We start from the raw sequence: 87500 nt of genomic DNA on the forward strand, positions 1-87500 counted from the left end.
TGACCGCGGTGCATGTGGTCACGCTGCTGGAGGAGATGCCGGTACAGGAGACGGTTGACGCGATCGCCGACCTGACCTCGCTCGGCTTCGGCATCGGGAAAGTGATCGTCAACGGCGCTCGGCCGCGGCTGCCGGCCGGCCCCGCGGTCACGGCTGCGGAGCTGCGACGTGGGCTGGTCGCCGCCGGGCTGCCGGCCGATCGGGACACCGTGGCCGGTTTGCACGACGAGGCCCGGGACCAGCTCATCCGGCGCGAACTGGAAGATTCGCTCCGCGCCGACCTGGTGGAGCTGGGGCTGCCGATGATCGAGCTGCCGTTGCTGCCCGACGGGGTGGACCGGGTGGGCCTCTCGACCCTGGCCCAGGCCCTCGTCAGCGCCGATTGACTCACACCTGAGCTCAGCACGGGCGCGTGGACCCACGCGGCCCGATACGCTCGATTGGTGCCTTCCGAAGACACGGCGCCGCAGCTGGACGTCGACCAGATCCTCGCCGACCCGGGCGTGCGGATCGTCGTGTGCTGCGGTGCCGGCGGGGTGGGAAAGACCACCACCGCCGCGGCACTGGCGCTGCGGGCCGCCGAACACCACGGCCGACGCACGGTGGTGCTCACCATCGACCCGGCTCGCCGGCTGGCGCAGTCGTTGGGCCTGACCGAGCTGGACAACACCCCTCGCCAGGTCAAGGGCATCGACGTCGAGAGCAGCGGCGGCGAGTTGCACGCCATGATGCTGGACATGAAGCGCACCTTCGACGACGTGGTGCTGCAGCACACCGATCCGGCGAAGGCCGCGGAGATCTTCTCGAACCCGTTCTACCAGGCAATGAGCTCGACCTTCGCCGGCACGCAGGAGTACATGGCGATGGAGAAGCTGGGCCAGCTGCACGCCCGCGGCGAGTGGGACCTGATCGTGGTGGACACGCCCCCGTCCCGGTCCGCGCTGGATTTCCTGGACGCGCCCGCCCGACTCTCCCGTTTCCTCGACGGCCGGATGCTGCGACTGCTGCTGGCTCCGGCGCGCAGCGGCGGGCGGAGCATGTTCAGCCTCGTCACGGCCTCGTTCGGGATGTTCTCGAAGGTGGTGCAGAAGGTGCTCGGCGCCCAACTGCTCACCGACCTGTCCGGCTTCGTGGCCGCCCTTGACTCGATGTTCGGCGGTTTCCGGCAGCGCGCGGAGCAGACGTACCGCATCCTCCAGGCGCGGGAGACGGCCTTCCTGCTGGTCGCCGCACCGGAGCCGGACGCGGTCCGGGAGGCCGCCTACTTCGCGGGCCGTCTGCGCGACGAGCGGATGCCGCTCGCCGGCCTGGTGCTCAACCGGGTGCACCGACCGGTGGTGCCCGAGCTGGACGCCGAGCAGAGCCGGGTCGCCGCCGAGCGGCTGACCGAGCTGGGTGGGCACGAGGCCACCGTCGACGTGTTGCGGGCGCACGCGGCGCTGGCCCGCCAGGCGGTACGCGAGCAGCAGGTCGCCGCGCGTTTCACCGAGGCGTTCCCGGCGGTGCCCGCGGTGTCGGTGACGGCTCAGCCCGCCGACGTACACGACGTCGACGGGCTGCGGACGATCGGCGCGGCGATCAGCCGGCCGTGACCGGCGTCAGTTGGTAGCGCTGACCAGGATCTTGTCCTTGCCGGTCTTGTCCTTGCTGTTCTTCTTCATCGCGGCCTCGAACATCTTGCGCCAGCTCGTCACCTGCGGGTGACGACGCAGCAGCGCCCGCCGTTCGCGTTCGGTCATGCCACCCCACACACCGAACTCGATCCGGTTGTCCAGCGCGTCGGCCAGGCACTCGTACCGAACTGGGCAGCTCCGGCAGATCCGCTTCGCCACGTTCTGTTCGGCGCCCTGTACGAACAACGCGTCCGGGTCCCCGTTCTGACATGCCGCCAGTGACGGCCAGTCAGTGATCATGCCCATGTGTACACGTCCCCCCTTGCAGTACCTACCGACCTCGTCGATGCACGTCAGCCGGCAATTCCCCCCGATCGCCCGGCCTGCCTTCCCCAAGGCGGCGCGGACGACATCTGGCCTTGTCGCCGCCTCCATCATGCTCTGTAGTCGACCGATTACGCAACGTTGTCGGCCAAATCCATCATTCCGGACACTCCCGGCTTCCCGGGCCTTCGACCGCCGGTTACCCCGCCCAGGTCGGCGATAACGCTGCGCCGCCTCGCTGAATCGGAGGAGACTCACGCCAGGTCACACGCAACCAAGCACCGGGGGTCGTGCGTTTAGCACAACGAGGGCAGCGCGCGCAGGAAATGGGGAAAGAACGCCCCAGCGCCCCTCGTTCCCTACTCGCGTACCCTGTCGAGGTGACCTGGATGCGGAAACGTGACCACAATGTGCTGACCAACGCCGCATCGCTACTCGTGTGTGGCCTGTTGGCCGGCGTGGTGGTCGCTGCGGCGGCCTTCCCCGCGGTGGCGATGTCCGGCTTGGCCGCCAAGGCCGGCGCCGAGACATTCGGCGCCCTGCCCACAGAGCTGACGGTGGCCCGCGCGCCACAGATCAGCTACCTGTTGGCCTCCGACGGCAAGACACCGCTCGCGACGATGTACGACGAGAACCGGCGCGACGTGAAGCTCGCCGACATCTCGCCGTACATGCAGAAGGCCATCATCGCGGCCGAGGACCACGACTTCTACAAGCACAACGGCGTCGACATCAACGGTGTCGCCCGCGCGTTCGTCAACAACCAGAACGAGGGCGCCGGCCGGCAGGGCGCGTCGACGCTGACGATGCAGTACGTCCGGCTGGCCATCGCCTACTCGGCCACCCACCCGGCCGACGTGGTGGCGGCGACCGAGGACACCAGCGCCCGCAAGCTCCGCGAGATGCGGCTGGCCCTCCAGGTCGACAAGGAGTTCTCCAAGGACGAGATCCTCACCCGCTACCTCAACCTCGCTTCGTTCGGCAACGGCGCGTACGGCATCTTCGCCGCCAGCCAGGTCTACTTCGGTAAGCCGCCGAGCAAGCTCAAGATCGAGGAAGCGGCGCTGCTGGCCGGCATGGTCAAGGCGCCGACGACGAACGACCCGACCACCAAGGCCGGCTACCCGCTCGCCCTGGAACGGCGCGACTACGTCATCGACAACATGGTCGAGATCAAGGCCATCACGCAGCAGGAGGCCGACGCCGCCAAGGCCGTCAAGCTCGAGGTGAAGGACAAGCGCACCCCGAACGGCTGCGTCTCCGCCAACGTCAACAGCTGGGGCTTCTTCTGCGACTACTTCTACCGCTGGTGGATGGATCAGGAGACGTTCGGCTCCACCACGTACGACCGCGAGCGTCGTCTGAAGAGCGGCGGCTACACCGTCGTCACCTCGATCGACGTCCAGGCGCAGAAGGCCGCGGACAGGGCGGTCCGCAAGGCCAAGAGCGAGAACAGCAAGGAAGCCGCCATGGTCGCGGTGGTCGAGCCCGGCACCGGCCGGGTCCGGGCGCTAGCGGTGAACCGGCAGTTCAAGCTGGACGATCCGAATAACCCGAAGAACAAGATCTCCAGCGACCCGGCGAAGAGCAAGAAGAAGATCCGGGGCAACTACCCGGCCACGGTGAACCCGCTGCTCACCGGTGGCGATGGCATCACCGGCTACCAGGCCGGCTCGACCTTCAAGATCTTCACCATCGTGGCGGCGCTGGAGAAGGGCATCCCGCTCAGCTACAGCATCAACGCGCAGAAGCAGTTCAAGTCGGAGTACATCATCCGGCCTGGCCCGGCGGCCTGCCCGGGGACCAGCTTCTACTGCCCCACCAACTCCACCGACAGCATGGCCGGCCCGCACAACATGTGGAGCGCGTTCGGCCGCTCGGTCAACACCTACTTCGTGCCCCTGCAGCAGCAGGTCGGTGCGGAGAACGTGGTCAAGGCCGCGAAGCGGCTGGGCATCAACTTCCGGTCCCAGGAGGACCTGGACCTGGAGAAGGGTGCGCACCAGTGGGGTGCGTTCACCCTGGGCGTCTCGCAGACCACCCCGCTCGACCTGGCCAACGCCTACGCCACCCTCGCCGCGGACGGCAAGTACTGCGAACCGATCCCGGTGCAGGAGATCCGCGACCCGGAGGGCAACAAGCTGGACATCGCCAACCCGCGGTGCGAGAAGCGGTTCAGCACCGACGTGGCCCGCGCCGCCGTGGACGCCGCCCGCTGCCCGGTCGGTGACAAGTCGTCGTCCTCGAAGTGCACGGGTGCCACCGCCGGCAACGTCCGCAACGACGTCGGTTACCCGGTGGCCGGCAAGTCCGGCACCACCGACTCGGAGAAGACCGCCGCGCTGGTCGCGATGACCAAGCAGTACTCGGTGGCCGGCATCATGGCCGACCCGGACTGGCCGCAGACGAACGTCAAGATGAAGCACGCGGAGAAGGACGGCATCAACCCGCCGGTGTGGGAGACGCTGCGGGACGCCATGAAGGGCAAGCCGAAGATTAACTTCGAGCCGCCCGGCCAGAAGATCTCCGAGGGCGACCAGCGCAGCATCCCCGACGTGAAGTGCATCTCGGTGGACCAGGCGAAGTCCCGGCTCAAGGGCGCCGGCTTCGAACCGGTCGTCTCCAGCGCGAAGGTCCCCTCCTCGTGCAAGGCTGGCGACGCCGCCGGCACCAGCCCGGACGGACGCACGATCAAGGGTGGCCTGGTCAGCATCCAGGTCAGCAGCGGCAGCGGCGCGCCGGGCAACACCGGCGGCACGCCGGGTAACCCGCCCGGCAACCAGCCCGGTGGTCGACCCGGCGGTCGTCCCGGCGGCTGAGCCGACGAGTTGACACGAACGGGCGGGCACCCTCCTCGGGTGCCCGCCCGTTCGTCTGTCCGGCCCCAGTAGGCCGACGCTGGTCCCGCTGCGTGTCAGAGACCGAGCTGTCGGCGTACCTCTGCGGCCACCCGGCCACCCTCGGCCCGGCCCGCCACCGCGGCCTGGGCCGCCTTCATCGCCGGGCCCATCTGGGCCTTCCCGGTGAAGCCGCCCGCGGCGAGCGCCCCCGACACCAGCTCGGCCAACTCGGCGTCCGGGAGCTGCCTGGGCAGGTAACGGTCCAGCACCTCACCCTCGGCGGTCTCCTTCGCGGCCTGCTCGGCGCGGCCGGCGTCGGCGAACGCGGTGGCGGCCTCCCGGCGCTTCTTGGCCTCCTTGGTCAGCACCGCGAGCACCTCGTCGTCGGTGAGGTCGCGCTTGGCCTTGCCGGCGACCTCGGCATTGCCGACGGCGGCCAGGGCCATCCGCAGCGTGGAGGTGGTCAGCTCGTCGCGCGCCTTGAGCGCGGAACGCATGTCGGCGGTGAGGCGGTCCTTCAGCGTGCTCATGGACGGTCAAACTACCCTGAACGCCATGCGAAAGCGCACACTATTCCGGCTTGCCGCCGGAACCGCCACGGTCGGCGCGGCCACCCTCGCGTACGCGTCGCTCGTCGAGCGCAACATGTTCACCCTGCGGCGGTACGACGTGCCGGTGCTCCCGGTCGACGCGGAGCCGCTGCGTGTGCTGCACCTGTCCGACCTGCACATGATGCCCGACCAGGCACGCAAGCAGCGGTGGGTGGCGTCGCTCGCCGCCCTGGACCCCGACCTGGTGGTGGTCACCGGCGACAACATGGCCCACCCGGGCGCGGTCCCAGGGGTGCTGCGGGCGCTACAGCCGCTGCTGGACTTCCCCGGCGCGTTCGTCTTCGGCTCCAACGACTACACCGGCCCGGTGTTGAAGAACCCGTTCACCTACTTCCTGCCCGACCGGGAGTACACCGAGGGCGTCGAGCTGCCCTACGAGGAGCTGCGTCAGGTCTTCACCGGCGCCGGCTGGGCCGACCTCAACAACGCCCGGACCATGCTGAAGGCCGGCGGTCGGCAGCTCGACCTGGTCGGCGTCGACGACCCCCACATCGACCGGGACGACTACCCTGCCGTGTCCGGCGCGGTCTCGTCCTCGGCCGACCTGTCCATCGCGGTGACGCACTCCCCCGAACCACGGGTGCTCGACCAGATGGCCGCGGACGGCTTCGGGCTGCTGCTGGCCGGGCACACCCACGGCGGTCAGGTCTGCGTACCGGGCTACGGGGCACTGGTGACCAACTGCGGCCTGCCCCGCTCGATGGCGCGCGGCCTGCACCGGTGGCCGGGCTCGGACTCCTGGCTGCACGTCTCCGCCGGCCTGGGCACCCACCCCACCGCACCGGTCCGCTTCGCCTGCCCTCCGGAGGCCAGCATCCTGACCCTCATCCCCCGCTGACCCGGCCCCCGGTGCACGCCGCGCCCCCCGGTGCACGCCGCGCCCGCCGGTGCACGCCGCGCCCGCCGGTGCACGCCGCGCCCGCCGGTCAAGACCCGCGCAGCATCGGGGATGTTGCTGCCTCGGCGCGTCCTGAGGCAGCAGCATCGGCGATGGTGTGCGGATCCTGGGTGGGCTGCGGGGTGCTCCGGGCCGCGGGGGTACCGAGTTTGACCATCGGACCGGGTGGGCTACTATTTGTCGGCACGCCTCGGGGTGTGGCGCAGCTTGGTAGCGCGCTTCGTTCGGGACGAAGAGGTCGTCGGTTCGAATCCGGCCACCCCGACCAGAGGTAACAGCAGGTCAAGGCCCCTCCACGGAGGGGCCTTGATTCGTATCCGGGCGCTTCGCCCATCCTGGGCGCAGGAAAAGGCAGTTGATGGTGACTGGCAGGCCGACGATCTGTGAAGCAGCGCCGCCGGCACGCGCTCGGCGGTGGCCTCACACGGGCTCTACGCAGCCGATATAGGTGTTTCTACCGATCCCTGGACGTGCTGTCACACCTAGCGTCGGTGGCACGACGAGCCGTCCGAGGGAGACCACTGATGACCACCGCACTCGATTTCACCGCCGTGAAGGCACGCCAGCAGGTGACCTGGGCAAGCGGCGACTACGGGGCCGTCGCCGCCCTCATCCACCCGATTGCCGAGTTGCTGGTGACCGCGGCCGACCTGTCGGCGGGCGCTCGGGTGCTGGACGTGGCGACCGGGACCGGCAACGCCGCCATCGCCGCCGCCCGCTGCGGCTGCGCGGTGACCGGCGTCGACTACGTACCCGAACTGTTGGAACGCGGCCACGCGCGGGCCTCGGCGGAACGGCTTCCGGTCACGTTCGTGACCGGGGACGCGGAGCGCCTGGCGTACGTCGACGGTGCCTTCGACGCGGTGCTCTCCGTCGTCGGCGTGATGTTCGCCCCGAACCAGGAGCGGGCGGCGGCCGAGCTGGTCCGGGTCTGCCGGCCCGGAGGCACGGTCGCGCTGGCGTCGTGGACGCCGCAGGGTTTCATCGGCGAGTTGTTCCGCACGGTGGGGCGGCACGTGCCGCCCCCGGCCGGGCTGCGCCCGCCGGTGCAGTGGGGCGACGAGGACCGGGTCCGTGAGCTGCTCGGGGCGGCCGTGCACGACCTTCGGGCGGTACGCCGGGAGTTCGTCTTCCGCTTCGGCACACCTGAGGAGTTCGCCCTCTTCTTCCGGGCCAACTACGGCCCGACGTTGAAGGCGTTCGAGGCGCTGCCCGAGGAGCGCCGAGCGGAGCTGCACGCCGACCTGGTGAAGCTGGCCCGTACGCGCAACCGGGCCACCGACGGCACGGTGCGGATTTCGGCGGAATACCTGGAGGTCGTGGCGCGGCGGACCACCGTTCCCGCCTGACACCGGCATCTCTCGTTGATCATCAATCCTATCGACGGGCCCCGGAGCCGGCCGAAAGGTGGTTGCCGCCTGGCTGCCGCGCGCGATCTGATTCGGTTGATCATCCGTTCAATCGACGGGTGACAACGGGGAGGAACATTCACTGTGATCAGATCCAGGCCGCGCCGTGGCATCGTGAGCGCGATCGCGCTGACGCTGGGCGTCAGCGGGCTCACTCTCATCTCCACCGCGAACGCCGCCACCGCAGCACCCCACCTGGACGGTCCGCCGTCGGTTCAGGTGGGGTGGACCGACTCGGCGACGCCGAAGAAGGCGTACCCGGTGGACAGCACCACCGACGTTCCGCTCGGCACCTGGCAGGACGACAAGGGCAAGAGCCACACCTCGCGGGTGTACGCCACCTTCGACCTCTCCGCCTACGAGGGCAAGAAGATCTACGGCGGCAAGGTGTTCCTCGAGGAACGCAGCGTCGCCGACTGCAGCAAGCGTGCCGTCGAGATCTGGCGGACGAAGCCGGTCACCACGACGCCGACCTGGAACCGAGCACCCGCGCCGCTCGCCAAGCTCGGCGAGGTCCTCACTCCGGTGCAGTTCTGCCCGGGGGCCTCCATCACGTTCGACGTGGGCGCGGCGGTGCAGGATGCGGTGGCACACCGGCAGCGTCACATCACCTTCGAGATCCGGGTGCCGGAGCAGTACGAGAGCGACGCGTCCTACGGCCGGCGGCTGCACCCGTACCGCAGCGTCGACCTGAACGTCGAGTTCAACTCGGTGCCGCAGATCGACACCGCCCACCTGTACAACGGTGGTCTGCCCTGCACCCAACTCGCGCCCTACCCGCGCATCGGCGGGTTCGCCAGCATCCTGGAGGCGGTCGGCAGCGACGCCGACGAGTACGACGAGCGCGCGGTCGAGACCGAGGTCGCCATCTGGCCGAAAGCCAACCCGGACGCTCGCCAGGTGTTCACCGGTGAGCACGGCCTCACCGGCCGAGCCAATCGGGTCAACCTGCCCGAGGGCACGCTGGTCGACGGCACCACCTACGTCTGGCAGGCTCGGGCGACCGACGGCGCGGACTACTCGCCCTGGTCGAAGAAGTGCTTCTTCACCCACGACCGCACCGCCCCCGTCGAGCCCACCATCACCTCGGCCAACTACCCGCAGGACAGCACAGGCGAGGCGGCGCCGACCGGCGTGTCGCCGGTCTTCACCTTCTCCGGGAACGGCGACAAGGACGTCGCCGGCTTCGAATACTCGTGGCGCAGCCTGGGCGGCCACGGCTGCTCGGCCAGCGGCGCGTACGGCCAGTTGGAGTGCACCCACCCGTTGGACCAGCCGGGATCGGTGCGGGCGAACACCCCCGGCGGTTCGGCGACCGTGACGATCGATCTGATCGGCTCCGGGCCGCAGCGGTTGAGCGTCCGCACGATCGACCTCGCGGGCAACGTCTCCGAGACCGTCGAGTACCGCACTCTGGTGCCGCGGGTCGAGCCCGAGGTGCGGGTGGAGAACGGTACGCCCGAGTGGGGGCAGGAAGTGCTGCTGAAGTTCGTCCCGGCCCCCGGTGTCACCGGTGTCCGCGACTACGAGATCACCCTGGACGGGGGAACGCCGGAGACGCGGGACGCCCAGGAGGACGGCACGGCCTTCTTCAGCTTCTTCGCCACGAACCCGAACGGGCACCACCTCAAGGTACGCAGCCGCAGCGACAACGGGTTCGTCTCACCGGAGGCCAACTGGTCCACGTCCTTCTATCCCGGCCCCGGGGTGAAGTCCGACGTCTACTCCTCGCCGGACGGTTCGGCCGTCGGCGGAGTGGGAATCGAGGGCACCTTCACCTTCTCCCCACCCCCGGGCTGGACGGACACCACGGCCTACCAGTACAGCTTCAACGGCGCCGAGCCGACCGAGGTGGCGGCCGACGCGAACGGCCGGGCCACGATCACCTGGACGCCGACCGCCATCGGGTACGTGGACCTGACCGTCTACGCCGTACGCGCCGACGGCACGGTCAGCGACTACCCCAACTGGTACTCGTTCGAGGTGGCGGCCTCCGCCTCCTGACCCACCCGGACACGGGGCGGCCACACACGGGTGTGGTCGCCCCCGTCCGTCAGTCCTGTCGTTCGGTGCGCTCGATCTCGGCGAACGCGGCGGCCAGGTAGCCGTCCAACGGCGCGCCGGTCGCCGCCAGCAGGTCCGCCACCAGCAGCGGTGCGTGCCGGGCCAGGGCCGACGCGTCCGGTCGCGACTCGTCACCTTCGGGGTCGTACACGCCCAGCGCCCCGGCCAGCAGGACGAGCACCACGTGCGGGTCGACGTCCGAACGCCACCGCGCCGCCCCCTGCACACAGCGGGTCAACACCTGGCGGACGTCATCACCGGCCAGCCCCTCCGGGTGGCTCTCCTCCAACAGCAGCCGGACCACGGCGCCCAGCACCAGGCCGGAGCGCTCGTCGGCGGCGAGCCCGACGACCGCTTCGTCGTACGCCTGCCCGTCACGTGCCTGGGCGGCGGCCACGGCCGCGGTGGCGGTCACCGCGATGGCGCGGGCGGTAGCGGGCAGATGTCGCCAGGTGCCGGTCATCGGGCCAGCATCGCAGACCCGGCGGACACCGTGCGATTGATCACCCGTCGGCCTCGGCGACAGCGGGGTGCGCTCAAAACGAGTCGCGTGGTGTCACACCCGACGAACAGAATGCCGGTCATGCTGCGTCGTGCCCTGCCCCGCCGTCGAGAAGCCCGCCGGATCCTCGTCGGCACCCTGCTGTCGGCGATCGGGCGTGGCCTGACCCTGCCGTTCCTGTTCATCTACCTGACCGACGTACGCGGGCTCACCGACGCCCGCGCCGGGCTCGTGATCGGTTGGTACGGCGCGGTCACCCTGGCCTTGTCGCCGCTGGGTGGGACGCTGATCGACCGGTTCGGCGCGCGTCGGATCGTGGTGCCCTGCCTACTGATCGAAGCGATCGGCACCGGTTCGCTCGCGCTGGTCGACTCGTCCGGGTCGGCACTGCTGGTGATGACGGTGATCGCCGTTGGCAGCTCGGCGATCTGGTCCGGGCAGAACACGATCCTCGCCTCGTTGACCGACGACGGTGAGCGGCAACGCGTCTTCGGGCTGAACTTCGCCCTGCTCAACCTGGGCATCGGCATCGGCGGCATGACCTCCGGCGCGATCGTCGACACCGCCCGACTCAGCACCTTCCAAACGATCTATCTGCTGGACGCGGTGACCTACCTGCTGCCGGCCATCATCCTGCTCACCCTGCCCGGGGTGGGTCACCGACTCGGAAACCGTCGTGGTGTCGACGAACCGTCGCCCGGCGGCTATCTGACCGTGCTTCGCGACCGTCCGTTCCGACGGCTGGTGATCTTCGGGCTGATCCTCACCACCTGCGGTTACGGACAGATCGAGGTGGGCTTCGCCGCGTACGCGGTGCGAGTGGCCGAGGTGGAGACCCGAGTGGTGGCGTGGGCGCTCGCCGCCAACACCGTGATGATCGTGCTCGCCCAACTGCTGGTGATCCGCCGGATCGAGGGGCGCAGCCGCACCCGTGCGCTGGCGGTGGTGGGTGCGGTGTTCGCCACCGCCTGGCTGGTCCTCGGCGTAGCTGGCCTGGTCAGCGGTAAGAACGCCCTGCTGGCCGCCCTCTGCGTGGTGGCCTGCTCGGCGATCTTCGGCTTCGGCGAGACGATGCTGTCACCGGTCATGCCCGCGTTGACCAACGCGTTGGCCACCGACGAGCTGCGCGGCCGGTACAACGCGATGAGTTCGATGATCTTCGGCATCAGCGGTGTGATCGGTCCGGTGACCGCCGGACCGCTCATCGGCGCGGCAGACGGCAAGGTCTGGGTGGCGACGGTGGTCGGCGGCTGCCTGATCGCCTCCCTGGTCGCACTATCCCTGCGCCGACTGCTCACCACGGACCAGGACGGCCGACTGACGCCGGCCCTCACCTCCCCCGAGCCGACCCCCACCCCCGCCTAACTCGGAAGTAGACCGACTTCCTCCCGATTAGGGCCGCTTCGCGCAGCGGAGCGACAAGGACTAACCCACACCCCGCCCTCACCCAGCACCCCCGGCGTTTAGTCCGGCACCCAGCGCCCGGGTGGCCCGGCGCCCAAGATCCGCGCAGGTTCCCCGATGTTGCTGCCTGCGGCAAACGGGAGACAGCAACATCCCCGATGTTGCGCGGATCTTGCTCCCGGATGCTGCCTCCGACCGCAAGATCACGCTCGATCCTGGTTCGAGTGGCATCCACGCGCCCGGAGGCCACTACTTCAAGGGTGCAGCGTGATCACGCGGCCGACACGACCGGCTGGGCGACCGGGCGAAACGAGGCGGGGCCAGGGCGAGGCGGGGCCAGGGCGAGGCGGGGCCAGGGCGAGGCGGGGCCAGGGCGAGGCGGGGCCAGGGCGAGGCGGGGCCAGGGCGAGGCGGGGCCAGGGCGAGGCGGGGCCAGGGCGAGAAGAGATAGGCAGGGGCGGGCAGGCAGGGGCCGGGACGAGCAGGCGGGGCGGCATGTGGACTGGACGGGTCGAGGACGGGTCGGGGACGGGTCGGGGACGGGTCGGGGACGGGTCGGGCCCCGGAGCGCTCACTCCGGGGCCCGACGTCGCGGGGTCGGCCGTCAGGCGGCGGGGACCTCGGCGGTGGTGCGGATCCGGTCCAGCGTCGGCGCGGAAACCGGCGACTGGGCGGTCAGGTAGTCCACGAAGGCGTCCAGGTCGATCTGGCCGGTGACCTGGTTCGTCCCCCCGGTGAGGGCGCTGAACCCGTCGCCGCCGCCGGCCGGTTCACCGTGATGCAGTACGTGGCGGTGGTGTCGGCGGTGATGCCGCTGATGGTGAGGCTGCCCCCGGACCACGCGGATGCAGGCGCACGGGGCGGCGTGGGTGCGGTGGTGCCGTTCGGCGCCGCACGAGTGTCGTCGGTTGCCGCCGTCTGCCGGACAACGTCAGATCCGGGGTCTAGAAAGGACGGGAGAATCGACACGGACGGAGACGGCATCGTGAGTGCAACGACACCGACGGTGGAGCAGGTGCGATCGGCGGACGGCACCCCCATCGCGTTCGAACGGTCCGGGGCTGGGCCTGCGCTCGTCCTGGTCGGCGGCGCGTTCAACGACCGCAACACGACACGCGCGCTCGGGGCGGCGTTGGCACCGGACTTCACCGTGTTCGGCTACGACCGTCGGGGCCGTGGGCACAGTGGTGACACCGCTCCGTACGAGATCGGCCGGGAGATCGACGACCTGGCCGCGGTGATCGCGGCGGCCGGTGGTTCCGCGGCGCTCTACGGGATTTCCTCCGGCGCGGTCCTGGCCGCCCTCGCGACGGCACAGGGCCTGCCGGTGACCGGTCTGGTCCTGTTCGAGCCGCCGTTTCAGGTCGGCTCGCACGTGGGCGTCCGGAAGGACATCACCGCGCAGCTCATCGAGCTGATCGCGGCCGACGATCGGGATGGAGCGGTAGAGGCTTTCCTCACCGCGTCGGTGGGGTTGCCGGCCGAGGCAGTCGCCGGGATGCGGGCGCAACCGATGTGGGGCGGACTGACCGCGATCGCGCACACCCTGCCGTACGACGCGGTGATCACGGCGGGCGGGCGACTGCCCGCCGACCGGCTGTCGACGATCACCGCGCCGACCCTCGCGGTGGACAGCACCGGGAGTCCACAGTGGCTACGGGACGGCAGCCGGGCCGCGGCCGAGGCGGTTCCTGGCGGGCGGTCCGTCAGCCTCGACGGCGGCAACCACGAGGTGCCGCCGACGACGCTCGCCCCCGCGCTGCGTGAATTTCTGCTCGGTTGACGGCCGACGCGCCTGACCGGCGTGCGGGAGCGGCCCAACGCCCCGGACCAGCCAGAGGCAGCAGCTCAACGCCGGGAAAATCGGCGCGACGAAGCGGCCCAGCGCCCGGGGCCGGCGTGCGGGAGCGGCCCAGCGCCCGGGGCCGGCGTGCGGGAGCGGCCCAGCGCCCGGGGCCGGCGTGCGGGAGTCAGCGCTCGACCAGGGCCTCGGTGACCAGGGCAGCGACGGCGTCGGGTGGCCAGGCGTCCGCCACGCCGGGCCGGACTGCCAGATAGCCGGCGATTCGTTCGGCTGGCCAGCCGTGCGACTCGCGCAGGCCACGGGCGATCATGCCGAGGTAGGTCGGCGCGGGTGGCCGGCACCGCACACCGGACGCTCCCTCGGGTGCGGTGAAGGTGAGCATCGGGACGCCGCTGTGACTGCCCGGGCAGACCAGCGTCTCGTACCGTCCGGGGCCGAGCGTCGCCCGTCCGTCGGCGATGGCGGCCTCGATGGCCACACCGGTCGTCCGGGCCAGGTCGTCGGTCTCGCCCGCTGGGCGGTACATCTCCTGTGCCGCGATGTCGGTGAACTGCTCCAGCGTCACCAGGTAGCCGCGGGCGGCGGCCTCCCCCGGCAGGTGCGGGTCGTAGAAGGCCATTCCTCCGGTCCAGGCGCCGGACTCACCGGCGAAGTAGATGCCGCCGGGCAGCGACACCGGCACCGACCGGCTCGGTGGGCGTCGGTCCCGGCATCCCGGGTACGTCCGCATTCCGCCGGGCGGGCAGCCGCCGCCGATGTACCAGCCCAGCCGGGCGGCGTGCATGTTCGAGCCGTACGCGACGTACCAGACCTGCACGGCGGGTGCCCTCAGAAGCCGCAGGTCTGGCCGGCGGAATGGCTCACCTGCACGGTGTGCGTCACGCAGCCGCCCGCCTCCACCAGGTGCAGCAGGAAGGCGGTCGGTTCGTCGACCCAACCGATCTGCTCGTCGGCGCTCATGGTGAGCGTGCTCTGCTTCCAGGTGCTGGGGGCGACGGTGAGCACGGTGCCCCCGTACGCCGTGGTGACCGGGCGGTGCAGGTGCCCAGCGGCGACCCGGACGACGTGCCGGTGCCGGCCGATCACCTCGGCCAGCGCCTCACCGTCGGCGAGCCGGAGCGTGTCGGCCGCGGGGATGCCGACCGCGACCGGGGGATGGTGCAGGAAGATCACGGCGGGCGTGTCGGGCCGACCGGCCAGCACCCCGTCGAGCCAGCCGAGCTGCTCCGCACCGAGCTGGCCGCTGCTGCTGCCGGGAATGAGCGAGTCGAGCACCACTATCGACGCCGCCTCGTGGTCGACGTGGTAGTAGGCAGAGAAGCCGCCGCCGAGCCAGGGGGTGCCCCCGAACGCGTCGAGCAGCGACTCCCGGTCGTCGTGGTTGCCGGGGACCAGGTGCACCGGCAAGGGGAACCGGCCGATCAGCTCGCGCAGAGCCGCGTACTCGTCGGGTCGCCCGTGGTCGACCAGGTCGCCGGTGATCACCACGCAGTCCGGTCGTGGGCGCAACGCGAGCACCCGGCCGAGCGCACGGTCCAGCCCCGCGGCCGGTGCGGCGGCGAGCAGGCCGGTGGTCAGGTGTGGGTCACTGAGCTGAGCGATGATCACGGATCGTCTCCTCGGCGCCGGGGTTCTCACGCTATCGCCGGGCGCTGGTTCGCGGTGCCCGCTGCCCACAGGCCGCGTCCACAGCCTGTGGATAGCACATGCGTACGAATAAGGTCGGTTTCGCACAGTCGTGAGTACGCTTGATCGCGCGGCTCGGCGCCGGCCGGGCTCCTCCCCTACCTGGAACGACGTGCGAGTGGATCATCAGCGAGTCATCCGTGACGTCACCGTCCGCCTGCCGATGGCGTCGAGTACGCCGGAAGCCTGTCGGTGGACGGTCACCGCGCTGTCCCGCCACACCCCGGCAACCATCTCCGTGCTGCTCGCGACACACGACCGTCTGCGCTGCGTCGCGGCGACCGGGGCCTGGCAGGTCTTCGCCACCGTGCCGGCGCGAACCGGCATCGTCGGCCGGGTGTACGCCACCGGCGCCCCCGCGGCCGTCCCGGACGTCACGGTCGATCCGGACTACCTTCCGGTACGCCCGGACGTGACGGCCGAGCTGTGCGTACCGGTGCTGGACCCGGCGGGTCGGCCGATCGGCGTCCTCGACCTGCAGTGGGGTGAGCCGGTCGAGCTGGAGCCGTGGCGGGAGACGGCACAGCAGGTGGCCGACCGGCTCGGTGCGCGGATCGCCGCCCTCGGCGGGCCACCGGAGGAGAGCCGCAGCGAGAAGCTGCTCCGGCACGCGGCCGCGCTCTCCACCGCGCCCACCGAGGCGGACGTGTTGGGCGTGGCGGCGTGCGCCGCGCGTGAGGTCTCCGCCCTCTCCACCGCGGTGCTGCTGATGGCGGGTCAGTTCGGCCCGGCACCGGCAACGCCGGGCGATCTGGAGATCCGGATTCGGGCCGAGTTGACCGAGTCGGGTCCGGCCGCGCTGGACCGGATGGTCGAGCGGGCACACCGGTACGGAGCTGGGTACACGCTGGGCGAGGCGGGCCATCCCCCGACCGAGGACTATCGTCCGCTGACCCGGGCCGGGGTGCGCACGCTGGTCGCCGTTCCGGTGGGGCCCCCGGAGGTCGGTGGGGTGCTGCTGGTCGCGGACGAACGCGCACTGCGCCCGGACCCGACCACGGTCAGCCTGATGGAGCTGCTCGCCGGGCAGGCCTGGACGAGCCTGGACCGGCTGCGCACGCTGGCCCGACTGCGGGAGCAGGCCAGCTCCGACCCGCTCACCGGGTTGCGGCACACCGGCCCGTTCGGGCAGCGGATCGCGACGGCCACCCCAGGGCGTACGGCCCTGCTGGCGATCGACGTCGACGGCTTCAAGACCGTCAACGACACGTACGGCCACCAGGCCGGCGACCGGGTGCTGGTCGGGTTGGCCCGGGCGTTGGAGGGCGCGCTACGCCACGGCGACGAGCTGTACCGGATCGGCGGCGACGAGTTCGTCGCGGTGATCGAGGTGAGCCGCCCCGAGGAGGCGGTCCGGATCGCCGAGCGGTTGGCCGAGGCGGCCCGACGCATCGGCCGCACGATCAGTGTGGGCGTCGCGCTGCCCCGCCCCGGCGAAACCCCCGACCGCACCCTGCGAAGGGCCGACCAGGCCCTCTACGCGGTGAAGCGCCAGGGCCGCGACGGCGTACGCCTGTCCGCTGCCTAGCCCCGCCCGCAACCACCGTCGATCATGGAGTTGTGGTGGGGACGTTCACCCTTTGCGGGGTCAAAACGCCCACCACAAGTCCATGATCGACCGCGACCACCCCGGCCCTCAGGACGTGCGGAGCTCCTTGGCGAGGAGTTCGGCGATCTGGGCCGTGTTGAGGGCCGCCCCCTTGCGCAGGTTGTCGCCGGTGACGAAGAAGTCGAGGGCGCGGGGGTCGTCCAGGGCGCGGCGGATCCGGCCGACCCAGGACGGGTCGGTGCCGACGGCGTCGATCGGCATCGGGAACTCTCCGGCCGCGGGATCGTCGACCAGGATCACTCCGGGTGCGTTGCGCAGCGCCTCCCGGGCGCCTTCGGCGTCCACCTCGCTGGCGAACACCGCGTGCACGGCCACCGAGTGCGCGGTGACCACCGGCACCCGGACGCAGGTGGCGGACACCTTGAGGTCGGGCAGGCCGAGGATCTTCCGCGACTCGTTGCGGATCTTCATCTCCTCCGACGACCAACCGGCGTCGGCCGGGGAGCCGGCCCAGGGCACCACGTTGAGCGCGATCGGGGCCGGGAACGGGCCGAGGTCGTCGCCGACCGCCTGCCGGACGTCACCGGTGCGGGAGCCGAGCGCCCGATCACCGGCGACCTTGCTGAGCTGGTCGTGCAGGATGTCCACACCGGATTTACCCGCCCCGGAGACCGCCTGGTAGGAGGCGAGCACCAACTCCCGTAGGCCGTACTCACGGTGCAGCGGCGCGACCGCGACGATCATCGCGAGGGTGGTGCAGTTGGCGTTGGCGATGATGCCCCGGGGTCGGTTGCGGACCTGTTCGGGGTTGATCTCCGGAACGACCAGCGGGACGTCCCGGTCCATCCGGAACGCGCCGGAGTTGTCGACGGCGATCGCGCCTCGGGAGACGGCGATCGGCGCCCACTCGGCGGAGACCTCGTCGGGCACGTCGAACATCGCCACGTCGACCCCGTCGAACGCCTCGGGGGTCAGCGCCTGGACGACCAGGTCCTCGCCTCGGCAGCGCACCCGTCGCCCGACCGAACGCTCGGAGGCGAGCAGTCGGATCTCACCCCAGACGTTGCGTCGTCCGGTGAGCAGTTCGCACATCACGGTGCCGACGGCACCGGTCGCTCCGACCACGGCGAGGGTGGGCAGCGCCGTCATCGGCGCTACCTACCCGTCCCCGCGTAGACCACGGCTTCGGTGTCGCCGCCCAGCTCGAACGCGTCGTGGATGGCGCGGACGGCGGCGTCGAGGTCGGTGTCCCGGCAGACCACGGAGACCCGGATCTCGGAGGTGGAGATCATCTCGATGTTGACGCCGGCAGCGCCGAGCGCGGCGAAGAAGCCTGCGGCGACACCGGGGTGCGAACGCATGCCGGCACCGATCAGCGAGACCTTGCCGACGTGGTCGTCGTAGAGCAGGCCCTTGAACTTGACCGGCTCCTGGATCTTGCTGAGCGCGGCCATCGCGGTCGGGCCGTCGGCCTTGGGCAGGGTGAACGAGATGTCCGTGCGACCGGTGCCCTCGGTGGAGACGTTCTGCACGATCATGTCGATGTTGATCTCGGCGCCGGCGACGGTGTCGAAGATCCGCGCGGCGGCACCCGGCTCGTCGGGCACCCCGACAATCGTGATCTTGGCTTCGCTGCGGTCGTGCGCGACCCCGGTGATCAGTGCCTGCTCCACGGAAAGGTCCTCCATCGATCCGGTGACCATCGTGCCGGTGTTGGTCGAGTATGACGAACGGACGTGGATCGGCAACCCCGCCCGGCGGGCGTATTCCACGCTACGTAGGTGCAGAACCTTCGCACCGCAGGCGGCCAGCTCCAGCGTCTCCTCATAGGTGATGTGCTGGATGTGCCGGGCGTTGGGCACGATCCGAGGGTCGGCCGTGAAGATGCCGTCCACGTCGGTGTAGATCTCGCAGACGTCGGCGTGCAGGGCGGCGGCGAGCGCCACGGCGGTGGTGTCCGACCCGCCCCGGCCCAGGGTGGTGACATCCTTCGTGTCCTGCGAGACGCCCTGGAAGCCGGCCACGATGACCACCGACCCCTCGTCGAGCGCGCCCTTGAGCCGCCCTGGCGTGACGTCGATGATCCGCGCGCGGCCGTGCACCGAGGTGGTGATCACGCCGGCCTGCGAGCCGGTGAACGAGCGTGCTTCGTACCCCAGGTTGTGGATCGCCATGGCGAGCAGCGCCATGGAGATCCGCTCGCCGGCGGTGAGCAGCATGTCCAGCTCGCGGCCCGGCGGCAGGGGGCTGACCTGGTTGGCCAGGTCGAGCAGCTCGTCGGTGGTGTCCCCCATCGCGGAGACCACCACCACCACGTCGTCGCCGGCCTTGCGGGCGGCGACGATGCGCTCGGCCACCCGCTTGATCCGCTCGGCGTTGGCGACGGACGACCCGCCGTACTTCTGCACCACGAGTGCCACGACGTGCACTCCCTCCCAGCGACCCTGAGCGTGCCGACGCCGCCGGAACCGGGGCCGGCGGCGCGTGTCAAACCCCTTGAGGGTATCCGGCGGGTAACGACGGCGGGTCAGGTGATCCCACCATCCGGCCCGCACGGGTGCGGCCGGACCGCTCCTCACCAGCTCCGGGGGTACGCAAACACGAGCCCGTCCGACACGCCGGACCGAGCCTGGTACCTGCCAACCCCCACCGATCGCCCGCAGCCACCAGAATGGGCCGGTGCCCGACCTCATCCGCTCGGCCGGCCGCGTGCTCGGGCCGCTCGTGCTCGCCCTGCCGACACTCCTGGTCGCCTGCACCAGCACGCCGCCGACCCCGACCCCGACGCCGACCGGCCCGGGGCCGGTCGAGGTGGACGCCGCCCGGGACGAGCTGGCCGCCCTGGCCGCAGCCGCCCAGGACCGCCACATGGTGGCGCAGTACGTCTACAGCCGGGCCGGCCAGCCGGACCGCACCATCGTGTTCACCAGCGCGAACGACGGCAGTTGGCGGGTCGACGTCCCGGGCGGCGCGTGGGGTGGCACCGTTGACGTCTCGATGGCCGCCACGCCCGACGGGCTGTTCCAGTGCGCTCTGCCGTCTGCCGGCAGACCGGAGTCGTCGAGCTGCGTACGGCTCGGTGAGCGCGACGACACGATCCCGCGCCGGTCGGACCCCCGCCTGCACCATCCGCTCACCGACTGGTTGGACGTGCTCACCGACCGACGCGCGCCGTTGGCGGTGGCCCCGGCCGAGACGCCCGAGGGCCTGGCCGGCACCTGTTACTCGGTGGACTCCACCTCGGCGTCGCTGAACGCCCCGCTGGACGTGGGCATCTACTGCTACGACCGGGACGGCACACCGACCGGCGTCCGGACCGGGTCGGGGACGTTGCGGTTGGCCGCCCCGCCCGGCCCGGCTCCGGCCACCGTGCAGCTCGCCGGCCCGGTGGTGGTCGACCGGGAACCACTGGACACCGCAGCGCCGCCGACTCCTGATCCGACGGACAGCCCGGGCGCGGGAACGCCCTGATCTTCATACCGTTACGGGTGCGTTTGCCCACATTTCCCCAACCCGACCTGACCGGCGAATCACCCATACAGGACGATTCCCGTCATGGCTGACCTGACTCCGCTGCTCGCCTTCCGCTGGAGCCCCCGGGCCTTCGACCCGAGCGCCGAACTGACAACGGACGAGGCGACCTCGCTGCTGGAGGCCGCGCGCTGGGCACCGTCGGCGGACAACGGGCAGCCGTGGCGGTTCGCCATCGGCCACCGGGACGACGAGATCTGGAAGCGGATCATGATCAGCCTCCCGGGCGACGACCAGTGCTGGGCCCGGCACGCCGCGACCCTCGTGGTCGGCGCGCACACCGGTGACGACGCCGAGCGGGCCGCGTACGACCTGGGTCAGGCGATGGCCCACCTGACGTTGCAGGCCACCGCGCTCGGCCTGCACGTGCGCCAGCTCACCCACTTCGACCAGACCGGCCTCGCCACCGAACTCGACCTGCCCGGCGACGTCCGCCCACTGGTGGTCGCCGCCGTCGGCCGGCTCGGGGACCCGTTCGCCCTCCCGGCCGACCTGCGCGCCCGGGAGATCGGCCTGCGCCGCCGCCGCCCGCTCGCCGACCTGCTGCTCGCCTGATCACCCACCCTGACTGGCCCGGAGCAGGACTCTCGCGGCGTCGGTGTTGCGGTAGAGGACGTGCCGACCCTGCCGGGTCCGTGAGGTCAGGCCGGCGGCGTGCAGCGCGGCCAGGTGCTGGGAGACGTTCCCGGCGGACATCCCGGTGAGTCGGGCCAGGTCGGTGGTCGTCGACGGCGTGTCGAGCAGATGCAGCAGCGCGGCGCGGCCGGGGCCGACCACCCGAGCCAGCGGGTCTCCGGGCGGCGCCCCGGTCGCCTCCCACAGCGTTCCGACCGCCCGGACCGGGTACGCGGCGGCCGGCAGCGAGTCCTCCAGCAGGTTCCACAGCACCCGCCGTTCGGTGAACACCGTCGGGTTCAGCGCCAACCCACGGCCCCGGAGGTCGAAGTCCCGCTCGAACGGGTCGTCGCTGACCACCCGGTCACCGAGCCAGCGCAGGCTCGGGTTGAGCTGTTCGAAGAACCGACCGGCGCCGTTCTCGGCGAGCTGTGCGGCCCGGTACGCCACGTCCGCGTCGAGCAGCGCCCGCATCCGTGGCCAGTCCGGGGCGATCGCCTCGTCGTACCAGACCCGCACCGCGTCGACGAGCTGCGGCAGCAGCCCCCGCGGGTCGGCGAGCAGCGCCTGCCCGAACGGGCTCAGCGGACGGCGCGGGGTTGTCGACAGCAGATCCCGGACCACCACGGCCGGCGGCGTCGCGGCGATCTGGTCGAGTTGGTCAGCCATCTCCACGTTCGGTCGGGCCGCCGGGGTGAGGAAGTCGGGCAACGGGCAACCCCGCCAGGTCAACTCCGTCAGCGGTCGCACCCGGGCGGCGATCTCGGGGCGGCTCAGGGTCACCCGGGCCCGGCCGATCCAGGGCAGGTGCACCGGGTAGCGCAGCGGACTGGCCACCGCCCACATGCTCATGACCGTCTCGTTGACCGGTGACACCGCGAGCCGGACGCCCGCCACGTCGGCGAGGCTGAACCGCAACTCGGACAAGCGTCCTCCCCCGGGAGCAGGATTCGGCCCAGCCTAAAAGGCTCGACCGATGTCGTGGGGGCCCGGTTCACTTCCCGGTCATGGGGGCCAGAGACACCATCCGTACCGCTGTGGCAAACGTCGTACCGCCGGCCGGGTTGACCCGCGCGCTGGCCGTGCAGGCCATGGTCTACGCCGTCGGCAGTGGCCTGTTCCACGCCGGCAGCGCCGTCTTCTTCACCCGGGCGCTGGGGCTCAGCGCCGCCCAGGTCGGGCTGGGCCTGTCCGTCGCGGCGGGGGTGTCGCTGCTCGGCACGGTGCCGCTGGGCGGGCTCACCGACCGGTACGGGCCACAGCGGGTCTGGGTGGTCGGGCTGGTGCTGGACGCGGCGCTCTTCGCGTCGTACCCGTTCGTGGGCGGCTTCGCGAGCTTCCTCGCCGTGGTGGTGGCGCTGGCGGCGGTGGACGCGTCGACCGGCGTGGCCCGCCAGGTCTACTCGATCAACGCGCTCCCGCCGGCCGAACGGGTCACCGCGATGGCGTACCAGCGTTCGTCGTTGAACGTCGGCTTCGGGCTGGGTGCGGTGATCAGCGGCCTGGTGCTGGCGGTGGACACGATCGAGGCGTACCGCGCGATGGTCTGGTTCATCGCGGCGGTGATCCTGGTGACGGCCCTGTTCGTGCGGCGACTGCCCCGGCTGCCGCAGGTGAGCCGGCCGGCGGAGCCGATGGGTCGGCTCGCCGTCCTGCGGGACCGGCCGTTCATGGCGGTGTCCCTGCTGTCCGGGCTGCTCACCGCGCACGGGGTGCTCTACCTGACGGTCATGCCGCTCTGGATCCTCACCCACACCGACGCCCCGAAGACCGTGATCGCCGCTCTGGTGCTGCTCAACACGGTCCTGATCGTGCTGCTCCAGGTACGCGTCAGCCGGGGCGCCGACACCGCCGCGGGCGCGGCGCGGGCCTCCCGTCGCGGGGGCCTGCTGATCGCCATGGCCTGCCTGGTCCTGCCGATCTCCGGGATCACCCGGGGCCCGCTCACCGTCGCGGTGCTGGTGGCCGCCGCGACGCTGCTGATCCTGGCCGAGCTGATCCAGTCGGCGGGCGCCTGGGGGCTCACCGCCACCCTTCCGCCGGACGACCAACGCGGTGCGTACGTCGGGGCGCTGCGGCTCGGCGAGCAGGTGCAGTACCTGATCGCCCCGGCGGGGTTGACCGCGCTCGGCGTGACCACCGGCGGCTGGGGTTGGTTACCGACGGCAGCGATCTTTGTGCTGATGGCAGCGGCGATCGTGCCCGCGGTGGCCTGGGCCGGCCGGACGCCGAGGCTGGGTTGCCAGGCCCCGGAGCCGGCCATGACGTCGATCCCATAGTCCGGACCTACCTTTCCACCCCCCGTTCCATCACGTAGGGTGACCTGGTCATGTGGCGGGCGCTTCTCCTCCTTAGCCGCCGCGACGAGGCCTGACCGGCCGGCACCTCGTCGCGGAGTCGCATCGCGCCGTCCAGCACATCCGAACCTCCTCTCGGCACCGCCGCGCATCGTCGCCCGGCATCTCGCCGACACCTTCCGATCTGCTGACGCCACATGTTCCAGGGAGCACTCTGAAATGGCTCAACCTGTCACCGACGCCGAGTCCAATCCGTTCGCTCGGCAACGCCCGAGCCGGATGCCGTACCACCGCTACCAGCCCTACCAGGAGCAGTTCCGGGTCAAGCTGCCCGATCGCACCTGGCCCACCCGGCAGGTCGACGCGGCCCCACGGTGGTGCGCGGTGGATCTCCGCGACGGCAACCAGGCCCTGATCGACCCGATGTCGCCGGAGCGCAAGCGCCGGATGTTCCAACTGCTGGTGCAGATGGGCTACAAGGAGATCGAGGTCGGATTCCCGTCGGCCAGTCAGACCGACTTCGACTTCGTCCGGCAGCTCATCGAACAGGACATGATCCCCGAGGACGTCACCATCCAGGTGCTCACCCAGTGCCGGGAGCACCTGATCGACCGGACGTTCGAGTCGCTGCGCGGCGCGAAGCGGGCCATCGTGCACTTCTACAACTCGACCTCCACCCTCCAGCGAAGGGTGGTCTTCGGCCTGGACAAGGACGGCATCGCCGACATCGCCACCACCGGTGCGCGGCTCTGCCAGAAGTACGCGGAGATCCACACCCCGGACACCGACATCTTCTACGAGTACTCCCCCGAGTCGTACACGGGCACCGAGCTGGAGTACGCGCTGGAGGTCTGCTCCCGGGTGATCGACGTGATCGACCCGACGCCCGACCGTCCGCTGATCATCAACCTGCCGGCCACCGTGGAGATGGCCACCCCGAACGTGTACGCCGACTCGATCGAGTGGATGCACCGGCACCTGCCGCGCCGGGACAGCGTGGTGCTGAGCCTGCACCCGCACAACGACCGGGGCACCGGCGTGGCCGCCGCCGAGCTGGGCCTGCTCGCCGGTGCGGACCGCATCGAGGGCTGCCTGTTCGGCAACGGCGAGCGCACCGGCAACGTGGACCTGGTGACGCTGGGGCTCAACCTGTTCTCCCAGGGCATCGACCCGATGATCGACTTCTCGAACATCGACGAGATCCGGCGGGCGGTCGAATACTGCAACCAGCTGCCGGTGCACGAGCGCCACCCGTACGCGGGCGACCTGGTCTACACCGCCTTCTCCGGCTCCCACCAGGACGCCATCAAGAAGGGCTTCGACGCCCTGACCGCCGACGCGAAGGCCGCCGGGGTGCCGGTGGACGAGCACACCTGGGCCGTACCGTACCTGCCGATCGACCCGAAGGACCTGGGCCGCACCTACGAGGCGGTCATCCGGGTCAACTCGCAGTCCGGCAAGGGCGGCGTCGCGTACATCATGAAGAGCGAGCACCAACTGGACCTGCCCCGGCGGCTGCAGATCGAATTCTCCGCGGTGGTGCAGCAGGTCACCGACCACGACGGTGGCGAGGTCGACCCGGGCGCCATGTGGGAGATCTTCGCGACGCACTACCTGCTCGACCACCAGCCCGACCCGGCGGTCCGGTTGGCCGGCTACACCATCGGCACGGCGGACGGCAAGGTCGAGATCGAGGCCCAGGTCGGCGTGGGTTCCGAGCAGCGCTCACTCGCCGCCGTCGGCAACGGTCCGATCGACGCGTACGTCAACGCGCTGCACACGGTCGGGGTGGGCGTACGGGTGCTCGACTACCACGAGCACGCGCTCTCCTCCGGTGGGGACGCGCAGGCCGCCGCGTACGTCGAGTGTGAGGTCGACGGGCGGACGGTCTGGGGTGTCGGTACCGACGCCAACATCGTCACCGCCTCGATCAAGGCGGTCACCAGCGCCGTCAACCGCGCCCACCATTAGCTGTAAGGAAGGGCACCTTATTAACGCGGGGCGTTAATAAGGTGCCCTTCCTTACTTCGGGGGTGTCGCGGCGGGCATCGAGTGGCAGGGCTGGGACGGCGGGGCCGCCCGGGGCGGCCGGTGGACCAGCACGAGGGCCAGGATCGCGCCGGCCACGAGCAGGCCGGCGCACCACTCCATCGCGCCGCGGAACGCGTCGGTCAGTTCGCCCTTCTGCTCGTACCCGCCGCCGGAGAGGCCGACCAGCAGCGGCAACGCCGCCACCGCGAGCAGGCCACCGGCCCGGGACGCGGCGTTGTTGAAGCCGCTGGCCACGCCCGAGAAGCGGTCCTGCACGGCGGCCAGCACCGACGCGGTCAGCGGTGCCACGACCAGGGTCAGCCCGACACCGAAGAGCAGCACCCCGGGCAGCACATCCGTCCAGTACGACGCGCCCGGTCCGACGCCGCGTAGCAGCAACAGACCGACCGCGGCCACCACCGGGCCGATGCTCAACGGCAGCCGGGGGCCGATCCGCGCCGACAACGCTCCCGAGCGGGCCGACCCGACCAACAGCAGCAGGGTCATCGGCAGGAGTGCGATGCCGGTGCGGAAGGCCGACCACCCGACCACGTTCTGCAGGTAGACCGCGAAGAAGAAGGTGAAGCCGGTGAGCGCCGCGTAGACGACCACGGTGAAGATGTTCAGCACCGAGAAGAGCCGGCTGGAGAACAGCCCGGTGGGGAGCATCGCGGCATCGCCGCGCCGCCGTTCGAGCAGGATGAAGGCCACCGCCGACAGCACCCCGACCAGCGCCGCGATCAGTACCGGCGCCGAGTCGTAGCCGCGCGCCGGCACGTCGATCAGGGCGTACGTGACGCCGGCGAGCGCGAGTGCTCCGAGCAGGGCTCCCGCCACGTCGAACCGCCGTCGGGTCCGCCCGGGCCCCGCGGTGCGGGAGGCGCTCTCGTCCCGGCTCTCCGGCACCCAGCGCACCGTGGCCAGCACCACCAGGACGGCGAGCGGCAGGTTGAGGAAGAAGATCCAGCGCCAGGAGAGCGCGTCGATCAGCCAGCCACCGATGAACGGGCCGAGCGCGGTCGACACCCCGGACAGCCCGGCCCACGCGCCGATCGCCCGGCCCCGGTCGTCCGGGTGGAAGCTCGCCTGGAGCACGGACAGCGATCCGGGCGTGAGCAGTGCGCCGCCGGCACCCTGGAGGAACCGGGCCGCGATCAGCCAACCGGTGCCCTGGGCCAGGCCGCAGAGCACGGACGCGACGGTGAACCAGACCACGCCGATCAGGAAGACGCGTCGTCGACCGAAGCGGTCCCCGAGGGCACCGCCGAGCAGCACGAACGCCGCCAGCATCAGCAGGTAGCCGTTGATGGTCCACTGAAGATCGGACACGTTCGCGCCGAGGTCCTGCCCGAGCTTCGGCAGCGCCACGTTGACGACAGTCGTATCGAGGAAGACCATGCCAGAGGCGAGCACGGCGGCGAGCAGCGTGCCCCGGCCGGCGGCGGTGCCCATCCGGAGGGCAGGCGCCGGTACGGGTGCGGTCATCCCACCAATGTGCCCTGCATCATGTGGGAGACGCCACGAAATGCCAAAACCTTGCCCGGGTACTGTGCGCAATCGCCGGGAGACCGCAAGCTGGAGAGGTGTCGTCTGTGCGTACCACATCAGGACCGCGAGCGGCGGTGGCCGTGCTCGCCGCGGCGCTGGCGCTCGGCGTTGCCGGTTGCGTCCCGCAGGACGAGCCGGGCGCTCAGCCGCCGAGCGACGGCGGCAACGCCGTGCAGCAACTCGGCCAGCTCACCGTGGCCACTGCCGGCTCGATGAAGGGCTACAGCAGAGACCACTTCCCGCACTGGCGGGACACCGGCAAGAATTGCGACGTGCGGGACAGCATCCTCCAGCGCGACGGTAAGGACGTGAAGCTCTCCGGCTGCAACGTGGTCGGCGGGCGCTGGGAGAGTGTGTACGACGGCCGTAGCGCCGCCGATCCTTCCGACGTGGACATCGACCACATGGTGCCGTTGGCCAACGCGTGGCGCTCGGGCGCCGACGAGTGGGACGACCAGAAGCGCGGCGACTTCGCCAACGACACCACACGTCCGCAGCTCATCGCGGTTTCCGCGTCCTCCAACCGGGCAAAGGGTGACCAGGACCCGTCCCAGTGGAAGCCGGCGAACCGCGAGTACTGGTGCAAGTACGCCGAGAGTTGGGTGACGGTCAAGCACTACTGGCGGCTGACGGTGACCAGCGCCGAGAAGGCTGCACTGACCGACATGCTGGAGGGCTGCACAGTGGGAAACGAGTCGTGACGGCCAACGAGGAGAGCGGCCCGGCCGCCGCCGGGATGACCGCGGACGGCACCGCCGAGACTCCCGCCGCTGTCCCGGGTGCCGGCATGGTCGCGGATTCCGGCGGTGCGACCGCCCCGCAGAGCCGTACCTCCGACATCGTGCCCGGCCCCGGCGGGGTGATGACCGACGAGGTCGGTGTCGTCACCGGCGACCTGACCCTGCGCACCGAGTACGCCGACGGCAAGGTCACCCTGCGGGTGCAGTACAAGGACGCGGACGAGTGGTACGCGGTGACCGGCACGTCGGTGGCGCTGGCCGACGCGGCGGGCCTGGACGCGGTGCACGGCGTCGCGGTGGGCCTGCTGCACCGTCCCGAAGGCTGACCGAGCGCCCGCCGACGCGGTGCACGGCCGGCCCGCTCGACGACCCGGACAGCGATGTACCTGTGAGTCACATCTATGACCCACAGGTACATCGCCCAACAGGGCGGTCGCGGCTGGCCGCGCCGTGCCAGCCACACGCAGACCGGCCGGCGGCCGCGTCAGACGTACGAGCCGGGCTCGGTGGGTGCGGAGACCACGGCCGGCGAGTCCCCCTCGCCCTCGGGGCGGACGACCTGCGCACTGACCCCGTGCGGGCGTAGCTCGCCGCTGGCGATCTGCTCGGCCCAGTGGCAGGCCACCCGACTGACGCCGATCTCCCGCAGCACGGGTCGCTCGTCCGCGCAGCGGGTGGGCTGCGCCCACGGGCAGCGGGTGTGGAAGCGGCAGCCGGACGGCGGGTTCGCCGGCGACGGCAGGTCACCGGCGAGCAGGATCCGCTCCCGGCGGTCCTCCACGTCCGGGTCCGGCACCGGCACCGCGGACATCAACGCCCTGGTGTACGGGTGCAGCGGCTCGGTGTAGAGCCGGTCGCTCGGCGCCTCCTCGACCAACGCGCCCAGGTACATGACGCCGACGGTGTCGGAGATGTGCCGGACCACCGCGAGGTCGTGCGCGATCACCAGGTAGGTCAGCCCGAGGCTGTCCTGGAGTTCGTCGAGCAGGTTGACCACCTGGGCCTGGATGGAGACGTCGAGCGCCGAGACCGGCTCGTCGGCGACGATCAGCTCCGGCCCGAGCACCAGCGCGCGGGCGATGCCGATGCGTTGCCGCTGCCCGCCGGAGAACTCGTGCGGGTAGCGGGACAGCGCCCAACGGGGCAGCCCCACCGCGTCCAGGGTCTCGCCGATGATCCGGCGACGGTCGGTCCGGTCGGCACCGATCCCGTGGGTCTGCATGCCCTCGGTCAGGATCGACTCGACGTTCTGCCGGGGGTCGAGGCTGGACATCGGATCCTGGAAGATCATCTGCATCCGACGACGCATGCTGCGCAGCTTGCCGGGTGGCAGCGTGGTCAGCTCGACGCCGTCGAATTCGACCTCGCCTGCGGTCGGCGGGGTGAGCTGGAGCAACGCCCGACCCAGCGTCGACTTACCGCAGCCGGACTCGCCGACCAAGCCGTACGTCTTGCCCCGCGGGATGCTGAGGTCCACCCCGTCGACGGCCTTCACGTGGCCGACCACCCGGTCGAAGAGCACACCCCGCTTGATCGGGAAGTGCACCTTCAGGTCGCGTACCTCGACGAGGATGTCGTTGTCATTCACGCTGGTTCCTCCTCGCGCGGGGCGGGCACCGTGCCGGGCACCGGCTCCGGGTTGACGCACCGGTAGCTACGTCCGTCGTGTGCCTGCACCAACTCCGGCGGCTCACCCACGCACTCGTCGGTCCGCCGGGCGCAGCGCGGGGCGAAGGCACAACCCTCCGGCCAGGGCAGCAGGTCACGGACCGAGCCGGGAATCGGGTTGAGCTTCTCGCCCCGCCCGGCGTCCAGGCGGGGCACCGAGCCGAGCAGACCCACCGTGTACGGGTGGCGCGGCTGGCGGAACAGTGGACGGCGGCGGGCCGTCTCCACCACCCGGCCGCCGTAGAGCACGTTGACGGTGTCGCACATGCCGGCCACGACACCCAGATCGTGCGTGATCATCAGCAGTGCGGTGCCGGAGTCCCGGACCAGTTCCTTGAGCAGTTCCAGGATCTGAGCCTGGATGGTGACGTCCAGCGCGGTGGTCGGCTCGTCGGCGATCAGCAGCCGAGGCTGGCAGGCCACCGCCATCGCGATGAGCGCACGCTGGCGCATCCCACCGGAGAGCTGGTGCGGGTACTCCTTCAGCCGCCGCTTCGGGTCGGGGATGCCGACCCGGTCCAGCAGCTCCGCCGCCTCCTTCGACGCGGCCGCACCCTTCATCCCCCGGTGCCGGGTCAGCACCTCGGTCACCTGCAACCCGATGGGGATCACCGGGTTCAGCGAGGACAGCGGGTCCTGGAAGATCATCGCGATGTCCCGACCACGGATGTCCCGCCGCGACCGGTCGTCGAGCTGGAGCAGGTCGGTGCCGTCGAACACGGCCTTGCCGCCGACCCGCAGGCCCGGCTGCTTCGGCAGCAAGCCCATGATCGCCAGCGAGGTGACGCTCTTGCCACAGCCGGACTCGCCGACCAGGCCGACCACCTCACCGGCGTCGACCGAGAAGGACACCCCGTCGACGGCGTGCACGGCGCGCTGGCCGCGCCGGGCGAACGTGACGGAGAGATCATCAACTTCGAGCAGTGCCATGGGGGCCTACTTCCGCAGCTTCGGGTCGAGGGCCTCACGCATCGCCTCACCGAGCAGGGTGAAGCCGAGCGCGGTGATGATGATCGCGACGGCTGGGTAGATCGCCAGCGACGGCCGGATGCCGAGGTACTGCTGCGCGTCGGCGAGCATGACGCCCCACTCCGGTACGGCGGTGTCCGGGTTGCCCAGGCCGAGGAACGACAGCGCCGCCGCCTCGATGATCGCGGTGGCCAGGGTCAGCGTGGCCTGCACGATCACCGGGGCGAGCGAGTTCGGCACCACGTGGGTCAGCGCGATCTTCGACTTCTTCACACCGAGCGAGGTGGCCGCCAGCACGTAGTCGCTGTTGGCCTGGGAGATCATCGAGCCGCGCAGCAGCCGGGCGAACACCGGCACCGAGACCACGCCGACCGCGATCATCACGGTGGTCAGGCTGGCCCCGAGCAGGGCGGCGATGCTCACCGCCAGCAGCAGGCTCGGCATCGCCAGCAGCATGTCGATGAACCGCATCAGGGTGGTGTCGATCCACCGCCCCCACCGGCCACCGAGGCCGGCCGCCGCACCCGAGATGCCACCGATCAGCGCACCGATGGCCAGACCGATCAGGGTGGAGACCACACCGACCAGCAGGGTCTGCCGGGCGCCCACGATCATCCGGCTGAACTCGTCCCGGCCCTGGTGGTCGTAGCCGAACCAGTGTTCGCCGGTGGGGCCGGGGATGACGCCCGGCTTGATCAGCCCCTCTCGGATGCCGATCGTGTCGGTCGGCGCGTACGGCACGAGGAACGGGCCGACCACGGCGACCAGCAGGAAGATCGCCAGGATGACCGCTCCGACGATCGCCGCCGGGTTGCCGCGCAGCCGGCGGAACGCCTCCTGCCACAGGCTGACGCCGCGCTCGTCGTCGCGGGCTGCCAGCTCGGAGAGCCGGTCGATCTTTTCGCGCTTCTTACCCGGGCTGAGTGTCATCGCACCCTCACCCTCGGGTCGATGAAGCTGTAGGAGAGGTCGACCAGCAGGTTCACCAGCACGTACACCACCGCGATGATCAGAATGAAGCCCATCAGCACCGGATAGTCGCGCTGGCCGATGGCCTCGGCGACGAACGCTCCGATGCCACTGAAGGCGAAGACGGTCTCGGTCAGCACGGCGCCGGAGAGCAGGCCACCCGCGAGCAGACCGATCGAGGTGGCCACCGGCAGCATCGCGTTGCGCAGCACGTGCCGGCGACGGACCGTCTGCTCGGTCAGGCCCTTCGCCTCGGCGGTGCGTACGAAGTCCTCGTTGAGCACCTCCAGCACACTCGCCCGGGTGATCCGGACGATGATCGCCAGCGGGATGCTGGCCAGCGCGATGCTGGGTAGCACCAGATGCCAGAGGGCGTCGGCCGCGGCGTCCCACTCACGGGTCATCAACCCGTCGAGGACGAAGAAGTTGGTGACCCGGGTCGCCCCGAGCGTCGGGTCCTGCCGGCCGCTGGACGGGAACCAGTGCAGGTTCTCCGAGAAGATCGCCTTGAGCACGTAGCCCAGGAAGAAGACCGGGATGCAGATGCCGATCAGCGAGCCGCCCACGGACGCGTGGTCCAGGAAACGGCCGCGACGACGGGCGGCCAGGTAACCCAGCGGAATGCCGACACCGATCGCGATCACCATCGCGGTGATGGTCAGCTCGACGGTGCCGGGGAAGCGCTCGATGAACTCCGTGGTGACCGCCCGCTTGGTGGAGGTCGAGGTGCCCAGGTCGAGCCGGATCAGCCGCCGAACGAAACGGCCGTACTGCACCAGGATGGGCTCGTCGAGCCCCATGTTGCGGCGGATGGCAGCACGCATCTCGGGTGTGCCGCGCTCGCCGAGGATGGCGGTCTCGGGGCCGCCGGGGAGCCGGCGGAGCCAGATGAAGAGCAGGAGGGAGAGCCCGAACAGCGTGGGTATCAGCTGAAGCAGGCGTCTGACGATGAACCGGAACACGGCGGCCTCGAAGGGGTGCGGAGGGTTGCGGGCGGGCGCTGTGCGACAGCGCCCGCCCGCGTTCCTTGCTGCGTCAGATCAGGACTTACTTGAACTCGGCGGTCGCGTACCGCTCGTCGGTGAGCGGGCTCGCCTTGACGCCGGTCACGTCCTTGCCGAACACGATCGCCGGCGGCGAGTGCGAGATCGGCACACCGGGCAGGAAGTCCATGACCGCCTTGTTCAGGGCCTTGTACTTCTCGGTCCGGGCCGCGATGTCGGCGGTGCTGTCCGCGTCCTTGAACTGGTCGAACAGGGCCTGGTTGTTGAAGCCCCACTCGTCCTTCGGCCGGTCGAAGAAGGTGCCGATGAAGTTGTAGGCGTCGCCGTAGTCACCGGTCCAGCCCAGGAAGTGGATGTCGTGCTTGCTGCCCGAGGTGGTGGCGTTGAGGTAGTCCGGGCTCCACTTCAGCGGGATCGCCTCGACGGTGATGCCAACGGCCTTCAGGTCCGCCGACAGCAACTCGAAGATGTCCTTCGGGTTCGGCATGTACGGCCGGGTGACCTCGGTCGGGTAGTGGAACTTCAGCGTCAGGTTCGACGCGCCCGCCTCGGCCAGCAGCGCCTTCGCCTTGGCCGGGTCGTACGTGTACTTCGTGACGTCGCCGTTCCAACCCTCGACGGTGTCCGGCATGAAGTTGTCGGCGACCTTGGCGCCCGGCGGCAGCTTGGAGGTGACCAGCTGCTGACGGTTCAGGGCGTACGCGATGGCCTGCCGCACCCGGATGTCGGCGAGCTTCGGGTTGCCCTTCTGGTTGATCGCCAGGTAGAGCACGTTGAACGCCGGGCGAGTGAGCATGTTGAAGCCCTCGCTCTTCAGCGGCTCGACGTCGGCCGGGCCAACCAGGTCGTAGCCCTGGATGTCACCGGAGCGCAGCGCCTGCTTGCGAGCGTTCTCGTCCGAGATCGTCTTGAAGATGAGGTTCTTCAGCTTGGCCTTGGGGCCGGCGTAGTCCTCGTTGCGCTCCAGGGTCAGCGTCTTGTTGGCGACGTCCCAGGTCTTGAACTTGAACGGGCCGGTGCCGGTCGGGTGCGCCGTGGCGTACGCCGGGTACTTGATGTCCTCGGCGGTGCCGCCCACGTTGCTGGCGTCGAACTCCTGCAGCGCCTTCGGGCTGTGGATGGAGAACGAGGGGAGCATCAGCGCGGCCGGGATCTTGCTGGAGACCCGAGTGAAGGACAGGTCCACAGTGGTGGCGTCCTTGGCGGCGCAGGACTTGAAGAGGCTCGGCGGCAGCTCAGCGTCCTCGTTCTTGGCGAAGCCGCCCATGACGTCCTGCCAGTACGCGGTCACGTCCGGGCTCTGCATGAGGCCCTTGGCGTTGTACCAGCGGTTGAAGTTGACGCAGACGGCCTCGGCGTTGAAGTCGGTGCCGTCGTGGAACTTCACGCCCGAGCGGAGCTTGAAGGTCCAGGTGGTGCCTGCGGCGTCCGGGGTCCAGGACTCGGCCAGACCGGGGGTGACCTTGGTGCCACCCTCCTCCGGACGGACCAGGGTCTCGAAGACCTGACGCGCCACGCGCAGCGACTCACCGTCGCTGGCGAAGCTGGGGTCGAGCACCTTCGGGTCTCCGGCGACGCCGAAGACGAGGGTGTCCTTCTTACTACCGCCGGATTTGTCGTCGCGGTTGCTCTCGGCGCAGCCTGCTACCGCGAGGGCCGCGACCGCGACGGCCGCGATCGCGACCTTCGGCCTGGGTGCACGCATGTGTGCTTCACCTCGTCCTTGGGGGTACGGACAACGTGGTGACAGGGGTCACCGATGGCGGTGACCATAGCTCTCGTTACGTCCACCCGGAAACCGTCAGGTGGACGGTTGGTATCGGATCGTGCCTCAAGCGCCGGTTGACATTCGATTCGAAGGTAAACAGCCCCTCAAACCGATCAATCTGCACCCACGATGCCAAACTGTTACGTCGAACAGCCCCGATGAGGGATCAAGTGTCAGATCAATTCCGGGCAGTGACGACGCGATGGCCGACACCCACACGGGTGCCGGCCATCGGCTGCACGTCAGAGATCAGACCGCGCGACGGCCCTCGAAGGCCCGACCGAGGGTGATCTCGTCGGCATACTCCAGGTCGCCGCCGACCGGCAGCCCACTGGCCAACCGGGTCACCGAGATGCCCATCGGCTTCACCATCAGCGCCAGGTAGGTGGCGGTCGCCTCGCCCTCGGTGTTCGGGTCCGTGGCCAGGATCAACTCCCGCACCGCGCCACCGCCGAGCCGGATCAGCAGCTCCCGGATGCGCAGATTGTCCGGGCCGATCCCCTCCAACGGATTGATCGCGCCACCCAGCACGTGGTAACGACCGCGGAACTCACCGGTCCGCTCGATGGCCACCACGTCCTTGGGCTCCTCCACCACACACAGCACCTCGTCGGTGCGACGCGGGTCGCGGCAGATCCGGCACTGCTCGGACTCGGCCACGTTGTAGCAGGTCGTGCAGAACCGCACCAGCTCCTTGACCTTGCGCAACGCGCCGGCCAGCCGGTTGACGTCGGCCGGATCCGCCGACAGGACGTGGAACGCGATCCGCTGGGCGCTCTTCGGGCCCACGCCCGGCAACCGACCCAGCTCGTCGATCAGGTCCTGGATGGCACCTTCGTACATCTGCCGGCTCAGAAACCGGGCAGGCCGAGGCCGCCCATGCCACCGGCGACCGGGCCCATCTTGCGCTCGGTCAACTCCCGGGCCGCCTCGGCGGCGTTGTGCACGGCGGCGACGACCAGGTCCTCAAGCGTCTCCACGTCGTCCGCGTCGACGGCCTTCGGGTCGATCTTGATGGCCTTCAGCTCACCGGAGCCGGAGACGGTCGCCGTGACCAGCCCACCGCCGGCGGTGCCGGTCAGCTCGGCCTCGGCCAGCTCAGCCTGGGCGGCGGCGATCTGCTGCTGCATCTTCTGCGCCTGCTTCAGCATCTGCTGCATGTTCGGCTGTCCACCTGGGCGCACTGGATGGCTCCTTCTCGCACTCGTCTCGCTCGGCCGCCGCCCAGCCTATCCGCTGGGACCGACCCCGCCCCGCCCGGTGCGTCCGCCCACGCCGGGCCTCCCAGGTACGGCTGGCACTACCCCGAACCGACCATCTGCCCGTAGTGCGCCACGAACCACCCACCTGGTCTGCTCACAGGTATGAATCTCAGCCGCCCCGGCCGGGTCGGCGCGCTGTGCTGGGTCGCGGCCGCACCGATCTTCCTCGTCGCCAACCTGGTCACCGGTCTGCGGTGGCGCGACCCCTCCTACAGCTGGGCCACCCACAACATCAGCGACCTCGGCAACGCCCACTGCGGCATCTGGGACACCAGCCGACCCCGCTACGTGTGCTCGCCCTGGCACCCGCTGATGAACGCCGCGACACTCACCACCGCCGTGCTGCTCGCCGTCGGAATCCTGCTGACCTGGCGGTTCCTCGGTCGCGGCGGGGTGGTGCGCTCGGTCCAGTCGCTCCTGCTGCTGGCTGCCGGCGGTTACGCCCTGGCCGCCCTCTACCCGGCCGACGTCGATGAGAACCTGCACGTCCTCGGCGCGTTCCTGATCATGGGCCTGGGCAACGTCGGTCTGCTCCTCGCCGGCTTCGCGCCGGGCACCACGACGCTCGGCCGGTGGCGACGGCTCACCCTCACCGCCGCGATCATCGCGCTGGTCGGGACGGTGCTGTTCTTCGCCCAGCAGGGCGTCGGGATCGGGGTGGGCGGCATGGAACGGGTCGCCGTACTGCCCTTCCCACTGTGGGCCTGCTGCCTAGGCGTCCTACTAGCCGAAACCCCAACCCCCGCCCCCGCTCGCGTCGATCATGGAGTGGTGGTGCCCGGATAGACCCGTAGCGGGCGACTTGTCACCCACCACAACTCCATGATCGACCGGGGTTAGCGGGCGTCGACCTCGTTGATCTTTTCGGCGCCGAAGGTCTCGCGGAGCAGTCGTACCGCCTGCTCCTCACTGGACTCCCGGGCGGTCTTCTCGTCGATGACCTCGTCCAACGGCTCGTCGCCCGGATCGAACCCCTCGTAGGCCGGGGTGGCCGCCGGGGCCGCCCCGCCCGGCCGCCCGCCGCGCGTCGGGCCGTCGAAGTCCGGGTCGTAGGGCGGCTCGCCCGCCCATTCGGCGTCCGCGACGGGCCGGGCCGCCGCTCCGGTACGCGCACCGCGCCCCGCCGCCGCCGCGCGAGCCGCGGCGATGGCGCTGCTCACCGGTGTGCCACCGGCTGACGCCGGCTGCCGGGCCGCTGGCGTCGGGTTGCCCGGCACGCCCGGCTTACCGCCACCGGCCGCCCCTGCGGGGCCACCCGGCCCGGAGCCGTTCGCGCCAGCGCCGTTGGTCCCGGTGCCGTTCGCGCCGGAACCGTTCGCGCTGGTGGGTGCCGAGCCCTCACCGAGCGACGCGGAGTCGACGCCTGGATCGCGTCCGGCCGACGCGCCGCCGGGGCGGGCGGCCTCCGGCCAGTCCTCGTCGTCCTTCGCCTCGTCGACGGGGGCACCGCCGCCGGGGAGAGCCGCCTCCGGCCAGTCGTCCTCGTCGTCGGCCGCTGCCGCAGGTGGTGTTCCACCCTGCCGGCCCGCGCCGTGGCCACCGTCTCCGCCACGCGCACCGGGACCGCCGGAGCCGTCGCCGCCACGCACGGCCACGCCTCCGGACTGACCACCGGTCTGCGCGCCGACGGCGGCGGCCGAGTTCGTTGCGCCGGTCGGGCCAGTGGCGACCGATGACGTCGGCGCGCTCGCTGTCCCGTCAGCCGCGTTCGTCGCTGCACCCGGGGCAGTCGCCGGTCGAGCAGCGGCCGCGCTGTCCGGCGCTGCGCTCGGACCCGGCGGGGCGCTCGTCGGGCTGGCGGCGGCAGTCGCGTTCGTCGCGGCGGGCCGGGCCGCAGCGGCGGGCTGCGAGCGCTGCGGGCCGGACGGCGACACGCCGCCGCGCTCACCGGCCACCTCGCACCGGATCTGCCAACGCCCGCCCAACTCCTCGTAGAGCGCGTCGGTCAGCACTGCCGAGTGGTCGGCCATCATCTTGGCCAGGACGGTGGACTTCACCGTCAGCACCAGCATGTCGCCGTCGAGTTCGCGGACCACCGCGTCGCGCATCAGGGCGGCGATCCGCTTGTTGGTCCGGTTGACCTTGCCGATCACGTCGGGCCAGACGCGGCGGACCGTGACCGCGTCCAGCGCGGCGGCCGGCGCACCCGGTCGGGGCGGTACGGGTGTGGCCGGGTCGGGGAGCACCGCCGACGGCGGCACCGCACGGCGTGACGCCGACGAGCCACCACCGGAACCAGGGCCGGTCGAGGCGGGGCCGGCCGAACCAGGGCCAGCCGAACCGGGGGCAGCAGAACCGCCGGGAGCAGCCGGGGAGGCGTGTGCCGGCCCGGCGTTGGTCGCCGACGCGCCGGGCGACACCGGGATCGGCGAATCGGCGGTCGGGACGCCCGACGCCGGAGCCCCCGACGTCGGAGCCCCGGACATCGGAGCGCCGGACATCGGAGCGCTCTGGGCAGCGGCGCTCCGGGTCGGGGACGTGGCCGGGTCGACGTCCCACGGCGGTGCGGAGGTCGGGGCGTTGGCGGGTGCGGGGTTGGCGGCAGCCGGAACCGGAGAGGCCTGCTGTGGGCGTACCCCCGGGTTGGTGGTCGGCGAGAAGCCGGCGGCGGCCGACGGCGCGTCGGTGCCGCTCACTGTGAGCCGACGTTCCATCCGTTCCAGGCGCTGGAGCAGGCCGCCGGTGGAGTCGTCCACGCCGGGCAGCAGCATCCGGGCGCAGATCAGCTCCAGCAGCAGGCGGGGCGCTGTGGTGCCGCGCATCTCCACCAGGCCGTCGTGCACGATGTCGGCGCAGCGGGAGAGCGTGGCCGAGCCGAGTTGCGAAGCCTGGGCGGCCATCCGCTCTATCTGGTCGGCGGGGCCGTCGATCAGCCCCTTCGCGGCGGCGTCCGGCACCTGCTGGATCACGATCAGGTCGCGCAGCCGTTCCAGCAGGTCGGAGGCGAACCGGCGCATGTCGTGCCCGGCCTCGGCGACCCGGTCGACGGTGGCGTACGCGGCGGCGCCGTCCCCGGCGGCCAGCGCGTCGCACATCTCGTCGATCAGCGCGGAGTCGGTGACCCCGAGCAGGGCGACGGCCCGGGCGTAGCTGACCCCCTCCGCGCCAGCGCCGGCGATGAGCTGGTCGAGTACGGAGAGGCTGTCCCGCATGCTGCCGCCACCGGCGCGCACCACCAGCGGGAAGACCGCCGGCTCGACGGCGACGCCCTCGGCCTGGGTGAGCTGCTCCAGGTACGGGCGGACCACCTTCGGCGGGAACAGCCGGAACGGGTAGTGGTGGGTCCGCGACCGGATCGTGCCGAGGACCTTCTCCGGCTCGGTGGTGGCGAAGATGAACTTGACGTACTCCGGGGGCTCCTCGACCAGCTTGAGCAGGGCGTTGAAGCCCTGCGTCGAGACCATGTGCGCCTCGTCGATGATGTAGATCTTGAAGCGGCTGTTGGCCGGTGCGAAGAAGGCACGCTCGCGCAGCTCGCGGGCGTCGTCGACACCGCCGTGGCTGGCCGCGTCGATCTCGATCACGTCGATCGAGCCGGCACCGTCGGTGGCAAGCGAGCGGCAGGACGCACACTTGCCGCACGGCTCGGGAGTGGGGCCCTGCTCACAGTTGAGCGAGCGGGCCATGATCCGGGCGCTGGTGGTCTTGCCGCAGCCACGAGGGCCGGAGAAGAGGTAGGCGTGGTTGAGCCGGCCGCTACGCAGCGCCTGCGACAGCGGCTCGGTGACGTGCTCCTGACCGATGACCTCAGCGAAGGTACGCGGCCGGTACTTGCGGTAGAGCGCCAGCGTCACTCGTCCCGCCTCCTCTCGACCGAGCCATTCTGCGCCGGTCGGGCGCGGGTGACCACCCACCCCGCCGAATGGCCGAGGCTGCCGCGCCCCGCCGCCGCGTTGCCGCGCGCTGCCGTGGGTTGATCGACTCCACATCGCCGATCTGGCGGTATCGACTGCCCGGGACAGCCCCACCTCGCCGACCTGTGTGGATCAAGGCCCCGGAGCGGGGCTCCGAAGACAAAAAGGCCTCCCGTGCACCCGGCAGAGCTCGCTTATCCTTGCTGCCTTCCGGCCCTGGGGAGGTTCACGAGATACCGCCGCACGGGAGGTGCCGCCAAGCCTACCCGACCGCCCGTCGATCTTCAGGGGGTGGTGGGGTGGCCCGCCCGACGGCGGCCTGTATCCTGGCTCGCGGAGGATTCGCCTAGAGGCCTAGGGCGCACGCTTGGAAAGCGTGTTGGGTTTACACCCTCACGAGTTCGAATCTCGTATCCTCCGCTCGCCTGAGCAGCACGAACGACAGGGCCGGCCCCACTGGGACCGGCCCTGAGTCGTCCGCAGGGGCGTCAGTCCACCACCCGGACGTCCGCCGCGCCCTGCCCCGCGAACCACGCCTCGAGCGCGACACCGCCGAGTGACCGCGACGTCCCCTCGTCGACGAGGACCGGACCGACGACGGCACCCTTCGCGCCGTCGAGTTGGCAGCCGAACATCCGCGCGCCGGTCAGCACCGTCGGCATGCTCGTACTGCCCAGCGTGCACCAGCGCAGACTGGCCAACTCCAGGTCCGCGTCGCGCAGGTCGGTCTGGTAGAGCGTGGCGGAGTTGAGGATCGCGCGGCCGAGGTCCGCGCCGGCCAGCACGGCGTGGTCGAGTTGCGCCGAGAACAGGCGAGCCGAGGGGAAGAGCGCCTGACCGGCGGAGCAGCCGACAAGTGTCGCCTTGGCCAGGTCGGCAGAGGAGAAGTCCGCGCCCTGCATCTCGGCGTTGGCCAGGTTGGCGTCGGCGAGGTTGGCCTCCGCGAACCGGACGCCGGCCAGGCGGGAGTTGGCGAGATAGGCGCCGGCCAGGTCGAGACGGCTGAGGTCCGCCCCGCCAAAATCGAGAAAATCGCCCGAGAGGTACGCCGTATCGGGCGACGCCGCGAACCACTCCTCCAGTGCGGTCCGAGCGTCCGGGCTGTCCGGCCAGCGGATCACGTCGCCGCTGGTCCGCCGATATCTGCTCACCGCCCGTGCTGGTCGTCCGGCCCGTCCACGGCCGGGTCGGCGCGCAGTTGCTGCCCGACCCGTTCGGCGATCGCCCGCGCTGCCGGTGAGTCGGTTCCCAGGGTCTCGCCGATGATCTCCTGCGCCCGGTCGGCCAGCTGCCGCTTGGCAACACCGATCGTGTTCATGATCGTCCTGGCGACCACGTCCGGTGCGACCCGCTGGATCCGCTGGCCCAGTCGCAGGTCGACCAACGCACCCGCCGAGTCGACGGTGACCTCCACCAGCCCGTTGCCGTCGGCAGCGGTCACCCGTAGTGCCTGGATGCGGTCACTCATCGCGTCGGTGGCGATCGCCAACTGGTCGAGACGACCCTTCCACTCCGCGAGTCGGTCCATTGCGCCGTCCGGGTCCAGCAGCCCCGCCGTGTTGGGAACCTCGGCCATCATGTGTCCCCTCGGTCGCTCAAGGTGATCATGCTCAGCGGTGGGAGGTTAACACGAGCGACCTTCACGACAGTCCAGGTGAGACACCAGGAGCTGCCGCCCCTCGACGCCTCTTCAGCGGCTGGCGCACCCGGGGCCACCGTCAAATGCGGGGCGCGCGCCCAGGGGAGGCGGCGCCCCTCCGACGTCCTCGCTGTTCACATGCCCCACGGTTCGGGACGCCGGACGCGGGATGGCGGCGCACTTCCGCGCTCCGCGTGATGCTGGCGCCGCTCGGTGCAAAGACCCGCGCCGGGCGGTCAGCCTCGGGGGACGAGGCACCAGCGCCGCGGCGGACGGTGGGGGCTACCGGCGTTGGGCCCAGCCGACGAAGCGCGCGGTCAGGTCCGGCAGTCTGGCGTTCGGATTGAGTTTCTTCAGGTCGGCCGTCGCCTCCTCCTGAACCTTCGCCATGTGCAGCAGCAGGCCCGGACGATCGTCGCGGAACTCGCCGAGGAGGCGCAGCTTCGCGGCCGAGCAGGGCCACAAGATGCCGCAGTTGGGGCAACGCCACGACGGGCGTAACGGGTTGTGCTCCGGCTGGTCGCGCATCAGCCGACCCGCACGGGTGTACGGGCGACCGGGCGGCGGGCGGTCTGCCGGGACGCTGGGGCCAGGGCCTGCGGGTCCTGCCAAACCAGGCCGCCGGACATGACGAACAACGAACGCCGCGCGACAGCGTCCCCGCTCGCGCCCAGCTCGTACCCGTCGAGCCAGAGCCAACCGTCGTACGTCGGCCAGTCGAGTACCCGAATCACGCGCACGAAGATCGGGCGCATGAACTGCACACTCGCGGCGCGGGTCAGATGCAGGACGTCGCCCGACGCCACCTTCCGCGCGGCTCCGTTCATGCGTGCACCCAACGCCCGTTAGGGACGCGGTTCAGGCGTGTAAACGGCCCAGTCGGGGGCGGCCCGACCGGGCCGAAGGTCCCCGGCGGCGAGGGCGTCGGCGGTCTCGCCGGGCCAGACTTCCGCGCGGGCTTCCGTTCAGGCTTCGGTTCGGGTGGCTTGTTCGGCACGCGTGCTCCCCCTGCTTGTAGCTCTGGGAAGGGGCCGCCCCCATGAGTGCTTGCCCGGCGGAGGCGGCCCCGGTTACGAGCGCGTCCGCCGGGTTCTGGTCCCTACCGGCCGCGCGGTCTACAAAGCACCTTGCCCGTCGAAGCTGGACGGCTACACCACGTAGTTATACGTTCTATAGACGTCGAAGACGTCCGCTCGGAGGTGGGTATGAACCAGGCGCTACGAGCGGCATTAGCTGACACAGGTGAGACCGTTGAAAGTCTTGCCGAGCAGGTCGGCGTAGACCCGAAGACGGTGGCGCGCTGGGTCAACCCCGGCCGAGTCCCACACCCGCGCCACCGTGCAGCCGCAGCCGCCGCGCTCCACCGTGAGGCTGAGGACATTTGGCCGGACGTCTTGAAGCGGCGGGAACCGGCGTGGCTACGCCCGTGGGTCGAGACCGAGCTTCAGGCGTCCGCCCTGCGCGCCTTTCAGGTGGCGGTCATTCCCGGCTTGTTGCAGACCCCCGATTACGCCTCGGCGGTACTAGCCAGTGGGGTGCTCGACCGGGACGAGGTCGCGGACTACGTTGCGACCCGGCTACGCAGGCAAACGGCAGTACTCGACCGGCGCAGGCCCCCGCTCTTCGTCGCGGTGATTGACGAGTTCGCTCTTCGTCGTGGCGACCCCGAGATCATGAAGCCGCAGCTAGACCACCTGGTAAAGATGGCCCAGCGACCGAATGTGTTTGTTCACGTGTTGCCGCTGGACGCGGGCCTTCACGCCGGGCAAGCCGGGCCGTTCGTCATCGCCACCACTGACGACGGCGATGTCGCCTATCTCGATGATCAAGCTGCCGGACGGCTGACCAACGACACCGCCACCCTTTGGGCCACCTGGGATACGCTGCGCTCAGTGGCTCTCCCACGCCGCCAAACCATCGACTACCTAGAGGCAAGATCATGGCTGACCTGACCGGCGCGCTCTGGCGCAAGAGCACCCGCAGTAGCTCCAACGGCGGCGACTGCGTCGAGGTTGCCGACAACCTTCCGGGCGTCGTCGCGGTGCGCGACTCAAAGGACCCAGCGGGTCCGGCGCTGACCTTCCCCCCGGCTGCGTGGGTCGCGTTCGTCGGCCAGGTCGCCGAGCGGCCGTAACCAACGCCAGACGTACGGAAGCGCCCGCCCCGAATCTCGGGGCAGGCGCGCTTTGCGTTGTGCGGAACGACGACGCGCCAGCCACAGCGTTACGCGTACCCGAATCTGCAAGGTCTGTTTGGCGTTCGGCTAAGTGGGATCATCCGCCGAACGGATAGCGGCGTGCGCCGAACCGCACATCCGGGTGCACGTCGTGCCCAGCACGGTCGGCGCGTACGCCGGCCTGAGCGGACCGTTCGTGATCGCACATAGCGACGACCACCGGGCCGCCGGCTACCTGGACAACCAACTCCAGGGACAAGTCGCTAGCGACCCCGACGACATCGCGGCCATGATGGCGGCATGGGAGAACGTGCGCGGGGAGGCGCTGTCCCACCGGCAGTCGGTCGATCTCATCACGGAGGTGGCGGAGTCATGGAGCTGAACGGCGTCATGGAGCTGAGCGGCGCCCGATGGCGCAAGAGCAGCCGCAGCAGCGGCAACGGCGGCGCATGTGTCGAGGTCGCCGACAACCTGCCCGGCGTCGTCGGGGTACGGGATTCCAAGGACCCGGCCGGCCCGGCGCTCACCTTCGCGCCGACGGCGTGGCGCACGTTCGTCAGCCAGGTCGCCCTTCGGGCCTGATCAGGGCTGGGATGACAACCGTCGTACACATGTTCTATCCACAGGTTGTGGATAGCGGAGGGATTCGATGGCATACCAGCTCAGCGCGGTGGTCGCGGACGTCGAACTGCTCCGCGAGCAGACTGCCGAGCTGGATCACGCGGTCCTCGGCGAGCTGCGCCAGGATTTCGGGCTACTGCCGGTCACCCCGCAGTTGGTGGTGGAGCTGACCGGGTCGCTGCCGGATTTCGCGACCGACGACCGCAGCGCCGGGCACCCCTTCGGCCTGGTGTTGTCGCCGACGCTTGTCGAGTCGCTGAGCCGCTGGTCACAGGCGGGGCCTGTGGCGTACCTGGAGGCGGAGTTCGGCGGTGGCACCGGCTACCAGTCGGCGGCGGTGTGGCTGGGCGGGGCGCTGACCTGGGGGCCACACTTCGACGACGAGTTGGACACGTCGCGCGAACAGTGGCCGATCAACGGGGCGCTGGCCCGCCTCGGTGCAGAGCCCGGCGACTGGATCGACCCGTTCGCCGAACTGGGGTTGCACCTGGAACGCAACACCGAGGGTTGGCTGGCGCACGGGCGCCGTCGGCTCAGCGCCGACTACTGGGACGAGCTTGTCGAACAGTGGGAAAACCAGTAATCCGGCTGCCGCCAGCAACCTGAGCGCCCCCGTTCCGTTGGGGACTGGGGGATTCCATGAAATTGCGACAATTTGCGTTTATTGCCACGCTGATGACGGCTGCCTCGATCGCCGGCAGCGGCGTACCGCCAACCGGGCCGATCCCGGACGGCCGACCCGCCGGCAGCGTGGAGATCATCGACCTGAACGGCCTGCGCAACATCGAGTTCGGCGACACCGAGGACGAGCTGACCCGACGCGGCATCCTGCGTACCAGCCTGGATTCCTGCGGGCCGATGCTCGTCGGCCACGACACGGTCAGCCCGGTCTTCATGGAGGACAGACTGGTGCTGCTCTGGGTCGGGGATCCAATGCGGACACCCGAGGGCATCACCGCAGGCTCTCCCGTCGACCTGGTCTGGGATCGGTATCCGGAGGTCAGCCGGCTTCGCGCTCCACAGGGGACGCATCGCCTCGACGGGCTGCTCGCCCGCAGCGGCGACCGCGCGTACCTGTTCCTGCACGACGGGCGCACCGTCCGAAAAACCATCGCCGGGTACGCGGACTGGGCCCGCCGCCTCTTCGACGAGGGCGCTGGGCCGTGCTGATCGGCGCGCCGGAGACCGCCGATCCGGCTTCGTCACCAGCGGCGTCCCGGTGCAGGCGCGGGATGTCCGCGACACCAACGCCTCCCCCTGGTCCGCCGTAGCCGGCCGCGCCCCCGGAGGCCGCGCCGCTCGAACGGTGACCACTCAGGCCGGGTCGGGCAGCCGAGCCCCGGACGCGGCGGCGAAACCGGCGAGCGCGATCTCGGCCGCCTGTCGCAGGTCCTCCCGACTGACTCCGGCCGCGGCATGCACCGCCTGCCCCTCGGTGACGATCATGACGTAGCGGGCGAGTGCGACCGGATCGGCGTGCTCGGGTAGATCGCCTTCGGCGACAGCGCGGGCGAACCGGTCGGCGAGAGCCCTCTCGCCGGCCAGGCGGCTGGCGGCGAGGAACCCGGCGACTGGTGCGTTCTCGCTGGAGCATGCGGTGCCGCCCTGGATCGACAGGCAACCGGCGGGCCGGTCGGCACGGGTCACGGCGATCGCGTTGTCCCGCAGCAGGGTGGCGACCACCTCGTACGCGGTCGGTTGGGCGAAAGCGTCCCGCGCGTACGCCATGTCCTGTTCGGCGTAACGGGCCACGGCCTTACGGAACAACTCCTCCTTGCCGCCGTAGGCGGCGTAGAGGCTCGGCTTGTTGATCCCCATGGCCTCGGCGAGGTCGTTCACCGAGGCGCCCTCGTACCCCTGACGCCAGAACACCTCCACCGCGCGCTCCAGCGCCTCGTCGGCGTCGAAACCCCGTGGTCGCCCCCGCTGCGGCACAACCCACCACCTTTCTCCACCCATCCTACCGACAACGAAAACCGATCGGTACAGAAATTTGTCAACCCGACCGACAGTTGCTACGGTCGAATCAATACCGCTCGGTACAGAAATCGTGAAGGAGATCCATCGTGGGACAGCTCGACGGCAAGACCGCCCTCGTCACCGGCGGCACCACGGGCATCGGCCTGGCCTCTGCCCGCCGCTTCGCGGCCGAAGGCGCGTACGTCTTCGTCACCGGCCGTCGCAAGGGCCCGCTGGACGAGGCCGTGGCCAGCATCGGCACCAACGTCACCGGCATCGCCGGCGACGTCAGCAAACTCGACGACCTGGACCGGATCATGCAGGCCATCCAGGACCGGGGCGCAGGCCTGGACGTGGTGTTCGCCAACGCCGGCGGCGGCGAGTTCCGCTCGCTCGACTCGATCACCGTCGAGCACGTGGCGAACACGTTCGACACCAACATCTACGGCACCATCTTCACCGTCCAGAAGGCCCTGCCCCTGCTCAACGAGGGCGCCTCGATCGTGCTCACCGGCTCGACGGCAGCCAGCAACGGCACCCCGGCATTCAGCGTCTACGCCGCGTCGAAGGCAGCCATCCGCTCGTTCGGCCGCACCTGGGCCGCCGAGCTGATGGGCCGGAAGATCCGGGTCAACACCCTGGTCCCCGGCTCGACCGAGACTCCCGGGCTCGCGGGCCTCGCGCCCAGCCCGGCGGAGGCTCCCGGGCTGCTCCAGTCCATCACCTCGGGCGTACCCATGGGCCGCATGGCACACCCGGACGAGATCGCCAACGCAGCGCTCTTCCTCGCCTCCGACCAGAGCAGCTTCATGACCGGCAGCGAGCTGTTCGTCGACGGTGGCGAGCAGCAACTCTGACGCGAAAACGCCCGGCCGATCCTCACGGATCGACCGGGCGTTTCTGCACTACAGAGCGGTGGCGGAGGGATTTGAACCCTCGGAGGGCGTTAACCCTCACACGCTTTCGAGGTCTGCGACCGTCCGTACGACCTAGTCCAGCGAGGTACGTGAGCTGCGGCCGGAGGCACCTTCGTGACCAGGCGAACGGCGGCGTCCGGCGGCGAATGAGACCGCAACTGAGACCGCACGAACGTGATCCCGCTTCCGCCACTCGTCAAGTCCGTAGCTGCTAGCGAACTACGAAGCGGCAGGAGAGGCCAGCCTGGCGCGAGCGCCTGACGGGCAGTCAGGATGCGGAAGCAACCAGGAGCTTGCGGCGTGAGCCCTAGCTCCGTCCGTGCCGCCAATCGCATGCAGCGGTCCCGAAGTCTCTCCCGTATGCTCTGACGGCAACGCTTCCGGAGGGTAGGCAAGACGTGTCTGGACGGTCAGAGGCCGGGGCGGTGCAACCGGCCGGGCTGTTCCCACTCCATGTCGCGACCCCACTCACCGGCCACGCGAAGCTATCGCCGAAGCGACCGCGAGTCGAGACTGCTGGCATGGGAGACGTCTTCCCCTACTACGCCGGATTCTCCTTCGAGTGGGCCTGCCGCGAACTCGCCCGGCACTCCTCCGGCTCGTCTCAGCGCGTGCTCGACCCGTGGAACGGAAGCGGCACGACAACCCTCGCGGCAAGCATCCTCGGCTTGCCTAGCCTCGGCGTTGATCGCAACCCGGTCGCAAATATCGTTGCGCGTCTTCGGCACGAGGCCGGGAGGGCAGTGCGCACCGTCGAGCCCCCCCATCGCGCCAGGCGGGTAACTAGTGACGACGATCCCCTCCTCGCGTGGTTCGGACGAAAAACGGTCGCGCGTCTTCGCGACTGGATGGAGATGGTCACCGCGCTTCCCGAACCGCAGTCAGTGCTGCCGCAGGTGGCGTTGTTTCGCGTTGTTCGGTCTCTCACCTCTCACTTCGGTGGCTCTAACCCAACGTGGGTAAGGCGGACGTCTTCAAACCGACCACCTGTTGAACTCCAGCGCAAGGAGTTAGACGAATTACTGTTGGATGAGCAGAGCTACCTCAGCCAACGTCTCATAGCAGAGAGCGCACCTGCGACCCACAGCTTGCTGCTAACTGCCTCGTCCCGCCATCTTCCACTACGAGATGAGTCAGTTCAGCTCATTTTGACTTCGCCCCCGTATCTCACCCGGATCGATTACGCCGTAGCGTACGCGCGCGAGTTAGCGTTGCTGGGCGAAGACGTTTACACGAGCCGCCATATTCGTTCTCAACTTATGGGCACGACCCTCATTCGAGGCGATGTCGCCGAAATGCAACTTGGAAACTTGGCTAGTGATTTGGTGCGGCGTATCGGCGAGCACGGCAGCTATGCGTCCGAGGGCTACTACTTAAAGCAGGCGTGCCAGTATTTAGATGACCTCACAGCGAGTCTCCGCGAGATTACTCGCGTCGCTGCACCTAAAGCAGTGATGACGCTAGTTGTCCAGGATTCGTTCTACAAAGACATTGCGGTGCGCCTAGGGGAAATATGCGCAGAAGAGGCTGAGCGGCTCGGCTGGAAGGTCTCGAATATCGTTCCCTTTGAAGTTACAAGGTCTCTAACAACGTTGAACAAGTCGGCTCGCGCATACCCTAAAGGTACCGTCAATGAGAACGTGCTTACTCTAGTCAAGCATTAAAGTTTTCGTCCTGAATTACCTGACGCGGCGCTGAGGCCAGCAGGCCCTAAATCCACGGGAGGGCATCATGGTTGTTGACCACTCAGTACTACTTGCTGAGCTGGCGGATCAGCGACAGGCCGTTGATGTTGACTTTTTCGATCTCTCTTTGCGTGAACTGGCGCGCATGGTCGAAGAGGCCGAGATCAAGATCGCACCCGAGTTTCAGCGACAGTTCCGTTGGAGGGACGAACTTCAGTCGGCCCTCATTGAGTCATTCCTCCTAGGCTTACCGGTGCCCGCCATCTTCGTGGCAACCAACGGCGATGGTACGTGGGAAGTGGTGGATGGGCTCCAGCGAATCTGCACCTTGCTGCGGTTCATTGGTATCGACGCGCCCGAGTCCGAGCTTCTTCACTTCTCTACACGGCCCCTCAGGCTGACGAAGTTGAAGACTTTGAAGAGGTTTGACGGCGTGTCCTACGCCGATCTGCCACGGCCAGTCAAATTGACATTTGAGCGCCGGTATTTACGTGTTCAGGTCCTGAGCGATAAGTCTGATTTGGACGTCCGATACGAGCTGTTTCGGCGACTTAACGCCGGAGCTGTCGAGCTGACTGCCCAAGAAATCCGGGCCTGCGTTTATCGCGGCACCTTCAACACTCTTCTCGATGAACTCTCCGAGTATCCTCCATTCAAAACGCTCTTGAAGCTTAAAGAGGCCGACAAGAGCAACGGCACGGGTCCCGAAGTAGTGCTTAAATTCTTCGCCTACCTGCACTGGATTGACGGATTTAAGGGTGACGTGGCAGGCTTCCTGAACGATTATATGAAGGCACACTTGAACCCTCCGGACATCGAGGAACGGCGTAAGGATTTCCGCGAGTCCGTCGACTTTCTCTACAGTGTCAATCCGCAACCTTTCCTTAGGGCCGGGACCAGTGTCACGCCAATAGTCCATCTTGAGGCTGCTCTCGTGGGTATTGGTCGGGTTATTAGAGCAGGCAAGGCACCAGTACGTCCGCCCTCTGATTGGCTAGCCGATCGAGCTCTCCTTGACTTCGTCCAAAAAGGCACCAATGCGAAGAAGAGTGTAGTTGGCAGAATGGCACGCGCCGAAGAGATTTTTCTAGGACAATGAGTTACGCCGTCGACGCCGTCTTCGACGAGGCGGCAAGGTTACTGGAGCGGGAACTCAGACGCCTACAGGCGCTAGATCAGGCTCGCGACCATCTGACTGACGATAAATTTGACTCCGAGGGGGTTGGGGCAATGAGCCGCGCCCTAACCTTCGTCATCTGTGCTGGAATTCTCGAGCAATTGATGCGTGACCTGCCTGCGGCGTTGTCATCCGACATTTGTGGGCTACAAGTTCGCCGTAAACTCCTGCCGATCGGGCTACTCGCCATCCTGGAGACGGCGGACTTCCGAAAATGCGCAGAGCAGAATGTCAACGTCCTAACGGTCCGAAGCAATCTCGTCAGAAACATCATTGCGCATATTGATGATGACAGAGTTGTCGCTAGCTTTGAAGAAGACCTGAAGTTGGCGGATGGCCGCACTGTGGGTGAGAAACAGTTCGCCGCGCTGTGGGACATGCTCGGCCTGCCGGGCGATTGGCGGAACGACCCGAAAGACCTCTTTCTTCTTAAGGAGATCCAACAGAAGCGCAATAGCATCGCCCACTGGGAACAGGACCCGGTCGCGGTAGGGAGAATGAAGTCCTATGAGAATCTGCAATCTGTAACTCGATCGCTCGGCCTACTCCTGGACCATGTGCGTCTGCACCTCTGCGAGTGGCTGGACAGCTATGCTGAGGCACCGACCATTCCTGCGGTCGGTGGAATAAGGGCTACGCGCTCGACAGTTTGACCCGAACCATCCATCGAATCTCCCGTAACCTCGCCATTTCGACCAGAGCCGAAGCCAGATCACGCATACTTGCTATCACTGAGTCGGCTCCGCTGCTCTTGAAGGCTGCTACCTTGCGCGGCCGATTAGCGTAAGCGATTGACCGCACACCGGCAGCCTGTGCCCCTTCGATGTCTGACAGCGAGTCGCCGACGAGAACGCAGCGGCCCGGCGTTTCGCCAAGGATTCGAACGGCTTGCAGGATCGGTTCAGGGTTCGGTTTCATCCGAGCTGGGTCGGCGTACGCCCTGCCAATCACCCCGCATACGTGCCCGGCGAGCCGATGTGCTGCCAAGTAGATGTTCACCGCACCGGCGGAGTTATTGCTAACGATCACCACGGGCAGCCTGGCCTGCCGAGCAGACACGATTACCTCTCGACCATATGGTGTTGGTTCGGCAGTCTCTACGGCCCGACGCTCGGCCGCGCAGAACGCGTCCTCTAGCACCCGCGTCGCGCCCCGATCGCCAGTCGCCCCGATGTAGCGCAGCACCTCGAGTGGATCCGGCTCACAGGCTAGATCCGGCGGCACTTCGATCGCGCGACGCCTCAAGACGCCGATCAGCTCGGCGGCAACTTGCGGCGCCGGGTAGCCGGCGAAGACGCTGCACACCGGCCCGTCGAAGTCGAGCAGGACTGCGCCGACCTCGCCGAGCAGTCGGCCAAGGTCGGCGGTCATCTGTCGTACCGGTAGGCGATGGTCGACCACACCGAGTCGAACCACTGGCGGGAAGCCTCCACGAACTGCGTGCCGTCGGACGTGTCGTCGTCAGTCACGGCGTAGTGGAAAAGCGGTACGTCCTTGCCCATCAAGTCATAGATCGCCATCGGCTCACCCTTGATCGTGACCGTGCGTTCAACGGCCGGGTAGAAGCCGAAGAAGACCTCTTCCCCGTTCAGCATCTAGAGCTTGAACAGGGGCGATGCACGATGCATCCGCACCTCTACCGTGGCCGATCGGACTAGACCGAGGTTGCCCCGCTCGGCCACCTGGTCAATGATTCCGTCCGCCGCCCGGCGCGTGATGCGCTCGGCACGCTCGCGCACCGCCGGATCATCCGCCTGCGTCTCGGCGCGCGCCGGCAGCGCCATGGGCGCAGCCATGTCGGAGATCAGCACCCGCACGGCGATCGTCTCCGGTGCGAGCCGGCCGACCCGCACCTTGTCGAGCGCCTCGGCGAGCGATCGCCGCCACGTCCGGGGCAAGGCGGAAGCTGCGGTCATCAAGAAGGTCCGACTCTTGGAACGGGAGCGGGACAGCGGCACGGTCCGCAAGGCCGGCCGGCGCTGGACGGTGAAGACCTGGCTCACTCACTGGGTAGAGAACATCGCTGCCCCGGCCGTGCGAGAGAACACCCTCGGCGGCTACCGGGTGGCTGTCTACCGGCACCTCATTCCCGGTCTCGGTGCCCACCGGATCGAACGCTTGGAGCCTGAGCACCTGGAGCGCTTCTATCGCCGGATGCAAGAGACAGGCAGCGCCCCGGCGACGGCCCACCAAGCGCACCGCACGATCCGAACCGCGCTGAATGAGGCCGTACGCCGAGGGCACTTGGCCAAGAACCCGGCCACCCTCGCCAAGGCACCGCGCCTGCCAGAAAGCGAGATTGAGCCATACACGGTCGCCGAGGTACAGCGGCTTATGGCTGCCACCCATGGCCGACGCAACAGCGCGCGGTGGGCGGTCGCGCTGGCCCTCGGTCTGCGTCAGGGGGAAGCACTCGGCCTGCGATGGCCAGACGTTGATCTGGACTCCGGGACCCTGACCGTCCGGCGCGGCCGGCAACGGCCGAGGTGGGAGCACGGGTGCCGCTCGCCGTGCGGCCGAAAGCACGGCGGCCACTGTCCTGACCGCCGCCAGATACGGGCCGATACCGCCGACACTAAGTCTCGGGCCGGTCGGCGCAGCATCGGCCTACCTGACGAGTTGGTGGCGCTGCTACGCAAGCACCGTGGCGAGCAGAACCAGGAGCGCGCCACCGCTGCCCAAATCTGGGAAGGGAGTGACTGGCTATTTGCCACGCCGACCGGCGGCCCGGTCAACCCACGCACCGACTACGACGAGTGGAAGCGACTGCTCAAGCTCGCCGGGCTACGAGACGGCCGGTTGCATGACGCCCGACACACCGCCGCAACGGTGCTGCTGATCCTCGGCGTTGCCGAGCGCGCCGTGATGGGCATCATGGGCTGGTCCAACTCCGCTATGGCGGCCCGATACCAACACCTCACCGCACAGGTCCGGCGGGACATCGCCCAGCGCGTTGGTGGGCTGCTCCGGTCAGACAAGAGCAGCATCAATTAGTTAGAGGGCCGGAGGTTGCCAGTACCAACGCGGCACTTCCGGCCCTCCGAGCACATGACAGGCTCTAAGGCAACTGTCGAGAAGGCGACACGAATTCATCTTGTTGAGCCACGTGCGTGGTCATAGCGTAACGCCATGTGGTCGGGGATATCGCGGCTTTGGGAAAGAATTAGTGGTTCGGCGAGCGAAAACCGGTGGAAGGAAGTAATCGACAACAGCTCCAACGGCTGGCACCCTGATTACGTCCGCAGTCAAATTCTCGACGCAGAAGAAAAGCTTCACCTCCAACAATTATGGCGCAAGGTCGGCATAGCTTGGATCTTCGTCGGCAACCTCTTACTCGCTGCCGCGGCAGTAGTTGCCGCTTTCTTCAACGTCGGAGATTTAGACCGCTTCTCAAACCACCTGTACGTAGCACTCGCCGCATCGCTGCTCGCCTCGCCAGTACTGGCGTACTGGCAGTACAAGCGGATGCGCACGACTCGCATCCTCATCAAGAAGCTCCACGTGGTCCGGCGACGCACGCAAGCGGACGTAGACACGAACACGAGCAGCAAAGAGGACCCCGCGCTGCTGGCTCAGAAGCGCTACAGAGACGACGTTCCCGATCTAGTTTCACAGTTTCGGGAGGATGCCGGGAGAACGCGGAGAATTCATAACCGCTTCCAGAGTATAATCATTGTCGGCTCGGTAGCCACTTCCGCCATTGCGACAGCGTCAGTAGCCTTCAGTCAAGCTAGATGGCTGACTGTCGCGGCGAGTGCCGCTGTGGGCCTATCCGCAGGATTTACCGGATATTTCAAGTATCACGAGCGCAGTTTCAATTCACAGCAGACAGCCGACGCGATTGAACGAGAATACGAGGCGGTCGAGCTTCGCGTGGGCAAGTATCTCGGGCTAGACGAACAGAAAGCGTATGCTCTCTTCGCTGACACCGTTGAGACGTTGCGCGACGAGCAAAACAAGCGACAGCAGCAGCTCGACCAGCCGGCAGAGGTCACGCGCGAAGAGTGACGGGGCGCTCTCTCCCCGCTTAGTGCAGGCACCAGAGTCGACGCGACTGAGACCACAACTGAGACCAGGAAGAGAAACGCCCGGCCGATCCTCACGGATCGACCGGGCGTTTCTGCACTACAGAGCGGTGGCGGAGGGATTTGAACCCTCGGAGGGCGTTAACCCTCACACGCTTTCGAGGCGTGCTCCTTAGGCCGCTCGGACACGCCACCGCCGACGAGGGTACAGGACCGCTGGTTCGGACGCCGAACCGGTATCGCCCGGGCCGGCCTGGCAGGATCTTTGCCATGAGTACGCACATCGGCGCGAAGCCGGGCGAGATCGCCGAGCGGGTCCTGATGCCGGGCGACCCCCTGCGGGCCAAGTGGATCGCGGAGACCTACCTCGATGGCGCCACCTGCTACTCGACGGTTCGGGGCATGCTGGGTTTCACCGGCCGCTGGAACGGCGTCGAGGTTTCCGTCCAGGGCTCCGGCATGGGCATGCCGTCGGCCTCCATCTACGCGCACGAGCTGATCAACGAGTACGGCGTGAAGACGCTGATCCGGGTCGGCTCCTGTGGTGCCCTGAGCACTGACCTGCAACTGCGGGACGTGGTGGCCGCCATCGGGTCGTCCACCGACTCGAACATGAACCGGATGCGCTTCGACGGGCTGATCGACTACGCCCCGGTGGCCGACTTCGGGCTGCTGCGTACCTCGGTCGAGGTGGCCGAGCGGCGCGGCATCAGCATGCACGTCGGGCCGATCCTGGCGGCGGACGCCTTCTACACCGACCGGCCGGACCTCTACGACACCCTCGCCGACTACGGCGTGCTGGCGGTGGAGATGGAGTCGGCGGCGCTCTACACGATCGCCGCCCGGTTCAAGGCCCGCGCGTTGACCGTGCTGACCGTCAGCGACCACATCAAGACCGGCGAGAAGACCACCTCGGAGGAGCGCGAGCAGACGTTCAGCCAGATGGTCGAGATCGCCCTCGACACGATCGTCGCCTGACCGGGTCGGGCGGTAGGACCACGAAAGAGCGGGATGACGGCGCGATACCGTCATCCCGCTCTTTCGAGTCGGCCCGGTCAGACCGCGGCCAGCGCCTCGGTCGGCGCGAGTCGGGCGGCGCGCACCGCCGGGTAGAGGCCCGCGAGGCCGCCGATGACCAGGGTGGCGCCCACACCGCCGAGCATCGCCCAGGCCGGCACCACGGTCGGCCAACCCTGGGACAGTGCGTAGCCCGAGGTGACCAGGATCCCCAGCAACACCCCACCGATCCCACCGAGCGCGGAGAGCAGCAGCGACTCGGCGAGGAACTGGGACCGCACCTGACCCCGGGTGGCTCCGAGTGACCGGCGCAGGCCGATCTCGGCCCGCCGTTCCAGCACCGAGATCACCATCGTGTTCGCCACGCCGACCCCGCCGACCAGCAGCGCGACCGCGCCGAGGCCCAGCAACAGGCCGGTGAACGCGTCGTCGGTCGCCTCGGCGGCGGCCAGTGCGTCCGAGGGCCGGGACACCTCGACCTCGTTCGGCGCCTCCGGGTTGGTGGTCGCGCCGAGCACCGAGCGGACCGCCTCGACCTGCGATTCCTGTGCCCGCGTGTAGACGGTGGTCGGGTGGCCGTCGAAGCCCAGGTAGTCGGTCGCCGCCGGCCAGCCGATCAACGCCGACGTGTCCAACTCCGGGGCGAGGGGTGCGGCGGCGAGGGTTCCGACCACCGTGAACGGCCGCCCACCCAACCAGACCTGCACCTGCGGGTCGGCTGCGGTGATCCCGAGCCGCTGCGCCGCGGTGGCGCCGAGCACGACCGCCGGGTAGCGGGCGGTCGCCTCGTTGAGCCAGGTGCCGGTGGCCACCTCGGCCCCGACGGTGCCGGGCAGGTCCAGCCGGGCCGCCCGGGTGGCGATGCCCCCGGTCTCCGCCGCCGGAATCCGATCCGAGCGGTAGACCTTGGCGTCGGCGACCAGCCCGGTCGCGGACACCTCGGTGACCGGGCCGACCCGCCGGATCATCGCCACCGACTCCGAGGGCAGTTGGGCCTCCGCGCCGAACAGGGTGTTGCCCGGCTCGACCGTGAGCAGGTTGGTGCCGAGCGCGTCGAGCGCCCGGTCCAGCTCGGCCCGGGACGACGAGGAGATGCCGACGACCGCGATCATCGCGGCGATCCCGATCGCGATGCCCAACGCGGAGAGGAACGCCCGCAGCGGACGGGTCCGCAGCCCGACGCCGCCGACGCGCAGGACGTCCGCCGGTCGCAGCCGGGCCGGGACGAGCCGGGCCGGGGTTGGCGTCGCCATCAGCCGACCCCGCCCGACGCGAGGGCCGAGTCGTGCCGCACCGCGCCGTCGCGCATCCGCACCTGCCGGGGCAGGCCGTCCGCGATCTCCCGATCGTGCGTGATCACCACGACCGTGGTGCCGGCCCGGTGCAGGTCGCGCAGCAGCTCCAACACTCCCGCGCCGGAGCTGGAGTCGAGGTTGCCGGTCGGCTCGTCGGCGAGCAGCACCGCCGGCTCGCCGACCACCGCACGGGCCACGGCCGCCCGCTGCCGTTCACCGCCGGACAGCTCGTGCGGCCGGTGCCCCAACCGGTGGCCCAGGCCAACCCGGACCAACGCGGCCTCCGCGCGCTCGCGCCGCCTTCCCCGGGGTACGCCGGAGTAGAGCAACCCGTCCGCCACGTTGTCCACGATCGGAACGCCGGGGGCCAGGTGGAACTGCTGGAAGACGAAGCCGATCCGGGTGGCCCGAAGCGCCGACAGCTCCCGGTCGGTCAGCTTCGCCGCGTCGTACCCGTCGACGAGCACGCTGCCCGACGACGGCCGGTCCAGCGTGCCGATCAGGTGCAGCATTGTCGACTTACCCGACCCGGACGGCCCCACGATCCCGACCAGCTCGCCGTAACCGATGCGCAGGGACACGTCGTCCAGTGCGACGACCTCGCCCGCGTACCTCTTGCTGACCCGGTCGAGCACGATCACCTCGCCGGTCACGTCGGCACCACCACCGTCGTGCCCTCGGTGATGCCGGTGCCGGTGACCTCGACCCGGCCGTCGGCGAACAGCCCGGTCGTCACCGCGAGGATCCGGCTCGCGCCACCCTCGACGACCTGGACGCCGTAGCCACCCTCGGCGAGCGCCAACAGCGCCGCCACCGGCACGGTGAGCACGTCCCGGCGTTCCGAGACGGTGAACGTGACGTCCGCGCTGGCCTGGTCGAACCCGGTGAGAGCCTTCGGGTCGGTCACCGCGACTGTCACCTCGATCTTCGTCTCGGCGTCGCCGGACTGCCCGTTGGCGCCGGCCGCGCCGGCCTGGATGATCGTCTCGACGGTGCTGATGATGCCGTCCACCGCCCGGCCGTCCGGCAGCTTCACGGTGACCTTCGCGTCGCGCTTGGCCAGCCGCTGGTCGTCCACGTCCAACTCGACGGTGACCACGCGGTCGGTGCCGGTGTAGGTGAGCACCCCCTGGCCGGGCTGCGTGAGATCACCCACGGCGGCCTGGTGGCTCTCCACCCGGACCTCCCGGTCGGCGTACACGATCCGCCCCGGCTCGACCCGGCCGGTCTCGGCCAGGCCGAGATCCTCCTGCCAGTCGCGGACGGCGTCGGCGGTGTTGCCGGTGTACTCGTCGTCGACAGTGAACCCGGTGTAGCCCAGCGCCTCCAGGTTCCGCTCGAACTGCGCGACGTCGGCACCCTCCACCCCGGGGGCGAGAGTCCGGTACGCGGGCAGACCGCCGTAGAGGAGCACCACCTCCTCGTTGTCAACGAGGTAGAGCGGCTTGCCCCGCTGCACCGTCGACCCGGTCGCCGCCAGCGCGGTGACAGTGCCGCTGAGCTTCGCCGTGGCGGTACGCGTCGTTCCGTACCCCAGCTCGCCGTCGGCGGTCTCCGAGTCGGCGAGGGTCTGCCGGGTGACAGTGGCGGTGGCCGGCGACGCGCTCCCAGCCCGGGCACGATCGCCACCGGCACCACCCCCGAATCCCACCGCGGCGAGCACGCCCACGGCGGCGACCAGCAGAACGATGCCCCCGGTGACGGCGGCTCGCAGCCGCGAGCGTCGGATGGTGCCGCTCACCGGCCACCGCCGAACTGCGGCGCGTGCTGCCGGCACTTCTCCAACGCGGCCTTCATCGCCGGATCGCCGATGTTGATCGCGTTGTCCCCCGCCCCGATCCGGACCCGCCCGTCGGCGTCCGGGTCCGGGAAGTCCGGCACCCCGTTCTCCCGCATGCACTTGGCCATGGCGCGCATCTGCTCTGCCTGCTCCGGGTTGAGCTGCGGCCCCTGCCCACCGTTGGGCAGCTTGTCCCGACACTTCTCCATGGCGGCCTGGATCTTCTGCTGATCCACGTCCGCCCCGAACCGGAAGCCTGGTCGGCCGCCCGCCTCCGGGTCGGGCAGATCCACCCCGTTCTCGCGCATGCATCGGGCGAAGGCGAGTTGCCGATCCGAGTCACTGACCGGCGCGCTGCTCGCCGTGGCGCCGGTCTTCGCCCCACCGGCGGTCGCGACCCCGCCGCCGTCGCCGCCTCCCGCGCCGCACCCGGGCAGCGCGAGGGCGAGCAGGACGGGGATCGCCAGCATCTGTCGTCGCATGGTGTCCGCTTCCGCTCAGGTCCGGCGCGGTTCGCCGAACATGGCAACCAGTGCACGGCAACGGGCGTATCTCCGGCGTTACCGTGAGCGGTTACGCCGCCGTTACCGCGCCCCGAGCACCATGGAGGGGTGAGAGTGCTGGTGGTCGAGGACGAGAACGTGCTGGCGGACGCCATCGCCGAGTGGCTGCGTCGGGAGTCGTTCGCGGTCGACGTGGCGTACGACGGGGACGCCGCCTTGGAACGGCTCGGCGTCAACGAGTACGCCGTGGTGGTCCTGGACCGCGACCTGCCGGTGGTGCACGGCGACGACGTGTGCCGGGCGATCGTGGACGCGGGTGGCGAGACCCGGGTGCTGATGCTGACCGCGTCGGCGGCGGTCCGGGAGCGGGTCGCGGGGTTGGCGCTCGGCGCCGACGACTACCTGACGAAGCCGTTCGCCCTGGTCGAGCTGTCGGCGCGGGTGCACGCGCTGACCCGCCGGGCCCGCCCGGCAACCCCGCCGACGCTGCGTCGCGCCGGCATCCAACTCGACCCGGCCCGCCACGAGGTACGCCGGGACGACCGGCACGTCGCGCTGTCCCGCAAGGAGTTCGCGGTGCTGGCCGAGCTGCTGCGCGCCGACGGGGCGGTGGTCTCCGCCGAGGAGTTGTTGGAGCGCGCCTGGGACGAGCACATCGACCCGTTCACCAACGTCGTCCGGGTGACCGTCATGAAGCTGCGCCGCAAACTCGGTGACCCAACGGTCATCGAGACGGTGCCCGGGGCGGGGTACCAGATCCGATGAAACGGTTGACCATCCGCGCCCGGCTCACCCTCATCTACGGCGGGCTCTTCCTGCTGGCCGGCATCGTCCTACTCGCCGTCACGTACGTGCTGGTCGATCAGCGGATGCCGCAGCCGTTCGGGGTGAAACTGCGCGATCTGCCGGTGCCCGCGACGACATCGGGTTCCGGCGGCGGGCAGAACATCGAGATGCTGCGTGCCTTCGTCGAGCAGGCGCAGGACGAGGCGAAGCGCAACGCCCTGGAGTCGCTGCTCACCCAGGGCGGCGTGGCGTTGGTAGTGGTGTCGGCGGTGGCGATCGCATTCGGGTGGTTGCTCGCCGGTCGGGCGTTGCAGCCGCTGCACCAGGTCACCGACACGGCCCGGCGGATCGCCGGTGCGGACACCGCCGGCCGTGGTCTGCACGAGCGGATCGCACTCACCGGCCCGCGCGACGAGGTACGCGAGCTGGCCGACACGTTCGACGAGATGCTGGAACGGCTGGACCGCTCCTTCGACGGGCAGCGCCGGTTCGTGGCCAGCGCGTCGCACGAGCTGCGTACTCCGTTGGCGCTCAACCGCGCACTCGTGGAGTTGGCGGTCACCCGCCCGGACGCGTCGGCGGAGACCCGGCGGCTGGGCGAGTCGCTGCTGGCGGTCAACGAGCGGCACGAGCGGCTGATCGACGGGCTGCTCACGCTCGCGGACTCGGAGAACGAGCTGACCGAGCGTACGCCGGTCGACCTGGCCGAGGTCTGCGCGCACATGACCGACCAGGCCGGGAAGCAGGCACCCGACGTGAGGGTGCGCCGGAACCTGGAGCCGGCGCCGGCCAACGGCGATTCGGTGCTGTTGGAGCGGCTCACGTTCAACCTGGTGGAGAACGCGCTGCGTCACAATCTTCCGGCCGGCGGCTGGGTGGAGGTACGCACCGGGCTGGTCGACGGCCGGCCCACCCTCACGGTGACCAACACCGGCCCGGTCATCCCCGGCTACGACGTCGAGACGATGTTCCAGCCGTTCCGTCGGCTGTCGCGGGAGCGGATCGCCGGCGCGCGGGGGTTCGGGTTGGGGCTGTCCATCGTCCGCGCGGTGGCCCGGGCCCACGGCGGCACCGCCGAGGCGCAGCCCCGGCCGGCCGGCGGCCTGATCGTCACGGTCACCCTTCCGCCGGCCTGAGAACCTCAGCGGAAGAAGGCGCGCAGCACGGCGGAGGTCTCGGCCTCCAGCACACCGCCGTAGACCTCGGGCCGGTGGTTGAGTCGACGGTCGCGCAGGACGTCCCAGAGTGACCCGGCCGCGCCGGTCTTCGGCTCCCACGCGCCGAAGACGACGGTGGAGACCCGGGCCAGCACCAGCGCACCCGCGCACATGGTGCACGGTTCGAGGGTGACCACCAGGGTGCTGCCGTCCAGCCGCCACCGGCCGGTCCGCTCGGCAGCCCGGCGCAGGGCCAGCACCTCGGCGTGGGCGGTGGGGTCGCCGGTCAGCTCCCGCTCGTTGCGCCCGACAGCCAGTTCGGTGCCGTCCGGCCCGTAGAGCACCGCTCCGACCGGTACGTCGTCCACGTCGGTGGTGCCCGCGGCGGAGCCGGCGGGGCTCGTGACAGCGACCTCCAGGGCGCGGCGCATCCACAGCTCGTGCCGCTGCCGTCGCCCGACCTCGCCCACGTCGGCCAGGCCCTCGTGGGCACCGGGCCCGGCCCGCCCCACCGCACCGGGAGTGGGCTGCCCCGGCCGGATCGACTCCAGCGACGGATCGGTGGCGTCGGCCGGCTCAGACCTCACGCAGCTCCTCGACCTCGTCCGCACAGCCGAGCACCTGGCAGATCTCGGCGGTGACGTCCGCCGGCATCATCCCCTCGTGCGTGCACAGGGTCAGCAGCCGCTGCGCGGAGATGCCCAGATTGGCCAGCAGGTCGGCATCACCGACGGGGTCGGCCTCCGGGTCGACGACGGGCTGCTCGCTCTCGTCGTCGCCGCTGGCAGCCGGGCGCGGCTCCTCGTCGCCGTCGAGCCCGGTGACCGAGGTCTTCAGGTCACCGACCAGCACCGCACCGAGTTGGGATTCCTCGGCGTACGCGGAGTCCGAGCCGAACACCCGCAGGTCCTCGCCCTCGTCGAGACGGAGGACCACCAGATACGCGTCATCTGCCTCGACGAAGAGCAGCGACACGTCGGCCTCCTGGTCGACGTCACGCAGCCGGTCGGCGACCTCGTCGATGTCGGTGGCGCCACGCAGACTGACCTCGGCGGCGGTCCAGCCACTGTCGTCACGCACCACGGCCGCAGCGAAGTACGACACGGTCCCCCCAATAGCCCCTCGGCACAGCGCCGACTCGTTACGCGTGCACGTTAGCCGGTCAGGTCGGCAGGCGACCGGTCAACGCCCCGAAGGCCGGTCATTCCTGTCAAAGTCGGATCAGCCGGCTACCCGACGGCGGGTGGCGATGAGCTGGCGAAGACGCTCGGTGCGCTGCCGGTGCGGTCGGCTGCGCTGACGGACCGCGCGGGCACCCGCCAACTCCGCCAACAACTGGAGGCGACGGCGGCTGCGCTCGGGGTCCTGCCGCAGGGTGGTCCAGGCCATGGTGCCGAGCGTGCCGAGTCTCGGCGGCCACGTCAAGACGGCGTTCGCTACGCAGCCAACCGGGCACACCGTGCAGTCGTCGGCGCCGTTACGGAGCCGTTTCGGGATGCTGACGGGAGCAGCCGGAGCGGGTCACCACAGCGGCCAGTCACCGCTGGTCGCCCAGCGGACCGCCAGCACGGCGGCGGCGATGCTCCAACCCCCCGCGGTGACGATGGCGACCCCGGTGGCGACGCCTCGGTCGCCGTGGCGGACCAGCACCAGGGCGGTCAGCCACGCCAGCAGACCGGCCATGACCGTCCACCACACGTAGCTGGCCACGTCGGTGCCGAGCAGGCCGAACAGCAGCAACCAGCCGGCTGCCGCCCCGCCGCCGGCGGCGACACCGCCACCGGTCACCGGGTGCGGCTCGCGGTAGGTGGGTCGGTGCGGGGGCCCGGCGGGAAAGAGACCGGAGGGGGTACGCGCCACCGGACGGACGACGGCACCGGGATCCGAGCCGGGATCGGGTCGGGCGATGGTCACCGTCGCTGCCCTCCCTCACGCGCGTCGCTCGTGCCCACGGTACCGGCTCTGCCAGGATGACTGGATGCCCTCGCCGACGATCGACCGCCGCGCGCGTCCGGCGTACCCGATCCTGCTGCTGCTCGCCCCGGTGCTGGTCGCCGGCTGCGCGACCACCCGGCCGGGGGCACCCACCGACGGTGCCGTGCCGACGCCGCCGACGGTCTGGGCGACCGCCGAGCAGCCGGGGGTGCCGACGGCCACCGCCCCGACCCCGACGCCGTCGTTGGCCGGGCCGGCGACGGCGGCACCGCGCGCCGGGCTGCGGCACGTCTTCCCGGTACGCGCCGACAACGTCGACTACCACCCGACGCACGGGACGTATCCGGCCACTGACCTCTTCGCCGACTGCGGTGAGCCGTTCGTCGCGGTGACCGACGGGACGGTGCTGGAGGTGAGTCGGGTCGACCGGTACTCGAAGCGTGGGCCGCAGGGCCCGGAGAACGGCGGCCTGTCGGTCTCCCTGCTCGGCGACGACGCGGTGCGCTACTACGGCTCGCACCTGAGCGTCGTGACCAGCGGCGTCGATGCCGGGGTGCGGGTCCGCGCCGGGCAGCAGCTCGGCAAGGTGGGGCGCACCGGCAACGCCAACAACGTGTGCCATGTGCACTTCGGCATCTCGCCGCCGTGCACCGGCAAGGACGGCTGGTGGATCCGGCGCGGGGTGATCTGGCCGGCGCGTTACCTGGACTCGTGGCGGCGCGGCGGCAATCGGGAGCCGGCTGCCGAGGTCACCGCGTGGCAACGCCGGCACGGTTGCCCGAAGGCGCCCTGACATGGCTGGCGCGAGAGATCCCATCGCCGACCTGCGCCGCATCGCGTTCCTGTTGGAGCGGGCGAACGAGGCCACCTACCGGGTCCGCGCGTTCCGGTCGGCGGCGAAGGCGTTGGCCGGTCTGCCGGCAGCCGAGGTGGCCGAGCGGGCCGGCAACGGCACGCTCACCAAACTGGCCGGCGTCGGCGACGTGACGGCCCGGTGCGTGGTGGAGTCGCTGGCCGGTGAGGAGCCGGTCTACCTGCGCCGGTTGGTGGCGACCGAGGGCAGCGACCTGGACGCCGAGGCGACGGCGCTCCGCGCCGCCCTGCGCGGCGACTGCCACACCCACTCGGACTGGTCCGACGGCGGCTCGCCGATCGAGGAGATGGCGTTGGCCGCTGTGGAGTTGGGCCACGAGTACCTGGTGCTGACCGACCACTCGCCCCGGCTGACGGTGGCCCGGGGGCTGACCGCCGCCCGGCTGCGCCAGCAGCTCGACTACGTGGCGCAGGTCAACGCGGCGCTTCCCGAGGGGTTCCGGATCCTCACCGGCATCGAGGTGGACATCCTCGCCGACGGCTCACTGGACCAGGACGACGAGTTGCTGGCCCGGCTGGACGTGGTGGTCGGTTCGGTGCACAGCGGCCTGAAGGACGAGCGCTCGAAGATGACCCGGCGGATGCTGACCGCGGTCGCCAACCCCCACCTGGACATCCTCGGGCACGCCACGGGCCGGATGGTGTCGTCCCGCCCGGCCGGCGTCACCGGTCCCGGTGACCGCGGGCACCGCGCCCGGACCCGGGCGGAGAGCGACTTCGACGCGGACGCGGTCTTCGCCGCGTGCGCGGAACACGACACCGCCGTCGAGATCAACTCCCGGCCGGAACGGCAGGACCCGCCGAAGCGGCTGATCCGCCGCGCGCTGGAGGCGGGCTGCCGGTTCGCCATCAACACCGACGCGCACGCACCCGGTCAGCTCGACTGGCAACGGTTCGGCTGCGAGCGGGCCGCCCTCTGCGGCGTCCCCGCCGACCGGGTCGTCAACACCTGGTCAGCCGAGCAACTGGTCGAGTGGACCCACAACCGCACCTGACCCGGCCGATCAACGTACCGGCTCGGCGGCGGGGGCGGCGGGCGCACCGACGCCGACCACCGGGCTGGTCCGGCGGCGGCCGAGAACGCCCTGCGAGACCGCGACCCCGAGCAGCACGATCAGCGCCCCGACCGGTTGGTGCCAGTTGAGTCGCTCGCCGAGCGCCACGGCGCCGATCAGCACCGCGAAGATCGGGATCAGGTACGTGACCGTGGACGCGGTGCTCGCGCCAGCCACCCGGATGTTGCGCATGTTGATCACGAAGGCGAGCCCGGTGCCGAGTGCGCCGAGAGTCAACACGCTGGCCACCACGCCCGGCGACAACTCGGTGGGCAGCGGCGGCAGGCCCGCGACGAACGGGGTGACGACGGCCAGTTGCCCCGCGGCCAGCAGCAGCTGCGCGGCGGAGAGCGAGAGGCCGGAGTGGGCACTGCCGGCGACGAACCGCTTCTGGTACGGGATCGCGACCCCGTAGCAGGCGGCCGCGCCGAAGCACATCAGTTGCCCGGTGAAGTGCGCCCCACCGATGCCCTCCCAGACCCCGAGCACCACCAGCACGCCGAGGAAGCCCAGCCCGAGCCCGACCGCACGGCGGACGGTCAGCCGCTCGGTGCGGAAGACGAGCACCGCCAGCGGCAGCACGATCAGCGGCGTGGTGGCGTTCCAGATGCCGGCCAGCATCGACTCGACCCGCTGCTCGCCGTAGCCGAACAGGGTGAACGGCACGGCCACACCGAACGCGGCGACGACAGCCAGGTGCGCCCAGACCCGGGGCTCGCGGGGAAGCCGGTCGCGCAGCACGGCGAGGACGACCAGCAGGGTCAACGCGCCGGCGCCGACCCGGTAGAGAGTGAGCTGGACCGGGTGCAGTTCGGCTACACCGATCTTGATGAAGAGGAAGCTGGAGCCCCAGATCGCGGCGAGGGCGAGGAAGCCCGGCAGCCAGGCGCCCAGCGGCGCCTTGTCAGGAGTGGTCTCGGTGTTCACCCCTGACACTCTGCCCTAACGGTCCGACAGGATCGCAGCCCTTTTCGGACGTCACACCCTGCGAGACCCGCAGCGTGGACACGGCAAACGGCGTCGACACGGGAACGGGGTGGTCACGTAGGGTCGCAGCGTGGGACGAATCGATGAAATCGCCAACCGATACGTAGCCGAGTGGGCGCCTTTGAGCCCTACCGGCGCGACCTTCGTCGGCATCGCCGGCCATGACGACAAGCTCGACGACCTTTCGCCCGAAGGCTACCGAGCGCGCGCGGACCTCACTCGCCGGACGCTCGCCGAGTTGGAGGTGACCGAGCCGGCGACCGAGTTGGAGCGCACCGCCAAGGAGGCCATGCAGGAACGGCTCGGGCTGGACCTCGCCCGATACGACGCCGGTGAGGTGACCAGCGAGGTCAGCGTCATCACCAGCGGGCTGCACGAGATCCGCATGGTGTTCGACCTGATGCCGGCCGAGAGCAGCGACGAACAGGCCAACATCGCCGCCCGGCTCAACGGCTTCGCCGGCGCACTGGAGGGCTACAAGACCACGCTGCGCGAGGCGCTCGCCGCCGGCGAGGTCAGCTCGAAGGTGCAGTTGGTCGAGGTCGCCAAGCAGTGCGACATCTGGGTCGACCCGACCGGCGACAACTTCTTCCACGGGCTGGTCGAGCGGCTGGGCGCAGACGGCACGCTCGGCGCGGACCTGCGCCGGGGCGCGGCGGCGGCGACCGCGGCGACCGCCGAGTTCGGCCAGTTCCTCCGGAACGAGGTGGCCCCGCACGGGCGCGACAAGCAGGCCGCCGGCCGGGAGCGCTACGAGCTGGCCTCGCAGTACTTCCTCGGCGCCAAGGTCGACCTGGACGAGACGTACGCCTGGGGCTTCGCGGAGCTGGCCCGGCTGGAGGCGGAGATGCGGGTCGTGGCCGGGCGCATCGCCGGCTCCGGTGCCAGCGTCGACGAGGCCGTGGCCAAACTGGACGCCGACCCGGACCGGACCATCCGCGGCAAGGAGGCGTTCCGGGACTGGATGCAGGAGTTGGCCGACAAGGCCATCGCCGAGCTGCACGGCACCCACTTCGACATTCCGGAGCAGGTCCGCCGCATCGAGTGCTGCCTCGCCCCGACCAGCGACGGTGCCATCTACTACACGGGTCCGAGTGAGGACTTCTCCCGCCCGGGCCGGATGTGGTGGGCGGTGCCGCAGGGCATCAGCGACTTCTCCACCTGGCGGGAGGTGACGACGGTCTACCACGAGGGCGTGCCGGGTCACCATCTCCAAGTGGCGCAGACCGCCGTCCGGGCCGACCTGCTCAACCGCTGGCAGCGGTTGCTCTGCTGGGTCTCCGGGCACGGCGAGGGCTGGGCCCTCTACTCGGAGCGGCTGATGGACGAGCTGGGTTACCTGGAGGACCCGGGCGACAAGCTGGGCATGCTCGACGGCCAGGCGATGCGCGCGGCTCGGGTGATCGTGGACATCGGCATGCACCTGGAGCTGGAGATCCCGAAGGACAACCCGTTCGGTTTCCACCCGGGTGAGCGGTGGACGCCCGAGCTGGGCTGGGAGTTCATGCGGGCGCACTGCCGGGTGCCGGACGAGAACCTGCGCTTCGAGCTGAACCGCTACCTGGGCTGGCCGGGGCAGGCACCGTCGTACAAGGTGGGTGAGCGGATCTGGCTGCAGGCCCGCGAGGACGCCAAGGCCCGCAAGGGCGCGGACTTCGACCTGCGGGAGTTCCACCGGCAGGCGTTGGACCTGGGTGCGCTGGGTCTCGACCCGCTGCGCCGGGCACTGGCCCGGCTCTGATCGGGCTGCGGCTGCGCACGCCGGGGGTACGACAGGTCCGCTGCAGTGCGCAACCGCGCGTTCAGCCGAGACTGAGCGCCAACGCCGGCTTGGCGGTCAGCGTGTCACTGGTGACGTACGCCAGGTCGATGGCCGGGTCGGTGAACGTGATCGGAATGGGCGAGGTGATCGGGAGGCCCTCCGGGAGCGGCAGATCCGGCGTCAATGTGATCTTGATGCCGAGCAGTCGGCCGACGAACCGGGTGGCGTAGAAGGCCACGTCGCCGCTGACGGTCAGCCGGTCCGTCGCGTACCGCTGGTTGCGCCCGGCCGGACCGTCGGCGCGGAGCAGGAAGTCGTCGGTCACCGCCTCCCGCATGCTGAACTTCAACACCGTGAGGTCGCCCTTCACCGTGTGCAGGTCGGTGATTCCGTCGAACCGCAGCCCCGTCATCCGCACCGACGACCCGGTGAGCTTGGACGGTGTCTGGGCCACCGTCGGCAGGCGCGGGTCGGCGGCGATGCGCGGCAGTGGCTTCCCCGGCTGCACCGTGCCCGGCTTGTCGGGTGTCGCCGGCCTGCCCGGTCTGACCGGGGGCGACGACGGGCAGGCGACCGGCCCGGGAGGCGTGGTCGGCGTGCCGCTCGGCGACACGGTCGGGCTCGGGGTCTCCTTGGCACGTCCGCCGGGGAGCAGGTCGCCGATCCCGTCCAGGATGTCGGTGATCAGGTTGCCGCGCCGGGTCGGGCTCGGCATCGGCGTCGGCGCGGCGCGGCTGGGTGACGGCGCGGCGCGGCTGGGTGACGGCGTGACGGTCCGGGACGGGGTCGGGCAGGCGGTCGTGGTGGGCCGGTTCGGCGCTGCCTGCACCGCTCCGGGCTGGGCCGCCAGGCCGGCGGCGGCGAGGCCGAGCACCACGAGGGCGATGCCGAAGGCCCTCGGATCGGGCTTTGCGACGGACGGCTGCTCCCGGGTCGACGCGTCGGTCAGGTCGGGTGGAGCCGGCGCGGGCGCAGCCGGGTGGGTCGACGCGTCGCCCGCGTCGGGCGCAGCCGCGTGCGTCGGCACGTCGCCCGCGTCGGGCGCGGGCGCAGCCGGGTGGGTTTGCGCGTCGTCAGGGTCGGGCGCGGCCGGCTGGACCGGCGTCCACGCGAAGGCGAGCGCACTTCCGACGATGCCGAGCAGCAGACCGACGAAGAAACCGCCGAGGTTGAGCCCGATCAGCGAGTAGACCGCGGTCACCGCGGCGACGACGGAGTAGAACAGCCGCTGCGCCGGGGTGAACCAGAGCAGCAGGCCGCAGGTCACCAGGATGACCGGGATCAACAGCGAGAGCAGACCACTGGCCCCGCTGTGGAAGCTCAGACCGTTGACTGTCATCCGGGTGGAGGCGAACATCTCCAGCCCGGCCAGCGCGGTGAGCAGGCCACCCCAGAACGGTCGGCTGCGCTGCCAGCGACGGAAGAGCCGCCACGCCTGGGCCGGACCGCCGGGCCGGGCGTGGGACGGGTTCGCGCTTGTCACGTACTCCTCCTGGCCGAACGGGGACGGGGACACGGGCCGGGCCCGCGGTGCCGAGCGCCGCGGGCCACGGCTCATCTCAGAAGCACTCCTTGCCCTTGGCGTCGTCACCCACGTTGACCTTCAGTCGGAGGCCGACCAGGTTGAACGTGGCCGCCGTGGTGTAGCGGGACACCTGCTTCAGGTTGGTGATGGTGACGTGGTCGGAGTTCTGGCCGAACGAGCCGGCCTGCGCCGTCGGGTTCAGGTCGGTGGCGTCCCGACCAATCTTGATGTTGGTGAAGGTCGCGTTGCCGTCCAGCGAGTCCATCGCGATCAGCAGGTCCTTGGCACGGGCGGGCTCCTTGCCCTCACCGGCGTTGATGGTGAGCACGACCGGCAGGCCCGGCAGGTCGGCGCGGACTGACTGGCAGAGGCTGTACAGCTCGGCGCTGCTGATCTCGGACAGCGCGATCGGGTGGACCTGACCGGCCTTACCGTCCTTGCCCTTCTCCCGGACGATGCCGCCGTACTGCCTGAAGCCGTCGCCCTCCAGGCGATCAGCGCCGATCTTGAACGTCTGCCCGGAGACCGTGATGTCGGACGCGATCGCGCCGGTCGACATTCCGAACAGGATGGCGCCGGCGGCGGCCGTGGCGGGCACCATCATGGCGGCGAACCGCCCCCACCGGGTACGACCCTGACTCTTCGAGCGATCCTGCACGGTTCCTCCTCGGGCTGGATGCGTGCGGCTGCCGGTCCCGAAGTGGCGGCTCATCGGGCCCGCCATCTGTTACCGACTGGTAACCATCGCGCTTGATGGTGCACCCGCTGCGACGCAGCTCACAACCCCCCGATTACCGAGCAGTAACAGGGCGGCGACCCAGTGACAGCGCGGCGTCACAGCGGGTGGGGGCGACCGTCCACGAAGGCGGGCAATCCATCCCTATTCCGCACGAAATCGAGGACCGTCGACACGGAGTGTGACGCGACATTGACTAATTACAATAAAATAACGAATGTAAAGCGCTCGCCCGCCTCACTCGCCGCGAGCAGGACACGCGCTGGGCGATCACTGACGGATGCTGGATTTCGGCTGCGGCGCGGAAGCGGCAGTGAACACGACCGGGCCGGCCGACCCGGTCAGGTCGGCCGGCCCGGTCAGGTCGGCGGTGAGGTGGTGGTGTGTGTGATGGCCTACGGCTCGGCGCGCTCCGCGGCGTGACGTCCGCCGGCCGGTGCCGTGGACTCCTCGACCGGCTCCGGGGACCGCTGCGACGGCAGGTCGGTCGTCGGCCGGTCGTCGGCCTCCACCAGCGCCGCCTCGGGCCTGCGGCGACCCGCACGGACGACGAGGTACACGCCGATCAGCACCAGGGCGAGGCCGAGGAGACCGAGGATGACAGGCACCACTGTGGTCAGCAGGTTGATCTGACCACGCGCGTCCTTGGCAGCCTTTGCCTGCTGCTTCTGGGTGTCCTCGGTGAAGGCGAGGTCAGCGTCGATGATCTTGATCTTGTCCGCGCCGGTGCCGTCCCGGAGCGTCTGCAACTGCTTCTCCTGGCCCTTGACGATCACGCCACTGTCCGGCTCCACCCACAAGGTGCGGGTGTTGGCGTAGTAGCGGCCAGCGTTGACGACCTGCTCGGTCGAGCCCAGCAGGCTGCCCGGGACCTTGATCTCGCTGATCTGGATCGGCTCGACAGTCATCTCGAACTTGTAGACGGTCAACCCCTGCAACTTCTCCGTGCTCACGTACTTGGCGGGGTACGCCTTGCGAGCGGTGTTGTCGAAGTACTGGTAGGTCTTCTTCTCCGTCCCGAACGGGAAGGTGTACGTCAGGCCCTCGTGCTTGAAGGGCGCGCCGTTGATGTCCTCGGCGCAGCAGGCGACGGCCATCGCCGTACGCCGGTCGAGGGCCACCCGGTCCGTACTGAGCGTGATCTCCTTGTCGGCGTCGTCGATCACCCGGACACCGACGTTGAAGACCGCCCGGTCAGCGTTTCCGTCCTTGACATCGCCCCGGACGGCTCGGTGGGCGGTCAGGTTGACCCCGCTACGCTCCGACAGCGTGCCGAAATCAAGGACGGTCGCGTTCTGGGCCGTGGAGACCGTCACCGAACTCTGGTCCAGGGGCACCTTGACGAGAGCGGGCGCGACGACCAGCGGCGCCGCCACGGCCCCGACGATCAGGAACGTGCCCACCCCCACCAAGATGGCACCCGACGTAGATCGCATGTAACTCCTCCCCTTGTATTGGTCGACTAGTCGGCTGACAGTACATGACGAGACCGATTTCAGATATGGTCCGACGCGGCCTTCCGAGCCGTGCGGAACATGGTCGGATGCGGCCGTCCGGCTGTCACAACAAATGGGATGTCGAGGACCTGTGAGCCGACCTGCAAAAGCAGCCCCGAACAGCGGGGCAGGCCGTCCGGCCGAGCCGAATAGTGGTCGTACGGATGACTTCCTGCCCGCCCTGGAAGGCCTTCGGGCCGTAGCGGTGTTCGGGGTTCTCGTTCACCACGTGTCGTTCCTCAGCGGACTCACCTACTCGCCCGGACTCGCTGGTGGAGTGCTGGCCAGGATGGACGTGGGAGTGGCGATCTTCTTCGCCCTGTCGGGCTTCCTCCTGTACCGACCATTCGCCCGTGCGGCAATTCAGGCGCAGCCGGAACCGCCAGTACGCACATACCTCTGGCATCGCGCACTGCGCATTCTGCCCGGCTACTGGGCAATGACGGTTGTCGCACTGACCTGGCTCAACATCGATTACCTCAGGTCACTCTGGGACTGGGCAATACCCCTCCTACTCGTACACATATATGAACCATTGCGGCTGCCGGTCGGTATGGAACAGACCTGGAGCCTCGCCACCGAGGCGGTCTTCTACCTGGCGCTGCCGTTGATCGCGGCGCTCGGCCGACGGATGGGCGGTCGAACCCCGCTGGCGCGGGCCCGGCGCCAGCTGGCGCTCGGCATCGCACTCGTCCTGGTCGGTCTCGTGTGGAATGTGTACGCGCACGGGCCCGACTCGCCTCTACCTCAGATGTCGTGGCTCTGGCTGCCCGCCTTCCTGGACTGGTTCGGGATCGGGATCGTTTTGGCCGTTCTCGCCTCCTGGCCTCCCAGCACCACTTCCTCTCCGTTCCTCCCACATCTGGGGTCGGACGGGTCCGACCTCGGCGAGAAGGACCTGTGGTCCGGCACTCCGCGCGGACTGCGCGTCGTCACGTTCGCTCCCGGGACGTCGTGGCTGATCGCCGGCGTGCTGCTCTGGATCGCCAGCACGCCGATCGCCGGGCCCCGTGGCCTGGAATCGGCCACTCCGGTCGAGTCGGTCAGCGAGCACCTGCTGTTCCTGCTCATCACGTGGTGCGTGATCGCGCCGCTCGTCGGGCGGGGGTCCGGCGGGGTGCCCCGCGCCCTCCTGCTCCAGCCGCTGGTCAGATTCCTCGGCCGGATCTCCTACGGCATCTTCCTCTGGCACGTCCTCGCCCTCGAGGTGTGCTTCCGGCTGCTCGGCTTCACCCGGACGCAAAGCTCGTTCTGGGTGCTCCTGACGGTGACCCTGGCCCTGACCATCCCGGTCGCGGCCGCCAGTTACCACCTCATCGAGCGGCCGACGCAGCAGCTGCGGAGACTCCTGGAGAGGCGGGCCAACGACCGCCGGGCCGGAGCCTCGTCCGTCATCCCCATGGAAACGGCGGCGTCGCAGGCTACGACGTCGGGCCCAGCCGAGCAGCCGGCCCTCGCGACGCGACTCGTACTTTCCGCGAACCCGCCGGGAGCGCAGCACGAGGGCGGCGACAGCCAGGAGGAGCAGGGCCGTCGGGAGCACGCCGAGTAGCTCCGCCACCGGTTCCACGCTGACGCGCCACAACCACCACCGCTCGGACCCGTAGATCGCGAGCCCCACGGCGGCCGGCGCCCAGATCCACTCCGGGGTGGGCATCCGACGCCGGTGCAGCAGCACGACCAGCAGCGCACAGCCGAGGCCGAGCAGGCCGCCCAGCAGCGCCGGTACGCCGATCGCGAGCAGCGGCGCGGTCGCCAGGGTAGTCGGCACCACCGGGTAGGACGGTCGGTGGCGACGCGCGGGCAGCAGGGCCGCGACGACCAACAGCAGCAGCAGACCGCCGGCGACCCGCAGGATGATGTCGTACTGCCGGCCCGGTGTGAAGACCAGGTCGACCCGGCCGGCGGCACCGGCCGGCACGAGCCAGGCCTGTTTCCACCCGTCGACGCGGGTCGGTTCGAGCCGGACGCCGTCGAGCGTGGCACGCCAGCCAGGATTGGCGTTCTCCGGTACGACCAGGTAGCTGCTGCCACCGGGACCGACCTCGACCGACCGGTGCTGGTCGGTCCAGGAGAGCACGGTCACCGCCTGGCGGGCCGGTTCGTCGACCGTTCGCGCCACCGTCGTACCGCTGAGGATCACGCTGTCGACGACGAACCGGTCCGCCGGGGCGGAGATCTCGTTCTGACCGGCCCGCAGCGCGACCCGGTCGGCGTCCACCTTCGGCTTCGCCTTGGCCTTGGCCTTGGCCTTGGCTGCCGGCTCGACAGTGCACGCGCGGTACCGCAGTGGCCGCAGGTCGCGGATGTCGCGCAGGGTGCCGGAAAGGGTCGTCGGCACCGACGTGCCGTTGACGACGACCGTCGGCCCGGCACCACAGGGCAACGTCACGGAACTGTCGACGCCTCGGGGTTGGTTGGCCTCGGGCACACCCTCCACGTCGATGCCGCTCAGACCGACCGGAAGGGCCTCCAGCTCGAAGAATGCTGCCGATCGACTGTTGCGCGGCACCGTCGAGGTCACCGTGATGAAGAGCTTGCTCGTGCGCAGGGCCGGGAAGCGTGCCACTCCGTCCGGGTCGATGGCCACCTCCCGGATGCCGTCGTCGCCGGTGATCCGCAGTGTCCTCGGCGGTGCCGCGACCAGGTTTGCCCCGAACCGCAACCGCACCCAACTGACCTTCCGGGCCTTGGCCCAGCGCAGTGTCACTGTCGGCTGGGCGTCGTACGGGTCCGCCAACCAACTCGTACCGTCGTCGCCGTCGCCCAACGCCCGCGACGAGGCGACCGGGTCGGCGTACCAGGCGCTGGACGTCGTGAAGGTCTCACCGCCCACCGTCTCGTCGTACACGGAGAGAGCGGTGGCCGGCGTCGGACGGGCCAGGCCGGTGAGCGCGGCGGTCGATGCGCTCGGCAGATCGAAGCGACGGGGCGCGAGGCCGGTCTCCTCGGCCCGACGGATCAGGTCGGGCGCGCAGAGGTAGTGGTCGTCGACGGCGGCGCAGGCCGGTCGGTCGACTGCCCTCCGGGCCAGCGCGACGACCTCCGCTGCGCCGCTGGTCTCGGGCAGTGCCGGCAGCCGCAGGTAACGCCCAGGGCTCACCCCCGGCACCCGAAGGTCCCGGATGCCCGCGCGCCGGCCCGGCACGTCCATGCCGGAGACGCCGTCGATGGTGACGCGGATCCAGGTGGTACGCCCCGCCGGAATCGCCAACCGCTGCGGGGCTCGCCCGGCGTCGGTCATCTGGTGCACGGAGGTACCGCTGGCCGTACTGACCTCGACCCGGGTGACCGGTGCGGCGATCTCCTCGTCGTCGACCACCTGTAGGTCCACGAAACCGACCTGGACCGCACCCGGGAACCGGAAATCCAGCCACTGGCCCACCGGTCTGCGGGCGCCGTCGGTCAACCAGGCCGTACCGCTGTCGCCGTCCAGGGCCGCGAACGGCCCGGCGGACGGGTCGCGCAGCCCGGCCGGACCGGCGACGTCGGCCGCGCTGGAGGAGGCCTGCACATCGGTGATCCCGGTGTATGCGGCCGAGGTGAACGACGCGTCCCAGGCGGGTTCGAGGACGTCGTGGACCGCGCGCACCTGCCGTGGCCGGTCGTCGGCGGTGAACGTCCGCGAGGTGTTGCCCCGGACAATTCCGAAGTCGACCTCCCGGCGGCGAAGGCTGTCGGCGAGCACCGTGCCCGCACCCGGGATGGCTGGGCCATCGCCGTTGAGGATCACCGGCCGGTTGCCGAGAACACCGGCGTCGCTGAGATCAAGCAGGGTCTCCGGCGCGCCGACCAGGTCGAGCGGCTGCGCCGCATCCGCCAGGGTGACCCGAGAGGTCGGCCGGTCCACCTGGTAGATCTCCACCGCGGGGTACGTCTTGCGCAGCCCGTGGTCCCAGGCCCCGAAGAAATCCGGCGGCAGTCCCACACCCGGCCCGAATTCGGCGACCCTGGACAACCCGGGTGCGTTGTCCAGTGTCCGGTGCACCAGGAGCGGCCAGGCGACGGCGCCGACGGGTTGACGCAGGTCGTTGCGGACGAGCAGGTAGCGCACGCCGAGTCGGGCCAGGACGTCGGTCAGGCCCGGGGAGATCGCACCCGAGGCGAGTCGCTCATCGATGGCGGAGAGCAGCCGCGCGTTCCCCGCGGAGCCGCCCGGTACCAGTGAACGTACCGCCCACGGCGAGTCCAGCAGGGGCTGGACCGGCTCGTCCAACGGGCGACCCCAGTCGTACTCGGCGAAGTTGGACCCGGGCACGAGCAGCGTGGTACCCGGGCCGGCGTGCCGGTCGAGCCAACCGGTCGCCTGCCTCCAGTGCTCCGGCAGGGCCGGGAAGCCGCCGCCCGCGGTGAGGCCCGCGCTGCCCGCGCCGGCGGTCACCGCCACGAGGGCGGCGGCGGTGACTCCCAGCGCCACCCGCCGGGGCGCCATCCCCGTGGGTCGGGAGAACCGGCGGATGACGGCGATCAGACCGACGGTGTCCAGCATGTGCGCGGTGGCCAGGGCCAGCGGTAGTCGGACGACGACGTCGAACTTGTGCAGATTGCGGAGTGCGGCCAGCGGGCCGTCGAGGGCCTCCCGCACGGACGCGGCGAACGGTGCTCCACCGTTCGCCAGGTTCCCCGCGGTCAGCGTCAACAGCCCGACCAACGCCGCGACGAGGAGGAATCGCCGCTCGGGCAGGTCCCGACGGGCCAGGCCGGCCAGCCCGACGCAGGCGAGCAGGCCGGTGAGCAGGGCCATCCAGGGCACCGTGGCGAGGGCCCACCCCGAGGGCCACCAGGGCAGACCGTCGACAACCAGATGACCCACCCAGTGGGTGGCGCCACGCACGGCCTCCGGAAGGGAGGTCACGCCGGCCGTCACCGCGGCGCTCTCGGTGAACGGCAGGAACGCGAAGCCGTACCGCTGGAGGAGCAGCAACGGCGCCAGCCACCAGAAGGTGGCCGCCACCATCGCCACCGTCCAGCAGGCCAGCAGGCGGAATCGCCGCTTCCCGGGCGCACGCGTCACCAGGTAGAGGAAGGCCGGGAGGACGGCACACGCGACGGCCGCGCCGTTCACCCCGCCCATGCAGACCACCGCCAGGCCGCTGAGCGCTGCCGCCCGCCGCAGCGAGCCGCCCGCCGCTCCCTTGACCAACGGCAGCAACACCCACGGTGCGACGCAGTACGGCAGCAGTTCCACCGAGACGGTGCCGACCAGGGTCAGCGCCCGGGGCGAGAGGGCGAACACCGCGCCGGCCACCAGGCGGGACGCGGGGCCACCGAGGTCCAGGGCACGGGCCAGGCGTACCACGCCGGTGAGGGCGACGCAGAGCAGCATCGCCATCCACAGCCGCTGGACAAGCCAGGCCGGGAGACCGATCGCCTCACCGAGGAGGAAGAACGGACCCATCGGGAAGAAGTAGCCGACGGCCTGGTTCTGCAGGGTTCCGAACTGCCAGTCGACGACCCACAGGTGGGTGGCGCGGGCGAGAAACCCGCCCGGGTCCAGGGCCATGTCCAGTTTCGTGTCGGGCACGACGAGACCCGGGCTCTGGGTGACGCACAGGCCGATCAGCGCGAGGCAGACCAGCAGCTCACGGAGGCGCCACACCGCCCGGGACACCGTCGCGGACGGCACCCCGGGAGCACGACGAGCGGTCGACCACGCGGTCAACACTGCCGTACCGGAACTCCGGTGAGGAGTTCGTCTCGACTCGCCCTCGACTCTGTCACGGCGTCCTCGGGTACGCCGACGTCGCGGAGCACCCGCCGGATCGCCGCCGGATCGGCACCCGGCACCAGGATCCACAGACTCCGCTGGTCGAGCGCGACGTGCCGGGTGTGGGGCAGCAGTGGTGCCACCCGGGCGAGAAGATCGTTCGGCTCGGGCGTCCGGACCACGAGACAGGCGTCGCCGGACGCCCACGGCACCGCGCGTGCGGCGAGCAGGTCCCCGAGGACCGCGCGGACCCGCCGGCCGGTGTCCGCCCAGCGGAACGCATCACTCCACTGTCGACACTCGTCCGCCATCCGGTCCGCCTCGGCGGGGGTGGCGACAGAGTCCAGCGCGCGGTCCAGCCCAGCGGCGAGATCACCGGCCGGGTGCTCGCCCTCAGACACCAACCACCCGGTCCGGCCGGGTCGTACGGCGTCGCGCAGGCCGTCCACGTCGAAGGCGACAGTGGGCAGCCCGGCGGCGGCAGCCTCCACCACCACGAGACCCCAGCCCTCACCCCACGAGCCGGAGACGTGCAACCAGGCGGCGGCCAGCAGCGCGTCCCGCTCGGCGGAGGGCAGGTGACCGTGGACCGTCACCACGTCGTTCAGCCCACGCTCGTCGACCTGCCCGCGGACCGCCTCCACGTCCGGCCCGCCACCGACGATGTCGAGGCGCAGGTCGGGCCGCTCGGACCGCAGTTGGTCGACGGCGTCGAGCACCAGGTCGACCCGCTTGTGCCGAGTCACCCGCCCGACGCAGACCAGTCGGGGGTGCTCGTCCCGGGACCGGCGTGGGGGATGGTCGGCATCCGCTCCGTTCGGCACCACGACCACCGGGCCGGTCCAGCCGAGCCGGTCGCGTACAGCAGTAGCCGTGGAGGGCGAGACCGCGAGGGTCACGCAACGGCGGTAGACCCGGCGGGCGACGGGCCCCTCCAGCCACGCCCCGAAGCGACCGACCAGCGGCCCGAAGTACAGCCGGAACTGCCGATCGTGCACATGGTGGATCACGCAGACCACCGGCACGCTCGTCGGCAGGACCGCCGGGCTGAAGAAGGGGATGCCGTTCTGACAGTCCAGCACGGCGTCGAACTGACGTCGGCGGCGCGACAACCAACCCAGCGCCCGGGGGTAGATGCTCCACCGGCCACCGACCCGGACGATCCGGATGCCGTCGCGAACCTCGTCGCCGCGGCTGCCTTTGGGCCGGGCGGTCAGGAAGGTGACCTGCGCGCCGGCGGTCACCAGATCACGGGCGACCTGCCAGGCGTAGACCTCGGCGCCCCCGGCATCGGGATGCCACGGGTCCTTCCAGTTGAGCACGGCGATCCGGCGGCCCACCACCGGGACGTCGGTGGTGGGAGCCGCAGCGACCGGGGAAGATCCGACACTCACGGCCGCAATCCAACAGTGGCGGCACCAGTGGTCACGTCGGGGGCCACCGGGATGGCGACGACCGGCACCGGCGTGGTGGAGACGGCATTGGCGTGACGAAGCCGCCAGCGGATCTTCGCGACGTCCACGAAGCTCTGCCAGCCGTGGCGGACCGGGGAGAAGCGGGAACCGGGCACGTCCACCCAGTTGACCGGGATCTCCTGCAGCCGGGCACCCGCCCGCTCGACGCGTCCCAGCACCTCCACGTCGAAGGCGAACCCGCCGCACCGCAGTGGCGCGAACGCGCGCCGCGCGACGTCGCCGCGGAAGAACTTGAACCCGCACTGCGTCTCGCCCACGCTGCGGACCACCTGCCGGACCGCGCCCCGGAACGCCACCGCGCCCCACCGGCGGAGCAGACTGTGCCGCTCCTGGACCACCGACTCGGGGTGTGCCCGCGAACCGACCACCACGTCGACGCCCTTGGTCAGCAGGCCGAGCACCTGCCCGAGGTTGTCCGGCGCGGTGGCCAGGTCCGCGTCGCAGAAGCCGACGTAGCGCGCGTCGCTGGCGAGCACACCGGTCCGCACCGCGAACCCCTTTCCTCGCTCGCCACACCACAACAACCGGACGGGGACCGTGCCGGGCAACGCGGACGACACCACCTTGGCGGTCGCGTCGGTGCTGGCGTTGTCGACCACTGTCACCCGGCAGGGCACATCGAGACCGGCCAGCGCCGCCCGGAGCAGGAGCAGGGTGTCCGGCAGTCGGTCCGCCTCGTTGAAGGCCGGCACCACGACGTCGAGTACGACCGCATCTGACGACACGTCAGGAGGTAGGCCCTCCATGGAGGGCCGTCAGCGCTCGCCGTACACGATGATGGGCTGCTCCACGTTGGCAGGCTTGGTGTTGCTGTTGGTGATGGTGGACGTCCCGATCGAGACGGCCAGAATTCCCAGCACAGCCCCCACCGCGGCGGCGACGACCGCGGTCAGGAGGGGATTGAAGGATGCCTTCATTGACGATCCCTTCGACAAGAGGTACCGGACAGTAACATGCACCGCCGTCGTGCTGAGGGGTACGAAAGGGCGATCATCAGGGTGACCCCGAGTACCGAATACCCCAGCGTGGGAACAATGCCGACAGTCTCCGATGAGCCGGAAGAACCGCCATCACACAGACAGAACAGTGTCAATGTCGAGCCGCGCCGAATCAGGTCGGCGTCCACGAAACGGCTCTCGACCTCGGCGGCGTCGGGTTGATCGGTTTGAATGAGCACATATCGCACGCCAAGCCGACGAAGGGCGGGGCCGGGATCACCAGGTGCCGCCAACACCGCCGCCACCCGATCGGCTTCACGGCTCTCACCCCTGATCCGGTCCCGGCCGACCAGTACGTCCTGGTCCCCGATCACCGGTCGGCGGAACGCCCGTGCCGCCGGGTCAAGCACGGGCACGTTGCCCGCCCACCGGTAGGCACGAAATGACGACCAGGGCAGCGAGACCAGGCTTCCGCCGGCCGGGTCCCGGTTGACCACCGCACGCACCTCCGCCCACTCGGCGGGGTACCGCACCGTGTCGAGTTGACCGCTGAGACCCCAGGCCAGACCAGGGAGGAGCAACACCGGGGCGAACGCCACCAGCGGGGTCAACGCGCGAGCGCCCGTCCTTATCACCGACTCCACCAGCATCCCGAGACCCACCGCCTGGAGCAGCGCGAGCGGCGCGAGCAGGCGGGTGCTGTCCCGGACGGACCCGACCAGCGGAACATGCTCGACCAGCGCGGTCACCCACCGCGTGCCTCCCGGCAAGGCCGGAACGACAGCGATCACGGTGCCCAGCACGGCACCGACGAGCAGTCCCCACCAGGCCGCCGACGGCCACCGGCGACGGGTCAGCCCGAACCCCCAGACCGCCGCCGCCGCGAGCGTCAGCGCGAGCAGGGCGACCGGCCACTGGTCACGGCCGACCGGCACGGCGTGCCGGCTCCAGACACCGCCGAGCGTGACGACACTGCCGAGTACGCCGAGTGGCGTGTCCGCCCGGGCGGCGAACGCGGCGACTCCCCGCTCGTCGAGATCGATCCCACCGCCGCGCTGGGTCAGCGCCAGCAGCCACGGGGCGGTGAGGCCGGCCAGCGTCGCGGCGCCCGCGACGACCGCCCGCCACTGGCGGGCCAGGGCCAACGCCGGCGCGCAGGTCAGCACCGCCGCCGACACCATCGCGGGACCACCCAGCACCACCGCGAGGCCACCGGCCACCGCCGAGCGCCGGCTCGGGCCCGCACCCTCGGGCGGATCAGTGCCGTCCGCCCGGCGTCGCAGCACCCCCAGCACCCAGGCGTACGCCCAGGGCAACGCGGCGTACCCGGCGGTCACCGCCCACTGCCCGAGGTGCAGCCGGCCGTACACCCAGGGGTTCCAGACGTACCCGAGTCCGGCGGCGACCCGCGCCAACGGGTGACCGACGGGCGCCAACCGGGCGGCACCCACCGCGGCCAGCGCGAGGCAGCCGGCCAGGAGCGCCTTCTCCGCCAGGTCCGCGGGGAGCAACTGGGACAGGCCGACCGCGAGCAGCTCGCTGGGCACCGCACGCGGCAGCTCCGAGCCGCTGCCCCAGACCGTCGCGCCGAACGGCGGATCCGGCACGAACACCAGGTCGTAGCGGAGGAGGTAACCCCGGCGGAGCACCGGGCCGAGGATCGCGACGGCCACGCCGAGCCCGAGCACGACCTCCGGCCACCAGCGACGGAGTACGACGGCAGCGCGGCGCAGCGCCGTGCCGAACTCCGGTATCGGTCGGTGCACACGGACCCCCACAGACCTGGACGGGAAGCGGGCCCGACGTCGCACCCGGGGCTCCGGACAGCACTCTAGAGCCTGCCTCGCGAGGGCGGACTCCGCCGCCGAGCAGTCCTTGTGGAGACAGCCCTAGGCACAGGGCGAGCACGGGGGTACCTTGCCTGACGAGCTGACCGCGTCGAGGTCGCTCGGCTCAGGGCACAGCCGATCCCTCCGGCGAACCGACATGAGGCGCGATGACAGAGACGACGGCCGGGTCCGGTCCGGGCCGGCTGGGAGCGGCCGGCGCGGCGGTGGCGGTCGCCGCGATGGTGACGAACGGCCTGGCCTACCTGCTTCCCATGGTCGGCGCCCGGCACCTGGCGGCCGAGGAGCTGAGTGTGCTGGCCACCGTGCTGGCTCTCGTCGCGATCGCCGGGGTGGCGGGCGTGGGGCTGCAGATGGCAATAGCCGTGCATCGTGCCCGCCAGCCCGGCGCACCGACCGCGCGCGTCACAGTCGTCACCGCCGCGGTCGCCGCCGGCGCCGTCGTCGTGGCCACGCCACTGCTGGTGACCGCCCTCCGGCTGTCCCTGACGGTCGTGGCACTGGTGGCCGCCACGACCTTCGCGGTCGTCCTGGCCGGCCGGTGGCTCGGTGAGCTACAAGGCGAGCAGCGGTTCGTCCGCCTCGCCTGGGCGATGGTCGTGTTCGCCGTCGGGCGGTACGCCGGCATGGTCGTCACCCTCGCCCTCGGCGCCGGCGTCGTGGACACGCTCCTCGCCGGCCTGGTGAGCGCGTACCTCGTCCTGCCGATGCTGGCCTGGATCGCCCGCCCGGCCCCCGCGACCGGGGGCAACCCCGTGAGAGTCGGGACCGCCCTGCGGGTCCGGCAGGTCCTGAGCGCCGGCACCGCCGCGCTGGCGATGCTCGTGGTGTCGTACGCCGACCTGATCTTCGCCCGCCAACTGTTGTCGCCGGCGGACTCCGGGGCGTACTCCGTCGGCACCGTCCTCACCAAGGGCGCGCTCTGGGCACCTCAGGTGATCACGGTGTTGGCGCTGCCCCGCCTCGCCGTCGGTGATCGCCGCCTGCGCACCACCATGCTCGCGATCATCGGCGCCTGCGGTGCCGTCCTCGTCATCGCCTCGGCCCTGGCCGGCGGTTTCGCGTTCCGCCTGGCCGGCGGTGTCGACTACGCGCAACTGGGCGAGTATGCCCCGTTCTTCGCCGCCACCGGAGCGCTCTACGCCCTGGTGTTCGCGGTGGTCAACGCGAAGATCGCGGCCGGCGCGCGGTGGCCGTCCGCGCCGCTCTGGGTGGCCGCCGGTGTGCTGGCCGTCCTGACCATGCTCGTCGCACCACGGACCTTTCAGGGGATCATGTGGTGCGCTCTCGCCGTCGCCGCGGCGACCGCGCTGGTGATGGTCTGCACGCCGGCACGGCGGGACGTGCCGCACCGGCCCTCGTCGACGAGCTCCGTCGAACACCAGACTGTCGGCTGACCGCCCAGGTCAGCTGCCTTCGCGCTTGAACAACACCGAGTTGACGTAACGCGGCCGTGGAAGCACGACACGTCGGGCCAGGCTCTGGGTGACCCGCGCTATCGCGCCCCGCTGGTTACCCCGGATGTCGAAGTCGGCGAGCGGCACCCATTCGCGCTCCGGCAGCACGTAGCCGCGGTAGCCCCACTCGTCCAGCAGATCGACGATCGGGGCGATCGGCTGGATCCTCTCCTCGACCTCGATCAACAGCACCGGGCCGTCCCGGTCGATGGTCTGGGCCGCACCGCGCAACGCCGACAGCTCGTGACCCTCCACATCGATCTTGACGAACCGCACGTCGTGGAGGCCGAGACCGTCGATCGTGACCCGTGGGACGGTGACCGACGTCGAACTGCCGTCAGCCAGTTCGAGGGACGACGTGCCGACAGCCGGACCGTCCTTCGGCAGGAACAGCTCCGCGCTGCCCTCGTGGTCCGACGCCACCGCACGGACGACCCGCACCTCGGGGAACGCACTCGAAATGCTGCGCGCGAGTGTCTCGTTCGGTTCGATGGCGACGACCTGGTCGGCCCGCTTGCGCATCCGCTGGGTCCACGGCCCGTACCAGGCGCCCACGTCGAGGGCCGTGCCACCGGCGGGCATGAACTCCGCGAGGCACGCGAGTTCCGGCTCCACCCGGGGATAGACGGCCCGGATCGCTCCCGCGACGACCCGGTCGGGTAGGAGCGACGCCACACGCGAACTCACTGCGGTCACCAGACCGGTCGAAGACGGCATGAGCGCAAAGGGTACGGGCCGGCGACACACCTGAACAGGTGTACTTACTACCGAGTAGCACCAGGCCGATCGGTCAGGACTCTCCTGCCAACCAGTCCTCCAGGAGGCGGTGGTCGATCGCGTCCACCCGACCCAGCGAACGGCCGGACGCCACCCGCTCCCGCAGCTCCGCGCGGGTGAACCACCGCGCCTCCAACAACTCCTCGCCGTCGACGCGTACCTCGTCGGACGTGGCGGTCGCCCGGAAACCGACCATCAGGCCGGCCGGAAACGGCCACGCCTGCGACCCCTGGTAGGTCACGTCGGTGACGGTCACGCCCGCCTCCTCGGCCATCTCCCGACGGACCGCGTCCTCCAGGCTCTCGCCGACCTCGACGAACCCGGCCAGCGTCGAGAACGCGTCCTCGGGTGCGCCCGCGTGCCGGGCCAACAAACACCGCCCCGGCGATCCGGGTGCCTCGACCAACACGATGATCGCCGGTTCGATCCGGGGAAACAGCAGCCGCCCGCACTCCCCGCCGGTGCAGGCCCGCAGGTGCCCGCCGCCGCCGGCGACGGCCGGCGCACCGCACGTCCCGCAGAACCGCTGCTGCCGGTGCCAGTGCAACAACCCCCTGGCGTACGCCTGGACCGCCGCGTCGCCCGGCTCAAGCCGCCCGACCAGCGCCCGGACGTCGACGGCACGCGCCGCACCGGCCATCTCGGCGGCGGACCGCTCGGGAAACGCGGACAGGTCCGCGGCGAACACGGCCACGTCCCCGTCCAGCCCAAGGAACACGGTCTCACCGGCGGCGGAGCGGACCAGCGACGCCCGATCCGCGGTGAGCCGCACCGGGCCGTCCCCGTCGACGAGACAGCGGTCCCGCCACATCGGCAGCACGACTGTGGTCGGCTCGGCCAGCAGCGCGTCCACCCGGGTCGGGTCTGTCCGCAGCGGACCTGCCCGGTCCAGCCAACCGCCGCCGTACGCCAACACCCGTTCCGCTGTGTCCACGAGGCCACCGTGCCACGTCTCCGGCCCCCAGCCGGCAGCGACCCCGCGGTCGTGCGACACGCCGGGAGACACGCCGTACCTGGACTGGGTGGGCGTAGCCGCGAAGGACCGCCGGGCATTCGTTACCGTAGGTGCCTCCGGGAGTGGGAAACTCCTGCGGCACCCTGGCGATCGAGGTACCAGTGACGCTGTACGGCGAAAAGACTCCGCCCGCCGACGACCGGCCCACCGTGCAGGTCACCGCGGTCACCTGGCCCGACGACGGGCCGGCCACCGTGACGGCGCCCGGCCCCGGCGAGCCGGCGGGCAGCACGCGCCGCCCCCGCCGGATGCGGATGTTGCTCGCCGCCGGCGTCACCGGGGGTGTGTTCGCCGCGGTGGCAGGTGCGGGTGCCTGGGCGTACGCCGGAGATGTTCCTCGCGGCACCACCGTGCTCGGCGCCGAGCTGGGCGGCCGGAGCCGCGCGGACGCCGACCGGGCGTTGCGGGCGGAGCTGGCCCGGCGGGCGGCGGCACACACCAAGCCGCTGAGCGTCACCGTCGACGGCCGCACCGCCGAGATCAACCCGGCCGACGTGGGGCTGGAGGTCGACGTGCCGGCGACCGTCGCGGCAGCGGCTGCGGCCGACGCGCACCCGGTCAGCCGCCTGGTCGGCTCTCGCACTGTCGACCCGGTGGTCACCGTCGACGTGAGCCGGTTGGATGACGCCCTCCGTAAGGTCCTCGGCGACCAGGCCCAGGGCATGACCATGCCGGCGATCACCTATCAGGGCACCACGCCGAAGGTGGTGCAGCCCAAGCCCGGGCTGGCCCTGGATCCGGAGCGCTCCGCCGAGGTGGTCCGCGCTGGCTGGCTGGCCGGCGCACCGATCACCGTGCCGCTGGTGGAGAGCCACCCGACGACCACCCCGGAGGAACTGGACCGGCTGGTCAACGAGCTGGCGAAGCCCGCTGTCGCCGCGCCCGTCACCCTCCGCACGACCAAGGGTTCGTTGAAGGTCCCACCCGCCGCCATCGCGAAGAGCCTGCGGTTCACCGCCGACAAGACCGGCAAGCTGACCCCGTCGGTGGACGTCAAGCGACTGCGGGCCGCACTCGGCGACGACCTGAACGCCATCGAGGTGCCGGCCAAGGACGCCACCATGACCATCTCCGGTGGCCGCCCCGCCGTCACCGACGGGCGACCCGGTCAACAACTGGACACGGCGACCCTGGGTCAGGACCTGCTGGCCGTGCTACCGAAGTCGGACGGTCGTGAGGTGACCGGCGAGCTGAAGCCGACGCAACCCGAGCTGACTGCGGAGAAGCTGTCCAGCCTGGGCATCAAGGAGCGGGTGTCCACCTTCACCACCCGATTCACCGGCGGCCTGGCCTCGTCGCGCAGCCAGAACATCGTCACCATCGCCAAGGACGTCGACAACACGGTCGTCCTGCCCGGAAAGACGTTCTCCCTGAACGGCCACACCGGTGAACGCGGCTACGCCCAGGGCTACCGTGACGCGCCGGTCATCCTCAACGGCAAACTGGTGCCGGGCGTCGGTGGTGGCACCTCGCAGTTCACCACCACGCTCTTCAACGCGACCTACTACGCCGGGCTGGAGGACGTCGAGCACAAGCCGCACTCGTACTGGTTCGACAGGTACCCGGCGGTCATCGAGTCGACGATCTTCTGGCCGGACCTGGACTTCAAGTTCCGCAACAACACCGAGTACGGCCTCCTCATCGACACGTCGTACACGTCCAGCACGATCACCGTGTCGATCTGGAGCACGAAGATCTACGACAGCGTGAAGACGCAGTACGGCCCTCGCCGCAACATCACCACGCCCAAGCTGATCCACCTGGAACCCGGCCCGTCGTGCATCGCGACGAACGGGATCAACGGCTTCACCCAGGACGCCTTCCGGGTCATCAAGAAGGGTGGAGCAGTGGTCAAGCGGGAGAAGTTCACCTGGCGCTACGACGCGGAGCCCCGCTACGTCTGCGGCCCGAAGCCTTCCTGAGTCGCAAGGGTCGTCCCGCGCGTTTCCCGTAGCCTCCGGCGCGCAGCAGGCCGACAAGCTCGCGCTGCCGGGCGTCGTCGGCCTCGGCGCGCGCCGGCCTCGCCACGCCCTCAACTTGAGCCGACAAGCAGGCCCGTTCGGTCCCTGGTCCGTCCCTATCCGCCGGTCCTCCAGGCCGCCCAAGTGCGTCGGGCCTGGCGGTGGATGATCGACTCGGTTTCGTCCATGTCGGGGTGTCACCGAGCTGCGGATACCGCGGTTTCAGTGAAGCCGGTTCGATCAGGTCTTCGTTGTCGCACCGGGCGCGGCGCTGGACGGAATCCTGGGCCTCGATGCGCTCGTATTCCGCGCCGGTCGCCCGTAGAGCGGCCCTCGGTCGGAATCTTGGACAGTTTCCGTTCACGCTTGACGGAAACTCTCCAAGATCTCGACCGGAAACCCGCCCCGATCCCCGCCTGCGGCCAGGACAGCGGATACGGGCCAGGCGTAGCGGCGCGGGGGCCCGCGAGTGCGGGCTATTCGGCGCTGCGGGATGCCTCGGCATCACTGAAACCAGGTTTCCGCGACTGCACTCCAACGCAGAAAGGGCCACCCCCGATGGGGGTGACCCTTTCTGAAAAGTTTGTCCGGCGGCGTCCTACTCTCCCACACCCTCACGAGTGCAGTACCATCGGCGCTGGAGGGCTTAGCTTCCGGGTTCGGAATGTAACCGGGCGTTTCCCCTCCGCCATGACCGCCGTAACTCTATGAACATATCAAACAACCCCGGGCACACACACGCGGGTGTTCGCTCGTTCAGAGTTGCACAGTGGACGCGTAGCAGCTTAGTAGTCAAGTCCTCGGCCTATTAGTACCGGTCAACTGAACCCGTTACCGGGCTTACATTTCCGGCCTATCAACCCAGTCGTCTAGCTGGGGGCCTTACCCCACAAAGTGGGTGGGATACCTCATCTTGAAGCAGGCTTCCCGCTTAGATGCTTTCAGCGGTTATCCCTTCCGAACGTAGCTAACCAGCCGTGCCCTTGGCAGGACAACTGGCACACCAGAGGTTCGTCCGTCCCGGTCCTCTCGTACTAGGGACAGCCCTTCTCAAGTATCCTACGCGCACGGCGGATAGGGACCGAACTGTCTCACGACGTTCTAAACCCAGCTCGCGTACCGCTTTAATGGGCGAACAGCCCAACCCTTGGGACCTGCTACAGCCCCAGGATGCGACGAGCCGACATCGAGGTGCCAAACCATCCCGTCGATATGGACTCTTGGGGAAGATCAGCCTGTTATCCCCGGGGTACCTTTTATCCGTTGAGCGACACCGCTTCCACTCGCAAGTGCCGGATCACTAGTCCCGACTTTCGTCCCTGCTCGACCTGTCAGTCTCACAGTCAAGCTCCCTTGTGTACTTGCACTCAACACCTGATTGCCAACCAGGCTGAGGGAACCTTTGGGCGCCTCCGTTACCTTTTAGGAGGCAACCGCCCCAGTTAAACTACCCACCAGACACTGTCCCTGAACCGGATAACGGTCCGAAGTTAGATACCCAAATCAACCAGAGTGGTATTTCAAGATTGCCTCCACCCATACTGGCGTATGGACTTCACCGGCTCCCACCTATCCTACACAAGCTAATTCGAGTACCAATGTCAAGCTATAGTAAAGGTCCCGGGGTCTTTCCGTCCTGCCGCGCGTAACGAGCATCTTTACTCGTACTGCAATTTCGCCGGGCCTGTGGTTGAGACAGTGGGGAAGTCGTTACGCCATTCGTGCAGGTCGGAACTTACCCGACAAGGAATTTCGCTACCTTAGGATGGTTATAGTTACCACCGCCGTTTACTGGCGCTTAAGTTCTCCGCTTCGCCCCAAAGAGCTAACAGGTCCCCTTAACGTTCCAGCACCGGGCAGGCGTCAGTCCATATACATCGAATTACTTCTTCGCATGGACCTGTGTTTTTAGTAAACAGTCGCTTCCCCCTGCTCTCTGCGGCCATACAACGCTCCACCCGCGCGGGGCTTCACGTCTCCGGCCCCCCTTCTCCCTAAGTTACGGGGGCAATTTGCCGAGTTCCTTAACCACAGTTCGCCCGATCGCCTCGGTATTCTCTACCTGACCACCTGTGTCGGTTTGGGGTACGGGCCGCTAAGAACTCGCTAGAGGCTTTTCTCGGCAGCATAGGATCACTGACTTCACCTGAATCGGCTCGGCATCACGTCTCAGCCTTCATGTGGTGCGGATTTGCCTACACCACGGCCTACACGCTTACCCCGGCACAACCACCGGCCGGGCTCAGCTACCTTCCTG

At 69.9% G+C, this 87500-nt stretch carries 76 protein-coding genes, 3 tRNA genes, 2 rRNA genes, 1 other RNA gene and 4 pseudogenes (1 of these 86 running past the window's edge); 38 read left to right on the forward strand and 48 right to left on the reverse strand.

The window, feature by feature from the left end; translation table 11 throughout:
- A pseudogene (locus tag O7614_RS00075) lies at positions 1–386 on the forward strand (ATPase); the annotation flags it as partial.
- A 54-nt stretch (positions 387–440) separates the two neighbouring features.
- Positions 441–1592 carry an ArsA-related P-loop ATPase gene (locus O7614_RS00080; RefSeq protein WP_278136472.1) on the forward strand — a complete coding sequence of 384 codons (1152 nt, stop codon included), beginning with the start codon at positions 441–443 and terminating at the stop codon, positions 1590–1592.
- Between the two features lie 6 nt (positions 1593–1598).
- On the opposite strand, the gene O7614_RS00085 is transcribed toward O7614_RS00080, so the two are convergent.
- Complete coding sequence (locus O7614_RS00085; protein ID WP_145778553.1) at positions 1599–1919, reverse strand: WhiB family transcriptional regulator; 321 nt, start codon at positions 1917–1919, stop codon at positions 1599–1601.
- Positions 1920–2326: 407 nt separating this feature from the next.
- On the opposite strand from O7614_RS00085, the gene O7614_RS00090 reads away from it, so the two are divergent.
- Positions 2327–4756, forward strand: coding sequence for a transglycosylase domain-containing protein (locus O7614_RS00090; RefSeq protein ID WP_278136473.1), 2430 nt, complete (start codon positions 2327–2329; stop codon positions 4754–4756).
- Between the two features lie 95 nt (positions 4757–4851).
- On the opposite strand, the gene O7614_RS00095 is transcribed toward O7614_RS00090, so the two are convergent.
- Complete coding sequence (locus O7614_RS00095) at positions 4852–5307, reverse strand: GatB/YqeY domain-containing protein (protein WP_278136474.1); 456 nt, start codon at positions 5305–5307, stop codon at positions 4852–4854.
- A 25-nt stretch (positions 5308–5332) separates the two neighbouring features.
- On the opposite strand from O7614_RS00095, the gene O7614_RS00100 reads away from it, so the two are divergent.
- The 4 genes from O7614_RS00100 (at position 5333) to O7614_RS00115 (ending at position 9699) form a co-directional block, all read left to right on the forward strand.
- Positions 5333–6226 (forward strand): metallophosphoesterase, encoded by an 894-nt coding sequence (locus O7614_RS00100; protein ID WP_278136475.1) that lies wholly within the window; start codon positions 5333–5335, stop codon positions 6224–6226.
- Between the two features lie 251 nt (positions 6227–6477).
- Positions 6478–6554 (forward strand) — tRNA-Pro (locus O7614_RS00105).
- 256 nt (positions 6555–6810) lie between these two features.
- Positions 6811–7635, forward strand: a complete 825-nt coding sequence (locus O7614_RS00110; RefSeq protein WP_278136476.1) for a class I SAM-dependent methyltransferase — start codon at positions 6811–6813, stop codon at positions 7633–7635.
- A gap of 174 nt (positions 7636–7809) precedes the next feature.
- Positions 7810–9699, forward strand: coding sequence for a hypothetical protein (locus O7614_RS00115; RefSeq protein ID WP_278136477.1), 1890 nt, complete (start codon positions 7810–7812; stop codon positions 9697–9699).
- A gap of 49 nt (positions 9700–9748) precedes the next feature.
- On the opposite strand, the gene O7614_RS00120 is transcribed toward O7614_RS00115, so the two are convergent.
- Entirely contained in the window at positions 9749–10222 is a 474-nt protein-coding gene (locus O7614_RS00120) for a hypothetical protein (RefSeq protein WP_278136478.1), read from the reverse strand.
- Between the two features lie 120 nt (positions 10223–10342).
- Here O7614_RS00120 and O7614_RS00125 point away from each other — a divergent pair, with 120 nt between their 5' ends.
- Positions 10343–11626: an MFS transporter gene (locus O7614_RS00125; RefSeq protein ID WP_278136479.1), complete on the forward strand. Its 1284-nt coding sequence runs from the start codon at positions 10343–10345 to the stop codon at positions 11624–11626.
- Between the two features lie 643 nt (positions 11627–12269).
- On the opposite strand, the pseudogene O7614_RS00130 reads toward O7614_RS00125, so the two are convergent.
- A pseudogene (locus O7614_RS00130) lies at positions 12270–12496 on the reverse strand (bifunctional metallophosphatase/5'-nucleotidase); the annotation flags it as partial.
- A 154-nt stretch (positions 12497–12650) separates the two neighbouring features.
- Here O7614_RS00130 and O7614_RS00135 point away from each other — a divergent pair.
- Positions 12651–13448, forward strand: a complete 798-nt coding sequence (locus O7614_RS00135) for an alpha/beta fold hydrolase (RefSeq protein WP_278136480.1) — start codon at positions 12651–12653, stop codon at positions 13446–13448.
- Positions 13449–13635: 187 nt separating this feature from the next.
- On the opposite strand, the gene O7614_RS00140 is transcribed toward O7614_RS00135, so the two are convergent.
- Positions 13636–14286 carry a histone deacetylase gene (locus O7614_RS00140; protein WP_278136481.1) on the reverse strand — a complete coding sequence of 217 codons (651 nt, stop codon included), beginning with the start codon at positions 14284–14286 and terminating at the stop codon, positions 13636–13638.
- Positions 14287–14297: 11 nt separating this feature from the next.
- Positions 14298–15077 (reverse strand): phosphodiesterase, encoded by a 780-nt coding sequence (locus tag O7614_RS00145; protein ID WP_278136482.1) that lies wholly within the window; start codon positions 15075–15077, stop codon positions 14298–14300.
- A gap of 196 nt (positions 15078–15273) precedes the next feature.
- On the opposite strand from O7614_RS00145, the gene O7614_RS00150 reads away from it, so the two are divergent.
- On the forward strand, positions 15274–16683 hold the full coding sequence (locus O7614_RS00150) for a sensor domain-containing diguanylate cyclase (RefSeq protein ID WP_278136483.1): 1410 nt from the start codon (positions 15274–15276) through the stop codon (positions 16681–16683).
- Positions 16684–16791: 108 nt separating this feature from the next.
- Here O7614_RS00150 and O7614_RS00155 read toward each other — a convergent pair whose 3' ends face one another.
- Both O7614_RS00155 and O7614_RS00160 read right to left on the reverse strand, forming a co-directional pair.
- Entirely contained in the window at positions 16792–17853 is a 1062-nt protein-coding gene (locus O7614_RS00155) for an aspartate-semialdehyde dehydrogenase (RefSeq protein ID WP_278136484.1), read from the reverse strand.
- Between the two features lie 5 nt (positions 17854–17858).
- Positions 17859–19124: an aspartate kinase gene (locus O7614_RS00160; RefSeq protein ID WP_088987236.1), complete on the reverse strand. Its 1266-nt coding sequence runs from the start codon at positions 19122–19124 to the stop codon at positions 17859–17861.
- Positions 19125–19383: 259 nt separating this feature from the next.
- Here O7614_RS00160 and O7614_RS00165 point away from each other — a divergent pair, with 259 nt between their 5' ends.
- Both O7614_RS00165 and O7614_RS00170 read left to right on the forward strand, forming a co-directional pair.
- On the forward strand, positions 19384–20175 hold the full coding sequence (locus tag O7614_RS00165) for a hypothetical protein (protein ID WP_278136485.1): 792 nt from the start codon (positions 19384–19386) through the stop codon (positions 20173–20175).
- Positions 20176–20259: 84 nt separating this feature from the next.
- Positions 20260–20790 (forward strand): nitroreductase family protein, encoded by a 531-nt coding sequence (locus O7614_RS00170; RefSeq protein WP_278136486.1) that lies wholly within the window; start codon positions 20260–20262, stop codon positions 20788–20790.
- On the opposite strand, the gene O7614_RS00175 is transcribed toward O7614_RS00170, so the two are convergent.
- Positions 20791–21777 (reverse strand): ArsR family transcriptional regulator, encoded by a 987-nt coding sequence (locus tag O7614_RS00175; protein ID WP_278136487.1) that lies wholly within the window; start codon positions 21775–21777, stop codon positions 20791–20793.
- A gap of 80 nt (positions 21778–21857) precedes the next feature.
- Between O7614_RS00175 and O7614_RS00180 the strand changes: the two genes are divergently transcribed.
- On the forward strand, positions 21858–23129 hold the full coding sequence (locus O7614_RS00180) for an MFS transporter (RefSeq protein ID WP_278136488.1): 1272 nt from the start codon (positions 21858–21860) through the stop codon (positions 23127–23129).
- A 237-nt stretch (positions 23130–23366) separates the two neighbouring features.
- Positions 23367–25118: a 2-isopropylmalate synthase gene (leuA, locus tag O7614_RS00185; protein WP_278136489.1), complete on the forward strand. Its 1752-nt coding sequence runs from the start codon at positions 23367–23369 to the stop codon at positions 25116–25118.
- A gap of 51 nt (positions 25119–25169) precedes the next feature.
- Here the strand turns inward: leuA and O7614_RS00190 are convergent, their stop codons facing one another.
- Positions 25170–26663 carry an MFS transporter gene (locus O7614_RS00190; protein WP_278136490.1) on the reverse strand — a complete coding sequence of 498 codons (1494 nt, stop codon included), beginning with the start codon at positions 26661–26663 and terminating at the stop codon, positions 25170–25172.
- Between the two features lie 107 nt (positions 26664–26770).
- Here O7614_RS00190 and O7614_RS00195 point away from each other — a divergent pair, with 107 nt between their 5' ends.
- Both O7614_RS00195 and O7614_RS00200 read left to right on the forward strand, forming a co-directional pair.
- Positions 26771–27427, forward strand: coding sequence for an HNH endonuclease family protein (locus tag O7614_RS00195; protein ID WP_278136491.1), 657 nt, complete (start codon positions 26771–26773; stop codon positions 27425–27427).
- The gene (locus tag O7614_RS00200) at positions 27403–27792 is read left to right on the forward strand and encodes a hypothetical protein (protein ID WP_278142089.1); all 390 of its coding nucleotides are present in this window, start codon (positions 27403–27405) and stop codon (positions 27790–27792) included. Before O7614_RS00195 ends, O7614_RS00200 begins: the two co-directional genes overlap by 25 nt.
- A 158-nt stretch (positions 27793–27950) precedes the next feature.
- On the opposite strand, the gene O7614_RS00205 is transcribed toward O7614_RS00200, so the two are convergent.
- From O7614_RS00205 to O7614_RS00235, 7 genes are all read right to left on the reverse strand, one after another.
- Positions 27951–29054, reverse strand: a complete 1104-nt coding sequence (locus tag O7614_RS00205; RefSeq protein WP_278136492.1) for an oligopeptide/dipeptide ABC transporter ATP-binding protein — start codon at positions 29052–29054, stop codon at positions 27951–27953.
- Positions 29051–30064 (reverse strand): ABC transporter ATP-binding protein, encoded by a 1014-nt coding sequence (locus O7614_RS00210; protein ID WP_278136493.1) that lies wholly within the window; start codon positions 30062–30064, stop codon positions 29051–29053. The genes O7614_RS00205 and O7614_RS00210 overlap by 4 nt, the downstream gene beginning before the upstream one ends.
- 6 nt (positions 30065–30070) lie before the next feature.
- Entirely contained in the window at positions 30071–31033 is a 963-nt protein-coding gene (locus O7614_RS00215; RefSeq protein ID WP_278136494.1) for an ABC transporter permease, read from the reverse strand.
- Entirely contained in the window at positions 31030–32034 is a 1005-nt protein-coding gene (locus O7614_RS00220) for an ABC transporter permease (protein WP_278136495.1), read from the reverse strand. The genes O7614_RS00215 and O7614_RS00220 overlap by 4 nt, the downstream gene beginning before the upstream one ends.
- A gap of 85 nt (positions 32035–32119) precedes the next feature.
- Complete coding sequence (locus O7614_RS00225) at positions 32120–33781, reverse strand: ABC transporter substrate-binding protein (RefSeq protein WP_278136496.1); 1662 nt, start codon at positions 33779–33781, stop codon at positions 32120–32122.
- A gap of 312 nt (positions 33782–34093) precedes the next feature.
- The gene (recR, locus tag O7614_RS00230) at positions 34094–34687 is read right to left on the reverse strand and encodes a recombination mediator RecR (protein ID WP_145778528.1); all 594 of its coding nucleotides are present in this window, start codon (positions 34685–34687) and stop codon (positions 34094–34096) included.
- An 8-nt stretch (positions 34688–34695) separates the two neighbouring features.
- Positions 34696–35004 carry a YbaB/EbfC family nucleoid-associated protein gene (locus O7614_RS00235; RefSeq protein WP_030489880.1) on the reverse strand — a complete coding sequence of 103 codons (309 nt, stop codon included), beginning with the start codon at positions 35002–35004 and terminating at the stop codon, positions 34696–34698.
- Positions 35005–35208: 204 nt separating this feature from the next.
- Between O7614_RS00235 and O7614_RS00240 the strand changes: the two genes are divergently transcribed.
- On the forward strand, positions 35209–35892 hold the full coding sequence (locus O7614_RS00240; RefSeq protein WP_278136497.1) for a DUF998 domain-containing protein: 684 nt from the start codon (positions 35209–35211) through the stop codon (positions 35890–35892).
- 50 nt (positions 35893–35942) lie between these two features.
- On the opposite strand, the gene O7614_RS00245 is transcribed toward O7614_RS00240, so the two are convergent.
- Both O7614_RS00245 and ffs read right to left on the reverse strand, forming a co-directional pair.
- Complete coding sequence (locus tag O7614_RS00245; protein WP_278136498.1) at positions 35943–38900, reverse strand: DNA polymerase III subunit gamma and tau; 2958 nt, start codon at positions 38898–38900, stop codon at positions 35943–35945.
- Between the two features lie 223 nt (positions 38901–39123).
- Positions 39124–39213: signal recognition particle sRNA small type (ffs, locus tag O7614_RS00250), an RNA gene on the reverse strand.
- 82 nt (positions 39214–39295) lie between these two features.
- Here ffs and O7614_RS00255 point away from each other — a divergent pair.
- Positions 39296–39380: transfer RNA gene (locus O7614_RS00255), tRNA-Ser, on the forward strand.
- 68 nt (positions 39381–39448) lie between these two features.
- Here the strand turns inward: O7614_RS00255 and O7614_RS00260 are convergent.
- The 4 genes from O7614_RS00260 to O7614_RS00275 form a co-directional block, all read right to left on the reverse strand.
- The gene (locus O7614_RS00260) at positions 39449–40111 is read right to left on the reverse strand and encodes a pentapeptide repeat-containing protein (RefSeq protein WP_278136499.1); all 663 of its coding nucleotides are present in this window, start codon (positions 40109–40111) and stop codon (positions 39449–39451) included.
- Positions 40108–40536, reverse strand: coding sequence for a YbaB/EbfC family nucleoid-associated protein (locus tag O7614_RS00265; protein ID WP_278136500.1), 429 nt, complete (start codon positions 40534–40536; stop codon positions 40108–40110). Before O7614_RS00265 ends, O7614_RS00260 begins: the two co-directional genes overlap by 4 nt.
- Before the next feature lie 345 nt (positions 40537–40881).
- Positions 40882–41127, reverse strand: a complete 246-nt coding sequence (locus O7614_RS00270) for a flavin reductase (RefSeq protein WP_278136501.1) — start codon at positions 41125–41127, stop codon at positions 40882–40884.
- The gene (locus tag O7614_RS00275; RefSeq protein ID WP_278136502.1) at positions 41127–41426 is read right to left on the reverse strand and encodes a hypothetical protein; all 300 of its coding nucleotides are present in this window, start codon (positions 41424–41426) and stop codon (positions 41127–41129) included. Before O7614_RS00275 ends, O7614_RS00270 begins: the two co-directional genes overlap by 1 nt.
- A gap of 378 nt (positions 41427–41804) precedes the next feature.
- On the opposite strand from O7614_RS00275, the gene O7614_RS00280 reads away from it, so the two are divergent.
- The 6 genes and pseudogenes from O7614_RS00280 (at position 41805) to O7614_RS00305 (ending at position 44566) form a co-directional block, all read left to right on the forward strand.
- Positions 41805–42551 (forward strand): DUF5753 domain-containing protein, encoded by a 747-nt coding sequence (locus O7614_RS00280; protein WP_278136503.1) that lies wholly within the window; start codon positions 41805–41807, stop codon positions 42549–42551.
- Positions 42539–42733, forward strand: coding sequence for a DUF397 domain-containing protein (locus O7614_RS00285; protein WP_278136504.1), 195 nt, complete (start codon positions 42539–42541; stop codon positions 42731–42733). The genes O7614_RS00280 and O7614_RS00285 overlap by 13 nt, the downstream gene beginning before the upstream one ends.
- Positions 42734–42887: 154 nt before the next feature.
- Positions 42888–43157, forward strand: a pseudogene (locus tag O7614_RS00290) (Scr1 family TA system antitoxin-like transcriptional regulator); the annotation flags it as partial.
- An 8-nt stretch (positions 43158–43165) separates the two neighbouring features.
- Positions 43166–43357, forward strand: coding sequence for a DUF397 domain-containing protein (locus O7614_RS00295; RefSeq protein ID WP_278142090.1), 192 nt, complete (start codon positions 43166–43168; stop codon positions 43355–43357).
- A gap of 67 nt (positions 43358–43424) precedes the next feature.
- Positions 43425–43979: a hypothetical protein gene (locus O7614_RS00300; RefSeq protein ID WP_278136505.1), complete on the forward strand. Its 555-nt coding sequence runs from the start codon at positions 43425–43427 to the stop codon at positions 43977–43979.
- 92 nt (positions 43980–44071) lie between these two features.
- Positions 44072–44566 carry a hypothetical protein gene (locus O7614_RS00305; RefSeq protein WP_278136506.1) on the forward strand — a complete coding sequence of 165 codons (495 nt, stop codon included), beginning with the start codon at positions 44072–44074 and terminating at the stop codon, positions 44564–44566.
- Between the two features lie 144 nt (positions 44567–44710).
- Here the strand turns inward: O7614_RS00305 and O7614_RS00310 are convergent, their stop codons facing one another.
- Complete coding sequence (locus tag O7614_RS00310; protein ID WP_278136507.1) at positions 44711–45331, reverse strand: TetR/AcrR family transcriptional regulator; 621 nt, start codon at positions 45329–45331, stop codon at positions 44711–44713.
- A 131-nt stretch (positions 45332–45462) separates the two neighbouring features.
- On the opposite strand from O7614_RS00310, the gene O7614_RS00315 reads away from it, so the two are divergent.
- The 4 genes from O7614_RS00315 to O7614_RS00330 all read left to right on the forward strand — a co-directional run bounded on the left by O7614_RS00315 (position 45463) and on the right by O7614_RS00330 (position 49787).
- Positions 45463–46212, forward strand: coding sequence for an SDR family oxidoreductase (locus O7614_RS00315; RefSeq protein WP_278136508.1), 750 nt, complete (start codon positions 45463–45465; stop codon positions 46210–46212).
- 581 nt (positions 46213–46793) lie between these two features.
- A complete protein-coding gene (locus O7614_RS00320; RefSeq protein WP_278136509.1) occupies positions 46794–47936 on the forward strand; it encodes a hypothetical protein in 1143 nt (380 codons plus the stop codon).
- 67 nt (positions 47937–48003) lie between these two features.
- Entirely contained in the window at positions 48004–49056 is a 1053-nt protein-coding gene (locus tag O7614_RS00325) for a DUF262 domain-containing protein (protein ID WP_278136510.1), read from the forward strand.
- Positions 49053–49787, forward strand: coding sequence for a hypothetical protein (locus O7614_RS00330; RefSeq protein ID WP_278136511.1), 735 nt, complete (start codon positions 49053–49055; stop codon positions 49785–49787). Before O7614_RS00325 ends, O7614_RS00330 begins: the two co-directional genes overlap by 4 nt.
- Here the strand turns inward: O7614_RS00330 and O7614_RS00335 are convergent.
- Together O7614_RS00335 and O7614_RS00340 are read right to left on the reverse strand one after the other, a co-directional pair.
- Positions 49768–50505, reverse strand: a complete 738-nt coding sequence (locus O7614_RS00335) for an HAD-IA family hydrolase (RefSeq protein WP_278136512.1) — start codon at positions 50503–50505, stop codon at positions 49768–49770. The genes O7614_RS00330 and O7614_RS00335 overlap by 20 nt on opposite strands.
- Positions 50502–51011, reverse strand: a pseudogene (locus O7614_RS00340) (GntR family transcriptional regulator); the annotation flags it as partial. The pseudogene O7614_RS00340 and the gene O7614_RS00335, both read right to left, overlap by 4 nt.
- Here O7614_RS00340 and O7614_RS00345 point away from each other — a divergent pair.
- Both O7614_RS00345 and O7614_RS00350 read left to right on the forward strand, forming a co-directional pair.
- Positions 50929–52128: a site-specific integrase gene (locus O7614_RS00345; RefSeq protein ID WP_278136513.1), complete on the forward strand. Its 1200-nt coding sequence runs from the start codon at positions 50929–50931 to the stop codon at positions 52126–52128. The pseudogene O7614_RS00340 and the gene O7614_RS00345 sit on opposite strands and share 83 nt — an antisense overlap.
- A 135-nt stretch (positions 52129–52263) precedes the next feature.
- Positions 52264–53142: a DUF4231 domain-containing protein gene (locus tag O7614_RS00350; RefSeq protein WP_278136514.1), complete on the forward strand. Its 879-nt coding sequence runs from the start codon at positions 52264–52266 to the stop codon at positions 53140–53142.
- A 125-nt stretch (positions 53143–53267) separates the two neighbouring features.
- On the opposite strand, the gene O7614_RS00355 is transcribed toward O7614_RS00350, so the two are convergent.
- Positions 53268–53354 (reverse strand) — tRNA-Ser (locus O7614_RS00355).
- A gap of 75 nt (positions 53355–53429) precedes the next feature.
- Between O7614_RS00355 and deoD the strand changes: the two genes are divergently transcribed.
- Positions 53430–54137: a purine-nucleoside phosphorylase gene (deoD, locus tag O7614_RS00360; RefSeq protein WP_278136515.1), complete on the forward strand. Its 708-nt coding sequence runs from the start codon at positions 53430–53432 to the stop codon at positions 54135–54137.
- 77 nt (positions 54138–54214) lie between these two features.
- Here the strand turns inward: deoD and O7614_RS00365 are convergent, their stop codons facing one another.
- The 4 genes from O7614_RS00365 to O7614_RS00380 are packed head-to-tail and all read right to left on the reverse strand — an operon-like array spanning position 54215 to position 57733.
- A complete protein-coding gene (locus O7614_RS00365; protein WP_278136516.1) occupies positions 54215–55429 on the reverse strand; it encodes an ABC transporter permease in 1215 nt (404 codons plus the stop codon).
- Positions 55429–56112 carry an ABC transporter ATP-binding protein gene (locus O7614_RS00370; RefSeq protein ID WP_278142091.1) on the reverse strand — a complete coding sequence of 228 codons (684 nt, stop codon included), beginning with the start codon at positions 56110–56112 and terminating at the stop codon, positions 55429–55431. The genes O7614_RS00365 and O7614_RS00370 overlap by 1 nt, the downstream gene beginning before the upstream one ends.
- An 8-nt stretch (positions 56113–56120) precedes the next feature.
- Positions 56121–57212, reverse strand: coding sequence for a peptidoglycan-binding domain-containing protein (locus O7614_RS00375; RefSeq protein ID WP_278136517.1), 1092 nt, complete (start codon positions 57210–57212; stop codon positions 56121–56123).
- Positions 57209–57733, reverse strand: a complete 525-nt coding sequence (locus tag O7614_RS00380; RefSeq protein WP_278136518.1) for a hypothetical protein — start codon at positions 57731–57733, stop codon at positions 57209–57211. Before O7614_RS00380 ends, O7614_RS00375 begins: the two co-directional genes overlap by 4 nt.
- Positions 57734–57862: 129 nt before the next feature.
- Here O7614_RS00380 and O7614_RS00385 point away from each other — a divergent pair, with 129 nt between their 5' ends.
- Positions 57863–58519: a response regulator transcription factor gene (locus O7614_RS00385; RefSeq protein ID WP_278136519.1), complete on the forward strand. Its 657-nt coding sequence runs from the start codon at positions 57863–57865 to the stop codon at positions 58517–58519.
- Positions 58516–59676: a HAMP domain-containing sensor histidine kinase gene (locus O7614_RS00390; protein WP_278136520.1), complete on the forward strand. Its 1161-nt coding sequence runs from the start codon at positions 58516–58518 to the stop codon at positions 59674–59676. Before O7614_RS00385 ends, O7614_RS00390 begins: the two co-directional genes overlap by 4 nt.
- A 5-nt stretch (positions 59677–59681) precedes the next feature.
- Here the strand turns inward: O7614_RS00390 and O7614_RS00395 are convergent, their stop codons facing one another.
- From O7614_RS00395 to O7614_RS00410, 4 genes are all read right to left on the reverse strand, one after another.
- On the reverse strand, positions 59682–60128 hold the full coding sequence (locus O7614_RS00395) for a nucleoside deaminase (RefSeq protein WP_278142092.1): 447 nt from the start codon (positions 60126–60128) through the stop codon (positions 59682–59684).
- Positions 60129–60273: 145 nt separating this feature from the next.
- The gene (locus O7614_RS00400; RefSeq protein ID WP_278136521.1) at positions 60274–60801 is read right to left on the reverse strand and encodes a tRNA adenosine deaminase-associated protein; all 528 of its coding nucleotides are present in this window, start codon (positions 60799–60801) and stop codon (positions 60274–60276) included.
- A gap of 117 nt (positions 60802–60918) precedes the next feature.
- Positions 60919–61086, reverse strand: coding sequence for a hypothetical protein (locus tag O7614_RS00405; protein ID WP_278136522.1), 168 nt, complete (start codon positions 61084–61086; stop codon positions 60919–60921).
- 132 nt (positions 61087–61218) lie between these two features.
- Entirely contained in the window at positions 61219–61605 is a 387-nt protein-coding gene (locus tag O7614_RS00410; RefSeq protein WP_278142093.1) for a hypothetical protein, read from the reverse strand.
- 70 nt (positions 61606–61675) lie between these two features.
- Between O7614_RS00410 and O7614_RS00415 the strand changes: the two genes are divergently transcribed.
- Together O7614_RS00415 and O7614_RS00420 are read left to right on the forward strand one after the other, a co-directional pair.
- Positions 61676–62425 carry a M23 family metallopeptidase gene (locus O7614_RS00415; RefSeq protein ID WP_278136523.1) on the forward strand — a complete coding sequence of 250 codons (750 nt, stop codon included), beginning with the start codon at positions 61676–61678 and terminating at the stop codon, positions 62423–62425.
- 1 nt (position 62426) lies between these two features.
- On the forward strand, positions 62427–63500 hold the full coding sequence (locus O7614_RS00420) for a PHP domain-containing protein (protein ID WP_278136524.1): 1074 nt from the start codon (positions 62427–62429) through the stop codon (positions 63498–63500).
- 9 nt (positions 63501–63509) lie between these two features.
- On the opposite strand, the gene O7614_RS00425 is transcribed toward O7614_RS00420, so the two are convergent.
- A complete protein-coding gene (locus O7614_RS00425; RefSeq protein WP_278136525.1) occupies positions 63510–64487 on the reverse strand; it encodes a DMT family transporter in 978 nt (325 codons plus the stop codon).
- Positions 64488–64617: 130 nt separating this feature from the next.
- Here O7614_RS00425 and O7614_RS00430 point away from each other — a divergent pair, with 130 nt between their 5' ends.
- A complete protein-coding gene (locus tag O7614_RS00430; RefSeq protein ID WP_278136526.1) occupies positions 64618–66288 on the forward strand; it encodes a DUF885 domain-containing protein in 1671 nt (556 codons plus the stop codon).
- Positions 66289–66349: 61 nt separating this feature from the next.
- Here the strand turns inward: O7614_RS00430 and O7614_RS00435 are convergent, their stop codons facing one another.
- From O7614_RS00435 to O7614_RS00470, 8 genes are all read right to left on the reverse strand, one after another.
- Positions 66350–67867: a DUF6114 domain-containing protein gene (locus O7614_RS00435; protein WP_278136527.1), complete on the reverse strand. Its 1518-nt coding sequence runs from the start codon at positions 67865–67867 to the stop codon at positions 66350–66352.
- A 1-nt stretch (position 67868) separates the two neighbouring features.
- Positions 67869–68492, reverse strand: coding sequence for a DUF6230 family protein (locus tag O7614_RS00440; protein WP_278136528.1), 624 nt, complete (start codon positions 68490–68492; stop codon positions 67869–67871).
- A gap of 473 nt (positions 68493–68965) precedes the next feature.
- Positions 68966–70006 carry a DUF3068 domain-containing protein gene (locus tag O7614_RS00445; RefSeq protein ID WP_278136529.1) on the reverse strand — a complete coding sequence of 347 codons (1041 nt, stop codon included), beginning with the start codon at positions 70004–70006 and terminating at the stop codon, positions 68966–68968.
- An 802-nt stretch (positions 70007–70808) separates the two neighbouring features.
- Entirely contained in the window at positions 70809–75665 is a 4857-nt protein-coding gene (locus O7614_RS00450) for an alpha-(1->3)-arabinofuranosyltransferase family protein (protein WP_278136530.1), read from the reverse strand.
- A 59-nt stretch (positions 75666–75724) separates the two neighbouring features.
- Positions 75725–77167 carry a glycosyltransferase family 4 protein gene (locus tag O7614_RS00455; RefSeq protein WP_278136531.1) on the reverse strand — a complete coding sequence of 481 codons (1443 nt, stop codon included), beginning with the start codon at positions 77165–77167 and terminating at the stop codon, positions 75725–75727.
- Entirely contained in the window at positions 77164–77973 is an 810-nt protein-coding gene (locus O7614_RS00460) for a glycosyltransferase (protein WP_278136532.1), read from the reverse strand. The genes O7614_RS00455 and O7614_RS00460 overlap by 4 nt, the downstream gene beginning before the upstream one ends.
- Positions 77974–78003: 30 nt before the next feature.
- Complete coding sequence (locus tag O7614_RS00465) at positions 78004–78165, reverse strand: hypothetical protein (RefSeq protein WP_157742438.1); 162 nt, start codon at positions 78163–78165, stop codon at positions 78004–78006.
- Positions 78162–79952 carry a hypothetical protein gene (locus O7614_RS00470; protein WP_278136533.1) on the reverse strand — a complete coding sequence of 597 codons (1791 nt, stop codon included), beginning with the start codon at positions 79950–79952 and terminating at the stop codon, positions 78162–78164. The genes O7614_RS00465 and O7614_RS00470 overlap by 4 nt, the downstream gene beginning before the upstream one ends.
- A 230-nt stretch (positions 79953–80182) precedes the next feature.
- Between O7614_RS00470 and O7614_RS00475 the strand changes: the two genes are divergently transcribed.
- On the forward strand, positions 80183–81430 hold the full coding sequence (locus O7614_RS00475) for a polysaccharide biosynthesis protein (protein ID WP_278136534.1): 1248 nt from the start codon (positions 80183–80185) through the stop codon (positions 81428–81430).
- A 9-nt stretch (positions 81431–81439) separates the two neighbouring features.
- Here the strand turns inward: O7614_RS00475 and O7614_RS00480 are convergent, their stop codons facing one another.
- Together O7614_RS00480 and nudC are read right to left on the reverse strand one after the other, a co-directional pair.
- Complete coding sequence (locus tag O7614_RS00480; RefSeq protein ID WP_278136535.1) at positions 81440–82177, reverse strand: FkbM family methyltransferase; 738 nt, start codon at positions 82175–82177, stop codon at positions 81440–81442.
- Positions 82178–82280: 103 nt separating this feature from the next.
- The gene (nudC, locus tag O7614_RS00485) at positions 82281–83201 is read right to left on the reverse strand and encodes an NAD(+) diphosphatase (RefSeq protein WP_278136536.1); all 921 of its coding nucleotides are present in this window, start codon (positions 83199–83201) and stop codon (positions 82281–82283) included.
- Positions 83202–83383: 182 nt separating this feature from the next.
- Here nudC and O7614_RS00490 point away from each other — a divergent pair, with 182 nt between their 5' ends.
- Entirely contained in the window at positions 83384–85204 is a 1821-nt protein-coding gene (locus O7614_RS00490; protein WP_278136537.1) for a VanW family protein, read from the forward strand.
- A gap of 624 nt (positions 85205–85828) precedes the next feature.
- Here the strand turns inward: O7614_RS00490 and rrf are convergent.
- Both rrf and O7614_RS00500 read right to left on the reverse strand, forming a co-directional pair.
- Positions 85829–85945: ribosomal RNA gene (rrf, locus tag O7614_RS00495) — 5S ribosomal RNA — on the reverse strand.
- Positions 85946–86031: 86 nt separating this feature from the next.
- Positions 86032–87500: ribosomal RNA gene (locus O7614_RS00500) — 23S ribosomal RNA — on the reverse strand; it runs 1640 nt beyond the window's last position.

Origin of the sequence: Micromonospora sp. WMMD961 (assembly GCF_029626145.1) — a bacterium.
Lineage (GTDB): Bacteria > Actinomycetota > Actinomycetes > Mycobacteriales > Micromonosporaceae > Micromonospora.

Coding starts and splice junctions, on each gene's coding strand:
- O7614_RS00085 (WP_145778553.1), bottom strand. CDS start 1,919: ATGGGCATGATCACTGACTGGCCGTCACTGGCGGCATGTCAGAACGGG.
- O7614_RS00090 (WP_278136473.1), top strand. CDS start 2,327: ATGCGGAAACGTGACCACAATGTGCTGACCAACGCCGCATCGCTACTC.
- O7614_RS00095 (WP_278136474.1), bottom strand. CDS start 5,307: ATGAGCACGCTGAAGGACCGCCTCACCGCCGACATGCGTTCCGCGCTC.
- O7614_RS00100 (WP_278136475.1), top strand. CDS start 5,333: ATGCGAAAGCGCACACTATTCCGGCTTGCCGCCGGAACCGCCACGGTC.
- O7614_RS00110 (WP_278136476.1), top strand. CDS start 6,811: ATGACCACCGCACTCGATTTCACCGCCGTGAAGGCACGCCAGCAGGTG.
- O7614_RS00120 (WP_278136478.1), bottom strand. CDS start 10,222: ATGACCGGCACCTGGCGACATCTGCCCGCTACCGCCCGCGCCATCGCG.
- O7614_RS00125 (WP_278136479.1), top strand. CDS start 10,343: ATGCTGCGTCGTGCCCTGCCCCGCCGTCGAGAAGCCCGCCGGATCCTC.
- O7614_RS00155 (WP_278136484.1), bottom strand. CDS start 17,853: ATGACGGCGCTGCCCACCCTCGCCGTGGTCGGAGCGACCGGTGCCGTC.
- O7614_RS00170 (WP_278136486.1), top strand. CDS start 20,260: ATGGCTGACCTGACTCCGCTGCTCGCCTTCCGCTGGAGCCCCCGGGCC.
- O7614_RS00180 (WP_278136488.1), top strand. CDS start 21,858: ATGGGGGCCAGAGACACCATCCGTACCGCTGTGGCAAACGTCGTACCG.
- leuA (WP_278136489.1), top strand. CDS start 23,367: ATGGCTCAACCTGTCACCGACGCCGAGTCCAATCCGTTCGCTCGGCAA.
- O7614_RS00190 (WP_278136490.1), bottom strand. CDS start 26,663: ATGACCGCACCCGTACCGGCGCCTGCCCTCCGGATGGGCACCGCCGCC.
- O7614_RS00210 (WP_278136493.1), bottom strand. CDS start 30,064: ATGGCACTGCTCGAAGTTGATGATCTCTCCGTCACGTTCGCCCGGCGC.
- O7614_RS00215 (WP_278136494.1), bottom strand. CDS start 31,033: ATGACACTCAGCCCGGGTAAGAAGCGCGAAAAGATCGACCGGCTCTCC.
- O7614_RS00225 (WP_278136496.1), bottom strand. CDS start 33,781: ATGCGTGCACCCAGGCCGAAGGTCGCGATCGCGGCCGTCGCGGTCGCG.
- recR (WP_145778528.1), bottom strand. CDS start 34,687: ATGTACGAAGGTGCCATCCAGGACCTGATCGACGAGCTGGGTCGGTTG.
- O7614_RS00235 (WP_030489880.1), bottom strand. CDS start 35,004: ATGCAGCAGATGCTGAAGCAGGCGCAGAAGATGCAGCAGCAGATCGCC.
- O7614_RS00240 (WP_278136497.1), top strand. CDS start 35,209: ATGAATCTCAGCCGCCCCGGCCGGGTCGGCGCGCTGTGCTGGGTCGCG.
- O7614_RS00265 (WP_278136500.1), bottom strand. CDS start 40,536: ATGGCCGAGGTTCCCAACACGGCGGGGCTGCTGGACCCGGACGGCGCA.
- O7614_RS00270 (WP_278136501.1), bottom strand. CDS start 41,127: ATGCGCGACCAGCCGGAGCACAACCCGTTACGCCCGTCGTGGCGTTGC.
- O7614_RS00275 (WP_278136502.1), bottom strand. CDS start 41,426: ATGAACGGAGCCGCGCGGAAGGTGGCGTCGGGCGACGTCCTGCATCTG.
- O7614_RS00280 (WP_278136503.1), top strand. CDS start 41,805: ATGAACCAGGCGCTACGAGCGGCATTAGCTGACACAGGTGAGACCGTT.
- O7614_RS00285 (WP_278136504.1), top strand. CDS start 42,539: ATGGCTGACCTGACCGGCGCGCTCTGGCGCAAGAGCACCCGCAGTAGC.
- O7614_RS00295 (WP_278142090.1), top strand. CDS start 43,166: ATGGAGCTGAGCGGCGCCCGATGGCGCAAGAGCAGCCGCAGCAGCGGC.
- O7614_RS00300 (WP_278136505.1), top strand. CDS start 43,425: ATGGCATACCAGCTCAGCGCGGTGGTCGCGGACGTCGAACTGCTCCGC.
- O7614_RS00305 (WP_278136506.1), top strand. CDS start 44,072: ATGACGGCTGCCTCGATCGCCGGCAGCGGCGTACCGCCAACCGGGCCG.
- O7614_RS00320 (WP_278136509.1), top strand. CDS start 46,794: ATGGGAGACGTCTTCCCCTACTACGCCGGATTCTCCTTCGAGTGGGCC.
- O7614_RS00325 (WP_278136510.1), top strand. CDS start 48,004: ATGGTTGTTGACCACTCAGTACTACTTGCTGAGCTGGCGGATCAGCGA.
- O7614_RS00330 (WP_278136511.1), top strand. CDS start 49,053: ATGAGTTACGCCGTCGACGCCGTCTTCGACGAGGCGGCAAGGTTACTG.
- O7614_RS00335 (WP_278136512.1), bottom strand. CDS start 50,505: ATGACCGCCGACCTTGGCCGACTGCTCGGCGAGGTCGGCGCAGTCCTG.
- O7614_RS00345 (WP_278136513.1), top strand. CDS start 50,929: ATGTCGGAGATCAGCACCCGCACGGCGATCGTCTCCGGTGCGAGCCGG.
- O7614_RS00350 (WP_278136514.1), top strand. CDS start 52,264: ATGTGGTCGGGGATATCGCGGCTTTGGGAAAGAATTAGTGGTTCGGCG.
- deoD (WP_278136515.1), top strand. CDS start 53,430: ATGAGTACGCACATCGGCGCGAAGCCGGGCGAGATCGCCGAGCGGGTC.
- O7614_RS00365 (WP_278136516.1), bottom strand. CDS start 55,429: ATGGCGACGCCAACCCCGGCCCGGCTCGTCCCGGCCCGGCTGCGACCG.
- O7614_RS00380 (WP_278136518.1), bottom strand. CDS start 57,733: ATGCGACGACAGATGCTGGCGATCCCCGTCCTGCTCGCCCTCGCGCTG.
- O7614_RS00390 (WP_278136520.1), top strand. CDS start 58,516: ATGAAACGGTTGACCATCCGCGCCCGGCTCACCCTCATCTACGGCGGG.
- O7614_RS00395 (WP_278142092.1), bottom strand. CDS start 60,128: ATGCGCCGCGCCCTGGAGGTCGCTGTCACGAGCCCCGCCGGCTCCGCC.
- O7614_RS00405 (WP_278136522.1), bottom strand. CDS start 61,086: ATGGCCTGGACCACCCTGCGGCAGGACCCCGAGCGCAGCCGCCGTCGC.
- O7614_RS00415 (WP_278136523.1), top strand. CDS start 61,676: ATGCCCTCGCCGACGATCGACCGCCGCGCGCGTCCGGCGTACCCGATC.
- O7614_RS00420 (WP_278136524.1), top strand. CDS start 62,427: ATGGCTGGCGCGAGAGATCCCATCGCCGACCTGCGCCGCATCGCGTTC.
- O7614_RS00435 (WP_278136527.1), bottom strand. CDS start 67,867: ATGAGCCGTGGCCCGCGGCGCTCGGCACCGCGGGCCCGGCCCGTGTCC.
- O7614_RS00445 (WP_278136529.1), bottom strand. CDS start 70,006: ATGCGATCTACGTCGGGTGCCATCTTGGTGGGGGTGGGCACGTTCCTG.
- O7614_RS00465 (WP_157742438.1), bottom strand. CDS start 78,165: ATGAAGGCATCCTTCAATCCCCTCCTGACCGCGGTCGTCGCCGCCGCG.
- O7614_RS00475 (WP_278136534.1), top strand. CDS start 80,183: ATGACAGAGACGACGGCCGGGTCCGGTCCGGGCCGGCTGGGAGCGGCC.